Source organism: Rhizobium mesoamericanum STM3625, assembly GCF_000312665.1.
GTDB lineage: Bacteria > Pseudomonadota > Alphaproteobacteria > Rhizobiales > Rhizobiaceae > Rhizobium > Rhizobium mesoamericanum.
The window spans coordinates 2,849,380-2,962,382 of sequence record NZ_HF536772.1 but is presented as its reverse complement, the minus strand read 5'-3'; the positions used below and the strand labels follow the sequence as shown (position 1 = coordinate 2,962,382).

Here is a 113,003-nt window from a genome sequence, read left to right as displayed (position 1 = left end):
ACCCCTTACGATTGCGGCTACGCGATCGTGCGAGATGAACTGGCGCACCGGCGCGCGATGACGATCGCGGCGAGCTATCTGCCGCTTGCCAGCGAGGGCGAGCGTGACCCTTCGCACTATGTCCCGGAACTGTCGCGCCGCGCGCGGGGCTTTGCGACATGGGCGATGATCAAGCACTTTGGGGCTAGCGGTATCGAGGCCCTGGTCGATCAGGCGTGTGACGCCGCAACAGATATCGCTCTGGCGCTTGCTGCCGAACCGGGCATCGCAATCGGCAATGATGTCGTCCTCAACCAGGTGATCGTACGCTTTGGGGCGGACCTGCCTGCTAATCAGGGCGACGACCTGACCAGGCGAACGATAGCCGCTTTGCAGCGAGAGGGTGTTCTGTTTGCAGGTGGAGCGACGTGGCGCGGCGGACAAGTGATGCGATTATCCGTTACCAATTACCAGACGAACGCTGTCGAAGCGGCAAAGGCGGTTGGTGCCATCTTGCGCGCCTATCGGGGTGAACGGCGATTGCCGAGTGAGGTGCGTTGAAGCCGTGCACCGATCTTCGCGGCTGACTTGAACCATGTTCGCTGTATTCAATAGTTGCGGCACTACTTCCTGCGCTCGCTCAGCCAGCGATCGATGGAAAGAGAGCCAGCGCCAACGGCTGCGAGCACGAACATGCCGCCGGCAATGGCGAGGTCCTTCTCGAAATGCAGGAGTTCGTTCTGGTCGCTGAAGTTGGTGTGGAAGAGCGTCGCGGTCGCGACGCAAAACAGACCCAACGCAGTGGCGCCAATACGGGTCAAAAGCCCGCCTGCAATCGACAGCCCGGCGCCAATCTGGAGCGCGATCGTTGCCACAAGAAGGGGAACGTTCAAGCCGTACTGTGCGGCCATTTCGATTGCACCGGAGAAATTCAGCGCCAGAGAGGTGCCTTCGTGCAGAAAGATCCAGGCGAGAAGTAACCGACCGATCAACAGCACAACGTCGCGCGCGCCTGTATCGACCGAAGATTTGCCGTCTGCCATATGGGGGCCTCCGCGCTGCCGAGGACCTCGGGACAGCGTGTCGGCATCATAGTCCACAGATGCGGCTTCGTCGCCTGCCTTTCTGACGGAAGTGACCCGGGCGGATGGCGGACGAGAGATTAGGCGGCGTCCATCTTTCGACTGTCGATGGCCTCAGAAGCCTCATGGACATGGAAGCGGTTCTTGCCGTCAGTCTTGGCTTTGTAGAGTGCAGAGTCGGCGCAAACGAAAACGTCGCAACGCAGCGATGTGTCGAACAAGGCGACACCGACGGAGGCGCCGACGAGTATTCTGGTGCCGTTTTGTTCGACGAAGCGGCCAAGACACTGAACGATCGTTTCAGCGAGCGCTCTGACGCTATCGACAGTGTCGTAGCCACTGACGAGGACCGCGAATTCGTCGCCACCGATGCGGGCCACGAGGTCTGCTCCCTTGCATGCCGCCGACAACCGCTCTGCCGTTTCCTTGAGGCACTCGTCGCCGGCCTTGTGGCCGAAGGTGTCGTTGATGCCCTTGAAGCCGTCGAGGTCAATGAGCAGGAGAGCCGAGGCACCGCCGCCGAGAGTGCGCAGGGGCAGGTGCTGCAGGGCAGACTGAAACTGTGCGCGGTTCGGCAGGCCGGTCAGGATGTCGAATTCCGCGAGATAGCGGATCTGATCGAACATCATCTTTTCGGCGGTGATGTCGAGTTTCATGCCAAAGATGCGGACGGGGACATCGCCTTCACATTCGACGGTGGCCGTGATGCGGATCCAGCGGGTGTTGCCCTTCGGTGTGACGATTTCCGCGTCGAGCGTAAAACCGCTGCGCTCCTCAATCGCGCGGCTGCGACGTCGCCCAAGCTCTGCCAGCGATTCCTGGGAGTAGCATTTCACGATTTCCGAGCGATCGAGATCGGCGTCGTAGGGCATGTCGAAGAGGTCGTAGACCATCTTGGTCCAGACAAGTCTGTTGTCCGGCAGGCTGCATTCCCACACTCCAATTCTTGCGGCTTCCGAGGAGCGATCGAATATCTTGCGGCTGTGGGCGAGGGCGACCGCCTGCTCGTCCAGCCGTCGCTGCTTTTCCACGAGGGCCTGCTGCAGCGCCTCGATGGCAGCCTCGCGGTCTCGACGGAACGGTGGCAGGCGCTCAGCGATTTGAGCGAAAGCAGCGAAAAACCTCATGCCCAACCCAAAGTTAGACGGCCCAATCCTACAATCGTTGGAATGACTTAAGATTTCGTGTGGTGTTGTGCGGCAACTTTCCATGCCTGATGTGGACAGACCCAATTTTAGAAAATCGTGGCTTCCGGATGGACCTTCCGCGTGCGTTGTTCCGCCTCGGTTTCTCGTTCAGGACGGGGGCGGCAATGGTTCGGGTAAGCTTTCGTTCACCGTTCTTCATTAAATTTCGGCTTGAGTTTTAGATCCCTGCCGTTCCTCGGAAGCGATGAGAGCATGGCCCTTGTACCCATTCTTCGGCAGTACGTGCTGCCAGTCTTGCTCTCGACGGCGCTGGTAACGTGTTCGACCGATGGCCTTATCCCCCCCGGTGAGGTGGATAACGGCACGCGGGTGGGATCTATCTCTGCGCCTGAGCGTCGCGTCGCTGCGGCGCGCATGCAAACGGCGTCAACTGAACAGGCCTATCCGGTCGCCAATGCGCCCGTCGGTGATGCTGCCGGATCAGTCGACTACCTCAACACACCCAATCTTGCGGGAACGGGACGTAGCCGCGCCGGAGGGCAGCCACAGACGTTGCGGCCAACTGGGCGCCTGCCGATGATCGACAGCGACGAGGCGATGGCGGGCGCACAAGGTGCGGCCGGATCCCTTCGAAACCAGCCTTCTAGCTGGGGCGGCACGCAGCAGCTCGCCGTGCCTGAGGGTGGTGTCAACATGGATGCTGAACTTGGCGCCGAGCCCGTGGTTGGCCTTGCCGAGGAGCAACAGCAACAGATCGCCGAGGGCCAGTCCGATCAGCCTGTTGTCGATGGTATCGGCACGGAAAATCCGGTGCAGTTGAACCGGGCACGGATCCCGGCGCCGGCAGGAAAGGCGCAGATAGGCAGCGCGCCTGCGTGGCCCGATGGAAGGCCGGTCGTTGCCCCGGCGCGCGTGCCGGCGGAAAACGAGGCGCAGGAGGTTGCCATGCTGCGACCGAACAATCCGAACGCGCCGATGGTAAGCGAACCAGCCGCTCCTGTGGCTCCGAGCATGATGCCGGCCTCGGAACTTGCCTGCCGCCGCGAATTGAAGCGCATGGGTGTCGTCTATACCGAGAAGCCGCCTATCTCGCAGGGCCCTGCCTGCCAGGTTCCATATCCGATCTCCCTGCAAGGCCTTTCCGGCAATATCGGCGTGCAGCCGGAAGTGACGCTGAACTGCCAGGTGACCCTTGCCTTCGCCAAATGGGTCAAGAACGAGCTCGCACCTTCCGCCCGGTTTCGCTACTGGTCGGGTATCAAGACCATTCAGCCCCTCGGCGGATATAGCTGCCGTCGCATGAACAACAGTCGGCAGCGCTACAATCCGATGTCCGAGCATGCTCGTGGTAACGCGATCGACGTTGGCAAGTTCGTCCTGAAAAGCGGCCATGAGATTGACGTGCGTAAGAAGGGACTGTTCTCCTTCCGGGAAGGCCGGCTGCTGCAGGCCGTGCGCAGCGACAGCTGCAAGTATTTCAACACGGTGCTCGGACCGGGCAGCAATCCGGAGCACTGGAACCATTTCCACTTCGATCTGCGCGCACGCCAGGGCGGCAGGGTCTATTGCGATTGAAAAGGAAAGGCCAGCTCGAAAGCCGGCCTAAGGTGAACGCGGCGTGGGCGGCGGCGCCCAACCGGGTCAGGTCATGTAATTACTCATAATGCACTCTACTGCGTGTCGAGGAAGCAAAAGGAGCGTAACGAGATCGCTCAGACGGCTGCTCCGCAAGGGGTGCGGCGGGACGGAGAGCGCTTGCTTGCCTCGCCGTCTTTATGGCTGAGAAATATCACCGGCTGATGACATTCGATCGGTGCCAAGTTTTCCAAGGACTCGCAAAAATGTTTTCTCTCGCCAGCATTTTCACGCGAGTGAATACTCTGTTCATCTGTGCCGGGATGTCAAAATTACTCAAAGCGGATATATAGCGCCGCATAACTCCCGCCGCAGACGGCAGAAGACCCTTTATGGCCCCGATCATTTCCATCCGAAATCTCACCAAGACTTATGCCAACGGATTTCAGGCGCTCAAGGGCATCGACCTTGATGTCAAGCGGGGCGAGATCTTGGCGCTGCTCGGGCCGAACGGCGCGGGCAAGACGACGATGATCTCGATTGTTTGCGGTATCGCCAATCCGAGTGGCGGCACGGTGACTGTTGCCGGCCATGATGTGGTGAAGGATTTTCGGGCGACGCGCTCCATGATCGGCCTCGTCCCCCAGGAGTTGACGACGGACCAGTTCGAGACGGTTTGGAATACCGTCAGCTTCTCGCGCGGACTGTATGGCAAGCGACCCAATCCAGGGCACATCGAAAAGGTGCTGCGCGATCTGTCGCTATGGGACAAGAAGGACAACACGCTGCGGCAACTGTCTGGCGGCATGAAGCGGCGCGTGCTGATTGCCAAGGCACTATCGCACGAGCCGGAAATCCTGTTTCTCGACGAGCCTACCGCGGGCGTTGATGTGACATTACGCAAGGACATGTGGCACGTCGTCGAAAAGCTCCGGCGCTCAGGGGTCACAATCATCCTGACCACGCATTACATCGAGGAGGCGGAAGAGATCGCCGACCGCGTCGGCGTCATCAACGGCGGGGAGCTTCTCCTGGTGGAGGATAAGACCGCGTTGATGGCGAAGCTTGGACGCAAGCAACTCATTCTCGAGTTGAACGAGCCGTTGCAGGTGCTGCCGGAGTGCTTTGCAGGCAACGGTCTTTCACTCGCGGCGGACGGCAGCCGCCTGATTTACGATTTCGATGCACAGACCGAGCAAGAGAGCGTTGCCAGCCTGCTGACCCGGCTCGGAGAGCAGAACATTCACTTCAAGGATCTTTCGACGCAGCAGAGCTCGCTGGAAGATATCTTCGTGGCGCTTGTCGGAGGGGCGAAATGAACGCCGAAGCCATCAAATCCATCTATTTCTTCGAAATGGCACGCACGCGCCGGACGCTGCTGCAAAGTGTCGTTTCGCCGGTTATTTCGACGTCGCTCTATTTCATCGTCTTCGGCGCAGCGATCGGTTCTCGAATCCAGGAGGTGGAGGGTGTGTCCTACGGCGCGTTCATCACGCCTGGGCTGATCATGCTGACGCTGCTTGGCCAATGCATCAGCAATGGTTCTTTCGGGATCTATTTTCCGAAGTTCACCGGCACGATCTACGAGGTCTTGTCGGCGCCGGTCGCAATGAGCGAGATTCTGCTCGGCTATGTCGGGGCGGCGGCGACAAAGGGATTGATGATCGGGGTGATCATCCTGTTGACGGCCAACGTCTTCGTGGAGGTGAGGATCGAGCATCCCGTGATGATGGTGCTGTTCTTTCTGCTGACGGCCATCACATTCAGCCTCTTCGGCTTCATGATCGGAATCTGGGCGACGAACTTCGAGCAGTTGAACCTCATTCCCATGCTTGTCGTGCCGCCGCTGACCTTCCTTGGCGGCAGCTTCTATTCGATCAGCATGCTACCGCCCTTTTGGCAGGCGGTGAGCCATTTCAATCCGGTACTCTATCTCGTCAGCGGTTTCCGCTGGAGCTTCTTTGGCATCGCCGACGTCAATCCGCTGGTGAGCCTGGGAATGATCTCGTTCTTCCTGTTGATTTGCCTGGGGACGCTGGGCTGGATCTTCAAGACGGGATACAGGCTGCGGAGCTAAACGCCGATCGGCAGGGCGCCACCGGCCCTAGTCGCGCATCCGAAGTTCGTCGGTCTGTATCTGCAACGAGCCGAGCGTCGAAAGAAAGCTCATGCCGAGAAGGCTCTGGTCGAGTTTGCCGTCCTGCGCGACGCTGGCCGGAACGTTGTGGCGGACAATGGGGCCGATTGCGACCTCGGAGAGCGTGGTACGGGCTGCGCGGGTGCGGCCATTGGCCGTCATGACGCTCATCGTGTAGTCGAGGTTGTCGGGGATGACGCCCACTCGCTCGGCATCCTCGCGGGACAGCGCGATCATGCTGGCGCCGGTATCCACCAGCATCGATATGCTTTGGCCATTGATCGTGACGTAGGCCTCGTAGTGCCCATTCAGGAGCTTGTGAAGGATCACCTCCTGACCACCCTCGCTGGTGGTCACGACCACCGCGCGACCCGGCACCAGCCCGGCAAGCAGGCGGTTGCCGACGGCAAGTGCCTCCTGCCGATAGAGATAAAGGGTCGCAAGGCCGAGGATCAGGACGAGCCAGATCATCAAGTTCCGCAAAGTCTCGCTTGCGCTGGCGCGCCGCGCCCAAATTCCCGCGGCCAGCATCAATGCGATCGGAAGCAGATAGACGAAACGGCCGAAATCGTCGGTCCGCATGCCGAAGATGCGGCTCGTGTCGTTGCTGAAGATGAGAACTGCAAGACTAAGGCCAAGAACCGCAAGGACGATCGTTAGACGGTTCATACATGCTGCTCCGCGCCGGCCTCAGTGCTCGGCTGCAATGGTATTGTCAGTCCGCTCGCGGCAAGTCGCGCGGGCAACAACGCCATCAGCCGCCGGCGCTCCTCGTCGCAGAAGGATATCCAACCGCCGATCTCCGCAAGCGTGCGACCGCAACCCATGCACAGGCCGGTTTCCGGGTCGATCGAGCAGACGTGGATGCAGGGTGTTTGCATGCACCCTATATCGAGATTTCACAAAGCCATGGCAAGGGCGAAGAGGGCAGCGATTTCCGAAATCTGCTGGGTCGCGCCAAGGGTGTCGCCGGTGTGCCCGGCGAGCTTTTGACGCACCATGCGGGTGAAGGCCATGGCGGAAAAACCACAGGCCAGAAGGGCACAGACGAGGGGCAGGAGACCGAGGCTCGGCCAGAGCATCAGAGCAGACAAGAGGCAGCCGGAGACGAGCGCCATTTGCATCGCGCCTTCAGCCGGCTGTCCGGCCGCCGCAGCGACGCCGTCGGGTTTGGCAGGCGGCAGCCGATGCCAATGCCAGACGATCGCAGCACGGCTGATGCAGGCGATCGCCGGGATAACATCCGCTGCGGCGAGGGGCGGCGCTGCGCGCGCGATCGCGGCAAGTGCCGCGGCTCGAAGAGCGAACGACAGGATCAGCGAGATCGCGCCGTAGGTCCCGATGCGGCTATCCTTCATGATCGAGAGCGCATGATCGCGGTCGCGCCCGCCACCGAGGCCGTCGGCACAATCGGCAAGGCCATCCTCATGCAGCGCGCCGGTCAGTGCCGCCTGTACGGCAAGCGCGCAGAACGCCGACATCAGCCGGTCGGCGTTTAAGCCAATCATCAGCAAGAAGACGAGGGCGGGGAGGAGCGCAATGAAAATGCCTGCAGTGGGGAAGGCGCGGGAGGCTCTGTCCAGCTTGCCGTCGAAGCCGCTGAAGGCGAAAGAGGGCATCGGAATGCGGCTGAGGAAGGCAACGGAACGAGCAAGGTCGGTCGCATAATTTCCGATGTGCATTTTGGCTCTGTCTCCGCGACCATATGCAGCGCTTTAGGAGTTGTTCGCCTCGGCGCCTGCCTTTAAGAGAGTGGCGACGAAAGAAGCTGATTTGCAGCGAAAACACAAGTTACCGACCAAGACAAGGAAACCGCATTCATGAGCGTTTCAGGCCTGCCATTCGACGATTTTCGGGCACTTCTACGCGATCTGCCGGGACCGGATGCCAAGGCGCTGGCCGTCGCGCGCGAGCGCGATGCGCAGTTGACGAAGCCGCCCGGCGCGCTCGGACGGCTCGAGGAAATCGCCTTCTGGCTCGCAGCCTGGACGGGCAGGGCGCCCGCCGTCAACCGGCCACTGGTGGCGATCTTCGCCGGCAATCATGGCGTCACGAGGCAGGGCATCTCGCCGTTCCCGCCTACCGTGACACAGCAGATGGTCGAGAATTTCGCCGCTGGCGGGGCGGCGATCAACCAGATCTGCGTGGCCTATGACCTCGGTTTGAAGGTCTTCGATCTCGCCCTCGATTACCCGACCGGCGACATTACCGAAGAGCCTGCTTTGTCCGAGCGTGACTGCGCGGCGACCATGGCATTTGGAATGGAAGCAATCGCGGGCGGCACCGATCTTCTTTGCATAGGCGAGATGGGGATCGGCAACACGACGATCGCAGCGGCGATCAATTACGCCCTCTACGGTGGCACGGCGCGTGATTGGGTTGGTCCGGGTACGGGCTCCGAAGGAGAAATGCTGGAGCGCAAGATTGCGGCAGTCGAAAGGGCGGTTGCGCTGCACAGCGATCATCTGGACGATCCGCTAGAGATCATGCGCCGTCTTGGTGGTCGTGAAATCGCGGCGATGGCCGGGGCGATCCTTGCAGCGCGTGTCGAGAGGATCCCGGTTCTAATCGACGGCTATGTCGCGACCGCCGCCGGCGCCATCCTGAAAGCTGCCAATCCCTCAGCGCTTGATCACTGCCTGATCGGCCACGTCTCTGGCGAGCCGGGGCATTTGCGGGCCATTGAGATGCTTGGCAAGACGCCGCTTCTGGCTCTCGGCATGCGGCTCGGCGAGGGGACGGGAGCGGCGCTGGCAGCCGGGATTGTCAAGGCAGCGGCCGCTTGCCATTCCGGCATGGCGACCTTCTCGCAGGCAGGCGTCAGCAACAAGCATTGAGCCTTCAGGCTTGTGACAGGTTGATGACAGAGTTCTTGCCGCGGGGAAGTTTAATCGGTATTCGCAATTTCTGACCGAAGGCGACAATGGCCGCCATCGAAGGACGATGAGGGCATTTGATGAAACCTGCCGTGACAAAACTCACCGGCATCAGCCATTTCTTCGCAGCCGCCAGCTATTCACTGGGCGGCTTTCGGCGGCTGATCAAGGAGGCGGCGTTCCGGCAGGAGTTGTTGTTCTTCGCGGTCTCACTTGTCCTTCTGATCGCCGTCGGCGTCACGCTTGGCGAGCTGATGATCGCGGTCGTGCTGTTTCTCGCACTCTTTGCCGTCGAGGCGCTGAACACCGCGATTGAAGAAGTCATTGACAGGATTTCGCCCGAAATCTCGATGGTGGGCAAGCACGCCAAGGACCTCGGCTCTTTCGCCGTCCTCTGCATGATTGCGGCATGTGGCGTGTTCCTGCTGTTTACGATTGGTAGGCATCTGCTCTTTGGGTGACGCCGGGGGAGGTGAGTTCGAAACGTTGAGCGAGCCCCACTCTACCGACAATGACTGCAGGACTAGGAGGTCTCTGTTTTCCGGGCGCATTGTAAGCTTATGCGAAACTCCGGCGCTTGCGAGGGATCGCCGGCGCATCGCCAACGGCCGGGACAGTCTGAAGCACGCGCTTTGCGGGCAGGATGGCAATGACTTCGGTGCCCTCGCGTAGCTTCGACTTGAGAATGAACTGGCCGTCGTGCTTGGCGAGGATTGCCTGAACGATCGGCAGACCGAGGCCGGTGCCTTGTTCGGCGCTCTTGATCGCAATTGAGCCCTGGCCAAAAGCAGAAAGAACAACCGGGATCTCTTCTTCCGGAATCCCCGGACCATTGTCCTTGATCGAGACGTATTGGCCGCCCCCCGCCGTCCAGCCGACCTTGACGTGGATTTCGCCGGCTTGCGGCGTAAACTTCACGGCATTCGAAAGCAGGTTGAGGATGACCTGGCGCAGCGATTTCTCGTCCGCCCAGACGGCGGGCAACTCGGACTCAAACTGTTGCGAGATGGTGATGTTCTTGCCGCGCGCACGCAACTGCACCATGCCGATGCAGTCTTCCGAGATGTTCAGCAGCGAGATTGCCTCTTCACTTAGCTCGTACTTGCCGGCCTCGATGCGCGATAGGTCGAGGATTTCGTTGATGAGGTTCAAGAGATGCTCGCCAGAGCGATGGATATCGCTGGTGTATTCCTTGTAGGTGGGGTTGTTGAGCGGCCCCATCACCTCCGCGGACATGACCTCCGAGAATCCCAGGATGGCGTTGAGGGGTGTCCTCAGTTCGTGCGACATGGAAGCCAGGAAACGCGACTTCGCCAGGTTGGCTTCCTCCGCCCGGCGGCGTGCTTCGTCTGACATCGACTTTGCGACTTCCAGTTCAGCGATCAGATCGTCTTTTTCGGCTTGATAGGCGAGGATCCTCAGGTTGGATTGGAAGAGCCGGTCACTGATGTAGTTGAAGAGGATGACCGTCGTGGTGAACACGGCCGTGAGGCTGATTTCGAGGATTTCGCGGGAAAGCCCGGCCTTGGCGATCAGTCCGAACACGACCGGCGCGAAGGTAATGAGCACTGACGGTGTCAGCATGAAATTCGACATCGCCGTGATCGAGAGCGCAATGAGTAACGTGGCGCCTTTGTAAAGCAGGAAGCTCGACGGTTCACACGCGGTGCAGTCCTGCAGGGCGAACACAGCCCAGCAGCAGCCGACCATGAATTGCCCAAGCAAGAGGACACGGCGCCATTTGCGCGCGATCGTCGCGTTGATTTCCTGGCGGCGGGCGCGGCGGGCGAGAAACACGTTTGTGGCATGGGCCGTCAGCGTCAGAAGCGCCCATAGAAAGATCTGCGTGTTTTCGGTGAAATAGACGCCGAGAGCGGCAATGATCGTGACGAAAAGCGGAACGATCGATGCGCCTTGGAGGACGGCATTGACGTACATCACGAGCACGTCGCGATCGAATGCGCCGCTTGCCGCATGGCTCGACTGCAGGCGCTCCCGCGTCAGCCGAACAGCCTTCGACACTGGCTTGTTTCGGTGACTGCGTGACTTGTCGACGATATTCTTATCGCTCGATGTGCTAACGCCGATACTCATGGTGTACGTTGAAACTTGATCCGCGGGTGTTTAGACCCTAAACGGCAATTCTTAAGATGATGTTAGCCATCTTTGCCAAGGATTTGTTTTTTAAGGAGGCGAAAGCGTGACGCCCGGGTTCAGAGTGATGCGCGGCGGCGTGACGGCGGTGGCTCTGTTGTCGTTCTTTTGGCTAGTTGCGGCGAAGCTGAACGCTCATGCCGAGACAGTCTATTCGGGACAGTTAAGCGCGGCTGACGGCGATGCCCGCGGCATGATGGGGCGGCGTGGGTGGTGAAGGGCAAGGCTGCGCCGGACGAGCTGGCTCTCGATGTTCTTCGCAAAGAGATTGCCGCCTGTCGGATCTGTCGTGACGCGCCGCTTGGCGGAGCGGACGCTCGGTTGCCGCATGAGCCGCGGCCGGTCGCGGTGATTTCGTCGAAGGCGAGGATATTGATCGCGGGGCAGGCACCAGGTCTTAAGGTTCACGAGACCGGCCTGCCGTTCAACGATGCATCCGGCGATCGCCTGCGGAATTGGTTGCAGGTCGATCGGGAAACGTTCTACAACCCCGACTGTTTCGCCATTGTGCCGATGGGCTTTTGTTTCCCTGGCTACGATGCGAAGGGCAGCGATTTACCGCCGCGGCGCGAATGTGCGCCGCAGTGGCGAAGCAGGGTCATGTCGGCGATGCCCCAGATCGAGCTTATCCTCGCAGTCGGCCAGTGTGCGCAGGCTTGGCACATGCGCACCGAACGCCGCAAGAATATGACCGAGACGGTACGGGCTTGGCGCACGACGCTTTCATCGACACATCGGCCGTCAATTCTGCCGTTACCGCATCCGAGCTGGCGCAACACCGGTTGGATCAACCGTAACCCTTGGTTCGGGGAGGAGTTGCTGCCTGTGTTGCGGGAACGGCTCGGCGCGTTGCTCGGCTGAAAAAAAATTCTTTAATCCAGTCGGAATCGCGCTATACAGAGAAAATAAATTCGAAGGGGCTTTTTCCAGATGGACCGTCTTGACCGCAAAATCCTGCGCCTTTTGCAGGAAGACTCGACTTTGGCCGTTGCCGACCTCGCCAAGAAGGTCGGGCTTTCCACGACACCATGCTGGCGGCGCATCCAGAAGATGGAAGAGGACGGCGTGATCAAGCGCCGCGTCGCGATCCTCGATCCGGAAAAGGTCAACACCAAGGTCACGGTCTTCGTGTCGATCCGGACGGCGACACACTCGATCGAGTGGCTGCGTCGCTTTTCGGAAGTCGTTGCCGACTTCCCGGAAGTGGTCGAGTTCTATCGCATGAGTGGCGACGTGGATTATCTGCTGCGCGTGGTGGTGCCTGACATTGCCGCCTACGACGCCTTCTACAAGCGCATGATCGCGAAGATCGAGATCCGCGACGTGTCGTCAGCCTTTGCCATGGAGCAGATCAAGTATTCGACGCAACTGCCGCTCGACTACATGATTCTCGATAACGCGAAGTCGAACGAGGACTGAAAAGCGACAGGGTGCAGCCTTATTCGCTCTGCCGCAGGTTTCTCAGCCGGTCGAACAGAACCGCCAGAACGATTGCGCCGCCGATAAAAGTGCCCTGCCAAAAGGCATTGATGCCCAAAAGGCCAAGGCTGTTGCGAATGACCTCGATCAAGGCGGCGCCGACAAGGGCCCCGAAGGCGGTGCCGACACCGCCGGCGAGATTGGCGCCGCCGATGACGGCTGCGGCGATGACCTGCAGTTCCATCCCGGCGCCGATGTTCGTCGTGACGGCTCCGAGCCAGCCCGTCTGGATGATGCCGGCAACGCCGGCCGACAGAGCCGAAATCATGTAGACCGCGACCTTGATCTTCCTGACCGGCACGCCAGTCAGGGTCGCTGCGTGTTCGTTTCCACCGATGGCGAAGACGTAGCGACCGAAGCGTGTCCAGCGCAGAACGAAGCCGGTCAGCAATGCCAGCACAGCCATGTAAAGCACTGGATTTGCGATGCCGAAGAACCATGCACCGCCGCCGAGCGCCAGCAGCTTGTCGTGATCGGGGCCGAACTGGAAGACGACGGTGTTGTTCGAGGCCACCATCGCCAGGCTTCGGGCAATCGACAGCATACCGAGCGTGACGACGAAGGGCGGGAATCCAAGGTAGGCGATCAGAATGCCGTTGAAGGCGCCGACCGCTAGCGCTGTGCCGATCGCGGCTGCAATGCCCGTGCCGATGCCATAGCCGGCATGCATGGTGATCGCAAGGACCATGCTGCAGAGGCAAAGCACTGACCCGACCGATAGATCGATTCCGCCGGTGATGATGACCAGCGTCATGCCAAGCGCGATAATTGCGACGAAGGTGACGTTACGGGTAATGTTGTAAAGGTTGGTGGGGGTGGCGAAGGAGCTCGTGGCGAAGGACAGGAAGATGCAGGCGAGGATGACGGCAACGAGCACCCAAAAGGTCTGACTTGCGAAAATGGACGAGAACCAGTTGCGCTGCTTCTGCGCTATCGTCTGATCGAGGGTTATTGCCATGGTCGACCTTCGCTTTTATTGCGTGTGGCTAATCACACCTGTTCGATTGCGCCTGTTATCAGACCCGTGACTTCCTCCGGCGAACTCGCCGCTATCGGCTTGTCTGCGACTTTGCGCCCGCGCCGCATAACGATCACGCGGTCGGCAACCGAGAAGACGTCAGGCATGCGGTGGCTGATCAGAATGACCGCGATACCGCGATCGCGCAGTTGACGGATGTGAGCAAGAACCTCGGCAACCTGGCGCACGGAGATGGCGGCAGTCGGCTCGTCCATGAGTACGAGCTTCGCCTCCGCCAGCATGGTACGGGCGATCGCCACTGCCTGGCGTTGGCCACCCGACATCTGCTTTACCAGATCTCGTGGGCGAGTCTCCGATTTCAGCTCCCTGAAGATTTCGCCGGCGCGCTTGTACATCGATTTGTAGTCGAGGATGCGCAGGGGGCCGAAACCACTGCGAATCTCCCGGCCGAGGAATACATTGGCGGCCGCCGTCAGATTGTTGCAGAGCGCGAGGTCCTGGTGGACGATCTCGATGCCCCGTTGTCGGGCTTCGACCGGCCGATGCAGAACGAGGTCCTGGTCGTCCAGGCGCATCGTTCCGTGGCTTGGACGGAAATTGCCGGCGATCATTTTCACGAGCGTCGATTTACCGGCGCCGTTGTCGCCCATCAGCCCGACGACCTCTCCCGCTTCCAGCGAAAACGACACGTCGTTGACTGCCTGTATGGCGCCGAAATGTTTCGAAATGTTGGTGAGCTCGAGAACTGCCACCCGCTGTCTTGCCTCCCAAAGCCGCGACCGTGTTTGAACCCGCAATTTCGCCCGCCAGTTCCTCCCTGCGAGCGCTTTCAGCATTTATCCAGAACCGCGCGAAACCGTCAATCGAATGCTGCTAATTTACCGTGTCCGTTACAATTATTCGTTTTATAGTACAATTCGATTGACGCGCGGTGGTGTCTGTATATTAGCTGTTCGTGGAGGAGAGCATGCTGATCCTTGTTACCGGTGCAACGGGCAAGGTCGGGCAGCACTTCATTGCTGGGCTGCTCGACGATCCCCGATTTTTGAAGGCGCGCATTCGCGCGCTTTGTCATAACCGCTTGTGCCCAGAAACCGACCGCGTCGAGGCGGTGCGCGGTTCGATCAGCGATCGCGGGGCGGTTACGAGCGCGCTCGCGGACGTCACGCATGTGGTGCATCTTGCGACATGCAAGGAGACGCCTGAGGACATAATGGATGTCACCGTCAAGGGACTGTTCTGGCTTCTCGAAGGCTTCAGGACCAGCGCCACTGCGCGCCAGTTCATTCTCGTCGGGGGCGATGCCGCGGTCGGGCATTTTTTCTATCGCCACGCCACACCGATTACCGAAGCGACGCGGCACCAGGCCTATCCTGGCTGCTATGCCCTGTCGAAGGTGCTTGAAGAGGTGATGCTGGAGCAATTCCAGATCCAGTATGGCATCAATGGCTGCTGCCTGCGTGCGCCCTGGATCATGGAGAAGGATGACTTCAAGTTCACGCTGTCGTTCGGAGAGGATGTTTTCGGGGGCCCGGACTGGAAGACGCTCGTTCCGGAAAGCGACGCGGTGCGCTATGCGCGGGAGCAGACGGTGCCGTTGCTGCGTGACGCCGATGGTCGCCCCTTGAAGCGTAATTTCGTGCACGTCGCCGATCTCGTCTCCGCAATACTTGCCGCGCTCGACAATCCGCGGGCGAAAGGCCAGCTGTTCAACATTTGCATGGATCGACCTGTCGACTACGGTGAGGTTGCCCTCCACCTTGCGCGCACGCGCGGCATCGGCTGCGTCGACATACCGAGCGAGTTCCATTCGAATTGGATGGACAACAGCAAGGCGAAGTACCTGCTCGGGTGGCGGCCCGTCTACGATCTGGAAATGCTAATCGACTCGGCCTGGGGGTATGTGCGTTCGGAGGAGGATCCTCGCATCGTCTGGTATCCGGGTTGATCATGTGGCGGGCGATGGCGTCCGCCAATTTTCAATTGGAGGAAGCTATGAAGAAGGCATTATTGCTTACAGTCGCGGTGCTGGCGCTGACGGCCGGGCAGGCCCTTGCAGCCAAGAAGCAGCTTGTTATCGTCGTGAAGGGCCTCGATAACCCATTCTTCGAGGCGATCAACCAAGGTTGCCAAAAGTGGAACAAGGAAAACGCCAAGTCCGAGTACGAGTGCTTCTATACCGGCCCAGCATCGACATCGGATGAGGCCGGCGAGGCGCAGATCGTTCAGGACGTGTTGGGCAAGGCCGAAACGGCGGCAATCGCTATATCTCCGTCGAACGCCAAGCTGATCGCACAGACGCTGAAGACGGCAAACCCCAAGGTTCCTGTGATGACCCTCGACGCCGACCTTGCGGCGGAGGATTCAGCTCTGCGCAAGACCTATCTCGGTACCGATAACTATCTGATGGGTGCGCGCATCGGCGAGTACATCAAGAAGGCGAAGCCGAAAGGCGGCAAGATCTGCACGATTGAAGGCAACCCCGGGGCCGACAACATTCTGCGACGTGCTCAGGGGATGCGCGATACCTTGACTGGAAAGAAAGGCCTAACAGCACTGAAGGGTGAGGGTGGATGGACGGAGGTTGCCGGATGCCCGGTCTTCACGAACGACGACGGCGCCAAGGGCGTGCAAGCCATGACCGACATTCTCCAGGCCAATCCGGACCTTGATGCTTTCGGCATCATGGGGGGCTGGCCACTGTTTGGCGCACCGCAACCCTATCGCGACCTGTTCAAGCCAATGGCTAAGAAGATTTCCAAGAACGAGTTCGTGATCGGTGCCGCCGACACGATCGGCGATGAAGTCGCAATCGCCAAGGAAGGTCTGGTGACCGCTCTTGTCGGTCAGCGGCCGTTCGAAATGGGCTACAAGGCGCCAACCGTCATGATGGACCTGATCGCAGGAAAGAAGGTTCCAGATCCCGTCTTCACCGGTCTGGACGAATGCACCAAGGATACCGTCAAGACCTGCATTCAGAAGTAGTTGACATGCGAGGCAGCGGGCGAAGCATCGTCCGCCCGCTGTCTTTTTCGATGCGCGGATACCCCGATCACCTGACAGCCGACTTCCGCTCCAGCCTGGCGAGCACCCGTTCGCTCGTCAGTTCCCGGACGGCATCCTTGCCGATCCTACGTGCGGTCTGATCATCCGATGCCGAAAGTTTCTTGGCGAGCTCCAGTGCTGCGGTATGGCAGTGGAGACTCCGTTTTCCGATGTTTCTCAGTGCCCAGGTCACAGCCTTGCGCACGAAATTGCGCGGATCCTCGGCATGGGTTGCGATAAGCGCAAGCGTGCCCAGGAATGTCTCGTCCGGCTCGTTCTTCAGGTGGACGGCCGCGCCGGCAATCATTGCGAAGGCCGTCCGCCGGACGAATTCCCGCTCGTCGGATGCAAATTCGGGAATGAGCGTTTCGATGCGTGCTTCGACATAGAGGTCTGCTGCGCAATCGACGATTTCCCATGAGTTGAAATCGCAGGCCCAGGCTCGTGCGATTTCGGCCGTAAGCTCGTTGGGCTCCGCCGTATAGAGAGCGAGTAAGCGGCCTTCGCGGATGCCGCTCTGCCAAAGCTCAAGGGCGCGGCCATGGTTCCGCTTCACGATCCGGGCGATCTTCTGGAGATCCGGATTGGAGATACCGAGCGCGGTTTCGGTGGCGATACCGAAACGGGCCATGCCGGAAATGCTTTCCTCCGAGCGCAGCGTCATGAGATGTGCGATCAGTTCCGCAGCGCTAGAGGAAGGGCTGATCATTTCTCCAGTCGAGCCAAAAGTGAGGACGTATCCCAGCGGTTGCCGCCCATGGTCTGGACATCGCCATAGAATTGATCGACCAAGGCTGTCACCGGCAGTTTCGCACCGTTGCGGCGCGCCTCGCTGAGTACGATTCCGAGATCCTTGCGCATCCAGTCGATGGCGAAGCCGAAATCGTATCTTCCCTCGTTCATGGTCTTATGCCGGTTCTCCATCTGCCACGAGCCGGCAGCTCCTTTGGAGATAACTTCGACAACCTTCTCGATGTCCAGGCCAGCGCGCTTTCCGAAATGAATGCCTTCGGCAAGACCCTGGACGACGCCGGCGATGCAGATCTGGTTGATCATCTTGGTCAGTTGTCCGGCGCCCGCCGGTCCCATGAGGCCGACCATGCGGGCGTAGGCATCGATGACCGGCTTTGTCTTGTCGAAGGTGGTCTCGTCACCGCCGCACATGACCGTCAGCACGCCGTTCTCGGCGCCTGCCTGTCCGCCAGATACCGGGGCATCGATGAAACCACAGCCCTTGCCTTTGGCTGCGGCATCAAGCTCGCGGGCAACTTCGGCGCTAGCGGTCGTGTTGTCGACGAGGATCGCTCCGGGCTTCATCGTTTCAAAAACGCCGTTCTTTCCCGTTGTCACCGAGCGGAGGTCATCGTCGTTGCCAACGCAGGTAAAGACGAAATCTGCACTCTTGGCAGCATCCGCAGGCGTTGGGGCCGATTTGCCGCCGAACTTCTCCGCCCATGCAACCGCCTTTGATGCGGTCCGGTTGTAGACCGTGACGTCATGGCCGCCTTTCACCTTGAGATGGCCCGCCATGGGAAATCCCATCACGCCGAGACCGATGAATGCGACTTTTGCCATATGCTTATTCCTTTCTGAATGCAGGGCATGAGGATTAGCCGAAAGCAACTCGCGCGAAAAGCCGTCAGGGCGCCGGCAACATCGAGACGGAAAAATTTTCCTCGAAAGCGGGGAAAGCTGGTTCGGATAATCCCGCGAGCGGCAAAAGATAATAAATATAAATGTCGATCGAATTCATGGAGTTTATCAAGATTGGCATATCGAAACGCTGGAGCGCCGAGACTGGGCCCACTCTCAACGAGGGAACGACCATGATTTCACGACGTCAAACACTGGGACTTTTCGGCGCCGCGGCGGCCACGGCATTGTTGCCCGGCATCAACGGTGCGCGCGCAGCGGCGAGCGAATTTCGGATCGGCTGGCAGAAGAACGGCGTTCTGGCCCTTGCCAAGCGCCGTGGCGCGCTCGAAAAGCGGCTGGCCGACAGAGGCATTACCGTCAGCTGGGAGGAATTCACCTCCGGCCCGCCTCTGCTGGAAGCGCTCGGCGCTGGTGCCCTCGACTTCGGCGCGACGGGCGACGTGCCTCCGCTATTTGCCCAGGCGGCCGGCGGTCACCTCTACTATGTGGGGCTCTATCGGGGCAGCCCGGCAGGCTCGGCAATCCTCGTCAGAAAGGATTCGCCGATCCAGACGCTCGAAGGTCTGAAGGGCAAGAAGGTTGCGTTCAAGCGCGGGTCGAGCGCCCATAATGTCACGGTCAAGGTCCTGCGCAAGGTGGGCCTGACACCGCAAGACATTGAGGGCGTGGATCTCAGTCCGGCGGACGCGGCGGCAGCCTTCAAGAATGGCAGCATCGATGCCTGGTCGATTTGGGACCCATATCTTGCCATTGCAGAAGCCGATCCGGAAACGCGGGTTCTGACGACGGCTGAAGGCATTGTCGACTCCTACAGCTTCTTCCTCGCCAATGCCGAGTTCACCGACGCAAACGGCCAGGTCATCACTGATGTGCTCGATGAGCTTAAGCAGGTCGGGCGATCTGCTCAGAGCAATCTCGATCAGACAATCAAGGAGCTCTCCGAGATCACCGGCGTGCCGCCGGAGATTACACGCGTGACACTGACGCGCGCTGGCACCGATCTTGGCAGCGTATCCGGCATCACGGATGCGGCTGCGGCCTACCAGCAGGGGCTGGCCGATGAGTTCTACAAGCTCGGCATTGTTCCGAAGCAGCTGCACACCGGCGACATCATCTGGCGCGCCAAGGCAAGCTGATTTCCATTCAGACCAGAAGGCATCACATCCATGACCGGCAAACACGACCCTATCAATTTCCTCTGGTTCATCCCGACTTCCGGAGATGGCGCCTATCTCGGTTCGAACGAGCAGACGCGCGCGCCTGAGATCGGCTATCTCACGCAGATCGCCCAGGCAGCTGATCGCCTCGGCTACTCCGGCGTGTTGTTGCCGACAGGCGTTGCCTGCGAAGAATCCTTCGTGACGGCAGCAGCACTTGCCGCCAAGACCGAGAGGCTGCAGTTCCTGGTGGCTATTCGCCCCGGCACGGCATCGCCGGCATATTACGCGCGTTTGACAACGACGCTGGACCGTATTTCGAACGGGCGCCTGCTGCTCAACATCGTCGTCGGCGGCAGTCCGGCGGAACTTGCCGGCGACGGCATTCATCTCGCGCATGACGAACGCTATGCCCATGCCGACGAGTTCTTCACGGTCTTCGAAGAGCTACTGGAGAAGGGGGTCGCGAGCTATGACGGCAAGTACATCAAGGCGACAAACGCCAGGCTTGGTTTTCCTTCCGTCCAGAACCCGCGGCCGCCGCTTTACTTCGGTGGTTCCTCGGATGCCGGCATCGACTTCTCGGTCGGGCGTGTCGACAAATATCTGACCTGGGGCGAGCCACCGGCTCAAGTTGCCGAAAAGGTTCAAAAGGTACGCGCTGCCGCAGCAAAAAAGGGACGCGAAGTCAGCTTCGGCATTCGCCTGCACTTCATCGTCCGCGAAACTGATGAGGAGGCATGGGCAGCGGCAGATCGCCTGATCTCGAAGCTCGACGATGAGACGATCCGCGAGGCGCAGGAGCGTTTCGTGAACGAATCCGATTCCGTCGGCCAGAAGCGCATGGCTGCATTGCACGGCGGTCGGCGCGACAAGCTGGAAGTGTCGCCAAATCTGTGGGCCGGGGTCGGGCTGGTGCGGGCTGGGGCAGGGACGGCACTGGTCGGCTCGCCGAAGACGGTCGCCGCGCGGCTGCGTGAATATCAGGACGTCGGCATCGATACCGTCATCGGATCCGGCTATCCTCATCTTGAGGAGGCCTATCGCGTCGCTGAGCTTTTGTTCCCGGAACTCGGGATCACGCGCAAGGAGCAGCGACACGGCTTCCAGACTGATTTTGGAAAACATCAGGTTTTCGGCGGCGGCAGCCATGGCGGAAACCTGAAAGTCGTCTCCGGCTCTTGATCTGCCAATTGGCGCCGTCCGCTATCGGGCGGCGCTTCGTCATCGACCGCACCGGCACCAAGCTCCTCGGAGGCTGGGTGAAGCAAGCAGAAGCGAGGACCCTTCATGTCGACTTTCGATACGCCCATTGAGCGGACACTGACCGAGCGCGTCGAACGCAACGGGAGGCAGCGCGTGTCGCTTCCAGGACGGGACAGGCTGTTGCCCTTCCTCGTGCCGGTGGCAATTATTGTGGCCTGGCAGCTGGCCTCTTCAGCCGGCTGGATCTCCTCGCGCATCATGCCGTCGCCCGCCGATGTAGGCGTTGCATTCTGGTCGACGACCGTCACAGGACAGTTGCCGCACGATATCCTCGTCAGCGCCGGTCGCGCCTTCGCCGGTCTCTTGGTTGGCGGCTCGATCGGTTTCCTCTTGGGGATCGCCAACGGTGTCTCGAAAATCTCAGAACAACTAACGGACACGACGCTGCAGATGCTTCGTACAATCCCGCATCTCGCGATGATTCCGCTGGTCATCCTCTGGTTCGGGATCGGCGAAGGTTCGAAGTTGTTCCTGACCGCCCTCGGCGTGCTCTTTCCCATATATCTGAATACCTATCATGGCGTTCGCAACGTCGATCGTGACCTGATCGAAATGGGCCGCGTCTATGGCATGGGAAGCTGGACATTGTTCAGGAAGGTGATCTTCCCCGGCGCGCTGCCGTCCATCTTCGTCGGCCTGCGCTACGCGCTCGGCATCATGTGGCTGACCTTGATCGTGTCGGAATCGATCGCTGCTTCCTCCGGCATCGGCCACATGGCGAACAATGCTCGCGAGTTCATGATGACCGACATCGTCGTGCTGGCGCTGGTTATCTACGCTATCCTCGGAAAGCTTGCCGATGTCGTCGCCCGTGCCCTCGAACGCCGGGCCCTCAAATGGAACCCGGTTTATCAGAAGTAGGAGGGGCGGCATGACCATCATTGCGCAAGAGCGTTTTCATGGAACCTCAGACGAGCTCGAATACGGTGCCGATCGCCCGACCCCAGCCGGCAGCGGCGCTACGGCGATCACGCTGAGGGGACTGGAGAAGAGTTTCGGCGGAAATCGTGTGCTGCGCGGCATCAATCTCCACATTCCGGCCGGGCAGTTCGTTGCCGTCATCGGCAAGAGCGGCTGCGGCAAGAGTACGCTGCTGCGCATTCTGATGGGCCTCGATGAGCCGACGAGCGGAGAACTGCATTTCGAGAACGCCGATGGCGCTGATGGGGAAGCGAATGCCAGGATCGTGTTTCAGGAGCCTCGCCTGCTCCCCTGGTTGAGTGTCGCCGAAAATGTGGCGGTCGGGCTAGGCGATGGTGTCGATAAAGGCGTCGCACTCAGGGAGGCCGCGACCGCACTTGGAGAGGTGCAGCTTGCCGAAAAAGCGGCCGAATGGCCCGCGCGTCTCTCGGGCGGGCAGCGACAGCGTGTTGCACTGGCGCGGGCCCTTGTAAGCAAGCCCGGCGTGCTGGCGCTCGACGAACCATTGGGCGCACTCGACGCATTGACGCGGATCAGCATGCAGGAATTGCTCAACCGTGTCTGGCGGGAGCTCGGCTTTACGGCCGTGCTCGTGACCCACGACGTCGGCGAGGCGGTGCATCTTGCCGATCGTGTGATCGTGCTGGAAGAGGGGCGCGTTGCGCTTGATCTGGCGATCCCCTATCCGCACCCGCGTCGACACGGCAATCCCGCGCTCGCCGAGCTCCAAGGGCGGCTTTTGGCGGCAATCCTGGGGACAGATACCGCTCATTGAATTGCCCGGTTGTGATTGTCGACGACGCGATTTCAGATCGCGCCGTCGACAATCACCATCGGTGTACCAAGCGAGCAGTTTTCTATGCGGGCGTTGATCTTGTAGATGTCACGCAGCATGGCGTCGGTAATGACGTCTGAAGTCGGTCCGCTCGCCGCCATTACGCCATTGGCGATGACAATCGTGTTCTCGCAATAGCGTAGCGCATGATTGAGGTCATGAAGCGCGATGAGCACGATCATTCCGTTGCGCCGGGCGAGGTCGGCGATGAAACTCAGCACCTCGATCTGTCTGTGGAGGTCGAGCGCGGAGGTCGGCTCGTCCATCAGCAACACCTCGGGCCTGCGTACCAACGCCTGCGCGAGAGACACAAGCTGGCGCTGGCCGCCGGAAAGTTGACCAAGGCCGCGGAAAGCCAGGTTTTCGATGCGAAGAGCCTTCAGGATTTCATCGATCCCGTCGAGCTCGTGGTCGCCGACACGCCAGCCGCTGCCTTGCTTGGCTGACAGGAGGATTGACTCGTAGACGGTCAGAACGGCATTGGCACTGGTATCTTGTGGCATGTAGCAGATCGTGCCCGATCCGCGATCGGTATCTGAAAGGTGGACCAGTCCCGGACCGTTCACCAGGGCTGCGATCCGTTTGAACAGCGTGGATTTGCCGGCCGCGTTGGGGCCGATGATGGCCGTGACGCTGCCGCCTTTCAGGGCCTCGATACTCACGTTCGAAAGAACGGGCGTGCGTCCGTAGGAAGCACCGACATCTGCGAGAGCTAGGGCTACCATGAGCGCCTCCGGTTGCTGAAGATCAGGACGAAGAAGAAGGGCACGCCGACAAGCGCCGTGATGACGCCGATCGGCAGGACCGCGCCGGGGATCAGGCTCTTGCTGACCACGGATGTCACCGACAGGAGAAGTGCGCCGCATATGACGGAACCTGGCAGAAAGAAACGCTGGTCCTCGCCAACGACCATGCGGGCGATGTGCGGGCCGACTAGCCCGACGAAGCCGATGGTGCCCACGAATGACACGGGGATCGCAGCCAGGAGGCTGACGATCATCATTGTGTGCAGACGCAGCCGGCGGACGTTGATACCGAGGCTGGCGGCCTTGTCGTCACCGAGGCGCAGAGCCGTCAGCGCCCAGGCCTGCCGCATGAAGAGCGGGACGGTGACAAAGAGCACGGCGGCGGTAAAGTAGACCTTCACCCAAGTCGCCTTGGTCAGACTGCCCATCGTCCAGAAGACAACGGCTGCCAAAGCTTGCTCGGAGGCCAGGTATTCCAAAAGCGACAGCGCTGCGTTGAAGGTGAAGACGAGGGCAATTCCGAGAAGAACGATCGTTTCGACGCTGACGCCACGCATTGTCGAGGCGAAATGAATGAAGAGCGCTGCTGCCATCGCCATCAGGAAGGCATTGAGCGGCACCATATATTCGATTGCACCCGGAAAGATCGCAACGCCGCCGACCAGCGCCAGGGCGGCGCCGAAGCTGGCAGCGGCGGAAATGCCGAGCGTGAAGGGGCTCGCCAGCGGGTTCGAAAGGATCGTCTGCATCTGCGCGCCGGCAACCGAAAGCGAAGCGCCGACGGTCACCGCCATCAAGGCAATCGGCATGCGGAGGTCCCAGATAACGACGCGAAGCTGGTTGGCGGCCGCGGCGGGATCAAAGAGCGCGGAAAGGACGTCCGACAGCGCGTAGTTGGCGGGACCAAGCGCCATATCGGCCGCGATGCTGAACAAGAGCGCTGCGGTCAGGCCGACAAGGATCATGATACGGCGAAAGGCGAGGGCGCGATATTGTTCGCGTCCCGTCGCCTCGACCTGGACCTGGATCTGGCTGAACGAAGCCATCAATTGGAACCCTTTTCGAGAGAAATGAAATATCCCGGCTGGTAGGTCACCGGCAGGAACCGCTTGTGGAATTCGGCGAAGTTTTCTTCGGGATCGAGATCTGCAAAGAGTTCCGGGTGAAACCACTTGGCGAATTGCTGGATGGGGAAGAACTCATAAGGCGCGCCGTAGAACTGATGCCATGCGGCGTGGACGTTTCCCATTTTGACAGCCTTGAGTTCGGGAAACGGCGTGCGGGTCATCAGATTTGCAAGCCTGCGCCTGGCGAGGGTCATATCCGCTCCGCGCCCGACGGGCACGAACTGATTGATGTCCGACTCCGTCGCCCAGTTGGATCCGGTGACGATGATGTGCTCCGGATCGGCAAGGACGAGCTGTTCCGGATTGAGATCGCCGAAGGTCGTCTTGCTCACGTCGGCGCCGACGTTGTGGCCGCCGGCCTGTTCGATCATGGCGCCGAAATTGACAGGGCCGAAGGTACGGCAGCAGGTGGTCTCGCCGGATATGCCGGGCGCGCGTTCGATGAAGACGTTTGGGCGCCTGAGGTCCTTCACGCTTGCAAGCCTATCGCGCACGCGCGCAATTTCGGCGCGGCGGTAGGCGATGAACTCCTTGGCGCGCTCCTCCGCGCCAAAGAGCCTCCCGAGGATCGCAATTGAAGCCTCGCTGTTCTTATCGGGATCGATGCGGAAATCGAGATAGACCACGTTGATGCCTGTGGCTGCGGCCTTCTCCTCAAATCCGCTTTCCCTGGCGGACCTTTCCGCCTCGAGATTGAGAGTGATGACGTCCGGTGCGAGTGAGATTGCCGTTTCGAGGCTGAAATCGCCCTGTGGCACATAGCCGAAACGCGGCAGCTTCTCGATTTGAGGAAAATGCTCGGCGTAAGCCTTGTAGGTGTCGGGGTCCTTTTTGATGAGATCGTCACGCCAGCCGACGATCGTGTCGAATGTCTGTTCACCTTTCAGCGCCGCGATCACATGGATCTGACGCGCTTCGCCAACGATAACTCGCTTGGCCGGCAGGTCTATTTCGACTGTGCGGCCGGTGACATCCGTGATTTGCGCAGAAAGGGCGGGCGTGGCGAGGATGGCCAGGGTAAACGTGGCGACATGTCTGAGTGTAGGAAGCCGCATAAACGCCTCTTAATCTAGATGCGCGGAGCCGAATACACGGCCCCGCCTTGCAATTCTGGCGATCCGTCGATGGGCGCCGCGTTCATTACTCGTCCTTCAGAGAGACGAAGTAGCCGGGCTTGTATGCCAGCGGTAGGAAGCGGGCGTGCAGCTCCTTGAATGTCGCCTCGGGATCGAGATCGGCGAAGAGATCAGGATGCAGCCACTTTGCGATCTCCTGGATTGCCACGAACTGATAGGGGTTGTTGTAGAACTGGTGCCAGATGGCGTGAACGTTCTTTTCTTCGACGGCCTTGATGCCGGTAAAGGCGGGACGCTTCGTCAGGGCTTCGAGCTTGCGGCGCGCTTCCTTGAGGTCGGCGCCGTAACCAACACCGACCCAGGCGCCGCCCGGTACATATTTGTCCCAGTTGCCACCGGTGATGATGATCTGGTCCGGATTGGAGGCGATGACCTGCTCGGGATTGACGGTGCCGAAGGTGCCCGGGATGATTTCCTTGGCCATGTTCTTACCGCCTGAAATCTCCACCATCTTGCCGAAATTCTCGTCGCCGAAGGACATGCAGCAATCGTCGGAATAGCCGCCGGCGCGCTCGACGAAGACGACGGGCCTAGGCGGATTGTTCTTCTCGAGGAGATCGGTGACGCGCTTGATGCTGTCGGCGCGAAACTTGATGAAGTCGTCGGCGATAGCCTCCTTGCCCATCAGCTGGCCCATAATGCGCATGCTCTGCTCAGTGTTTTCCATCGGCTTCTCGCGGAAATCCACGTAGACCAGCGGAATGCCGACCTTGGCCAGTTTTTCGATGTAGCCGGCCTCCTCTGTCGCCGTCTTGGCGTCCACGTTCATGAGAATCACATCGGGCTTGAGGGTTACGGCCTGCTCGATATCGAAGGTGCCGTCCTTCATCCCACCGAATGTCGGAAGCTTGGCGATGTCCGGATATCTTGCCAGATAGGCCGCATACGATTCAGGATCGGCCTTGGGAAGGTCGTCACGCCAGCCGACGACGTGCTCGAAAGGTGCCTCCTTGTCGAGAACGGCCAGGAAGTAAATTTGCCGCCCTTCACCGAGGATCATGTGGTCGACGGGCACGTTCACTACGACACTGCGGCCGGTCACGTCCTTGACCGCGATCTTGTCGGCGAGCGCGGGCAAGGCCGCGTAGACGAGAAAGCCCATTGCGAGCGCTGCGGTTTTGCCTGTAAGTCGCATCGAAAAGTATACCCCCGTGGAAAACTTTTCGTCGTCTATTATTTTCTGAGTTAAATAGTCAAGTTATATCTATTAGAACGATTTCAAACCGGAACAACGGATTGGCATGAGCATGAGTGAAACTGGAATAGCAGGCCGGCACAATTACGGGCTTCGCGAGGAGATCAAAGCGTATTGGTCCGCACGTGCGGCGACGTTCGATCTGTCTCCCGGGCATGAAATTTTCTCGGAGCCGGAGCGTGTTGCCTGGCATCGATTGATTCTGAAGCATCTGGGCCCCGGAGATGGCAGGCTGGCGCTTGACCTCGCCAGCGGCACCGGCGTGATTTCCCACCTGATGGACGATCTGGGCTTCAAAGTCACGGGACTCGATTGGGCGGAGCCGATGCTGGATCAGGCGCGCGCTAAGGCAAAGGCGAGGGGGCGGTTGATCTCTTTTCGAATGGCTGATGTCGAACACACCATGGAGCCCGATGACACTTACGACGTCATCATAACCCGCCATCTCGTGTGGACGCTCGTGGATCCCGAAGCGGCTTTCGCCGAATGGGTGCGCGTTCTGAAACCAGGCGGCACGATCCTGATCGTTGACGGGGATTTCGTGAATGTTAGCCGGACGGAACGCATGCTGAAAGCACTAGCGAGGGGCATGGAGAGAGCCGGCCTGCTTAAAACTGATCCCAAGCATGCGCCGCCCGAGCTTATGAAAAATCACAACGACATCGTTTCGCGCGTTCACTTTTCGAATGGGGCACGGGCAGAGTTGGTCGCAAGCATGCTTGGCGATGCTGGCTTCCAAGGGATGACGATCGATACGAACCTGCGCGAAATCCACAAGACCCAGGCAAAGCACTGGAACTATCTGAAGGCGCTCACGCGCGGCATCCAGCACCGTTTTGCCATCAGCGCGCGCAAGCCGGGCGGCTGACGCGCAAGGCCCTGCAATAGCGACCGCTACCACAGTGCCTGAACGGCAACTAAGACGAGAAAAGCAACCGTCACCACGCAAGCCATCCGTAAAACGGTGCGGTTGGCCTGGGCCAAGATCTGTGGTTTCGGGTCGCGCTTGGGATTGTATTTGTGCCGCCGTTTCTGGGAGGCGCCCGCCTGGGATGATTTGTTTCCTGCTGCCATGGCCGTTTTGCTCGGGGTGGTGGATTGCTGGAACGGCAATCTAGCATGAAAGCCTGGTGGCGCTCAGTGGGCGATGTTGCCTTCGCGCTCGACGAAGGCCTGGATGCGATCGACCAGAATTTCGGTCCCTTGTCGGCGCGAACCGCCGTCCTTGTAGCCGTCAAGGAAAACGACCTGCTCGGTGAAGAGCATGGTTGCTCCTGACGGCGCCGCCTCGAAGGTGACCGTCGCGAGCGATGCTGAAATGCGTATTTCGCCGAGCTTCATGTCGTAGGCATAGATGATGCGGGCTTCCGGCACGATATCGAGATAGCGCGCCTGGTAGGCGTGCAGAACGCCGTTGCTGTCGGCGACGCGGTTCCGCTCCTCGCCGCCGACGCGGAAGTCGAGATTATAGTCGAGGGACACCCACTCGTCGTGGCAGGCAAACCACTGGCGCTTGGCTTGCGGATTGGCCCAGGCCGCAAAAACGCGTGAGGCCGACGCTCGGATCTTTCGCTCGATCGAGAAGGTTTCATGCATGGCGGAATATTTCGTCATTTGCGTCCTCACTCCGATTGTTCGTCTGCCAGGAACCGTTCCAGGTGGTCGAAGGCCTTGTTCCAGCCCGTCTTGTGTGCGGCAAGCCAGTGATCCAGTTGCTCCAGGGCGTCTTTTCGCAGGTGGTAGGTGCGCACACGGCCGCTCTTTTCCGAGTGGACGAGACCGCTTTTTTCAAGAACCGCTAGGTGCTTCATGACCGTAGGAAGCGCCATCGTCAGAGGCTCGGCGAGCTCGGATACCGAGGCAGGCCCATGGCCGAGACGATCGACCATGCCGCGCCTGCTGCGGTCAGACAGCGCCTGGAACATCCGATCGAGGGCGGCAGAGTCGTGCATCATCCGGCCGCTTCATCCGGCCGGAAGCGGGCCGGCAACCGCTCGCGGTAGGGGTAGAGCTTGAAGTATGGCCGCGCCTCCTCGAGAACCCGCGCGAAGGAAGGGCGCGAAAGGAGCCTGTCATAGTAACTCTGCAGCTTCGGTTGGTCCGCGAACGGAACCAGTGTCTCGGCGTAGAAGAGGGCAGGAGCGGCTGCGCAATCGGCCATGGTGAAGCCATCTCCCGTAATCCATGCGTGTCCGCCAAGCTGCCGTTCGATCATGGCGTAGGCTTTGCGTAGCGCTGCCTCGGCCTCGGCCACGCGCGCTGGATTGCCACCGCCGCGCAGACGTTCACCGACGATCTGCTGCATCGGTTCCTGAACGTAAAGGTCGAAGAACCGATCCCAGAGCCTGACGTCGAGCGCTTTGTCGAAGTCGTCAGGGATTAGGGGCGTTGTCGCCGGATAGTACCGATCGAGATACTCGATGATAATTGTCGTCTCGGGGATCGTTCGGCCACGCGCTTCGTCGCGCAGCACCGGCATCTTGCCGAGCGGCGAGATACGGAAGAACGCAGCTCTGGAAGCCTCGTTTCCCAGGTCGACATGAACGGATTGGAACGGCGTCGTGTTCTCGTAAAGGGCGATCAGGACCTTGTGGCAGAAGGATGCAAGCGGATGACTATGGAGGAAGAGCGACATGGGGCCAGCTTTTCACGTTGCTTTAAACTTGCGTGATTGGCTAAGTATCAAATAATGGATCTGCTGGCAATGGAAAGTTGCGCAATTGGCTAAGTATTAGCCAAGGCGCGCGATCACCAGATGGCCTGGGCTCGGATGGCCTTCCTGCATGCGGACGTTGATCTCCTTCATTTCGAGGAGCTCGAAACCCGTCGCTGCAAGCCTTTCGCGAATATAAGCCGCAGAATGGAGAAAGCGCTGGTGAGGGCCGACCATGTAGGGTTGGCTATTCAAAGAATTCTCGGGCAATTCCTCCGACGAGAAGATGAAGAGACCACCGGGCTTGAGGTTTTCCGCCGCACCGAAAAACAGCGGTTCCAGTGCGCCGAGATAGGGCAGGACGTCCGTTGCCGTGATGAGGTCGAAGGGATCCTCGTCATTGTCATCGAGAAAGTCTTCGACTTCGGCGACGAAGAGCGTTTCGTAGAGATCCTTATCGTGGGCGATCTCGACCATGTTTTCGGAGATATCAATGCCGGTCATGTCTTCACAGAGATCGCTGAGCGCGCTGCCGGTGAGGCCGGTACCGCAGCCGAGGTCGAGCATGCGCTTGAAGGGGCCAAGCTTGAGCTCCTGCAGGCGTTGGCGCACCGTCATCGGCACGTGGTAGCCGAGTTGCTCCACCAAAACGTCCTCGAAGACTTCAGCGTGCTGGTCGAACAAGGTCTCGACATAGGCATCCGGCGCCTTGGTCGGCGTCTCGCCGCGTCCCATGGAGGCGATCCTGACGGCCGCGCCGCCGTGATCATCGGGGTCGATGGCTAGAACCTCTTCATAGGCCTTTACGGCAGCGTCGACGTCACCTGCCTTCTCAAGGGCAAGCGCCCGGTCATAGGCTTCCGCGAGTGCGGCTTCGTCGATCTTCTTGGCCATAGCAATTCACCACCATTTTTATTGTAGCCCAGCGTCTACGGCGACTGAATGTCTTTTGCAATGGTGACATTCGAGGCGCAATATAAGTTTCCTCTTACGGATAAAAACAAAATGGAGGAAATGCCATGGTCGCCGAAATCAGCAAACCAAGCTTTGACAGTGAGCCCGAAAGCTCGTTGGCCCTTCCGTCGAGCCCGGGTGAAACCATCAATACGCTAAGCCACTATTACCGCGGCGAACTTAGCCGCATGATCAGCTGGCGTGATCGCCTCGACCGAACGTCGAATTGGGCGATCACAGTCTCGGCCGCATTACTTTCCGTATCTCTCTCAACCCCTACATCGCATCACGGCGTGCTGCTCTTCGGCATGATGGTAGTGACCCTGATGCTGCACATAGAAGCACGCCGCTATCGGTTCTTCGACATCTATCGAGCGCGCGTGCGCAAGCTGGAACGAGGGTACTTCGCACAGATTCTTGCGCCGAATGGTGATTTCAAGGGTGACTGGGCGTGTGCGATTGCCAGGAGCTTGCGCAAGCCGCAATTCCTGGTCAGCTATCTTGGAGCCGTTCAGCGTCGACTGCGCCGTAACTATTGCTGGATGTACCTGATCCTGCTTCTGGCATGGTGCCTAAAGATCACGACGCCCAAGCTGCAAACCGAAGGCAGTCCGCTGATGCAGGCGCATTCGTGGTCCTACGTCGTCGACAATGCGGCGCTTGGCCCAATACCAGGGTGGGCTGTTCTTTGTATCGTCGCCGCAGGCTACATCGGCATTCTGTATGGCGCGCTGCACCACGAGAGGGACGAAGGAGAATTCGTCCGGGGAGAAGCGCACGTCTGACCGGCTTGCCCTTGCGCGCTCAGTGTAAGATCAACTCGCCTTTCAGCGCGCGCCATTCCGTGGCCGAGATGAGTTTGCGATGGATGTAGCGCACCGAATGGAGCGGCCCATCCAGCTTTTCCTGCCAAAATTTCAGGAAGCTGCGCATCTCGGGAAAATCAGGAGCAAGGTCATAGTCCTGCCAGATGTAGGTCTGAAGGATCGCTTGGTGATCCGGCATTCGGTAGATGATCTGGGCTGTCGTGAGACCGTAGCCCTGAAGCTGCCTTTCCATATCCTTGTGCATCGTCGTCTCGCTTCTGGTTCCAAATGATCGCTTAGCGATGTTGGAAATGGAACCATCATATGCTTAACCGAAGCTTGACAGATTGCCAGCGGTTTATGGATTTGTTTTATGATTTCAAATCGTTAGCAGCTCTCATTGGTGAGTGCTGCTAGATCGTCAACGCTTTAGGTGGCGGGTGAGCCTGCGTTCAATCCAGGCCCAGAGGTGGCGCAGTGCTTCGACCATGCTGAGATAGAAGATCGCTGCCCAAAGGTAGGTCTGGTAGTCGAAGGTGCGGGAGAAGGCGTAGCGTGTTTCACCCATCAGGTCGAGAACGGTAATGATCGCGACAACCGCCGAGCCCTTGATCAGCAGGATGATCTCATTGCCGTAGGGTCGCAAGGCCACGATCAGCGCCTGCGATAGGATGATCTTGCGGAAAGCGACGATTTTATGAATCCCGAGCGAGGCGGCCGCTTCGTGCTGGCCGCGTGGAACACTCTGGATGGCGCCACGCAGGATTTCCGCCTGATAGGCGGCCGTATTGATCGTCAGCGCAAACAGGCCGCAAAACCAGGCATCGCGGAAGAACCACCACAGACCGATCGCTTCCAACTGCAGTCGGAAGCTGCCAAGACCATAATAAATGAGAAAGAGCTGGGCCAGCAGCGGCGTGCCGCGGAACACATAGACGTAGCAGTAGGCGATGCCATTGATGAACCTGTTCTTGGACATCCGGGCAAAGGCCAGCGGCAACGACAGGATCCCGCCGAAGAATACCGAAATCACGACCAGTGCAATCGTCGTGTACAAGCCATGCAAATAGCGAGGACCGTAGCGAGTGAACTTCTCCGGATCCCAGCCGCTGATGACCATTGCGATCAGCGCGGCTGCAAGGACGATCCAGAGGCCTATGACGGCGTAGCCGGTGATGCGCGTGGCCGTGATCGGCTTGTGGGCTTGCTTCGGCGCCGGTTGCGCAGGAATGAGGGTTTGGGCGTGGCTCATCGGCTGATCTCCGACCGCTTGGCCCATCGCTCGATGTAACTCAGTCCGAAGGAGGAGATGACAGCAAGGCCGAGATAAAGAGCACAGGCGACAGTATAGAAGAGAAATGCCTGTTTGGTGACCTTAACGGCCACACCTGTCTGTCGCAAAATATCGGCAAGGCCGATAATCGAGACGTATGACGTATCCTTGAGCAGGATCATCCAGAGGTTTACCAGGCCGGGAAGGGCGATGCGCACGAGTTGCGGCAACACGATCAGACGCAGGGTACGGCCGCGATGAAAGCCCAGCGCGTCTCCCGCCTCGTACTGGCCCTTCGGAATGGCACGGAAAGCCGACAGGAGAACCTCGGAGCAATAGGCGGAGAATACGACGGAAAGGGCGATCACGCCCGCGAAGAACGCGTTGATCTCGACGCGGCCGTCGTACCCGAAGGAGGCGAGAACCGACTGAATGAGGATTTGCATGCCGTAATAGATGATGAACAGCGTCAGCAGTTCCGGCAGGCCGCGAAAGATGGTGGTGTAAATACCGGCGGCAAGGCGGACCGACTTCTCTTCCGATTGCTGGCCGAGCGCCACCAGAAAGCCGATGATCAGACCGATTGGCAGGGTAACCAGCGCGACCGCAACAGTGACCTTCAGGCCGGCGGCAATCTCATCACCCCAACCGGTATCGCCACAGGCCAGGATCGTCGAAGAGGCGAACCAGGTGAAGAGTCCTGCAGGTCCGCAAAGCGGATCGAAGATATTACCAATCCAAGCCCAGAATGAGCCTAGCGCGGAAAATAATCCGCTCATGCCAGTTTTCCCCTCGCGGTTTGTACCGCTTTGATCTTTCCATTCTTTTCAAACAAAAATGGCGGAAGAGCAAGCCTTCCGCCATTCCTTTCTGGGCGACCCGCAGCTTTTCTTATTCGCCGTAAACGTCGAAGTCGAAGTACTTGTCCTGGATCTTCTTGTATTCTCCGCTGGTGCGGATCGCGGCAATCGCCTTGTTCAGTTTTTCGCGCAACGCGTCGTCGCCCTTGCGGACGGCAATGCCTGCACCAACACCGTTGATTTCCTTGTCGACCGGGAGCGGCGTCAGGATCTTGCAGCATGCGCCGGCATCCGACTTGACCCACTGCGACAGAACGACGATGTCATCGATGACGGCATCAACGCGGCCATTCGCGATGTCGAGCTTGTACTCGTCTGCCGTCGGGTAGAGCTTCAGCTCGGTATCGGGCAGGTGCTTTTCAGCGTAGTTTGCGTGGGTGGTGGAGGTCTGTGCGCCGATCGTCTTGCCCTTCAGGCCGGCAACGTCGGTGACGGTCGAATCCTTCGGGACGGCGATCGCCGGCGGGGTGTTGTAGTACTTGTTGGTGAAGTCGACGAGCTTCGAGCGCTCAGGCGTGATCGACATGGACGAGATGATCATGTCGAACTTCTTGGCCTGCAGTGCGGGAATGATGCCATCCCAGTCGCTGCTGACGATGGTGCAATCGGCCTTCATCTCAGCACAGAGCGCGCGGGCTATGTCCATGTCGAAGCCGAGGAACTGGCCGCTGGCATCAACGTATTCGAAGGGCGGATAGGTCGAGTCTGTGCCGATGACATACTTCTCGCCATCAGCCATGGCGGCGCCAGCGAAAAGAGACATCGCGGCGACGGAAGCAGCGGCAAGAATACGGGTGGAGATACGCATGTTAGTCCTCTCTGTTGGTGCTGCCGCTCGTGTTCTTCTTTTGGACGGCGGCGGAGCAGGGCGGTGCAGGGCACGGCCTTGGCGCGATACTCAATCCTTTTTTTTCGGAATTGCAACTGGAATCGCAGGGGTGCGGCGAGCGGTCAACTATGGCGAAGATGAACAATGCCGCACTGCCACATTCATACCGGGTTAATAGTCCAGTTCCTAAGACTCGTGGAACAAATGCAGTCCTCCTACGGTTTTCGCCGTGGGTGGGTGCCCCAGAATTGGACGTGACCGCGACCGCGTCTCAAGAACATAAAGTCAACGAGGACCCCTATGGGAATGAAATCCAGATTGTTTGCCAGTGCCGCCTTTCCACTATTGTCGCTGTCGCTCCTAGTCCCACCAGTGCATTCCTTCGCTGCAGTTGCCAACGTTGGCGAGATGCGCACAGCTCCGCAAGCAGTCGCGGGCAGCTTCGAGGTGGCGCAGGATGCCACCGCCGAGGAGGAGCTTCTAAAGAAGCGCCATAAGAAGGATGGCGGCGGCGAGCAACAGCCGCCAGCGGCTCAGGAGAAGCCGCCCAAGCAGGAAGCACCTGCCGCACAACCGCAACAGCAGCAGGAAGCCCCTGCAGAAAAGCCTCGCAAGCAGCGTGAGCCGGCGGCCGAGGCGCAGCCCGAACAACAGCAAGCCCCTGCCGAAAAGCCCCGCAAGCAGCGTGAGCCGGCGGCCGAGGCGCAGCCCGAACAACAGCAAGCCCCTGCCGAAAAGCCTCGTAAGCAGCATGAGCCTGCCATCGAGCAGCAGTCTCAGCAGCTGCAGGAAGAGGTTCCAGCCGAAAAGCCGCGCAAGAAACGGCAGTCCGCTGCCGAGCAGGCAGCGCCTGCAGTGCCGCAGGATCAGGTAGCTCCGGCACAAGATCAGCAGCCTGCCGATAACCAGGAAAAGCCGCGTCGCAAACGCGACAAGCAGCCATCGCAGGAGGAGGCCGCGCCGCAGCCTCAGACCGAGCAGGCGGCCCCGCAGCCTCAGACGGAGCAGGCCGCGCCGCAACAGGAGCAGTCTCAACCGCAGTCTAAAGGCAAGCAGCAGGCGACGGACGGCATCGAACAGCCGGTGAAGCCCCGTAAGAAGTCCGCTCAGCAACAGGAGGAACCGCAGGCCCCTGCTCCTCAGGAGGCGCCCGCGCCTGAAAAGGCTCAGAAACCGCAGGAGGCCCCGGCGGCCGAAAAGACGCCCGTTCCCGCTCAGCAGCCGGCGATGGAGGCCCAGCCCCAAGGCACGCAGCCTATCCAGCAGCAAGGCAAACAGGTGCCGGCATTACAGCCGGGCGAGCAAGCGCCTGTCCAGCAGCAGGGTGGACAAGTTCCGGCACAGCCGACCGGTCAGCCGGTAACGGGCGAGGCCGAACAGGCCATCCCCGCTCCTGAGAAGGTCACGCCCAAGGAGCTCGAGCGGCGCAAGGCAATTGCCGCGGACCCCAGCAAGAGCACTGAAACCGTCGTTCTTCCCGTTGAAAACGGTGCTGCCGTTCTCGACAGCGACAAGGACGCCGATCGCTTCGGTGGCATCCAGTCCCGCCGTGACCGCGACAGGCAACGCGGGCAGGAGCAGAATTTCCGTGTTCCAAAGTCCGATGCCGACGCTCAGATCATTACCAAAGGCGCCAATGTTGCACCGATCCAGATCGAAGCCGCCACCCGCGAACAGGGTCAGCGTCTCGACAGACGTCCGCAATTCGAGCCGCCGGAAGGCGCGCGTATCGCTGAGCATGGCGACGACAATCGCGTGATCATCCAGATCAACAACCAGACGATCGTGCGCAGTGATGACGATCGGCGCTTCCTACGTGACGGCGAACGGCCGACCTACGAGCAACTGTCGAGGGACCGTTACCGCGAGACGATCGACCGTGACGGTTATCAGATCGTGACGATCCGTAACCGTTATGGCGACATCATTCAGCGATCGCGGATAGACAACAGGGGACGCGAGTCCGTGCTCTACTATTCGCCTGACCTTTATGAAGATCCGGACCGCGGCTACTTCGAGGATCCGGGTCGGGACCTGCCACCGATGCGCCTTCGCATTCCGCTCGATGACTACATCATGGACACGAGCAGCGATGACAACCGGGACTATTACGAGTTCCTCAGCGAACCGCCGGTGGAGCCGGTGGAGCGGGTCTATTCGCTCGACGAGGTGAGGTATTCGTCACGTATCCGCGACAAGGTTCGCCGTATCGACCTCGATACGATCACCTTCGCGACAGGGAGTGCCGAAATCCCGATGAGCCAGGCGCGTAGCCTGCGCAAGGTTGCCGACGCAATCAACGAGGTGCTGCGCAAGGATCCGTCGGAAACCTTCCTGATCGAGGGTCACACCGATGCTGTCGGCTCAGACCAGAGCAACCTTGTCCTGTCGGACCAGCGTGCGGAATCCGTGGCGAACGTCATGACCGATGTTTACGGCATCCCGCCCGAAAACCTGGCAACGCAGGGCTACGGTGAGCGGTATCTAAAGGTCAACACACAGGGGCCAAACCAGGAAAACCGTCGCGTCACCATCCGCCGCGTGACGGCGCTGGTTCGCCCGGTCGCCTCCGCCAGCCGATAATCAGATGAGAATGACCGAAGCCGCCGGGAGACCGGCGGCTTTCTGCGTTCGGTGTGCGGCCGACGCACTAAATCGTAAAGCGAGTGTCGACAATCGGTGTTGCAAGGCCGCAAAGGATCGCTGGATCGAGGCGCAGACCGCAGGCCTCGATCATCCGGCGTGAGACTGTATTGTCAGCGTGCACGAACACGACCACTTCGTGCGCGCAAAGCGTTTCGAAGGCCGCTCCGACGGCGAGGGCATTGATAAGGCGACCAAGCCCGTTTCCACGCTGTTGCGCTGCGACAGCAATAAGGCCGACCCAGGTGGTGCCTCGATGCTTGCTGTGGCCATTGAGAGGAATATTGGCATGGGCCGTCGCGACGATATCGCCGTAGGCATCAACGAGGGCAAGTGTGACCGCGGGGACGATCTTGCCGGCAAGCAGAGCGCCGGAAAACGGCGCGATTCCGTGTTCCGCCATGCAGGCTTGAATGCGTTGAATAGCCGCGTCTCCCGCTCCGGGCGGCAGGTCGAGGCGTGTTAGGCCAGCCGGGACGTCATCATTCAGAATTGAGGTGCATGCTGCTGCGTTGCGGTGCTGCCCGAGGCTTTGCAGACGTTTTACATGTCCACCTTGTAGTCCCTCCGAGCCTTTCACGGATGTCTTCGATCCGCATTGCCGGCACCGTTCGAAAGCCGAAGACGCCGTCCTTGGCGAGGCGCTCGTCGACAAACGTCCAGTCGATGAGGTCAAGATTGTCGGTTGAGTAGAATCGTCCCGCCTGCACGAGGCCGGGCGATGCTGCGACCATGGTTTGCGCTTCGTCGGATCGACGCTGCAAGCGCTGCTGTTTTTTGGAGCAGTAGGTCATTGCTCCCTCGCAAGAAGCTTTCTATTTCGCAGGCAGTTGCACTATTCCTGAAATGAAGTCTGCGATCGCCTGGGTATCATCGAGATTGAACACCGGTAGAAAGCCTTCGGCAACGGGGTGATCGGCTGCGATGGCCACGATGAAGGGATCTGTGGGGGCGAGAGGTTCCCGGTTGGTAGATAAGAGTCGCCGTGCCTCTATCTTCGGGATCGGCTCGCGCTTATAGCCCTCGATCAAGACGAGGTCACATGGCGCAATGCGGCCAAGGATTTCGTCGAACGTCGGCTCAGCGGCGCCGCGCAACTCGTGCATGATGGCGTAGCGCGTCCCGGAAACGATGGTGACCTCGTGGGCTCCGGCCTGCCGATGGCGGTAGCTGTCGGCACCGACCTTGTCGATGTCGAAATCATGATGGGCGTGTTTGATCGTGGAAATGCTGTAGCCGCGGCTGGTGAATTCCTCGACAAGCCGGACGGCCAAGCCAGTCTTGCCGGAGTTCTTCCAGCCTGCAATGCCAAAGACCTTCGGTTTGTCGATCATACCAGTACCTTGAGCCAGCGTTCCGCCTCGGCGAGGTCGTCGGGCGTGTTGACGTTGAAAAACGGATCGAGGAGGCTCGCCCGGGTCGGGCGCAGAGGAAAGGCAACTTCCGTTACGTCATGCCGTAAGAGAAAGTCCAGAACACGGCGTCTTTCGTCGGTAACGATCCAGGATGCCAGCTCATCGGCAAGAAGGACGGGCCATAGGCCGAACACCGGATGGCTGCGGCCCTCCGAGGAGGCAATAGCGATCTTATCGGGGGCATCGATAGCGGCAGCAAGCCAATCGACGAGGTCGCCAGGAAAGAATGGACTGTCGACAGAAACCGTGACCACGTGAGTCACCCCCCCGAGCGTCGCGCCGTAGGCCATCGCGGCATGGATGCCGGCCATCGGTCCCGCTTTGCCGGGAACTATATCAGGAATGAACGAATGCCGGCAATTCTCCGGCGTTGCGTCGGCGTTGACGGCGAGGGTATTTACCTGCGGCTCAAGCTGCTCGACGACGCGCTCGAGCAGGGTGCGGCCGTTGAGCAGCACCGAAGCTTTGTCGCGGCCCATGCGCGAGGAGCGTCCTCCTGCCAGGACGACACCCGGTATACTGGTTCGATCGAGCACAAAATCGTTCATTGTTGCCTCAGACGGGTGTTCTCGGCTCGGACTTCTGGGCGACCGGCGGCACGTGACGCTTGCCCTCACGATAGAACGTGTAGAGGCCGGAGACTATGACCACTGCCGCACCTGCAAGTGTCCAATGATCGGGAAACTCCGCAAAGAAGACCAAGCCCAGCAATGTCGAGAAGATCAGGCTGGTGTAGCGGAAGGGCGCCACGAAGGAGATTTCACCAGTTCGCATTGCCATGATGACGGACTGATAGCCGATCAGGACAAGAATGGCGGCGAGCAAAAGGTGGGAAAGCGAGCTCAGGCTGACCGGCTCCCATCCGCCGAGCAGCGGAGTGAGCAAAGCACCGACGACCGTCACGGAGAGGGCTGTGACGACGGTAATCATCAGCGATGGGATCTCGGGGCCAATGCCACGGGTGGCGAGGTCGCGACCGGCCGTGGTGAGGACGCTGCCAACACAGAGGAGGGCGGCGACCGTGAAGCCCTCCGGTCCCGGTCGAATGATAATCAGTACGCCTATCAGGCCAACAAGAATGGCGGACCAGCGACGCCAGCCGACGGGCTCGCGAAAAAACAGCGCCGCACCGAAAGTGACGACGAGCGGAAGTGACTGCAAGATGGCCGATGCGTTTGCGATCGGCATCATGCCAAGGGCGGTAATGTAAGTCACCGCTGCCAATATCTCACAAATGACTCGGACGATAATCATCGGTTTCAATACGATTCGCCACGGACGGAGGGCGCCCATGTGGCGGGCGATCACGTAGACGAAGATGCTCGTGAAAAGACCGCGCAGACACATGATCTGGCCGGCATTCATGGAGGCGATGACTGATTTTGAAAGTGCGTCGCTGCAAGAAAATCCGGCCATAGCCGAACTCATGTAGATAGCGCCCTGGGTATTGCGGGACCGCGGCATGTCGATATTCCGATTCTCGTACACGTCCTTGTAGAGGGTGCCTCGCGGTGTGGGTATCGAACGAAAGACACAGTCGATAAAATTCGATTGCGCAGTGCACAACGATGCAGGCATGCGTGCGCAGGCATGGCAGGAAACGGGTGGCTGCGCGGATTTGGGATGCCGCAAACAACAAGCGGGAGTACCGAAGCGGCGCTTTTCCTGGGCTCGGATCTTGCGAGGTTTCGTAACCGGCACGTCCGTGCTGGTCGATGGCGGAGTATCGATCGACGGGACCTGACCTGGTTGGATTAGTAGGCGTCACCCTCCGGTGACGCTCATGTGGCGGGCAACGGCTGGGCGGTTGTGAGTACGGTCGATAACGAAATCGTGACCCTTCGGCTTGCGCGAGATCGCCTCGTCGATGGCGGCATAGAGCAGCCCGTCGTCCGGCGTGGCGCGGACGGCAGCGCGCAGATCAGCAGCGTCGTTCTGGCCGAGGCACATGTACAGCGTGCCCGTGCAGGTCAACCGTACGCGGTTGCAGCTCTCGCAGAAATTATGCGTCATCGGGGTGATGAAGCCGAGCCGGCCGCCAGTTTCCTTGACCTCGACATAACGGGCCGGACCGCCGGTGCGGTAGCCGATATCCGACAATGTGAACTGCTGCTCGAGATCGGCCCGGAGCTTTGACAGCGGCATGTAGTGGTCGGTCCGGTCTTCCTCGATCTCTCCCATTGGCATGGTCTCGATGGCGGTCAAATCCATGCCGCGGCCATGCGCGAAGCGGATCATCTCCGGCATTTCGATGTCGTTGAAGTCCTTCAGCGCCACGGCATTCAGCTTGACCTTGAGGCCAGCCTTCTGGGCCATCTCGATGCCGTCCATCACCTTGTGAAAATCGCCCCAGCGGGTGATCTGCCGGAACTTGTCTGGATCGAGCGTGTCGAGCGAGACGTTGAGGCGGCGCACACCGCAATCATAGAGCTCGTCGGCAAAGCGGGAGAGCTGCGAGCCGTTGGTGGTCAGCGTCAGTTCGTCAAGACCGGAGCCGATCTGTTTGCCGAGTTCGCGCACCAGATACATTATGTTCTTGCGTACCAGCGGCTCGCCGCCAGTGAGCCGCAGTTTGCGTACGCCCTTGGCGATGAAGGCTGAACAGAGCCGGTGCAGCTCCTCGAGCGTCAAGAGATCCTGCTTCGGCAGGAAGGTCATGTGCTCGGCCATGCAGTAGGTGCAGCGGAAGTCACAACGGTCGGTTACAGACACGCGCAGATAGGTCACGGCCCGCTTGAACGGGTCGATCATCGGTTTCGTCTCTGCAACCAGTGGCGATGCCTTGCCTGTCGTTCCGACGTTGCTGTTCACGAATACCTCCGCAATGCTACTAATGTGCGTATAGGCCATTGCCGCGTCAAGGGAAACGCCCCTTGGGCACGGTAAATTGAGCTTGCCTCGGCAAGCGTCATTGCCTACTCGTGATTTTGAAGGGAATGGGATCATGAGTGATATCTGGCCGACTGAACTCAGAGTTTCAAAAGACCGGCAGCACCTTGTCGTCACGTTCAACGACGAGGAGAGTTACGATCTTTCTGCCGAAATGCTGCGCGTGCTTTCGCCATCGGCGGAAGTGCAGGGACACGGGCCGGGACAGAAGGTGACGGTGCCTGGCAAGCGCAATGTCGCGATCATCTCGCTGACGCCGACCGGCAACTATGCGGTGCGCATCGGCTTCGACGACATGCATGATACTGGCATCTATACGTGGACCTATTTGCGCGAACTCGGCGAACGTGGCGAAGAACTCTTCGCTGCGTACGAAGAAGAGCTGCGCGAAAAGGGCATGAGTCGCGACACCTCCGAGAAGCCGCGGTAATCAAGACAAACCCACGGGGGGAATGCGTGACGGAAACGAAGAAACGAGACTGGCTGCGGGTGAAGGGTAGTCCGGGCGGCAGTAAGGTCACTTTTCTCGAGCTGTTTTTCGATCTCGTCTTCGTCTTCTCGATTTCGCAGCTTTCACATGCCCTGGCGGCGCATTATACCCCACTCGGGGCGCTTGAGGCTGGGCTGATGACCTTTGCCGTCTGGTGGGTGTGGATCTTCACGGCGTGGGTTACCAACTGGCTCGATCCCGACAAGATGCCTGTTCGTGGTATGCTCGTCGTGCTGATGCTGCTGGGCCTCGTTCTTTCCGCATCCATTCCGGAAGCCTTCGGCGACAAAGGCCTTCTTTTTGCCGGCGCTTATGTGCTGATGCAGGTGGGCCGTTCACTCTTCACCACTTATGCCGTCAAGCAGGCGAGTGCCTCCAACTACCGCAATTTTCTTCGCATCAGCACCTGGCTAATCGTTTCCGGCATATTCTGGATCGCCGGTGGTCTCCTCGAGCACGAGGCGCGGCTGATTGCTTGGCTGGTCGCGCTTGCGATGGAGTATGCGGGGCCGGCGAGCGGCTTTGCCGTACCCGGTTTTGGCAAGTCCACTGCTTCTGACTGGGATGTGTCCGGTGCCCATATGGCCGAGCGTTGCGCGCTCTTCGTTATCATCTGCCTCGGCGAAGCGATTCTCGTCTCCGGACGAACGTTCTCCGAGTTGCCTTTTTCGACGCTGACGGCTGTGGTATTCGCCACGGGTTTCGTCGGGACTGTTGCGATGTGGTGGCTCTATTTCCGCTTCGGCCACGAGCGGGCGGCACACCGCATCGAGCACGATGAAACGCCGGGAAGCCTCGCGCGGCAGGCCTTTACCTATGCTCATATCCCGATTTTGGCCGGGATCATCGTTCACGCCGTTGCGGTTGAGTTCATGTTCTCTAACCCACATGAAACCGGCGACCTCGGTGTGATTGCCTCGGTGCTCGGCGGCTCGGGACTATTTCTGGCAGGCAATCTCTGGTTCAAGGGGGCGACCAGCGGGCGTCTGCCGCTATCGCATCTGGCGGGTCTCGTGCTCCTCATTCTTCTTGCTTTCATTGCGCCGTTTATCGAGCTCTACCTTGCAGGCGTTCTCGCGACGGCAGTGCTGATCATAGTGGCCGCCTGGGAGTACAGGTCCCTCTCGGGCCAGGCGGTCGGTCATACCGTTCACTGACATCAGTCTTCCTCGACCAGATCCCGTTGCAGCACGCGGATAATCCGCTCCATCGAGTCCGCCATCGCCATGCATTGCTCGATCGGTTCGGGCGAAAGCACGCGCTCGATGAGGTCGGTCTGAATGATCATGGCTTTTTCGGTGATGTCGCGCCCTTCCTGCGTCAGGAAGAGGCGTAGCACGCGCTTGTCTTTTGCGTCGCCGCGTCGTTTGATCAGGCCGCGCTTTTCCATCTGCGGCAGCAGCATGCTCATGTTCGAGCGCCCGACCAGCAGCTTGCGGGCGAGCTCCTGCTGGGAAATGCCTTCGAAGCGATAAAGGTTGATGAGAATATCGAGATGCGGGGTCTTGATATCGAGCTCAGATAGCGAGCGGCCGAGCGACTGCTGCATGAGCTGGCATGCACGGGCGACGGCGATCCAGCTGCGGAAACGCGGATGATCCCAGGGCAGGGATTGATTTTTGTTCATCGTTGTACTTTATTGTTCATTGTTGAACATTATTGGATTCCCACTATGGCAAACTTTACGCTGAAGGTCACCCGCCTCGGATTTTGCTTGTTGCAGTCTCTTTCGCCGCGCATTGCCGGGAAAGTGGCTTTCCGCCTGTTCTGCGTAACCCCCTCCTCAAAGCCCAAGGGCGAGAAGGCGAAGCGCGCGCATGCAGCCGGCGTAGCAAAGTTGGCTGACGCGGAGAGGTTCAGGCTTCGTCTTTCCGGCGGCGGGCTGGCGCATGCGTATCGGCTGAATGGTGGTGCTTTGGGGCGCCGCGGCCGTTATCTCGTGACGCACGGATGGGGATCGAGCAGCGCCTATATGGCCGACCTTGCGACGACTCTCGCGGCAACGGGCGCGGAGGTGATTGCAGTCGATTTTCCCGGCCATGGGTGCGCAGCGGGACGGGCGCTCCATATGGGTATGGCGGTGAAGGCGATAGCGGCGGCCGAGGCTCGGTTCGGCGCGTTCGACGCCGCAATCGGCCATTCTTTCGGAGGTGCCGCACTGATCGTGGCTGCGGCAGGCCTGCTGCCAGGCGTGCCTGCCGTGCTCCCGCAAAAGCTGGTGCTGATCGGCTCGCCGAGCGAAATGCACTGGCTGTTCAAGGGGTTCGGCAAGCTAATCGGGCTTGGATGGCCTGCGCAGCAAGTCTTTGAGAACGAAGTGCGTCGTGTCACCGGCCGGCGAGTGGAAGAGTTCGACGCGAGCAGGACCGCCGGCGCGATCCAGCGGCCGGTGTTGATTGTGCATGCCGAAGACGACAAGGAAGTGAGCGCCGACCATGCCCGACGCTACGCCGCGGCTGGCGATGAGGTCCGGCTTCACTGGGCTAACGGATTTGGGCACCGGCGAATTGTCGCGGCGCAGCCGGTTCTGGATACGATCACCAGTTTCCTCGGCGAGGTCATTTCCGACAAAGATGCTGAGATTATTCCGCTTTTTGACCTTCCGGCCCGGCGCATGTCATTGTAACGTCACGCGAGGCAGCTAAAGGCGGCCCGCAACAACCGGCAGGACGCTCATGAAAATCATTGAAACGGTGGAAGAACTCGCGGCGATCTATGCCGGCGGGCTGACGCAGGCATCAATAGCCAAGGTGACGCACTATCTGACACCGCTCTACCGCGAGATGATCGAGGCATCGCCGTTCGTGGCACTGGCAACGGTGGGTCCAGAAGGGCTCGACTGCTCGCCGCGTGGCGATATTGGCGGCGTCGTGCGTATCATTGACGACAGGACACTGCACCTGCCGGACTGGCGCGGAAATAACCGCGTCGACTCCCTCTCCAACATCGTACGCGATCCGCGCCTGGCGTTGATGTTTCTCATCCCCGGTTCGAACACGACCATGCGCATCAATGGGCGCGGCGTCGTGACCAATGATGAGGCTGTCCTTTTAAGCTTCGTAATGGACGGAAAGCACCCGCGGACCGTGATTGCTATCACGATCGACGAGGTTTACTTCCAGTGCGCCCGTGCGCTGATCCGTTCCGAGCTCTGGAATCCAAAAACGTTCATCGATCCGAGGAGCTTGCCGACCCCCGGGCTGATGCTGAAGGCGGCGACCGGGGATTTCGATCACGAGACCTATGATCGCGAATGGCCGGAGCGTGCGGCCAAGACGATGTGGTGAAACCGCAGCCCCTAGGGTTTTAAGCCGGCGCCAGGCGGTATTTACGGGCTTATCCCTTGTAGATCAGCCAGCTCTTCGTGAAGTCTTTCTGCATGCCGTCTTCGAAGAGGACGCTGCAGTTGCGGCCGGAGTTTTTGGCTCCATAAAGCGCCACGTCTGCCTTGTGGTAGAGCTCGCCGGCATCATCGGCGTGGGAAGCCATGCAGACACCGACAGATACGGTGACGGGCCCGTAATTGATCCTCGTGCGCGAATTCGTGAAGGGTGTCGTTTCAAGCGTGCGGCGGATCCGTTCTGCCGTTCCCATCACTTCCTCGGCGGTGTTGCCTTCGACGATCAGGGCGAACTCCTCGCCGCCGGTGCGGGCGACGAACACGTCGCGGCGCACGTTGGCGCGGATGACCGAGGCGACGGTCGCAAGTATCTTGTCACCGACCGGATGACCATAGGTATCGTTGATCTTCTTGAAATTATCGATGTCGGCGAGCACCAATGCGGTCACCGGGCGCATGGCAGGATTGTTGAAAACCGCCGCGAGGCGATCGTCGAAGGCGCGACGGTTCGACAGGCGGGTCAACGAGTCAGTGTTGGCGATGCGCTTGTACTCGTCGAGCTCCTTGCGGACCTGGTCCATCTCCTGCGAGCGCTGGACGACATTCTCGACGGTGCGTTCGCCATGCGCCATGGTGTCGCCGGTGGCCTCGGTGAGCAAAGTGAGGGCGTTTTCAATGAGTTCCACGCTCGTATGGTTCTTCGAGCTGATCCGTTTGTAGGTTTCCCCAAGCAGCTTGTTGTAGCTTTCCAGCGAGGTTTGCTCTTGGCGTAGGACACGCAACAGCGTCTCGAGCTCGGCGGCGATGCGACCGTGCGCGTCGTCGAATACGCGGGCAGGGCTGTGCGCAAAATACTGTGCGCCGAGCCTGTCCAGTTCTTCCTGCGTTGCCTGACTGCCGAGTGCGGCAAGATCGCGTGTCAGCGCCGGGTTGGAGCCGATATAGGCTTCATAGAAGAGTTCGTAGTTCCGAGGTATCGGCGCGACACCCATGGAGCGCATGGCGAACGTGATCTGACCTGCCACGTCGGGAACCTGCGCCCTCATTGGCGCCGCGGTCGTCGTCATGCGACTACTCCTCAATTAAATGTCAAAAGCAGACTTTAATTTGCTAGCCTACAAATATTGGGAAATGATTAAGGGGGGATATACCAATGATTATAGGTGAGATTTACGCAAGTCTCTCCAAAACTTGCTTATCGCGTTGATTTTTATCTATGATTTTGTCGCCATGTAATGGCTGTTGCGCCTTATGCGCGAGTGACCCAAAACAAAAATTCCAACCTGGCGTCCTCCCCGGGGGGGCCTTTATTGTTTCCAGATTGTTGACGTTCGGTGTCAATCGGTCGCTCTGCATCACAAACGGAGCGCACATTATTGCTATCGAAGGAGCCGCAGCTCTCATCTAAGGCTAAGCGCATGGATAAGTCTCGTTATACTTCGCCCATCCCACTCATTGCCGCAGGTATCGCGGGATATGTGGTGCTGATTAGGCAGGAGGGCTTCTTCGCCGCGGTTTTCCGCAGCGATATTCGCGTTAGCGTGAGGACAGAAGAGGCGCTTGGTGTCACAGGCCCGCAGAGCCGGATTAAGGGCGCCGCGGTCGGCCATCGGCCAACACGCGGCTATCCACTGAGGTCAATCAGCCGAGGTTGAATTCCTGGAAGAAATCGTTGCCCTTGTCATCGGTGACGATGAAGGCGGGGAAGTCTTCGACCTCGATCTTCCATACGGCCTCCATGCCGAGTTCCGGATATTCCAGCACCTCGACCTTCTTGATGCAGTCTTGCGCCAGTCGGGCCGCAGGTCCGCCGATCGAGCCGAGGTAGAAGCCGCCGTGTGTCTTGCATGCCTCGCGCACGGCGCGGGACCGGTTGCCCTTGGCAAGCATCACCATCGATCCGCCGAAAGACTGGAACTGGTCGACGTAAGAATCCATGCGACCAGCTGTGGTCGGACCGAAGGAGCCGGAGGCGTAGCCCGCCGGCGTCTTCGCGGGACCGGCATAGTAGACAGGGTGGTCTTTCATGTATTCGGGCATGCCTTCACCCTTCTCCAGTCGCTCGCGGATCTTTGCGTGAGCAAGGTCGCGGGCGACGATGATCGTCCCGGTCAGCGAGAGCCGCGTCTTGACCGGATGCTTGCTGAGTTCGGCCAGAATACCGGACATCGGTTGGTTGAGATCGATGCGGACCATCGAATCCGATAGTGTCGACTCTTCGATTTCGGGCATGTACTTCGAGGGATCCGTCTCAAGCTGCTCGACGAAGATGCCGTCGCGGGTGATCTTGCCCTTTGCCTGGCGATCTGCCGAACAGGAAACCCCGAGGCCGATCGGCAACGAGGCACCGTGGCGCGGCAGGCGGATGACACGCACGTCATGACAGAAATATTTGCCGCCGAACTGGGCGCCGACACCCATCTGCTGCGTCAGCTTATGGATTTCCTTTTCCATCTCGATATCGCGGAAGGCATGGCCGCTATCGGAACCTTCGGTCGGCAGACCGTCGAGATAGCGCGTCGAGGCAAGCTTGACGGTCTTCAGGTTCATCTCGGCCGACGTGCCGCCAATGACGATTGCCAAATGGTAGGGAGGGCAGGCCGCCGTACCTAACGTCAGGATCTTCTCCTTGAGGAAGTCGATCATCCGATCATGCGTCAAAAGCGACGGGGTGCCTTGATAGAGGAAGGTCTTGTTGGCTGAGCCACCGCCCTTGGCGACGAACAGGAAATCGTAAGAGTCGGTGCCTTCCTCATAGATGTCGATCTGGGCCGGCAGATTGTTCTTGGTGTTCTTCTCCTCGAACATCTTGACGGGGGCGAGCTGCGAATAGCGCAAGTTCTTCTTCTCATAGGCGTCCATCACGCCCTTGGCGAGGGCCGAGTAGTCCTCGCCTTCGGTCCAGACACGGCGGCCCTTCTTGGCCATGATGATCGCTGTGCCCGTATCCTGGCACATGGGCAGCACGCCACCGGCAGCTATGTTGGCGTTTTTTAGCAGATCATACGCGACAAAGCGGTCGTTGTCGGTCGCTTCGGGATCCTCAAGGATTAAAGCGAGCTTTTTCAGATGGCTGGGGCGCAGGAGATGGTTGATGTCGGCGAAGGCCGTTTCGGCGAGCAGACGGATGCCTTCGGGCTCGACGCTCAGGATGTCCTGTCCCTTGAAGCTGTCGACAGAGACGTAGTCGCTGCTGATCTTGCGGTATGGGGTAGTATCTTTGCTGAGGGGGAAAAGATCGTCAGCCATCGAAGGACCTTTCATGCGGACCGAAATCGCAGATGGTCTATTCGGGCGTCTTCGCAATTGCAATAATTCTAAAACCTGTCTGTTTTAATCATGATACCCTGTGAAAACACCGCCGCGGTGCGGCGGCCTCCTATTTCGGCTGCTCGGCGCGGGTTATTTCGGGCCGATCATCGCCTCGGGGCGAACGATCGCATCGTACTCCTCAATGGTGACGAGACCACTCGCCAACGCCTCTTCCTTGAGGGTCGTGCCGTTCTTGTGTGCCGTCTTGGCGATCTTGGCGGCATTGTCGTAGCCAATTTTAGGCGCGAGCGCAGTGACCAGCATGAGCGAGCGCTCGAGACCGGCCCTGATATTGTCTTCGCGTGCCTCGATACCGACGACGCAATTGTCGGTGAAGGAGATCGCTGCGTCACCGAGCAATTGCACCGACTGGAGGAAGTTGTAGGCCATCATCGGATTGTAGACGTTGAGCTCGAAGTGGCCCTGGCTGTCGGCGAAGGTCAGGGCAGCGTTGTTGCCGAAGATATGAATGCAAACTTGCGTCAAGGCTTCACACTGCGTCGGGTTGACCTTGCCCGGCATGATGGAGGAGCCGGGCTCGTTCTCGGGAAGGGCGAGTTCGCCAAGGCCGGAACGAGGGCCAGATCCCAGCAGGCGAATATCATTGGCAATCTTGAAGAGGGCCGCGGCGGCGGCGTTGATGGCGCCGTGGCTGAATACCATCGAGTCATGCGCGGCGAGCGCCTCGAACTTGTTCGGGGCAGTGACGAACGGCAGTCCGGTAATGCTGGCGATCTCTTCAGCAACCATCTCGGCAAAGCCGACCGGTGCGTTGAGGCCGGTTCCGACGGCGGTTCCGCCTTGTGCAAGTTCGTAAAGGCCGGGCAGCGTCATCTCGATGCGCTTGATGGCGGAGCCGACCTGCGCTGCGTAGCCCGAAAACTCCTGGCCGAGCGTCAGCGGCGTTGCGTCCTGAGTGTGCGTGCGGCCGATCTTGATGATGTGGCTGAACTCGGTGACCTTCATGTCAAGGGCGGCATGCAGATGCCGCAGGCTCGGAAGCAGGTGGCGAACGATCTCTTCGGCGCAGGCGATGTGCATTGCCGTTGGATAGGTGTCATTCGACGACTGGCTCATGTTGACGTGATCGTTCGGGTGAACCGGCTTCTTCGATCCCATCACCCCACCCAGCATTTCTATTGCGCGGTTGGAGATCACCTCATTGGCATTCATGTTTGATTGCGTGCCCGAGCCGGTCTGCCAGACGACGAGAGGAAAGTGATCGTTGAGTTTGCCCTCGATGACTTCCTGTGCCGCATTTACGATAGGGTTTCCGATCGCCGGATCGAGTTGGCCAAGCGCCATATTTGTGCGCGCCGCCGCCTGCTTGACGATGCCGAGCGCGCGAATGATCGACCGCGGCTGTCTTTCCGCGCCGATCTTGAAGTTGCCAAGGGAGCGCTGTGCCTGGGCGCCCCAATACCTGTCACTCTGAACTTCGATTGGGCCGAACGTATCTGTTTCGGTGCGGGTGGAGGTCATGGCCATACCTTTCTTTCGCGGTGCGTCTCAGAGATGCGGTCTTATAGGTCTGAAATCATCCGAAGAAAACCGCTTGAAAACACAAATATGAGTGGCGGCGTCATGTTAGTAAGCGAAAGATCAGTGATCTTTTAGACACGGCTGAATTTTTATCTGGCAGCTGCTTTTTGGCCACTGTGTCTGATCGCGAAAATAGAGTAAAAAATTAACCAATAATTTCATAATTTTGTGTGAACTGACGGCCGGCGCAAGAGTTTACCTAGTTACTAAAGGTTGAGTTGGTCGAGGCTGGCGGGCGAGCCGGCTTTCTGCCATGTGACGCACGCGCCGGATGAAACACGTTCTTAAGGCGGGTCTTGCCCGCGATTTGAAGACAGCATGACACTGGGACTGGATAAAAGCATGACATTCCTTCTGAAAGGTGCGGCCTCCGCACTCGCGCTTTCCTGCGGTATGGCTGCCACGGGCGCCGCGCCCGCGCACGCTTACACCTTGATGGATATGATCCGCGGGGATCGCGCTCGGACCCAGGGCACGATTGTCAGTCCGAGGCAGTCGGTGCCTTCGTTCCTCCAGTCCGCGCCGGATGCGCCCCTGCCGAAGGTTTCGAGCCCGCGCTACTATACGTATCAGCCGGATGCGATGCGCTTTGTTGACACCGGCAAGTTTGCCGACCCTGTTGTCACCGGGGCAGTTGCCGATGCGTCGGCAACGACCGAGGCCGCGCCGTCGGTGCAGCGCCGTTTCCTGATCGAGGCCAAGGTGCGGGCTCCCGTCGAAGTCGCCAAGGCGCTCGAGGCATATTACGGAGACGTGAAGAACCCGTTCTTGTGGCTGGCCGGTACTGACGTCAACGATCGCGCCAAGGCGGCAATGGGCGTGTTGGCGGATGCCGCGTCGGTCGGTCTCGACCCGGCTGATTATGCAGTCCAGGTGCCGAGCGAGGATCCGGCCAATCCGGATCCAGCAATCCGTGAACGCGCCCTGACGCAGTTCGAGCTGGAGCTTTCCGCCAAGGTGCTTGCCTATGTGCAGGACACCGTTCGCGGTCGGATCGATCCGAACAAGCTCTCCGGCTATCACGATTTCAAGCGTAAGGACGTGAACCTGGCGCCGGTGCTGAAGCTCGCCCGAATGAGCCCGGACACGGCCGCCTATCTTAAAAGCCGCACGCCGGACGGGCCGCAGTTTGTCGCGCTTGAAGGCGAACTGGCAAAGCTGCGCGCTGAAGGCGCAAGCGGCGAGCGTATCAACATCGCCCTGAGCGGCGTGCTTCACCCTGGCGAGAGCTCGTCCGAAATCCCGAATATCGTGAAGGCGATCTCCAAGCACGGTTCGGCCGCCCTCAAGGCTGAGCATACGGCAACGCTTGCTGCCTATGCTGGCAGCACCGAGTATTCGCCGGAGATCGTTGCGCTTGTCGAAGGTTTCCAGAAGGAACATGGGTTGAAGCCGGATGGCGTCATCGGCCAGGCGACTGTCCGCATCATGGTCGGCGGCGACAGCAACCCCTCGAAAATCGAAAAGCTGGTCGTTGCCTTGGAGCAGGCACGTTGGCTACCGAATGATCTCGGCTCGCGCTACGTTTTCATCAACCAGCCGGCCTACATGGTCTACTACCACAACGACAACAAGGAGCAGTTGTCGATGCGTGTTGTCGTCGGGCAGCCGTCGCACCAGACCTTCTTCTTCCAGGATCAGATCGAGACGGTCGAGTTCAATCCTTTCTGGGGTGTTCCGCAGTCGATCATCATCAACGAGATGCTGCCGCGTCTGCGCTCCGACCCGAGTTATCTGGACCGGATGGGCTATGAGGTAACGGTTGGCGGGCGTGCCGTGGCGTCGTCCAGTGTCGACTGGTACGGCTCAACGACCAACGTTTCCGTCCGCCAGCCGCCGAGCGACGACAATGCGCTTGGCGAACTCAAGATCCTCTTCCCAAATGCGCATGCGATCTACATGCATGACACGCCCTCGAAGAGCTTCTTCAAGCGTGACATGCGCGCTCTCAGCCACGGTTGCGTGCGTCTCGCCGAGCCGCGTGCGATGGCGGCGGCCGTACTGAATACGTCCGTCGAACAGATTGGCAAGGAGATCGCGACCGGCAAGAACCACTCCATTCAGGTTCCCCAGAAGATACCGGTTTACGTCGCTTATTTCACGGCGTGGCCGAACAAGGATGGCGTCGTGCAGTATTTCGACGACGTGTACGGCCGTGATGCTTACGTTGAGAAGGCATTCGATGCCACGACGAAGGCACGTGGCGCGCAAATCTGATTCCGCCTGCGGACGTAATGAAAAAAGGCGGCCGGTGAGCCGCCTTTCTTGTGTCAGCCTACTGCGGCAGTCGGCCTCGCGGCAAAGTCCGCGATCAACTCGTCCACGAGCGCAGGCGTGAGCTCGTCGAAATGTGTGATCACGCGGGTCGCCCCTAGTGTCTCGACGGGGACGTCGGAATAGCCGAACGGCACGGCGATCGAGGGCACGCCGGCATTTCGGGCAACAAGAATGTCGTTGATGCTATCGCCGATCATGACGGTGTTGCGGGCGTGACCGCCTGCGCGGTCGATGGTTCCGAGGAGATGTTGGGCGTCAGGTTTTCTGACTAGGAAGGTGTCGCCGCCGGTAATGGCATCGAAGTAGCGGCTGAGTTCCAGCTTCTCGATCAGGCTGCGCGCCAGACCTTCGAGCTTATTGGTGCAAATGGCAAGTTTGCAGCCGGCACTCGTCAGTCGATCCATTGCCTCGACAAGGCCGGGGTAAGGTGCCGTATGTCCCGGCATAGTGTCGGTGTAGTGCGCAATGAAACGGTTAAGGAGGGCAGGGAGCTCGTCCTCTGATAACGGATGTCCCCGAAGTCCGCAGGCCCGCTCGATCATGACCTTGGCGCCGTGTCCGACAAGATGCGTGAGGTCGTCGTAGCTGACGGGTGCCACGCCGAATGCTGCAATCGTATGGTTCAGGCTCTCGACGAGGTCGGTGTGCGTATCGAGTAGTGTTCCGTCGAGATCGAATACAACGAGGGCTGGGTTCAAGATTCCGCCTTTCAGAAATGATGTTGTCGGCAGTAGGTGATGAGGGCGGGAAAAGCAACGGTTCGCGGCAGAAGCGATCCGTTGTAGATGCCCACGGCTTTTCGAAAAGCATTACGCTATTTTGGCTTTCGTTTGGCAAGCGAGCCGTGTAAACAGCACATCCAACGCAATAATCGGAGTCAGCGGCGCATGGATGCCCGCGAAATGAAGATCAAGGCCGCCGAGGCCGCACTCGCTCATGTCGAATATGGCATGCGGCTTGGAATCGGGACCGGGAGTACTGCCGAGGAGTTCGTTCGGCTGCTGGCGGAGAAGGTTGCAACCGGCTTCAAGGTCGAAGGGGTGCCAACATCCGAACGCACGGCAAGGCTCTGCGTAGAACTCGGCGTCCCGCTGAAGTCACTTGACGAGCTGCCGGAACTCGATCTGACGATCGACGGCGCCGATGAGGTCGATTCCGACCTGACCCTCATCAAGGGGGGCGGGGGTGCGCTGCTGCGCGAAAAGATCGTTGCTGCGGCATCTCAGCGCATGATCGTGATTGCCGATGAGAGCAAACTGGTCGAGATGCTCGGCGCGTTTGCGCTACCGATCGAGGTCAATCCGTTCGGGCTTGTGTCGACACGCATGACAATTGAAAAGAAGGCCTCGAAACTCGGATTGAGCGGCAGTCTGACGCTGCGCCAATCCGGTGGCGAAGACTTCATGACGGACGGTGGCCACTACATCATCGATGCATCTTTTGGCCGCATTCCTGATGCAGAGGCGCTTTCAAACGAGCTGAACTCAATACCCGGAGTCGTTGAACACGGGCTCTTTCTCAAAATGGCGACGCTTGCGATCATTGCAGGTCCAGCAGGTGCGCGCACGCTGTGGGCGAACAGGTAACAGGAGCATTGAAACTCATGATTAAATTTGCAGGTCTTGGCCGTTTTGCTGCTGCGACCGTTATTCTTTCGGGCGTCGCATTCGGCTTTGCCGCACACGCGCAGGAAGCCTCTCCTGAGCAGTTGAAGGCCGCCCGCGCCGCCATCGACGCGATCGGTGCCACCGCGCAGTTCGATAATATCCTGCCGGGCCTGGCGGAGCGCCTGAAGGCAGATCTAATCCAGGACTCACCGAACTACCAGGACGCAATCACGGCTGAGGTTGACAAGCAGGCGTTGGCCCTCGCACCCCGCCGTGCCGATCTCGAAAAGGAAGCGGCGCTGACCTATGCCAAGGCATTCTCCGTCGAGGAGCTCAACGCGATTGCCGAGTTCTATAACTCGCCGGTTGGCAAGAAGCTGCTGAAGGATGGTCCTATCGCATCGCGCGAAACCGTGAAGGCTGCAGACATTTGGGCGCAGGGCATTTCCCGCGACTTGCAAAAGCAGACGAGCACTGAGCTTGCCAAGATCATCAAGGCGCCGCCGCCGGCCGCCGATCCGGCAAACCCGGCAGCAACGACGCCGCCAAAGGCCACGACGCCGGCTGCGAAGCCGAAGCCATGAGCGTACAACGATAGAAGAGCAAAAGCCCGGCATCGTCCGGGCTTTTGTTTTTGCCGCGGCCCATACTATATCACTGTCACCCCACCAGCCGATTCCATCCGGAGTTTCTCATGACGTCCTACGATTACGATCTCTTTGTCATTGGCGGTGGCTCAGGCGGCGTTAGAAGCGCCCGTGTCGCAGCCTCGCTTGGTAAGAAGGTCGCGATTGCGGAGGAATACCGCTACGGCGGAACTTGCGTGATCCGCGGCTGCGTCCCGAAGAAACTTTTCGTCTACGCGGCTCAATTCCACGAACATTTCGAAGATGCTGCCGGGTTCGGCTGGACGGTCGGCGAGAGCTCCTTCGATTGGAATAAGTTGATTGCCGCCAAGGACAACGAGATCGCGCGCCTCGAGGGGCTCTATAAAAAGGGTCTGAGCGGTGCCAACGCCGAGATCCTGGAAACGCGTGCCGAACTGGTCGACTCGCATACGGTTCGACTGGTCAACACCGGCAAGACGGTAACAGCCAAGACAATCGTGATCGCGACCGGTGGCCGACCAAATCCGCACGCGGCGTTGCCGGGGCATGAACTCTGCATTTCGTCCAATGAAGCCTTCCATCTGGAAGCGCTTCCGAAGGCGATCGTTATTGCCGGCGGCGGCTACATCGCCGTGGAATTTGCCAACATCTTTCATGGTCTCGGCGTCGAGACGACACTGATTTACCGTGGCGCGGAGATCCTTTCTCGCTTCGATCATGACCTTCGGCAGGGGCTGCACGAGGCGATGGTCGCCAAAGGCATCCGCATTCTCTGCCATGACACGCTCGAGAAGGTAAAAAAGCGCGATGACCGTCTCTTAATCGAGACGCTGAACAACGGCACGCTTACGGCGGATGTTGTCATGCTGGCTCTTGGACGCATCCCGAATACCCAGGGCCTTGGTTTGGAGGCTGCCGGGGTCAAGACGGACGAACTCGGAGCCGTGGTGGTCGACGAATATTCGCGCACCAGCATCCCGAACATCTATGCGTTGGGCGATGTCACCGATCGGGTGCAACTCACGCCCGTGGCGATCCATGAGGCGATGTGCTTCATCGAAACCGAGTACAAGGATAACCCGACCAAGCCGGATCACGAGACGATCGCAACGGCCGTTTTCTCGCAGCCTGAAATCGGCACGGTCGGCCTGACTGAGGAAGAAGCGGGCAAGCGCTACAAGGAGCTCGAGGTTTACCGTGCGCAGTTTCGTCCGCTCAAGGCGACGCTGTCGGGGCGCAGCGAGAAGATGATCATGAAGCTGATTGTCGACGCTTCCAGCCGAAAGGTCGTCGGGGCGCACATCCTCGGACACGATGCCGGAGAAATGGCGCAGATCCTCGGCATCACGCTAAAGGCAGGCTGCACAAAGGACGATTTCGACCGGACAATGGCCGTGCATCCGACGGCAGCGGAAGAGCTCGTCACAATGTATGCGCCGAGCTATCGCATTCGGGACGGCCTTCGTGTTTGACGCCGGTCAGCTGGTGATGCGGGGCATGCGGACGACCTTTAGGAAAAGCGCCTTCATGGCGTCCGTGATACCTTCGGTGGGTGTCACCTCGAAATAGAGCCCAGGTGACGCGCAATCCCGCATCTTCGTCGGAATTTCGGCCTGGAAGGGTTTGATCCAGGTATTGTACCAGTTGTTGGTGAGTAACGGCAGATAAGTCGTGTAGAGTACCGCGATCTTGATGCCTTTGTCCTTCAATGGCTGGCAGAACGAGGTATCGATCGGCTCTTGGCAGCGGCTGCCGGTCGTTTTCTTTGTGCAATTCGATGCCTTGTAACTGTCGCCGACACCGTCGGACACGAAGAAAACGATCTTCTGTGTATCGGCGGCGCTTGTTCCTGAGCCTCCGGCCGGGATCTTGCTCTTGAGCAGGGTCAGCGCGCTATCGAAGCTCGTCTGGGTGTCGTCATTGTAGCCCTGCTGCGGGATGGTCATCAGGTCGAGGACGTATTCGCTGTCGCCCGCTTGAGGATTGGCCGTTTTTTCTGAGACCTTGCTGCCCACCTTGTCAAGGTCGCCCGTAAGCGGAACGATTTCACTCAGCCCCGCCGCCTCGGCTTTCGCACCGAAGGTATAGACCGCCATACGAAATTGATTGTCGGGATCGGCCTTGGCGGTCGCAGTCAGTGCCTGCGTAGCCTGGCGCACGACATCGATGCGCATCGTCACTTTGTTCTTCTTGGCAAGTGCATAGTAATCCTTGCCCTTGTTTGTGCCGCTCTCATGGCAGGCAAAGGCGCAGGAGGCGTTCGATTTGTTGTTTTTCGTGAGATCTACCATGGTGGCGACGTCGGTCGGCGTCGCCCCGACACCCATCGATGGCGTGTTGTCGATCAGAATATAGAAATCCATGAAGGACGCTGTCTCAATCGTCGCTGTCGCGGTTCCTGATATTTCGACGTTCTTTCGTCCGAAAATCTGCATGAACGTCGTCGGGACGGCGGCGCTGAAGGATACGGACGCGTTGAGTTTGTTTGCTGCCTTGTTCACCTTGATGTCGACTGCAACTTGGCTTGCCGTCAATTCGCCCTGCATCTGGCTGACGAAGATATTGCGCGCGTCGTCCTGCCCGACGGAGACTGCGCCATCGGCGGTCATTTTCATTGCGGCAGAAGCGGCCGCGGATTTTTCCGCGATTGCACCAACGGCAGCGGCGTCGGCAGCGGCGTAAAGTTGTGTCCGCAGGCTCAAGGCATGAGCGAAGTCGACGGCCACGCCCGCGGAGCCGAGGAGCGGCACCATCAGGATGGCCGTGAGCATGCCGAAGTTGCCAGAACGGTCAGTGCAGAAACGATGCAAGCTGCGCACGAAATCAATCCCACGGTTACACCATACCATCGGTGATCAAGCGGGGTCCTCATGACGCGCCATTAGAATTGACGGTGTTTCTACGGCAAAAGCCTAAATTAGATACAAACTGTCTTGGTATATTGACCATTAATCGCGCGTCTGGCCTTTGAAAACCCAGCGCGGATTTCCTTTATTATTGTCTGTTGTTCTCGACATAAAGCCGGAGCGCCAAAGAGCGGAACGCCGCTATGCAAGATGGCGCTAAAGGTTTATAAGCCGCGCAACATTTTTAGGACGGAACATCCGGACTGAACCGGATGCTGAAACAGGTGAGTGAGATGGCACAGAATTGGACCCCGAGCAGTTGGCGGCAGAAACCGATCCAGCAGGTTCCGGACTATCCGGACCAGGCGGCATTGGCAGCAACGGAAGCCCAGCTCGCATCCTATCCGCCGCTCGTCTTTGCGGGGGAAGCACGCCGTCTCAAGAAGCACCTCGCCAATGTCGCTGAAGGCAACGGCTTCCTCCTGCAGGGCGGCGATTGCGCCGAGAGCTTTGCCGAGCACGGTGCCGACAATATCCGCGACTTCTTTCGCGCCTTCCTGCAGATGGCCGTCGTACTGACATTCGGTGCGCAGCTTCCGGTCGTCAAGGTCGGTCGCATAGCTGGCCAGTTCGCTAAGCCGCGCTCTTCCGGCATTGAGACACAGGATGGCGTGTCGCTGCCGAGCTACCGCGGTGACATCATCAACGGCATCGAGTTCACTGAGGATGCGCGCATTCCAAATCCCGAGCGTCAGGCCATGGCGTACCGCCAGTCGGCCGCAACGCTCAATCTGCTGCGTGCCTTCGCGATGGGTGGGTATGCCAACCTAGAGAACGTGCATCAGTGGATGCTCGGCTTCGTCAAGGATAGCCCGCAGGGCGAGCGTTACCGCAAGCTTGCCAGCCGCATCAGCGAGACCATGGACTTCATGAAGGCGATCGGCATCACCTCGGAAAACAATCCGAGCCTGCGCGAGACGGATTTCTTCACCAGTCATGAAGCGTTGCTGCTTGGCTACGAAGAAGCGCTGACGCGCGTCGACTCGACGTCTGGCGATTGGTACGCGACTTCAGGCCACATGATCTGGATCGGCGACCGCACGCGCCAGGCCGACCATGCCCACGTCGAATACTGCCGCGGCATCAAGAATCCGATCGGTCTCAAGTGCGGCCCGTCTTTGCAGGCGGACGACCTTTTGAACCTAATCGATATTCTCAATCCGGAGAACGAAGCGGGCCGGTTGACGCTGATCTGCCGCTTCGGCCACGACAAGGTCGCCGAGCATCTGCCGCGCCTCATCCGCGCGGTCGAGCGCGAGGGGCGCAAGGTCGTCTGGTCATGCGATCCGATGCACGGCAACACGATCACGCTCAACCACTACAAGACGCGTCCGTTCGAGCGGATCCTGTCGGAAGTCGAGAGCTTCTTCCAGATCCATCGCGCTGAGGGTTCGCATCCGGGCGGCATCCATATCGAGATGACCGGCAAAGACGTGACGGAGTGCACCGGCGGCGCGCGCGCTGTGACAGCAGAGGACCTGCACGATCGCTACCATACGCATTGCGACCCGCGTCTCAATGCCGACCAGGCGCTGGAGCTTGCCTTCCTTCTGGCCGAGCGCATGAAGGGTGGCCGCGACGAAAAGCGGATGGCCGCCAACGGCTGATCTGCGCAAGACTGATAAAAGGAGCCCGGTCAACGCCGGGCTTTTTTATGGAATGAAGAACGCATCGGTAAGAGCGGGCGGCGGCCGCATTTTTTCGGCAACCCATTGATCTTTGTCAGGGATGGTGGCCAGGCGCGTCATCGTGGTGAACGCCTCGACCGATTTGGCTTGCCGCCCAGTGGATCGCGGCGTCCAATTCGGCGAACTTAGCGGACTGCCAATGGAAATAATCTTCGATGAACGCGCGCGAGAGCCACAGTAAACCTCGGTGACGGGGGCTTTCCCAGCCAAGCAGGTTGTCCATTTCGACCTTCTTGAACATCCGTTTCAGGTTAGTAAGCGAGATGCCGAAATCATTGGCGATCTCGGTGGTGCTCACGTTATTGAGCAGAACGCGTTCCTGATCGCGTGCGTCATCGGGAAGGCGGCTGATCAAATCGTGCAGCACGAGGCCGCCAATGTCGGACCACAGAAAGTGCCCGATGCTGGTCCGCGGCTCCTTCCAGACAGGCTCCCTAATAAGGGCGCACACAGCACGTGGCTGCGCGAGATGAAAGAGGCGGGGCTCGTCGGCAGTCAAGCTTGCACGATTACCGCCGTCGAGCTGATCAAGGCAGGCCATGTGTCCCTGGAACCACGAAGCCATCGCCTCCTCGCTGACCTCGGTTGTCTCGAGGCGGCGAAGGCGCCGATCGGGCGTGTCATCGGGAGCATCACGCAGAAATTTGTATGCGATGAGTTCAGCCAGGAACGAAGCTGCCGTATTCTTGCTGGCGAGGTCGAATTCTTTGGCGGCCCGCATCAGGCGGCCGGCCGTTAATCCTGAAACGGGATCGCCTCGATCTCGTCCGATATGCATGGCAAATAGTGTCTGCGTCAGCAGCCATTTGCGGTGCGAGGCGGCAAGGCGGGCAAGGCGTGGGGCTCGCTTATGGATGCCGATAAGATGAAGGGCGATCTGGCGTTCGATCGACAGAAACAGCGGGTGATGGAGGATTTCATCGCGTGTATGCGGTCGGCCAGTGAGCATCGTTTTTGCACGCTCGCATCGAATTGGTTTCAGTTGCTCCTCTTACATTTGCGGCGATGTTTCAATACGGGATTCGGTTGGCGGATCGTCAATTGCTAATCATAGTTAAGCTGCGATGTTGCCTACATCGTTCCATCAACTCGGCAGGCGCTGGTTCAGTCGCTCGATGTCCTCGCGCAATGCTGCAATTTCAGTGAGCACACGCATGTCTATCTTCTGATGAAGAGAAAGAACTTCGAGTTCTGCTTTGAGATTGACTTCGTAGTCTTTGGCCGCCTCGAAACGATCGCGCTCCGCTTGACGGTTCTGGGACATCATGATGATGGGCGCCTGGATTGCGGCCAGCATCGAAAGCACGAGATTGAGGAAGATGAAGGGATAGGGATCGAAGGCACGGGTAAGCAAAACGACGGTGTTTACAACGCACCAGAAGACCAAAAACAGCAAGAAGGCGACAATGAATGACCATGAGCCGCCGACGCGGGCAATCGAATCCGCCAGGCGCTCTCCAGCGGATGCTTCCGCCTGCAAGGCCGCATTGATATCGGTCGAGATTATCTTGCGCTCGTGGGCCTTTGCGAGAACGCGCTTCTCGATGTCGCCGAGTTGGTCAGCAGATTTATCGAAGTGATGGTGGATTAAGTCCGATAGATTGTGCATGGCCGACTCCGAATGCTAGAACGCTCGGGCGCCAGTATTCCGTAATGTTTTCAAATTGCAATGAGGGTTTGTGCCACTCTTTTACGTTCCTTGCGCATACAGCCAAGCATGCTGTGGGAAGAAGCGATCGAGCGTCTGAGCCTTGCCAAACATGATGTCGTGCTGGAGGTATCGGTAGTCGCGCACGAGGGGATCGAGGCTCTTCGGCTTCAGAACCCAATCGGGAGAGGGCGTGTTGTCGCGCGCAATCAGCTGGTAGCGATCGATGACGCTATACTTCCTCTGCACGCGCCCGAGGAAGCCCGTGTAGTAGGGGTGCTCGAAGCCGGCGAACTTCAGAAGGTGGTAGGGAAGCAGTGATGGACTGATCGTGCCTATGTCCTTCTTGCTGCCCTTTTTGTTCGACCAAATGACGAGCGGGGTCTCGTGCTCCTGCTTCATGATGCTGGCCGATGCCTTGCGGGTGGCAACCTGATCCGACATGTAGCCGGTCGCCGTGTAGACGTTGCCGAGCGGCGGCAGGTGGTCGCCCCAGAGCACTATGATCGTCTCACGCTCGCGCTTTTCGGCCCAATCCATCAGCATCTTGAGGCTGTCGTCCGCTTCCTTAACGCCCTGGGTGTAGGTGCCAAGCGTCGCGCGGTCGGCATCGTTCAGGTTACCCTTTATGTCGATCGTGTTTCGTGCGTATCGGTTTGGCTCGTACGGGCCATGTCCCTGCAGGGTGACAGCGAAGAAGAAGAACGGCCGATCGATACCGTCAGCCTCGTTCATGATCTCCTTCATGAAGGACTCGTCTGAGGCGAAGAGGCCCCTCTTTTCCATTGGAGGCATAGTTTCTTCGGAGCGGAATTGCTCGAAACCGAAGTCCCTGTAGACCTCATTGCGATTCCAGAACCAGCCGCTGAATGGATGAAGCGAACGTGCCGCATAGCCTTGGCTACGGAAGAAGGTGGCAAGCGAGGGGACGTCGTGACGGACGTATTGCTGATAGGGGATGCTGCCGTAGGGAAGGAAGGCATTGGAAAAGCCTGTCAACGCCTCAAATTCGACATTGGCGGTCATACCGCCGAACTCCGGCGAGAAGACGTAGCCAGACTGTATGGCCCGGATAGTCGGCATAGGATCGGGCGAAAGGGTGAGCGTCTTCAGCCGGGTCGGATCCCAGAACGATTCACTCATCAGCATGATCACGTCGGGTTTTTCGCGCGGGCCGCTCAGGTAGCCATAATTGCGGTTCGGGATGGCATCAAGCGCCTGCGGACCGAAGCCGGGCGGCGCTGCCACATCGGCCATAGGAATATTGAAAATGAAGGCAAGGATGAAGCCGTTGCTGCGGTAGTTTTCCTTCTGGTCCCACATCATCGGAACCACCTGAAGGCGGTCGCGGATAAAAGAATACTGGGAATAGTCCATCAAAGAGCCGAAAGCCGCGATAATGGGCACTCCGACACAGAGCCGGCGCAGGCGAGAGGTCCTGGAGAGGTGTGGGAAGTGGCGCCAGGCGAACCGCCAGAGGATGATAATCGAGCCAGCGGAAAGAATGATCCCGACAACCATCGCAACGGCGCTCCAAGGGCGGTCGCGTACCATGACAGGAAGCAGTTCGATGATCTGGCGTCCGAAAAGGAGGTCGGATGGATATAGCGGGTCCGTGAGGTAATGTTGCTTCTGATTGGAGACAATGGCGGGAACAAAGACCAGAGGCAGAACGATCAGGGCCGAGACGAATCGCCTTCCCAGGGCGGCATCGAGCGACAGCATCAGGACGGTCAACATCGCGATTGTCGTCATTCCGGGACGTGCCGGTGACGTCAGGAACTCGCGCACGTCGGTCAGCCCGTCGCGGGCGATTATCTCGACGGCAGCTGTAGTAAAGAGAGCAAGCAGGGCGCAAAGAACGACCTCAAGCGCTCTGCGTATAGCAGGGGCCTGGACGCTTCCTCCAAAATCGGTGGAAAGCGACGCAAAACGCGCTGCCGCTGCAGACCTCATTACCAAGGCGATCAACTGGAAAACTCCAACGTCATAAAAGCTTCACCGAACTGTCACATCCCCGTCATGAACGCTAGATGAACCGTGAGGTTTCCCAAATTTGTGATTGGTGGATAAGGACCGCTCGCCCAAGAGACGTGTCCCGAGCCAAAACTGGCCCGGCGCATTTACTTGTGCTGAGTGGTGGACCGTCGTAGGTCTGGCGGAGTCGATGTCAGGAGGGTTCAGATTGCGAAGTTCCGTGGAGATCTACAACATCAGGACAGGCAAGGCACGGGTTGTTTGGCAAACGCCGCAACTCGTGGAGGCGCCCAACTTTGCACCCGACGGCAGCTATCTTCTGTTGAACGGCGGCGGACTTCTATATCGACTGGCGCTTGACGGTTCGGGCAGGGTCGAGAAAGTCGATACCGGCTTTGCCAAAGCCTGCAACAACGATCATGGCATTTCGCCGGATGGCCGCCAGATCGTCATCTCTGACAAGACCGAGTTCGGGAAGTCGACGATTTATGTGCTTCCGGCCGAAGGTGGGATGCCGCGTCTGGTGACGCAAAATCAGCCGTCCTATTGGCACGGCTGGTCGCCTGACGGGAAACAACTGGTCTATTGCGGCATCCGCAACGACTTCTTCGATATCTACTCGATTTCCGTGGATGGCGGCGAAGAAAAACGGCTGACGCACGGCGAGGGACGCAATGACGGGCCGGACTATTCCGCTGACGGTCGTTGGATCTACTTCAATTCCAGTCGCACTGGCCTCATGCAGATCTGGCGGATCCATCCCGACGGGACCGGGCTAGAACAGGTCACCAATGACAACTATGGGAACTGGTTTGCCCATCCCTCGCCCAACAACGACAAGGTCCTCTTCCTTTCCTACGATCCTGATGTTTTCGACCATCCGCGCGACCTTCATGTTCGTCTGCGGCTGATGGATATGGACGGGGGCAATCCCACGATACTCTTTGATCTCTTCGGCGGGCAGGGGACAATCAACGTGCCAAACTGGTCGCCATCCGGCGATGAGTTCGCCTATGTGCGTTATTACCCCGTCTCTGATTGAAGGATTGCATCGAGCGATTTTTGCGGGCATAGAGCCACCGTCAGGTGCCCGCCCCAGGTGGGAGAATCGGGAATTCGGTGAGAGACCGAAACGTGCCCAACGCTGTAAGGCTGACGACTGCCGCAACACGCCACTGGTGAAACACCGGGAAGGCGCGGCAGTCGGATGACGCCAAGTCAGAAGACCGGCCTGACATCATAGACTGGCCCGCGTGGACGGCGGGCGGTTGTGTTGTTGGGGATAGACGATGCGACCAGACCATTCAGGCTCCTTGTTGGGGGCCTCAGCTTTTTCGATCGAGGAACGTGACGCCGTTTACCGGGCGATCTCCACGCGCCGCGACGTCCGTTCGGAGTTCCTCCCGGATGCCATACCGGACGACGTTGTCGAAAGGCTTTTGACGGCCGCGCACCACGCGCCGTCTGTTGGGTTCATGCAGCCCTGGAATTTCATCCTTGTGCGCGATGACAAGGTGAAGGAGGCTGCGTGGCAGGCCTTCGATCGCGCCAACCGCGAGGCGGGTGAGATGTTTAACGGCGAGCGGCGACAGCTCTACCGCTCGCTGAAACTCGAAGGTATCCGAGCTGCACCGCTTAGCATCTGTGTGACCTGCGATCCGGATCGCTGCGGCGATATTGTTCTCGGCCGAACGCATAACCGGCGGATGGATTCATACTCCACCGTGTGCGCCGTGCAGAACCTGTGGCTGGCGGCCCGAGCCGAAGGCGTCGGGGTCGGCTGGGTGAGCATCTTTCATGAAGCCGATATCAAAGAGATCCTCGGCGTGCCGGAGCGGGTGGAGATCGTTGCCTGGCTTTGCGTCGGCTATGTCGACAAGCTTTATGACCAGCCGGAACTGGCGGTCAAAGGTTGGCGTCAGCGCTTGCCCCTGAAGCAACTGGTGTTTTCCGATCGCTGGGAGAATTCGCGGGACTGAGGGCGGCTATTGTTGCTGCGGCTGCGGCCCTGGCTTTGCCGGGTTCTTGAGGTCGATCGTACCTTGGTCGCCAGCCAGGAACTGAGGACCAATCTGGCGTACCTTGCCCGGATCGTATGGCCTGTCTTCCACCTGCGGCCTCGGCGCGGCCGGGGCGACGACCTTGCTCTCCGGCTCGGGCTTCTTGGTTTGGATCGTGGTGATCGATCCTTGTTGCGGCGGCTCGCCAATCGATTGGCTTTTCCGCATCTCTTCGTAATAAGCGTTGAGATTGCAACTGCAGGACGATTTTTCGCCAGGCTTACGGTTCTTATAGGCGAAGGCATTCGGCATCGCGCTGTAGGGAGCGCCCGTCGCGGCCGAAATCATCTGAGATGTCTCGGTGCTGGAGACGTCACGGTAGAAAAGCTCGGTGTCGATGCCGGGACACATCTTCGCGCAGGTATCAGCATCACGCACGAAGTCCTGTGAGGTCGCGTTCGAGCTTAGCGGGAAAAAGCCTCCGTCACAGGTGCGTACGCAGACGGTGTTCAGATGAGAGAGCGTAGACATGCCGAAACCGTATCGACGCTGGTTGGGACCACTGCCCAAAGGTATGAAAGTGTCGTTTCGCATCGCCTGATCCTCGATGCTCGGCGGCGGAGAATATCCATCGGCGCGGTCCTCAGGCCACTGCTCCTCATTGCAGCCATTGTCGTCGAGCGCGGCAAGCAGTTCATTTCTCGTTCGCACATCATCGCTCTGGCCGCGCAGTTCGTCGCGCCGCTGCTGCAGATAATGGATATTGTCGACCATCTTGGTTTCCGCGCGCTCAAGCTCACCGCAGTAGCCGTCATCGTCCCCGATCACGACCATGCTACCGCTTGTGCAGCCGTTTTGGCGCAGATCGCTACGGAGCTTGCGAAGCTCGAGGTTCTGTTCGGCGATGGCACCGGCGAATTTGCGCACCTCGGGCGTGCTGCCGATGATTTGCGGCAGATCGGCGAGGCGGGCGCGAAGGTCACCGCAGATCCCCGGCATCTGGGCTTGGGTCGGGCTGGTGAGTGCAAGGGCGGTTGCGAGTGACAGAATCCAGCGGTTCAAGGCATCGTCCCATCGGTGATGAGGTCATCGGGCGCGGCGTCCCGCCGCACCTTCATTGCTAGTTCGTTTGTCTTAACAAGCTGCGGTCGGAATCTTACCGCATTTTCGAGATCTGGCGCAAATCAGGCTGGCTGTGAAGCCTCGACGACGGCGAGCGCGGCCATGTTGACGACGCCGCGCGAGGTCACCGAGGGCGCCAGGATGTGCGCCGGCAGCGCGGCGCCAAGCAGGATCGGCCCGACATGCAACCCGTCAATCATCGACTTTACGACACCTAGAGTGATATTGGCTGCGTCAAGGTTCGGGAAGACCAGCAGGTTTGCTTCGTCGTGCAGGGTCGTGTCAGGCATGACGCGCTTGCGCAGGGCATCGGAGATCGCGCTTTCACCATGCATTTCGCCGTCCACTTCGAGATCCGGGGCGGCTTCCCGCACGAGCTTTAGAGCGGCACGCATCTTCGTCGCGCTTTCGGACTCACGGGAACCGAAGTTCGAGTGGGACACAAGGGCAGCGCGCGGCGTAATGCCGAAGCGTTTGATTTCCTCGGCAGCGAGAACCGCGGACTCGGCGATCTCTTCCGCGCTCGGATTGAAGGTGACGTAGGTGTCCGTGAAGAAGGTGGCGCCGCGCTGTGAAATCAGCAGACTGAGTGCCGAGAAGTCGCGCACGTCCTGCCTCTTGCCGATGATCTGACGGACGTCGCGTAGATGCTTCTCATAACGGCCTTCAAGGCCGCAGATGAGTGCATCGGCTTCGCCTCGCTTCAGCGCCAGCGCGCCGATGACAGTCGTGTTGGTACGAACGATCGTGCGCGCGGCCTCCGGAATGACGCCTCGACGTCCAACCAGCGAGAAGTAGAGTTCGACGTATTCGCGAAAGCGCGGATCGTCTTCCGGGTTGATGACGTCAAAATCGGCCAGCGGCCGGATGCGCAGGCCGTAGCGTTGCAGACGTGTTTCGATGACCGTAGGGCGGCCAATCAGAATCGGCTCGGCAATGCCTTCCTCGAGTAGCACCTGCGCGGCGCGCAAGACGCGTTCGTCTTCCCCTTCGGAGAAGATTACCCGCTTGCGCTCGGCAGTCTTCGCCGCCGCAAAAATCGGCTTCATAATGAAGCCCGAGCGGAAGACGAAACGGTTGAGCTGGTCGAGATAGGCGTCGAAATCGGTAATCGGACGCAGGGCGACACCGCTTTCGGCCGCGGCTTTCGCTACGGCCGGGGCAATCCTCAGGATCAGGCGCGGGTCGAAGGGTGAGGGGATTAGGTAGTTCGGGCCGAAGACGGGCGTTTCACCCGAATAGGCGCGGGCGGCGACGTCGGAGGGTTCCTCACGCGCAAGTGCCGCGATGGCGCGCACGGCCGCCATCTTCATTTCTTCGTTGATAGTCACCGCCCCACAATCCAAGGCACCCCGGAAAATATATGGGAAGCAGAGAACGTTGTTCACCTGGTTCGGGAAGTCGGAGCGACCGGTGCAGATCATCGCATCGGGACGGGCAGCGCGGGCGAGATCGGGCATGATTTCGGGCGTGGGGTTGGCGAGCGCCATGATCAGCGGGTTTTCGGCCATCTGCGCCAGCAATTCCGGCTTCAGCACGCCTGCTGCGGAAAGGCCAAGGAAGACGTCGGCGCCGCCGATGTTTTCGGCAAGCATGCGCGTGTCACTCTTCTGGGCGTAGACGCTCTTCCATTCGTCCATCAATTCGGTGCGGCCTTCGTAGACCAGGCCTTCGATGTCATGGACCCAGATGTTTTCGCGCTTGGCACCAAGCGTGACGAGGAGATTGAGGCAGGCGAGGGCGGCGGCGCCTGCTCCGGATGCGACGATCTTGACTTCGTCAATCTTCTTGTTTGCAAGTTCCAGGCCATTGAGGATCGCGGCAGCGACGATGATAGCGGTGCCGTGTTGGTCATCATGGAAGACCGGGATCTTCATGGTCTCGCGGAGCCGACGTTCGATCTCGAAACATTCCGGCGCCTTGATGTCTTCGAGATTGATGCCGCCGAAGGTCGGCTCGAGCGAAGCGACGGTCGAGACCATCTGCTCCACGCTCGATGCATCGACCTCGATATCGAAGACGTCGATGTTGGCGAACTTTTTGAAGAGGACGGCTTTGCCCTCCATGACCGGCTTCGATGCCAGCGGGCCGATATTGCCGAGGCCGAGAACGGCCGTACCGTTGGAAATGACCGCTACCAGATTTGCACGGGAGGTATAATCGGCGGCCGTCTCTGGGTTGTCGCGGATTGCCAGACAGGGTGCTGCTACGCCGGGGGAATAGGCAAGCGCCAGGTCGCGCTGGTTGCCGAGAGGCTTGATCGCCTGGATCTCAACCTTGCCAGGACGCGGATAGCGATGGAAGTAGAGCGCCTGCTCATCCAGGCTCCCACCTACCAAATTCTTTTCCGTCTTGGACTTTTCCTGATGATCCATCATCGCCTCCGGGCTGCCGCATGCTCTCTTTGAAATGCCTTCAATACATCAAACGGGATGGGGGAACAGTTGGAATTTCCGTTCGAAATGCGAAAACAGCGCAAATCTGCCGGCGTTGCGTCGAGGCTCGATGGCAACTGGGAAAATCAGCCGGCGCACCGGCATGTCATCATCCTGAAACACGACTCTGGTTTTGGAGAGAAAGGTGAACGATTGGACACGGGCAGCATGCTGTGAGGGACAATATGGATACGCGGCACTTCCGTACGCTTTTCATTTCCGATGTGCATCTCGGCTCCAAGGCCGCGAAGGTGGACTTCCTGTTGGATTTTCTCAAGCATCACGAGGCGGATACCATCGTCCTCGTCGGCGATATCATAGACGGCTGGCGGCTAAAGCGCAGCTGGTACTGGCCACAGGATTGCAACGACGTCGTTCAGAAGCTGCTGCGCAAGGCGCGCAAGGGCACGCGGGTCATCTATATTCCCGGCAATCATGACGAATTCCTTCGAGACTTTCCAGGCACCCATTTCGGGGGCATCGAGGTTGCCGAGCGCATCATGCATGAAGCCGCTGACGGCAAGAGGTACCTCGTGCTGCATGGCGACGAGTTCGACGTCGTTGTGCGCAACGCTCGTCTGCTCGCCTATCTCGGTGACTGGGCATACGACATGGCAATCATGATCAACATTGGCCTTGCAGCGATCCGCCGCCGAATGGGAATGCCTTACTGGTCGTTTTCCGCGTGGGCCAAGCTTCAGGTCAAGCATGCGGTCAACTTCATCGGCGAGTTCCAGCGCGTCGTCGCTGACGAAGCCCGCAAACATGGTGCGGACGGCGTCATCTGTGGCCACATTCACCATGCGGTGATCGAAGAAATGGATGGGATCCGCTACATCAATACCGGAGACTGGGTCGAAAGCTGCACGGCGATCGCCGAGCATGCAGACGGCACCTTTGAATTGATCGAGTGGCGCAGCATGAGTGATATACAGTCGGTCCCGCTGGCGATCGGTCATCGCGAAAAGGACGTCGCGCAGCAGGCCGCCTAGAAGCGTCTTGCGGGCCGCGTAATCCACCGAGCCAACTGCGTGCGTTGTGTCTTTGCGACAGGCCTTATTTATTTTCTAAAACGTTTCAGTTGGGCAATTTCTTGCCATGGTCGCCCTTAGGTTGACGTGTTAGGCAACGTCCAGTTCCTACAGGTCCACTCCATGATTCCCGTGCAAAATCCTCCGGCAAATGAGGGGGCACCACCGCGCTTCCGTCTGCTCAGTGCCTTGTCCTATTGTGCGCCTTTGCTCGTCAATGGCGTTGCCCTGCCGTTCTTCCCGATGTGGCTTGCGCTGCACGCGTTCGACGATCATGAGATCGGCGTCATTCTCGCCGTGCCGATGGTGGTACGTGTGCTCGTCGCTCCGATCGTCGCGATGTATGCCGACCGGATGAAAGAGCGCGCCGATGTGCTTCTCGTTTCAGGCTGTCTATCGCTGCTGACGGCGATCGCGCTTAACTGGACGAATACATTCTGGCCGGTCCTGATCGTCTACACGGTTCAGGGCGCGACCTTTGCCTGCTACGTCCCGGTTGTCGAGTCGATCGTGATTTCCGGTGTCAGGCGCTGGGGGCTGGATTACGGGTCAATGCGGGTATGGGGTTCGGTCGCGTTCATCGTCTCAACCCTGATCGGCGGGCAATTGATTGGGCACTGGGGCGGCGAGATGGTGCTGCCGGTCATGACCTTTGGTTTCGTGACAACGGTTGTCATGGCGCTCTATTGTCCACGAATCGGTCCGACACGCAGGCGCGGAACGCCCGTCGACATTTCAGCGGCGACCGGCAGTTCGCTGCGCCAACCACATCTGCTTGCATTGCTGATCGGCGTCGCAATCCAACAGTCGAGTCACGCTGTCCTACAGGCGTTTGCGTCTCTCTATTGGCGCGATCTCGGTTTCTCGGGGACACAGATCGCAATCCTTTGGAGCGCCGGCGTTGCGGCCGAGGTAACGGTGTTCTTTCTGTCCAGGCGGCTTAGCCGTCGTTTCAGTGCCTGGACGCTGATCCGGTTTGGTGCGGCGGTCAGCGTCTGTCGCTGGATCCTGTTCCCGATGCACTGGGGTTTTTTGGGTTTCTTTCTGCTCCAGTGCATGCATTCCTGTACCTACGCCTTTGTGCATACCGGCGTGCAGAGAAGGATCGTCGCCTCCGTGCAGGAGACCCAGGAATCGTCTGCACAGGGCGCCTATTTCTTTTACAACGGGATGTTCATGGGTCTGATGACGATTGCCTCCGGTTATGTCTATGCGTGGCTGGGGCTTGCAAGCTACTACGTCATGGCCCTGGTCGCGGTGACTGGGCTAAGCCTGGTCATCGTGGCTTACTATCTTCAGCCCCAGAGCGTCGTTTCCGGCGGCCAGACGAGAGAAGCGGCGTAGCGCAGTCCTCCTTCGCGGTCGCGAGCCAGGAGCAGCGGTCCGTCCAGATCGACGAATTCAGCGTCCTGCGCCAGCAACACGGCCGGCGCCATGGCCAGCGACGTGCCGACCATGCAGCCGACCATGATCTTGAAATCGAGCCGCTGCGCCTCCTTCTTCATCGCCAGCGCTTCGGTAAGGCCACCAGTCTTGTCGAGCTTGATGTTGATCGCATCGTAGCGGTCGCGAAGGCTCGCGAGGTCACCGGTGTGGTGAACGCTTTCATCCGCACAAACAAGTACAGGACGGCGGATCTCCGCCAGGAGGTCGTCCTTGCCCGCGGGCAGTGGCTGTTCGACGAGCGCGATGCGCATCTCGGCAGCGATGCGCAGATGATGCTCCAGCGTCTCTTCAGGCCAGCCCTCGTTGGCATCAAGAATGATCGCCGCATTGGGTGCTGCCTCGCGAACCGCGCGGATGCGGCGTTCATCGTCGCCGGTACCGACCTTGATCTTCAAAAGCGCCCGATCGGCGTTCGCACGCGCCTGGCCTGCCATGACATCAGGTTCACCGAGCGAAATCGTGAAGGCCGTCGTCAAAGGTTTCGGCTTCGTCAGGCCCAGGTCTTTGATGACCGAATTGCCTGAGCTCTTGGCTTCGAGATCCCAAAGGGCGCAGTCAACGGCATTGCGCGCGGCGCCAGGTGGCATTGCACGCTGTAGCTCCTGGCGTGTTAGGCTCGCCTCGATCAGTGGCCTTGCAGCTTCGATCTGGGCGGCGACGCTTTCCACAGTCTCGCCATAACGACGATAGGGAACGCACTCGCCCTGGCCGACGATACCGTGCTCGCGGATTGTGCAGAGGATCACGTCTGCTGACGTTTTGGCACCGCGCGAGATCGTGAATGCGCCTAAGATGGGGAAGGATTCCGTCTGAATTTCAAGCGACCGTGGCATATTTGCAATCCTGCGCGCATGGAAATTTGATGTGGCTTGGGTATATTGATCCGAAGCGGCGAACTGCTAGTTCGCGAGTCGGCAATGTCGCCGTAAGCCTTGAAAGACACAAGCGTTTTGAAATCCGAAACCCGTAACGCTGCTTCACTGCATGTGGACGACCAGACCCATGGCTCCGGCCGGCTCGTTCATATCGAGGGGAACTGGCGAAGCGCTAACCTGCATCTCGTCTTGCGCGAGTTCGAGAAGCTCACTGCCGGCCAAATCGGAGAGGTGACCCTCGACTTGTCAGGTGTGACGGATATCGATACGGCCGGTGTCTGGTTGCTGTGCCGCCTGAAGAAGCAGGTGGAAGGGGCCGGCGGAACCGTGCGTTTCGAAGGTAGCAATGCGCATATCGACGAAATGATCGCGGAGTTTTCGCAAGACAGGCCGCAGCCCGAGCAGGAGCTGCAGCAAAGCGCAAGCTGGCTGGAGCGGATCTTTGCGCCGATCGGCAAGATCACCTTCGAGCTCTGGAACAACCTCGAAGCCGCGATGTATATTCTCGGCTCCGCCGTGCGCGGCGCTCAGATGAAGTTCGGACGGGGCAGCGGGGTCTCGCCGGCGTCGATCGTCAATCAGATTGACCATATGGGCGTGCGCGCGGTGCCGATCATATTGCTGATGTCGTTCCTGATCGGGGCGATCATCGCGCAGCAGGGCGCCTTCCAGCTGCGCTATTTCGGCGCCGAAGTCTTCGTCGTCGACCTCGTCGGGATCCTGCAGCTTCGCGAAATCGGCGTGCTCCTGACGGCCATTATGATCGCCGGTCGCTCGGGCAGTGCCATCACCGCCGAAATCGGCTCCATGAAGATGCGAGAGGAGGTCGATGCCCTGAAGGTGATGGGCCTCAATCCCGTGGGCGTGCTGATCTTCCCGCGCCTGGTAGCCCTTACCGTAGCGCTACCGTTGTTGACCGTCATTGCGAACTTTGCCTCGCTTGCCGGTGCAGCCGTGGTCGCGTGGGCCTATTCCGGCATTACCTTCGCGAACTTCATCGCCCGCCTGCATGAAGCAATCACGCTGTCGACCGTCCTATCCGGAATGATCAAGGCGCCGTTCATGGCGCTCGTTATCGGTATCGTGGCGGCGGTCGAGGGCCTAAAGGTAGGCGGCAGCGCCGAATCACTTGGCCAGCATGTGACCGCCTCTGTGGTGAAGGCGATCTTCGTCGTTATCCTCATGGACGGGCTCTTTGCCATGTTCTATGCGGCCATCAATTTCTAAGGATTGTACGTGGACGGACAGCATACAGACACCGGAAACAACGAGGGGCGGAATGTCGTGCTGTCTGCGCGCGGCGTGACGGTCGGTTTCGGGTCGAAGGTCGTTCTCGACAATCTGGACCTCGATATCTATCGCGGCGAAATTCTAGGGTTTGTCGGCGCGTCGGGAACCGGTAAGTCAGTCCTGATGCGGACAGTGCTTCGGCTGCTGCCGCGGCGCTCGGGGACCATCAAGATTCTCGGTCAGGACTTCGATGAGCTGGACGAGCCGCAACGCAATGCGCTCGACATGCGCCTCGGAGTTCTTTTTCAGCAGGGGGCACTTTTCTCCTCACTGACTGTCAAGGAAAACATCCAGGTACCGATGCGCGAGTATCTGGACCTGCCCCAGTCACTGATGGACGAACTCGCTGAACTGAAGATCCGGCTGGTCGGTCTCGCGGCGGACGCTGCCGACAAATACCCGTCGGAGCTTTCGGGCGGCATGATCAAACGTGCTGCTTTGGCTCGCGCCTTGGCGCTCGACCCGGAACTGGTGTTCCTCGACGAGCCGACGTCAGGGCTCGATCCAATCGGGGCAGCGGAATTCGATGAGCTCATCGCAAGGCTCAGGGACACGCTTGGATTAACCGTCTACATGGTCACACACGACCTCGACAGCCTTTTCTCGGTCTGCGACCGCATCGCCGTTCTTGGTAAGAAGCGGGTGTTGGTCGAGGGATCGATCGACGACATGCTGGCCTGCGACGACCCATGGGTTCAGGCTTATTTCAAGGGTAAGCGAGCGCGTTCAATCGTGCCGCAAAACGGCCGCGCCGGCGACGACAGCCTGGCGCAAGATAGCCGCGGGAAGTGAGCGGATAGGATGGAAACTAAAGCGAACTACACGATTGTCGGCTTTTTCACAGTGCTCGTTATCGCGGCAGCATTTGGCTTCGTCTATTGGATGGCCGAATATGGGCGCGGCGGGCCTATGGCTGAACTGATCGTCCGCATTCCGGGCTCCGCGAACGGCTTGAGCGTCGGTTCGCCGGTCCGATTCAACGGCATTCAGGTCGGTTCGGTCAAGTCGCTGTCGATCGATGCAGACGATCCGAGCTTCTCGCTGGCGTTCACCGAAGTGCGCGTCGATGCGCCGATTTATCCCTCGACGAAGGCGATTCTTGAAATCCAGGGTTTGACGGGTGCGGCCTATATTGAATTGTCGGGCGGTAGAATTGGCGAAAAGAACATTCTTCAGCAATCGCTTGAGACAGGAAAGCGAGCGGTGATCGTCGCGGATCAGTCGAGTGTCACGAACCTTCTGGCGACGGCCGATAAGATTCTCGACCGCGCGAACGACGCCATCGGGCAGGTTCAGGGATTTGTGAAGGACGCGCGTGGGCCTCTGACGAAGACATTGCAGAACGCCGAGACGTTCTCCGACGCCCTGGCAAAGAACTCTGGCAACATCGATTCGTTCCTGCAGAGTGTCGGACAGCTTTCCGACACGGTTCGCAAGGTCTCAGGCCGTGTCGATTCGACGCTGGAGGCGGTCGAGTCGCTGGTAAAGGCGGTCGATGCGAAGAAGATCGATACTATCCTCAGCAATGCCGAGAAAGTCAGCCGGGACGTGGCAGATGCTTCCGGTGACCTCAAGGGAGCGATCCATTCGTTCCAGGATACCGCCACGACCTACAACGACCTCGGCAAGAAAGCGCAAGCGACGCTTGATCGCGTGGACACTCTGGTAGCGCAGGTCGATCCGGCAAAGGTCAAGGGATCGGTCGATGACATCGCGCAGGCGACCAAAGACGCCCGCGCGGCCGTCGCCTCGATCAAGGATGTCGCGAGCACTGTTTCAGCTCGGCAAAAAGACATTGATCAAACGATCCAGGACGTTTCGCAGATCGCGAACAAGCTGAACTCGGCGTCGACGCGTGTCGACGGCATTCTGATCAAGCTGGACGCACTGCTCGGAACGGACAATACGCAGTCGCTTTTTGCACAGGCGCGTGACACGCTTACCTCCTTCAAGAACGTTGCCGACAACCTTAACGCGCGTATCGGCCCGATTGCGGACAATCTTCAGAAATTTTCCAGCGGTGGGCTGCGCGATATGCAGTCGCTCATCAACGACACACGCTCAACCGTGCAGAATCTCAGCAATGCGATCAGCAACTTTGATCGCAATCCGCAGCGTCTGATCTTCGGTGGAGATACGGTAAAGCAATATGACGGCCGGACGCGGCGTTAAAAGGGATCTCAGGGGAGCGCATATGGCCGTATCGGATCTGTCGCAGCATCGTTCGTGGCCATCCAGAACCGCGATCGCGCTGCTTCTATTGGCGGGCCTTGCTGGCTGCGGAACGGCCGCGAAGAACGACACCTTTGATCTTAGAGCGTCGGTGACCGGCACTGGACCGGCGGCAAAGGGACGGCAAATCCTGGTGCAGCAACCGATCGCGCTGCAGGCAATCGATAGCGAGCAGATCGTCGTGCGCGTGGCGCCTTCGCAAATACAGTATCTTTCCAAGGCGCAATGGGGAGATAAGTTGCCACGTATGGTTCAGGCGAAGCTGGTCGAGGCTTACGAAAACTCCGGCAAGGTCGGGGGCGTCGGCGTACCGGGGCAGGGCCTTGCGATCGACTATCAACTCGTGACGGAGATCCGCTCCTTCGAGATCGACGCGACGGCAGGCAGTCGGGCGGTCGTTGAGATTTCTGCCAAGATCCTGAATGACCGCAATGGTTCCGTAAGAGCCCAGAAGGTGTTCAGACAAGTTGTGCCTGCCAACGGATCGAATGACGGTCTGGTGAAAGGGTTAGATCGCGCGTTCGCAGGTGTGACAGCAGAGATTGTCAACTGGACCCTGCAGTCGATTTGATCACCCGCGCCGTTGTGGGAAGGTGCGAGCGGTCCTGCTGACGAGGGGCTGCGGTGCAGACCGCATGCTGGCCAGCCCAGCACTTCGAGCGCTTCAATGAATTCGATGACGGACGATAATGGCTAAACGAAAATGGCCGCCTTCGGGCGGCCCTTTCTATGATGCCAGGGCTCCCTAGCCCAATCGCCCTGCAGCATGCGCAAGCATGGTATAGACCTTGCCGGTATCGGAGGTCAGATAAGACTGCGTGATCGTCTTGTCGCGATCGCCACGCGAGACGTCCGCAAGCAGCTTCTCGAAGTCGGCAATATAGCGGTCAACTGCGGTGCGGAACTCCGGCTCGCGATCGTACTTGCGCTTGATTTCGTCGAAGGTCTGCTGACCCTTTAGGGTGTAGAGACGGCGGGTAAAGACATCGCGTTCGCCGCGCTGGTAGCGCCGCCACAGATCGACCGATGCGTCGTGATCGATCGCGCGGGCGATATCCACCGAAAGCGAGTTCAGGGACTCGACGACATGGCGCGGGTTGCGGCTATCGGCGGTGCGAGCCGGTGCTGCTGCGGTAGTCTCGGCCCGCGGCGCCGTTTGCCGCGCCGGAGTGTCCTCGGCGGTTTCCTCGCGCGATGCGCCACGCAGGAGATCGCTGATCCAGCCGCCGGTTGCCGGCGTTGCCGGAGCAGGCGCTGCAACGGGTGCTCGCTGCGGGGTTACGGCTGCAGGCGTCGGCGGCGTCAGTGAACCCCGCAGGCCAAGGTTTTCGATTGGCGAGGGCGTCACTGTCGGTGACGGGCTTGGTGCTGTCGGCGGGGCGGACTGAGGCGCCTGCTGGTTAACGGCTGGCTGGGCTGGACGCGGCGCTGGTTGAGGCTGAGCAATACGCGGCGCCGGCTCGGAGATTTCCAACTGCTGCGTCGAACGGCCAACGATGTGCGAGATATCCTGCAGAGCTTTGATCTGCTCTGCGACGGCACGACGCATGGCGGCGGCGCTCTCCTTGGCTTCCTCGGGGAGGTCGAACGCACCGCGCTTCAGCTCGCTGCGGGTCATATCGAGTTCCTTGCGGATATCGCCAGCGGAGCGACGAATCTCTTCCGTTGCACCCGAGAAGCGGGAGACCGCCTCCTCGACCGCCTCACGCAACGATTCCCGCATCGTCTGGGCAGCGCCATCGGATGCACGACCCGCCTCGCCGAGCATACGCTCGACTTCCGACAGGGACGCCGTCAAGCCGCCTCGCAAGCGGTTGGACAACTCGCCTGAGCGGCGCTCGGCATTGCTGAAAGCGCCGTCGATTGTCGCGGTAGCTTCTTCTCCGGCCTTGACGAGCGCAGCCCGCATGGTCGCCGCTGCTTCCTCGGCGCGCTTTTCGGTCTCTGAGAGCACGCGACCGATATCGGAAAACGAGGACTGTACGCTTTCGCGAAGTGTACCACTGACCTGGTTCGAGCGCTGCTCGGCGCGGTCGAAGGCGGACTCGACCATACCGCCAAGGGAACGCATGGTCTTCTCGATTTCCTCAGAGCGCTGGACCAGACCGACGGACAGGTTCTGCAGGGCCGTCTCGCGATCCTCGAGCGTCGATACAAGATTTGACTGGGCCGCGGCGAGCAGACCGGATGCCTGGCTGAGCACCTTGGAGTGCTCGTCGAAGCGGCCGATGATTCCGCCGACCTGGGCAAGCGTCTGCCCCGAAATGTCGGACAGGCGGTCCACCTTGCCTTCGAGCAGGCGCGTCGAAGCGGAAACCATCTCCGCGGCCTTCGATGCCGATTCGGTGAAGCGCGACGTCGTATCGCCGAGTCTACCATCCACTGCCGCCAGGTTTTCGGCTGCATTGCTCATCATCTGGCCCATCGCCGAGCTATTGTCCGACAGCCGCTCAATCAGCTTGTTAACGTTGGCAAGGAGGCTGTTTTCCATCGCGTCGACGGCCGAAGATGCACTCTCGGTGCGTGCGGCGATCGCGTTGATCAGTGCCTCGTTCTCGCTGCGCAGACGCTCGGTGCTGCGCTCGGTTGCGGCCGTGATACGCGCTGCGGCTTCCTTGCCTGCCTCGGCATAGCGATCGATCAGCGGGCGAGCTGTCTCGTCGAGAATGCGCGACAGCTCCGTATTGCGACCGGCAAGCATCGAGTTCAGTTCGCGCGTGCGATCGTCGAGCGTGGAGCGGATGGCGTTGCCACGCGCTTCAAGCGCTTTTTCGACATCGGTCAGCGTCGAGTCAATTTCGCGCGTGCGGTCCTCGAGGCTTGACCGGATTGCATTGCCGCGCGCTTCCAGAGCACGTTCGACCTCGGCCATGGTCGAGGTGATTTCCTGGCTGGCGTCGGAAATCGTCGTGCGGATGCCGGCGCCATGGCTTTCGAAGGTCGCCTGGGCGTCGCCGAGGGCGCGTGAGATGGCGCCAACCTGGCCGCTGACCAGGGTCTCGGCTTCCGCAACCTTGTTGATGATCGCGTTGCCGGCTTCCGAGAAGGTCTGGGCGACAGCTGCCGCCTGACCGGCCAGACGGTTCTGCGCTTCGGAGACCCGACCGACGATCCGTTCGGAACGCTCTTCGATCGTACGGCTGAATTCATTGCTCTTGGCTTCGAGGCTCTCCGCAAATTGCTGACCAGTGCGCCCGAGATTTTCAGCAGCGCGGGCAGCTTCGTCGTCCATGCCCTGGGTCGTCTCGGCGACTGCGCTGCGCAGCGACGCGGCGAGGCCAGCAGCCTTGCCTTCAATAGTGCGATTGACAGCGTCGAGGCCTACTGTCAGCGCCCGGTCCATCGTCGACAGACGTTCTTCGATGCGGGCACTGCCGCGCTCCATCGCCTCGCCGATGCTCGCCGTTCGGGTGTCGATGCCGGACGTCAGATTGGTGGTGCGGCTGTCGATCTCCGAGGTGAGGTTAGCAGTGCGGTCATCGATCGCCACGGCAAATTTTGCAGCGCTCTCGTCGAGTGCTGCTGCAATGCGGCCCGTCGCTTCCTCACCGAGTGTCCCAAGGCGCGAAATGCCGTCGGACAATGTGTTGGAGAGGCGGCTACCAGCGGCATCGACCTGTTCGGCTACGCCGCCAACGCCATCGCGAATGCGGTTTTCGAGAGCGGCGAGGCCGGCTTCGACCCGCGAGCCGGTTTCGGCGAAGCGACCGGTCATGCCTTCGATTGACTGGTCGAGCTGCGAGGAGAAAGTTTCTGCCGTCCGCGAGATCTCGCCCGCAGCCTCCTGGAAGCGACCGGCTATGTGGCCGGTGCTGTCGCGCAGGCGTTCTTCGAGAGCGCGACCGCTGTTGTCGATCGTCTGGCGAAGGGAGGCCTCGTGGTCTTCCAGCGACATTTCCAACATGCCGACGCTGGTGGCGATCGATGCGCCAATGGTGGTCGCCTGGTCGGAAAGCGTATCACTGATACGGGTGTGGGCGTCGCTGAGTGCGAGATTGATTGCGTGTTCGCGATCTGCGAGCGTCGAACGGATGCGCTCATGAGCCGAATCCAGACCCGTTTCGATACGCGTGGCTGCATTGCCGGTTAGTGCTTCGAAGCGATCGTGCGCTGCGGCCAGGCCGCCTTCGATCCGGGATGCAGCATCGCCGTGCAACGTCTCCAGCCGCTGATGCGCATTGCTCAGGGTGGATTCGATGCGAGTGGCGGCACTGCCGGTCAGCTGCTCGATGCGGTCTCCGCCACTAGAAAGCGTGCCGGCAAGCGTCGATGCGTGATCGTTCAGCGAGCGCTCGAGGCGTTCCTGGCTCTCGATATAGGCGCTGCGAATTGCATCCGACTTGTCCACAAGGGCACCGGCAACGCGGGATTCGGCGCCAGCCACCGTGTCAAGCAAAGCGTTGGTGCGCGCTTCGAGCGCCTCGTAAAAGCGGCTCTGGCTTTCGCTGAAGGAGATGGCGAGCGCCATCGCCTTCTCATCGAGCGTGTCCGAAAGACGATCCTGAACCGTGGCGATCGAATTTGCGATGGTGTCTACGCGGCGGGCGAGCGCGTCTTCAATTCGACTATGGCCTTCGTTCAGGGATGTTGCGAGCGCCATGACACGGTCGTCGAGCGCCTCGGTGATCCTATCATGTCCGCCGGAAAGCGCGTTGCTGATCGTTTCGGCATGGTGGCCAAGCGTATCAGCGAGACGCGTCTGGCTCTCGTTCATGGAAATGGCAAGCGCCATCGCGCGGTCATCGAGAGCCTCTGTGAGCTTCTCGTGGCCACCGGCCATCTGGTTCGCGATCGTCTCGACATGGTGGCCGAGCGTATCAGCGAGGCGCGACTGCCCCTCGTTGAGGGAAATGGCCAGTGCCATCGCCTTGTCATCAAGGCTATCGGCAAGCTTCTCATGGCCGCTGGCGATCGAAGCGACGATCGCTTCGGCGCGCTTGGCGATCGTTTCCTCGAAGCGGTTCTGGCTCTCATCCAGCGAGATGGCGAGCGTCATCGCCCTGTCGTCGAGCGCGTCGGCGAGGCGCTCGTGGCTACCCGAAACTGCGCTGATGATTGCCTCGGAGCGGCTAGCAAGCGTGCTCTCGAACCGGTCCTGACTCTCTGCGAGGGCTGCCGTCAACGCGTCGCCGCGATCGGCCATCACTCCGTCAATCCGTTCGTGGGCGGAATCGAGCGCCTGGGTAATATCTGCCGCGCGCCTGGAAATCATCGTGTTCAATTCGTCGGCACGACCAAAGGCCGAGGTGATCTGATCGGTGCCGGCGGAGACGGCGGAGCTTAGATCGGAGGTCGTGGACAGCAGCGTGTCACGGAATTCCGTCGCGCGCGCGGAGAGATTGTTGTGGAGTTCCGACGTACCTGATGCAAGCGCCAGGGAGATCTCGGAGGTCGCGTGGCTCAGCGCCGATGTCATACCGGCCGTATGGGTATGGATGGCCTCGGTGACTTCTGAAACCTTTCCAGCCAGTGAGCTTTCCATGACTTCCTGGCTGGTTGCAAGTGCGGTGGCCAGCGCGAAGGACTGGTCCGTGAGCGACGCGCCAAGGCGCTCGATGCTCGAACTCAGGATGCCGTTCAGCGCGTCCGAACCGCCGGTCATCGTGTCGTTGATGCGGTTGAGGCTCTCCATGAGCTTTGTGTCGAGCGAGCCAGCGCGCTTGTCGAAGGCATTGGCGAATTCCGCGACGCGCTCATCGAACGAGGTCGAAAGCTGCGCGACGGTTGCCTGCAGCCTTTCGTCAAAGAAGCCGGAGCGAAGATCGAGGTCCATGATGGTGTCGTCGACGCTCGACTGCAGGCTCTGACGGAAGCTCGAGCCCTTCTCGTCGAGTGCACTGTTGAGTTTGGAGAGAACGTCGTCCAGCGTGGTGCTGATCGTGCGTTCGCCGCCGGTCAGGCTCTCATTGATCTCCCGGGTACGAGCAATCAGAATCTCGTTCAGCTGGCGGGCACGGTCGTTCAGCGCGGCGTTGAGCTTCTCGGCGTTGCTGTCCATCGTGGATGCACGCGTCTCAAACTGCCGAAGAATCTGGTCTCCGTGTTCGCTAAGGCTTGATGTGAGGGAGTCCAGCCGGGTGTCAAACTCGTTGGTGAGTGCGAACCCCGAGGAAGTCAGCGTTTGCAGCAGCGAATCCGTCTTCGCCGCAAGCAGCGTGCCGAGCGACTGGATCGCCGACTCCGACTTTTCGGTGATGGCCGCCGCGCGCGTGTCGATCATTGATGCGAAGGCTTCGCCCGAGGTCGCTAGGCGTACCGCGATCTCTTCCGTCGCCAGCGAAAGGTCTTCCTTGAGCTGGTCGTGAACACCGGCAATCGAGGTGCGGATGCGCTCTGCGTGGTTGACGATCGCTTCGCGCTCGGAGCCGAGTTCGTGCACGAGGCCGCGCACCCGCAATTCATTGTCGGCGTAGCTTCGCTCCAGCGCGTTGACCTCCGAATGGACGAGGGTCTCAAGCTCCGAAGCACGCGCGATGGTGCGCTCTATGCCTTCGTTCATCGCCGACACTTCGCGGCGAACCGCTTGGCCGACAGTCATGATGCGTTCGGAAGCAACGGTCTCGGGTTCGGAGAGGCGGAGTGCGACTTCGGCCATGGAGCGGGCTGCGTTGCGCATGTCTTGGGCGCGGGCCATCATCACCGCGAAGGCATAGAAGAGCAGCACGGGCACGATGATGCCGATGAATCCGGCAATGACGCCGGGCAGTGCGAGAAGGTCAGCGATGGAGCGAATCTGCCAAATCTGCGGCGAGTAGAGCAGGGCCATCAGGCCTATTCCCGCGACAATCCAGAGAAGTGACACGATGGTCGCGTTGCGGACGGCAGAGCGGCTGGATCCGTTCTCCAAGGATTTAAGGAGCGAAGCCGGCGATATGCGATTGGCATCGTTGGCGGCGAAGGACGGAGCGCGCGATGGCTGTTCGGGCTGGCGTGGGGGGGTGGCTGCGCGCGCTCGCTGGGCGTCCTTCGAGCTTTGCTGATTGCGGGCACTTGGTGTTTCGGGCAATTTGGCCTCCGAGGCGTCGATCTTGCCATTGCGAGACAGCGTATTGTCTTCTCCGAAGTCGATCTGGAGCGCTTCGTCCAATGCCTTGAACGCCTTGTCCTCGATCGACTCGTTGTACTTGTTGTTCGCCATTTACGTTACGCCTCGTTACATCCCAGCCGGTTCAACAACGCATCCGAGCTTCCCGCCGAGCCCGAACAAAACCTTAGCCTCTGAGCCCGCCCGCCCACATTGCCAGGGACGGATAAGCATATCATTTCAGAGTGGATAGCTGCTTTTTCATACAGACGGTATCAAAACACTACCATTATCCACTTGGCGAGCAAAGGCAGGTGCCGGAAAGCTCGCCCAGTAGTATCGTAGTGACACATCCGGGACTGCTAGACAATTAACGCAACTGGTCAAATTCCCAGGTATTAAGGCTTTGTTAACACCATTTAATAAATGTGCGTCTTTAAAAACCAAGAGGTTAACGCCGTTTGCCTGACGTTAACCATATCCCGAGAAATCCGCCCTTAATGTGCCGGAATTTAACGCGATGCCCACCCGGTGTCCGCACAATGCTCAAACGGCGGGATAGACGACGGAGAATTGGCACATGGCAGCAGTCAGTATTGCGTTTGCAGCACCCGACAATTGCAAGGGGCCCCGGCCTTCGCACGAACGACCAGTGGATCTGGTGCATCTGGCAAACCAGACGATGGGCGATAAGAGCCTGGAAATTGAAGTTCTGCAGTTATTTGCGCGGCAGGCGCGGGCTTGCCTTCAGGAAATATCATCCGGCGATGTGAAGATCGTTGAGGCGGCGGCGCATCGCCTGAAGGGTGCCGCCGGCGCCGTGGGCGCGTTCCGGGTTCATGCCGCCGCAGAAGCACTCGAAGGCAATTGCGGTGACGCCGCCAGCATGGCGGCGCTCGGTATCGCTGTGATCGAAGCCGAGAACTTTATCCTCAGACTCTGCCGCTGAACGACACAAGTCAGCGCGACATGGGGCCCCCTTACGCCATTTCGGGCAGCGGGTCTTTTTGTGACCGTCGGCGTGGCGCATTTTGACAAGCACGTCGCTTCTCAATCTGTGATGAAGTGCATCGGGCGGTCGATGTTGACTGCCTCAACGAATTGTTGGAAGTAAAATTTAGACCCTCCCACTGACGACCACCGGAAATCACCATGCCCAAACTGACCATTGTCGCCTTCGACGGCACGCGCTTCGATCTTGATGTCGATCAGGGATCGACTGTTATGGAAAATGCCGTGCGCAATTCGGTGCCGGGCATCGAAGCGGAATGCGGCGGCGCCTGCGCCTGCGCGACCTGTCATGTCTACGTCGACGACGAGTGGACGGACCGCGTCGGCCCGCCTGAGGCGATGGAAGAAGATATGCTCGATTTCGCGTTCGACGTGCGTCCTACGTCGCGCCTCTCCTGTCAGATCAGGATGAAGGCGGCTCTGGATGGACTGATTGTCCGCGTGCCAGAGCGCCAGGCCTGACGGCCACGCCGCAAAAAAAGCCTCGCTGGCCGCTAGACGAGCGAGGCGAGGTAGGCGCATTACCTACGAACGAGGGAGGATCGTCCGCGGCTTCGCAACGCGCCAGGAGAACCCAGGAACGAAAGTTCAGACTTACCGCCTTGAACTTTCGAATGTTTGAATATTACCGCGTTATGGTTGATTTAGCTAGACCGAGAAATAACCGGTAAATCACTGGGGCGACTACGGTTTCGCACAGGTTTTGTTGCGCGGATAAACTTCTTTGATCGCCTTAAGCTTGCGAATCAGCTAGCCTGCGCCGCCGGATGTTTTCATTCGAATGTCCAGAAGTTTTATCATTCGCTTTTGAAAATTGACGGCTTCGATTCGATCGAATCGGGCTTGCAACTTGTCGTGCTCTTCGATCCCACGGATCGATATTTCGGTGACAAGCTCCTGCATCCGCTCGCAATTGCGTTGCGGGGGCAGGGCGAGGATTTGCCTCTCCATGACACGCGCTTGGTTGCGCGCAATCTCGGCGTGACGCTCCTCGTGGCGCTTGATGTCGCTCGAGAGTGCATCCCATATCATCGACAACTGCTTGCTGGCACCCCTGCGATCAATCCAGCGGGGCAGGATGATTTGCGTGTGGACCGTGACTTTCGCGCTGGCGACCCGGCACCGCCCTCCGGTCTGGACGTAGGTAGCGTCGCCGCCGAAGCGGATCTTGGTCGCACCCGGGTGGCGAGCCGACGAGCCGCTTGCGGTCGGCCCATTGGTGCTCAGTTGCTGATCGAGTTGGTCCGCAGTTTTGCCTTTGATCGCAAAATACGAGTAACTTCTCGTCGCGATCACGGCAGCGGCGGCCGGACTGCACGCCGCTGCGGCCATGGAAAAGCCGAGGAAGAGGGGCATATAACGCGGTACTAAGAGCATTCTGCACACACTCATGTTGAAGTTTGCCGGAGCTTGGGGCATAGCCACGACCAGCGCAATATCATTGGCGCTTTTTTTCGATCGATAGGATGAAATGCCATTGGCACAGCTTAGGAGCAGTTTCTGGCGCGTCGGGCATGACCGCGAGATCAAACTGGGTGCCCGCTCCGTGCTCATGGCGATCGTTAACGTGACACCGGATTCTTTTTCAGACGGCGGGCGGTACGAGACCGTCGAAGCAGCTGTGACGCATGCGCTCGAGGCGATTAGCGAGGGAGCTCAAATTATCGATATCGGGGGCGAATCGACACGACCCGGCGCAGATGTCGTCCCGCCCTTTGAAGAGCAGGCGCGGGTTTTACCGGTGATCGAGGCACTGCGTGCCAAGACTGATGCGCTAATCTCGATCGATACGTATCGGGCCGAGACTGCACGGTTGGCCATCGGCGCGGGGGCACATATCATCAACGACGTATTCGGACTTCAAAAGGAGCCCGAGATCGGGAAAGTGGCAGCCGATGCCCGGGCAGGCCTGTGCCTGATGCATACCGGCCGGGACCGAGAAAAGCTTCCCGATGTGATCACCGACCAAATTTTCTTCCTGGAGCGCTCGCTCGAAATCGCTTCGAGCGCGGGTGTTCCGAAGGATCGCATCGTGCTCGACCCGGGCTTTGGTTTCGCCAAGGATACCGAAGAGAACCTGGAACTGATGGCTCGTTTCGGCGAACTGCACCGCTTCGGATTGCCGCTGCTTGCGGGCACCTCGCGCAAACGCTTTGTCGGCGCCATTACAGGCAGGCAGGCCGCCGACCGGGATGCGGGAACAGCGGCGACAAGCGCATTGTTACGTCTGGCGGGAGCTAGCATTTTTCGCGTACACGATGTCGCAATCAACAGGGACGCTCTGGCCGTTGCCGATGCTATGCTGGCGGCGCGCAATAGCTTCGAGCAGGGAAACTTGGCATGAGCACCACCTACACCATAACGCTTCAAAACTGTGCCTTCTTTGCCCGCCATGGCGTTCATGACGAGGAGGAATTCCTCGGCCAGCGCTTCTTTGTGGACGCCGAACTCGATGTCGTTGCCGGCGACGCGCTGGAAAGCGACTCCATAGATGACACGGTCAATTATGGCATTGCCTTTACCGTTATCGAGGAAATCGTAACGGGCAAGCGTCGGTACCTGATCGAGGCGCTGGCGCTTGATATCGCCAAGGGACTTTGTTCAAAATTTCCACAAATCAAACGTGCAAAGATCACGGTCCGCAAACCCAACGCGCCCGTGCCGGGCGTGCTCGACTTTGTTCAAGTGAGCGTCGAACACTTTGCCTGAGTCTACGTTCAATGCTGCAACGCTCGGCCTCGGTGGTAATCTCGGCCAGCCAGTCCACGCCATGGCCGTTGCGCTAAGGGCGCTCGATAAGCGGGCGGACTGCCAGGTGGCAGCGGTGTCGCGGCTCTATCGCACTCCGCCCTGGGGCAAGACAGATCAGTCCTATTTTTTCAACGCCTGTGCTGCAATAGAAACAACGCTGGGGCCGGAGGCGCTTCTCGATGTCTGTCTCGATATCGAACGGGGAATGAAACGAGAGCGTATCGAACGGTGGGGGCCAAGGACGCTGGACATTGATATCCTGACCTATGCCGATGTGGTCCTGTCCGCGCCTCGCCTGGAACTTCCTCACCCGCGCATGACTGATCGTGGCTTCGTGTTGATGCCACTTTCCGACTTTGCTCCTAATCTACTCGTCCATGGAACAACTGTTCGCGATTGGCTCGCGAAGGCGGATGTCCAGGGGATCGAAGTTGCAGATCAGGACAGCAACTGGTGGCATGCGGCCTGAAAAAGGAAAAGCGGCGGACTTGCCACCGCTCAAAGCCAGTGCAATTTACTCGACAGAGCCGACGGTGATTTCGTCGACCTGGCGCGTGAGCGTTAGGCCAATCACCGGGATCATCTGGCTTTCGACCTTGACGGAGACGGTAACGTTCATCGTTTTGTCATCACGCACGCGAGCGATCATGGCGCCGTTAAGCTTGGAACGGTTGAGGCCGACGACAACGGTATCTTGCGTCACGGCACCCGATACGACATCCAGCCCCTTACCATCGGCGCCATCAAGGAACTTGCCTTTATAGGAATTGCCCGACTGCGTGATGAGCGCCGTCATCGGTTGCTTGAACACGCCGACCCTGCAGCTTCCGTCGAGTTTGATCCCCGCGCCGCCGGTGCTTATGGGTTCTCCGACGAGATTGCAGGTGAATTTCGTGCCCTTGTACTTGCCGGCTACGATCTCTCCTGGGCCTCGCCAAGTGCCAGCGACAGACTCAAAGAAGGCTTTGTCACGTGTTGCTGCCGTTGCGGACGGCGCCATTTCGGCGATCGGCGACAATGCCACCGCAGCCAGTCCGAAAAGAAGAAGAAACTTGCGCGAATACATGGATTTTCCCTAGCGACACCATCGCTTAACTGGCTGCAAGTCTTGCCGCAGAATGGTTAATGGTTGGTTTCTTGTTGGCCCAAAAGCGCTGTGTGGTCGGGCATCTCGCGGTTGGCGGCGGCCACCGCTAGGGCACTAGCGCATTGAATTCCTAACAAGTATTTTCCCACGCTGTTCGGCGCCTGGCAAGCGCAAGAAAACTGTCAACACTCAGGATTTCTTGTCACGCGATGCCATGGACGGCGTGAGATCGCCGATGAAGTCGCCGATTCCCGGACGTTTTAAGGCGTGGAAGGAAAGTGGGCGGCAGAGATCCATAGCAGCGATTCCGATACGGGCGGTCATCAGGCCGTTGATGACGCCTTCGCCGAGGCGGGCCGAAAGTTTCGACGCCAGCCCATGGCCAAGCACCTGCTGCACGAGGCTATCTCCGACGGCGATCGAGCCGGTAACGGCAAGATGTGCCAGAACGTCGCGCATCAGCCTCACCATGCCGAGCGTGCCGGGCCGACCGCCGTAGAGATCGGCCATCGCCCTGATCAGCCGGGCGGCTTCATATAACACGTATAGAAGGTCCACAATGGCGCGCGGGCTGATGGCAGTGACGATAGAGACTCGTTTTGATGCATTGACAATGAGGGCCCGCGCCTGCCGGTCGAGCGGCGCCAGGAGCTCACGTTCTGCAAGGGTGATCAGATGCGGTGCATCGATGATATCGCCCTCGGCCGCTTTCAGCGTGGCCCTGCCTTTGGCCGTCTCGGGCCTGCCGGAGAGCAGCGTTTCCAGGCGCTTGACCAGTGCACGCGCCTTTGCCGGCTTGGTTTCCACGATGGCGGCCTCGGCTTCCGCCTTGATCGTCTGCACCGCTGTCAACCGCATCAATCCGGCGCTTTCACGGATAACGATGGCGACTACCGCCAGAATGCCGATTGCGAGTACTGCGAGCGCCGTATAGCCCAGCCAATCGGCGCGGGTAAAAAGATTGCGTATAAGGCTGTCGGTCCAGAGGCCAAAGGCAAGCGAGAAGAGAATGCCGAACGCGCCAGCCGCGATTTTTCCGAACGAGGTGCCGCGCTTGCGCGGAACTGCGACCGGAATTGGAGGGACATCCTTTTCGGGATTGAGGAAGGGGTCATCCTCATCGGCCGTCAGCACGATATCGTCCGTGAAGCTGGCCGGCCTTCTTTGGGTGTGTTTGGCCTCGATTGTCGGCCGAACGACAGTGTCGTCCTCAAGAGAAAATGCGGCCGGCGTGCGGTGTATCGGGTGCTCGGATGGTGGCTTGATCATGCGAGGCGATCTCCGAACAGAAACTGCATGGCACGGTCGAGCCTGATATGTGGGATCGAAAGCTTTATACCGCCGCCCGTCTCTTCGAGGTGCGGTGGACGAAAGCGAACCACATTTACATCGGGAAGCGAGCTGTCGTGGCCGCCCGATTCGATGCGCTCGAACAGGCTCTTCGGGTCGGCCGGCAGATCGCCAGGAAATATCGCCGTCTTCTTTTGGCCGTCAAAACGTTCTCCTCCAATGGTTTCGCCTTCCATCGGCGTGCCGACTATGACTGGAAGGTCTTGGCCGTCACGCTTTACCGTCGCTTCGCGCGTGGCGCGAACCGAGGCCAGAGCCATGACGTCCATGCGGGCACCGGCCATGCCAATGCGCTGTACTGCACGATCGACCAGGCGGCGGGTGAGGGCGTCGAGCCGGTCATGGCTTTCGTGGTGCAGGTGATCGGCCTTCGTCGCCGCGACAAGGACCCGGTCGATCCTGCGGCCGAGCAAAGACGACAGCCAGGAATTGGTGCCTGGACGGAAGCACGCCAGCACATCGGTGAGAGCGCGTTCGAGGTCCTGTACCGCCTCCGGGCCACGGTTGATGGCTTGCAACGCGTCAACGAGCACGATCTGCCTGTCGAGACGGGCAAAGTGCTCGCGAAAGAAAGGCTTCACGACGACCGATTTGTAAGCCTCGTAACGCCGCTCCATCATAGCCCATAGCGATCCCCTGCGCGGTTTGCCGTCCAAGGGCAGCGCCAGTGGGGCAAAGGTAAGTGCTGGTGAGCCATCGAGGTCGCCAGGCAGTAGAAACCGACCAGGCGGGAGGGTGGAGAGCGAGCGTTCGTCGGTTTTGCAGGCCTTGAGGTAATCGGCAAAAGCGGTGGCAAGGTCGCGGGCGCGCATCTCGTCGGCGGGAGCGTTAATCTCGGTGGCATGGGTTAGGGTCAACCATTCGCGTGAGAGTTCTCCTCGAATGCCTGTTTTGGCCAAGGCGATCGTCTCTTCGCAGAACGTGCGATAGTCCTTTCTAAGCAGTGGCAGGTCAAGCAGCCATTCGCCGGGATAATCGACGATATCGATCGACAGGCGACCGGGCGAGAAGAGACGATTCCAGCCCCTTGCACGTTGATATTCGAGTGTCAGTCGCAGTTCGGAGATCGCTCGCGTGGAATCGGGCCACACGCGATCCATCACGAGCGAGCGGATGTGATCCTCATATTGGAAGCGCGGCACGGCATCGTCCGGCTGCTGTTCAAGGCGCACGGCAAAGACGCGACCGGACTGCACCGGCTCGAAGAGTGGCAGGCGGCCGCCATGCAGAAGATTGTGGACCAGGGAGGAAATGAAGATCGTCTTGCCGGAGCGCGACAGGCCGGTGACCCCGAGGCGCACGGTGGGGATCATGAAGCCCGATGCCCGGTCCGCGAAATTGTCGAGAACGATGCGCGCGTCGTCGGAGAAGGAGGTCAGGCTGGGCGGCAAGGCAGAATTCCGATTGTATCGTGACAAGCCATATAGGAACCGCAGGTCGATGCGAAAAGGCGTTGTCCAAAAAGACCTTAGTCGATCACGAAATCGACCAGGCGCCAGCTTGCTGCCTTGCTGTCGAAGTCTAAAACCACAAGCCCGGCTGTGGGAAAGCCCGTCGGCAATGCCTGCGAGAGCGCCTCGTGGCCAATCAAGGCTTCCAGCGTCTGCTCGATGGTCGGATTGTGGCCGACCAGCATAACCGAATTGATGCCCTGCTGGGCGTCGATGATCTCGAGATAAATGTCGGGCGAGGCATTGTAAAGTTCGTCGACAAACCGGAGATCGAGCGTGGAGCCCATCGCGCGATGCATGGCGTCGGCGGTGTCCCGGCAACGCGCCGCTGTCGAACTCAGAAGGAGATCCGGCCTGTAGTCCTTGTCGGCGGCCTCGTTGGCGACGAGTTCGGCTTCTGCATAGCCGTTCTCACTGAGGGGTCGGTCAAAATCACGTTGCCCGGGTGCGGCCCAAGCGGCTTCGGCGTGCCGCAGCAGATAGATCCGGGAAGGCGGAGGCGTGATTACAGCCATGGGAAAGTCCACGTCGAAGGGACTTTTTCAGTAGCGGTTGAGTGGCCCGCGCGTCAACCGTAGCGGCCGGTGTCGCCGCCAAATTCGAGCCAGGAAAGGGAGAGCTTACGGGAGGGGAATATGCGTTCAAGGGAATAGTGATGCGAAAATAATCTGTTAGCTTAAAAATATGACAGATTTAAAAAACTGTTTACCTAGCGTATTTGGCTTGAATCAACCGTAGTGCTCGCGATATACACCCGCCAGATGAGATGTTCTTCAGGAGAATCGCGTTGAGTGAGAAGATCGATCTTAGCAACTACGTACCCTCGGAAGAGGAAGAGTTCATGAACGGTAATCAGCGGGCTTACTTCAGAGCCAAGCTGGTCGCCTGGAAGAATGACATTCTCAGAGAGGCGCGCGAAACCCTCGACCACTTGGCGGAGGAAAGCGCAAATCATCCGGATCTTGCTGACAGGGCATCGTCCGAAACCGACCGGGCCATCGAACTGCGTGCCCGTGACCGCCAGAGAAAGCTGATTTCCAAGATCGACGCAGCACTGCAACGTATCGAAGACGGCACATATGGCTATTGCGAGGAGACCGGCGAGCCAATCGGCCTCAAGCGGCTTGACGCTCGACCGATCGCGACGCTCTCCATCGAGGCTCAAGAGCGGCACGAACGCCGGGAAAAAGTCTACCGGGACGAATAAGTCCTGGTATGTCGACGATAAAAGGGCGCCACGGAAACCGCGGCGCCCTTTTTCATGCGCCTCGCTACTTGTCGCGGTTAACGCTCATCTCGCCAAAGATGCGCGCGACTTCATTCTGAAGGGCAGCATCGGCACCAGTGAGCGGCGCCATGTCAGGATCCCGGCGCGGCAGGTTTCCGGGCGCCGGGGCGGGCCTCGCAGCGGTGGCCTGTGGTGCCGGCGCGATCCGCTCGGCGGCAAGTGTACTGGTCATTTCCTCCTCGAGAATGCGCTGGAAGTCAGTCGGTTGCGCAACAGGCGCCAGCGTACCAACCTCGACAAATGCCGATGAGGGTTGCACAGACGCCGGCGTGTTCCCGACAGAGGGAGGAGACACATGCGGATCAATTCGCTGTTGCGACAGCACGCGCTGGCGGGCCGAATCGAGAATGTCTGCTGCGGCCGAGGCTTCGATCGGAGTGGGCGCCGGGCGCGGTTCTGGGCGCGCTTCTGGGTGCGGTTCGAACGACGGTGCCGGGCGCGGAGCACGCTCGCGCTCGGCGATAACAGGCGGAGGCGCGGGTGGCGTGGCAGGGATCGCCGGCTCGGGCCTCGCTTCGATTGGCGCGCGTTCGGGCACATAGGGCTCGGGTGACGCATGACCGCGGATTGGCGGCGCATTTTGGGGTTCAGCGGGCGCGATGCGAACAGGTGCCGGCGTAGGCGCGGTCTCAGGTTGCGGCGCTATCGCGGGGACCGCAGCCGGCACCGGCGCTGAAGCCAAGGTCGACGGATGAGTTGCCCCAAGTGATGTGAGCTTGTCGGCAGCCTCGCCAATTCTGCTCTCGATGACGATATCGGTCGGCCCGCCGATCATGATCAGGTGTTCGACGTCGTCTCGACGGACGAGGACGAGGCGTCTGCGCGCATCGACCGCCGCCGCATCGAGAACCTGCAACCGTGGCTGACGATTGCGGCCACCGCGCACGAAGGGCGACGGCGCGCGGCCGCGCAAGAACCAAAGCACGACGATCAGCAGTAATAGAGCTATACCGACGCCGCCGGCGGCGAGAAGGAAGCGGCTCCCATAGGCTCCCATGAGATCATCGAACATCTTGGCTTACTCCCTTCGCGGTTTTGAACCACATGGCGACTTCTTCCACTTCGTAGACAAGTCGTGATGGCCTTGTCCAGTCGTGCTAACCCGAAGTGGAATTCGAACAATGCTTTCTTAACAACGCATTTTAATGGCGAAATTGGCGCTCTTCGTTGTGAATTCAATCAGTCTTCACAGAGACCAGTGTTTTTGCGGAGACCGCAAATTGGTAAGAAGGACAAGGCGCCTGATTCCTGCTTTGTCTCCCTGTTACGAGTGAAGCCCGGCAGGCCATGCGAGGAAATAGATGACGAAACCGCGTCAGGCCGATGACTATAGCGAACCGCTCTTGGACCGCGGGGGCCGCACGGGAACGGCCTTGCGGATCATCCTGCTTGCGCTGGTGCTGATCGGCGCAGCCGCTGGGTTTGTCGTTTTCAAGAGTTCCCTGGACAATGAAATGGTGCTCGGCGTTCTCGGCGTGCTCGCCATGGTCGGGATTTTTTTCCTCGTGTCCTCGGTGATTGGCTTTATCGAAGTTATGCCGCAGCGGCAGTCCGACAGCCTTGCGCGTGCGTTTTTGAATAGTCACCCCGATGGGTCGCTCATCACCGACGAAAAGGGGCGCATCGTCTACGCGAATGCCGCCTATGGCGAACTGACAGGCGCCCGCAAGTCAACGGAAATTCAGACGCTCGAAGCGCTGCTGTCGCGACATCGGGAATCGAACGAGGCGCTTTATCGTCTCTCCACCGGCCTTCGTGAAGGCCGGGAGGGGAGCGAGGAATTCCGCCTGCTGCGCTCGCTTGGCCCTTCAACGAGCGGTGCGGGCGCGCACTGGTACCGTCTGAAAGCGCGAACCCTGCAGAGCGAGGAGATCGGGCGCAAGCCGCTCCACATCTGGCAGATCAGCGATATCACCTCCGAGCGCGACGATCAGGAGCGGTTCTTCAAGGAACTGCAGAATGCGATCGACTATCTGGACCACGCACCAGCCGGGTTCTTTTCGGCCGGCCGAAAGGGCGAGATTTTTTATCTTAACGCAACGCTCGCGGAATGGCTTGGTATCGATCTCACCAAATTCATTCCCGGTTCAGTAACAATCGGCGATTTCGTCGCGGGCGAGGGACTCGCGCTCATTCAATCCGTGCAGGCTGATCCGGGTCTGAAAAAGACCGTGACGCTCGATCTCGACCTGAAGAAGATGAATGGTCAGAGCCTGCCGGCACAGATCGTCCACAGCGTGACGTCGATGCGCGATGGCGCGCCGGGGGAAAGCCGTTCGATTGTGCTTACGCGTCAGAAGAGTGGTGAGAGCGATCAATCCGCCACGGCGGCTGCCATGCGGTTCACCCGTTTCTTCAACAACACGCCGATGGCGATTGCCTCGGTTGATGGCGAAGGCCGGATCCTGCGGACCAACGCACCGTTCCTGAAGCTGTTTTCCGGGATGGTTTCCCGTGATGACGTAGAGAACGGCGCCTTGCTCGAAGTCATTGTTCAAGAGAGCGACAGGTCGAAGCTGCAGCAGGCGCTTGCGGCGGCTAAAGACCGGCAGGGCGACATCCCTCCGATCGACTCTCGCACACCAACGGACGAGGCCCGTCATTTCCGGTTCTACGTCAATGCGGTGATCGACCAGAGCGATGAGGCGCCAGAAGAAGCCGCAATTGTCTATGCCGTCGAGGTGACCGAGCAGAAGGCACTTGAAGCGCAGATGGCGCAGACGCAGAAGATGAACGCGGTTGGCACGCTGGCCGGTGGCATCGCGCACGACTTCAACAACGTACTGACGGCTATTCTGCTCTCCTCCGATCATCTTCTGCTGCAGGCGCGGCCCGCGGATCCTGGCTTTGCCGACCTGATGGAAATCAAGCGCAACGCCAATCGCGCCGCCGTGCTCGTTCGGCAACTGCTGGCCTTCTCGCGCAAGCAGACCATGCGGCCGACCGTGCTCAATCTGACCGATGTGGTCGGCGACCTCAGGATGCTGGTCGATCGACTGCTGTCGGGAACAAATGTCAAACTCGACGTCGAATACGGCCGCGACCTCTGGCCCGTCAAGACGGACCTGTCGCAGTTCGAGCAGGTGTTGATCAACCTCTGCGTCAATGCACGCGATGCCATGCCGCAGGGTGGCAAGCTAACGCTGCGCACGAAGAACGTGACAGCGGCAGAGGTGGCGGCATTCAACTATTCCTACATGCCGCATGAGGACATGGTCCTTGTCGAGGTCTCGGACAATGGAACCGGTATTGCGCCCGAGATCATGGACAAGATTTTCGAGCCCTTCTTCACGACGAAGGAGGTGGGCAAGGGAACGGGCCTTGGCCTCGCGATGGTCTATGGCATCGTCAAGCAATCAGGCGGCTACATTCAGCCCGAGTCGGAAGTTGGCAAAGGCACAACATTCCGCGTCTTCCTCCCGCGCCACATTGTCGAGCCAGCCGTTGCGGCGGAAGGTGATGCCGTCACGGCTGTTACCGGTGCGCCTGCCGAGCAGGCGCCGGCGCAGGTCGAACAACCCGAGGACCTAACGGGCTCAGCGGTCATTTTGCTGGTCGAGGACGAGGAAGCAGTGCGTCGCGGCGGCAAGCGCATGCTTGAGACCCGCGGCTATACGGTTTACGAGGCCGGGTCCGGCGTCGAGGCGCTCGATATCATGGACGAGCTCGAAGGGAAGGTCGACATCGTCGTTTCAGATGTCGTGATGCCCGAGATGGATGGTCCATCGCTGCTGCGCGAACTGCGCAAGAACTATCCGAATCTGAAGTTCATCTTTGTTTCAGGCTATGCCGAAGATGCGTTTGCCCGCAACCTGCCGCCGGACTCCAAGTTTGGCTTCCTGCCGAAGCCGTTCTCGCTGAAGCAGCTTGCTGTCGTCGTCAAGGAGACGCTCGACAGTTAAGGGGCGCCGCAGCGCCCCTTTTTGATTGATCATCCGGCCAGCGCGACGGCAATTTCCGCCGCCAGTCGTGCATTATTTTCTACGAGTGCGATGTTGGTCCTCAGACTCTGGCCGTCCGTCAGGTCGAAGATCGTGCTGAGCAGGTAAGGGGTCACTTCCTTGCCGCTGATTTCATCGCGCTCGGCGCTGTCGAGCGCGCGTTCGATGTAGATCTCCATTTCCTCGCGGGGGATCTCGTCTGCCTCCGGGACGGGATTGGCGACCAGCATGCCGCCGTCAATGCCGAGCTGCTCGCGCACCGTCTGAAAATTGGCAATTGCGGCTGGGCTGTTGAGTGTCAGCGGACTGCGCAATCCCGAGGCGCGCGACCAAAAGGCGGGGAATTCCTCGCTTTCATAGGTGACGACAGGCACGCCTGCGGTTTCCAGCACTTCCAAGGTCTTCGGAATATCGAGGATAGCCTTTGCGCCGGCGCAGACGACGATGACGCCGGTACGACCGAGTTCCTCGAGGTCAGCAGAGATATCGAAGCTTTCTTCAGCACCGCGGTGGACTCCACCGATGCCACCTGTGGCGAAGACCTTGATGCCGGCGCGCTCGGCGGCGATCATCGTCGCGGCTACGGTCGTTGCACCGTGACGGCGCTCGGCGATCGCAAAAGCGAGATCGGCGCGCGAGACCTTAAGGACGTCCTTGGCCTGCGCCAGCTGTTCCAGCTGATCGGATTCGAGGCCGATATGCAGCGTTCCGTGAATGACCGCGATGGTAGCGGGCACGGCACCCTGCTCACGGATAAGCGCCTCGACGCTGCGGGCCATCTCGATGTTTCCGGGGTAGGGCATGCCGTGCGTGATGATGGTCGATTCAAGCGCCACGATCGGCGCGCCGCGCTGCTTGGCGCTTGTGACCTCTTTGGAATAGGCGATTGGCAGGAGGGGGGAGATCGGCTTCGTCATTGTCTCTTCCATTTCATCGGTACGGCCTTCAATGCAGAATTCTCGCCGGCGGAACAAGGAAAAGTGTCTCCCTGATCAAATTCGGTGAGAGGTTTTCATTGACGGCATGCGGCGATTGGACGGTCAGCGCTGCGGCAGCAGCTCCCTCCCGAACGGCATCGGCCAGGGAAATCCCGCGCATCAATCCGGAGATTACGCCGGCTGCAAGCGAATCTCCCGCACCAGTGACATCTGCGACGCCTTCGAGATTTGCAGGCTGCAGCGCTATTGCGTGGCGATCAGCAAAGGCGATGAGCTCGCGTTGGCCGCGCGTGACGACGCCGCCGCGCAAACCGATGTCACCCAGCAGTGACGGCCAATGTGCCGGATCGTTGGGTCGTTCGCCCGTCAGTGCGGCGGCTTCGGCCTCGTTGAGGAAAAGATAGTCGATTCCCTCGATGCACGGCTTCAGCTTGATGGCCTTCGCCGGCGAGATTGCGATCGCGCCCACCGGCTTGCCAAGCACCTTCGCACGCTCGACGATCGATGCCAGCGTCTCTTGTGGCAGGTTGGCGTCGATGAGGATGAAATCGGTCGCGGCAAAGGCGTCGCGGACTGCACGGATCGAGAGGCGCCGTGGCACGAACATGCGGTAGAGATCCATGTCGGCAAGCGCAATCACCAGGTTTCCGTCGTTCTCGATGATTGCGGTGTAGCTCGGCGTCTTCCGATCTAGAAAAACGAAGGGGCGATCGTTGACACCTGCGAAATCGGCCGCCTCGCTGACCATCTCGCCGATCGGATCACCGCCGCGGGGCGAAATCATCGTCACGTCGAAGCCCAACCGGGCAAGATTGCGCGCGGCATTGAAGCCGCCGCCGCCCGGCTCCTCGAACCATGAACCCGGGTTGCTGGCGCCAGCCACGGTGTCTCCTGAGATGCGTCCGCGCCTGTCGATGTGGGCCCCGCCGAGAACAAGAATCTTCCGCTTCATTTCATCGTCCCGCATGGCCGAAAGGTACGAATCGTGCTGCCGCCACTGGTCGACTGGCGAGCAAGCCCCTATCTCTAAGCTGTTGCTTTCCATTACCAAAACAAATGTAGAACACAGGCAAGTTTACCTTGTTGTTTCAAATATTTGAGCGCCGCTTGCGCAGTGAGAACAAATACGGTACAAAATCGGCATCGGCGGCGACATTGCTTGAGCGGCTTCAATAACCTAAAGGTGGATCGAATGTCACAGAATACATTGCGGCTTGTAGAGGACAAATCGGTGGACAAAAGCAAGGCACTTGAAGCGGCACTCTCACAGATCGAGCGGTCGTTCGGCAAGGGCTCAATCATGAAGCTCGGCTCGAACGAGAACGTCGTCGAGATCGAAACGGTATCGACGGGTTCTCTCGGACTGGATATAGCGCTCGGAATCGGCGGTCTTCCGAAAGGGCGTATCATCGAGATTTACGGACCTGAAAGCTCGGGTAAGACGACACTCGCGCTGCAAACCATTGCCGAATCGCAGAAGAAGGGCGGCATCTGTGCCTTCGTAGATGCCGAACATGCGCTCGATCCGGTTTACGCCCGCAAGCTCGGCGTCGATCTGCAGAATCTGCTGATTTCGCAGCCGGATACGGGCGAACAGGCGCTTGAAATCACTGACACGCTGGTCCGTTCCGGTGCGGTCGACGTTCTCGTTGTCGACTCAGTCGCCGCATTGACGCCGCGTGCCGAAATCGAAGGCGAGATGGGCGACAATCTGCCGGGCCTCCAGGCGCGTCTGATGAGCCAGGCGCTGCGCAAACTGACGGCTTCTATCTCGAAGTCGAACACCATGGTCATCTTCATCAACCAGATCCGCATGAAGATCGGCGTCATGTTCGGCTCGCCGGAAACGACGACCGGCGGCAACGCGCTCAAGTTCTATGCGTCTGTCCGCCTTGACATTCGCCGCATCGGAGCGGTCAAGGAGCGCGAAGAGGTCATCGGCAACCAGACCCGCGTCAAGGTCGTCAAGAACAAGATGGCGCCTCCCTTCAAGCAAGTCGAATTCGACATCATGTATGGCGAGGGTGTTTCCAAGACCGGCGAACTGGTCGATCTTGGCGTCAAGGCGGGTATCATCGAGAAGTCGGGCGCGTGGTTCTCCTATAACAGCCAGCGCCTCGGCCAGGGCCGCGAAAATGCGAAGCTCTTCCTGCGCGACAATCCGGATCTGCTGCGCGAAATCGAAACAGCACTTCGTCAGAATGCCGGTCTGATTGCGGACCGCTTCCTGGCGAATGGCGGCCCTGATGCCAATGACGGAGACGAAGCCGCAGACGGCTAAGCCTTCCTTCGGTTTCCTCGAGTTCAAACCCGGTCGCATTCTTTGGTCTGAATGCGGCCGGTTTTGTTTGTCTGCTGGACAGTGGTTAAGGCGAGCGATAAAAGCCACTGAATTTAAGTTTTGACCTGCCTTCCGGCAGCATTGAAGGGCATAGCATGAGCGGTGTGAATGATATCCGGTCGACCTTCCTCGACTATTTCAAGAAGAACGGCCACGAAATCGTCTCGTCGAGCCCGCTGGTTCCGCGCAACGATCCGACCCTGATGTTCACCAACGCCGGCATGGTGCAGTTCAAGAATGTTTTCACCGGCTTGGAGCAGCGGCCATACAAGACGGCCTCGACGGCCCAGAAGTGCGTCCGGGCCGGCGGCAAGCATAACGACCTCGATAACGTCGGCTATACCGCGCGCCATCACACCTTCTTCGAGATGCTCGGCAACTTCTCCTTTGGCGACTACTTCAAGGAGCGGGCAATCGAGCTTGCCTGGAACCTGATCACCAAGGAATTCGCGATCGACGCCAAGCGGTTGCTGGTCACCGTCTATCACACGGACGACGAGGCCTTTAATCTCTGGAAGAAGATTGCAGGTCTGCCGGACGAAAAGATCATCCGCATTCCGACCAGCGACAATTTCTGGGCAATGGGCGATACCGGCCCGTGCGGTCCGTGCTCGGAAATCTTTTATGACCACGGCGATCACATCTGGGGTGGACCTCCCGGCTCGCCGGAAGAAGATGGCGACCGCTTCATCGAGATCTGGAACCTCGTCTTCATGCAGTACGAGCAGATCACCAAGGAAGAGCGCATCGATCTACCCCGTCCGTCGATCGACACCGGTATGGGCCTGGAGCGCGTCGCGGCTGTTCTGCAGGGCAAGCACGACAACTACGACATCGATCTGTTCCGTGCCCTGATCGAGGCTTCGGAAGAAGTGACGGGCGTAAAGGCTGAGGGCGAGCGTCGTGCGAGCCACCGCGTCATTGCCGACCACCTGCGCTCATCGGCGTTCCTGATTGCCGATGGCGTGTTGCCCTCGAATGAAGGCCGCGGCTACGTGCTTCGCCGCATTATGCGCCGCGCTATGCGCCATGCCGAACTGCTGGGCGCCAAGGAACCGCTGATCTGGAAGCTTTTGCCGACACTCGTCCAAGAAATGGGGCGTGCCTATCCGGAGCTGGTCCGCGCGGAATCGCTGATCTCCGAGACGCTGAAGCTCGAGGAAACCCGCTTCCGCAAGACGCTGGAGCGTGGACTTTCGCTGCTGTCGGATGCCACAACGACACTCGGCAAGGGTGACATGCTTGATGGCGAAACCGCCTTCAAACTCTACGATACCTATGGTTTCCCGCTCGATCTGACGCAGGATGCGCTTCGCGCCCGCGAAATCGGGGTCGACATTTCCGGCTTCACCGACGCCATGGAGCGGCAGAAGGCTGAAGCGCGCTCGCATTGGGCCGGCTCGGGCGACAGGGCTACAGAGACGATCTGGTTCGAACTCAGGGAAAAACACGGGGCAACGGAGTTCCTGGGCTACGACACCGAGTCCGCGGAGGGCGTCATTCAGGCCATCGTAAAGGACGGTAGGTCGGTTGATTCGGCGGCGTCGGGCGACAAGGTTCAGATCGTCGTCAACCAGACGCCGTTTTACGGTGAGTCCGGCGGCCAGATGGGAGATACAGGCGTTATTAGCTCCGATACTGCCAAGATCGAGATCACGGACACACAGAAGAAGGGCGAAGGCCTCTTTGTCCATATCGGCACGGTCGTCGAAGGTAAGGTGAACGCGGGCGACCCGGTCGCGTTGACCGTTGACCATGCGCGCCGCTCGCGCTTGCGCGCAAACCATTCCGCCACCCACTTGCTGCACGAGGCGCTGCGTGAAGTGTTGGGCACGCATGTGGCACAGAAGGGTTCGCTCGTCGCCCCAGAGCGCCTACGCTTCGACGTTTCGCATCCAAAGCCGATGACGGCTGACGAGCTCAAGGTCGTCGAGGAGATGGCGAACGAGATCGTGTTGCAGAATTCACCGGTCACCACCCGCCTGATGAGCGTTGATGACGCGATTGCCGAAGGCGCGATGGCATTGTTTGGCGAAAAATACGGCGACGAAGTTCGCGTCGTGGCAATGGGCGAGGGCGTGCGTGGCGCGAAGGCCGGAAAGCCCTATTCGATCGAACTTTGCGGCGGCACGCATGTCGGTGCGACCGGTCAGATCGGGCTGATCCGTATCCTGGGTGAAAGCGCGGTTGGTGCCGGCGTGCGCCGGATCGAGGCGGTCACCGGCGAGTCCGCGCGTGAATACCTGGCCGAGCAGGACGAGCGCGTCAAATCGCTTGCGACGTCGTTGAAGGTACAGCCGGCAGATGTTCTCGCTCGTGTTGAGGCGCTGATGGAGGAACGCCGCAAGCTTGAGCGCGAGTTGGCCGATGCCAAGCGCAAGCTTGCAATGGGCGGCGGGCAGGGCGGCTCTGCGGATGCGGTTCGTGATGTTGCCGGCGTCAAGTTCCTTGGAAAGGCAATCTCCGGTGTGGACCCCAAGGATCTCAAGGGCCTGGCCGATGACGGCAAGGCAAGCCTCGGTTCCGGCGTTGTCGCGCTGATCGGCGTCGCCGAAGATGGCAAGGCAAGCGCTGTCGTTGCTGTCACCGAAGATCTCGTTGGTCGCTTCAGCGCGGTCGATCTGGTGCGCATCGCGTCTGCTGCGCTTGGTGGCAAGGGTGGCGGCGGTCGTCCTGATATGGCGCAGGCCGGCGGTCCGGATGGATCGAAGGCGCATGAGGCAATCGAGGTAGTTGCCGCGGCACTGGCCGTTTGAACCGCCAGTACTGGTAATAATCTGAATTTTGAGCCGGCTGCGGAGTGACGCATTTCGCAGCCGCTTTGCATTTGTGCCCGATAAACGGCGTCGGTCAGTCAACGGCCAGCGAAACGCCGCCTCGCAGCATCGGTTACGGGTGTATAGAGGGCAACGCGTGTCCCCTCCGGGTCGGAAAACTGCACTGTCCGATTGCCCCATGGCAAATCCTTGGGTGCGTGCACGACCGTAATCTGGTCCTTAAGCCGGGCGAATTCCGCATCGACGTCCGACACCATGAACTCGAGAAAGGCCGTCCTGTTGACCCCTGGCTCCGAGCTGCCCTCGCTGAACAAGGCCACGGTTTCCGCGCTGCCGATTGCAAGGCTCGCGCCGGGGGTGACGATCTCGGCGAAGACAGGCGCAAGCCAGTCAGCGCTGCAGCCCGTCACAAGTTCATAAAAGGCCACCATGCCGTTGATATCCGAGGCGATTAGGCGGGTGGATGCGAATTTCACGATCTTCTCCTTGGGTACGCGACTATTTCTTTCCCTGCTTTTGTGACAGAGCCGTGCTGACAGCGTTGTGGCAGCAGGAGTCATCAGGCATGCGAAAAGCAGATCGGCTTTTCCAGATCATCCAGATTCTTCGACGATCGAGCCGCCCGGTGACCTCGTCTGAGCTTGCGGATGAACTTGAGGTCGCGCGGCGAACCGTTTACCGCGATATCGCGCACCTGATTGCCCAGCGTGTTCCCATTGAAGGCGAAGCGGGGTTCGGCTACGTGCTCGACGCGCAATACGATATGCCGCCGCTCACGCTGACGCCCGACGAGATCGAGGCCGTAGTGCTGGGCGTTCAAATGGTGGCAAGGTTGAATGATGCGGCCATCCGGAATGCCGCGAGCGATGTGATGGCCAAAATCACATCGGTCATGCCGCAGGATCTTCTTCCCTATATTGCCCAACCGGCCGTCGGCATCAAACCGGATGATGTCGGCGGCGATGTGACACGCGACACGCGTCCGCTCCGGTCGGCGATCAGAGAAGGCCGAAAGCTTGCGCTCGACTATCGCGCTGCGGATGGCGCGGTCACCAGCCGCATCGTGTGGCCTGTGCTTCTCGGCTATGCCGATACGCACAGCCTCCTGATCGCGTGGTGTCAATCGAAACATGCCTTCCGTCATTTCCGCACCGAACGTCTCCTCAAAGTCGAGATTCTCGATGAATCCATTGGCATGTCCAGAAGCAAGCTGAGGCAGCAATGGCAGCAGTGGCGCGATGCACAAATGTGGAAATCCCGTGTGGTGCAATGACCGCTCGGTGCCCAGCACCGGAAATCTGGACGGTATCGACGAGCGACTGGTCACCTGTTGCCGTCTACAGGGAGTTTGTCGAACGGCTGTTGTTTGGCGAATCCCTCCAATTCCTTTCTTGTGAAAGCTGTCATGTCCTTAGGGGTAACCGCCTGATCGCCTAAGGTCGTATTTCGGCCCCGCGCAAACGCCCCCTAATATCCATGATCATTTCGACGAGAAGCTCCACATGGAGAAAGTTGCCGGTATCGCCTGCATGTCGAGCACCACCAGATCTATCGCGCGGTTTAACCGCATCTTCAAATCGGCCTAGGGCATGCCGCGAGCACAGTACGGGAAAGAGAGAAGCCACCCAGCCTTCGAACCTCACTTGACGGAAAGACCGCAACCATGCCTGACGTTACCTTACGGGAGATTGATCCGGTTCAATTGCTTGGCGCGCCGCATATCGGTTCGTACATGCAGATGGGTAGGGCCTCGGACCGACAGATCCGTGGCAGTGTGATCTTCGAGGAATACGTCAATAGCCCACGAGAAGTTCCGCCGACCGGGCACCTTGACGGACATATACATGCCGCTCGCCTGAGCCAATTGGTCATTACTGTGCAGCCTTCATGGCTTCGTCATCGATCGCGGTAGCACGCTTGTAGGCGGGGCGATCGGTGATGCGGCCGAGATAGTTCACGAACGCCTGGCGCTTTTCAAGCGTCCCTATGCTCAGGCCCCACCCGATGTGAGAGCCGACGTAGACATCGGCTGCCGTGAAGCGATTGCCGGCAACGTAAGGCGTGGTGCTGACCGCGCTCTCAAGAGTCTTCATAACGTCGGAGAAACAGCCGTAGCCCGCCATCCGGGCCTTGTCCGGCGGCGTTTCGAAGCCTAATGCCTTGTTGGTCGCCGCGGCCTCGAGTGGTCCGGCGGTGAAGAACATCCATCGATAATAGCTGCCGCGTTCATCCGGTTTCGGAGCAAGGCCGGCCTCCGGAAAGGTATCGGCCAGGTAGGCGCAGATGGCGGCACATTCCGTCACGACCGTCTTGCCATGCCTGATCGAGGGAACCTTGCCCATCGGGTTGACGGCAAGGTATTCCGGCGACTTGATGGTTCCGCCGAAGGTCATGATCTCTGTTTTGTAGGGTACGCCTGTCTCTTCCAGCATCCAGCGGACGATACGACCGCGCGACATAGGGTTCGTATAAAATACCAGTTCGTCTCTCATGTACTCCTCCTCGCTTCCTTTGCCGTTCCTCCATCTCAACGCAGCGTATCAAGGCTGGTCATGCGGGAAATAGGACGGAAGCGTCGAGCGCAAAGTCGATAACGATCTAGAGCGACTTGCGATATTGGATGAAGCCAGATCGCTCGGCGATCCGATCGTAGAGTCTCCGCGCGGTGGCGTTTGTTTCGTGCGTCATCCAGTAGAGCCGACCAGCTCCATTCTTCCGAGCGAGGTCAGCGACGGCATCAATGAGAGCAGCGCCGGTACCGAGACCGCGCTGGGTGTCTTCGACGAAGAGGTCCTGGAGATAGCAGGTCCATTTCGACAACCAGGTCGAACGGTGGAAAATTGCATGGACGATACCGACGAGGCGGCCAGTGTCGTCGAAGGCGCCGAGTGCGTACATGTCTTCGGCAGGGTCCTGAAAACGGCCCCAGGTCAGATCCGTTGTCTCCGCAGGAATGAAGACCTCGTAGAAGCGCTGATAGCCGGCCCACAGCGGCTCCCAGGCGCCTCGGTCGGATGGTTGGAGTGGACGGATCGTTGCGGTCATTCCTTTGTCCCTCTTACTTGTCGCTGAAACGAAAACGGCGGGGAAATCCCCGCCGTCCATCCTCATATTGGCTCTGCCTTATGCCATTGCCTTCTGCAGGTTCTGATCGATCTTGTCGAGGAAGGCGGTGGTGGAGAGCCACGGCTGATCGGGGCCGATGAGCAACGCCAGATCCTTGGTCATGAAGCCGGCTTCGACGGTGTCGACGCAAACCTTTTCGAGCGTGGCTGCGAACTTTGCGAGCTCGGCATTATCATCGAGCTTGGCACGATGGGCGAGGCCGCGGGTCCAGGCGAAGATAGAGGCGATCGAGTTCGTCGAGGTTTCCTGGCCCTTCTGGTGCTGGCGGTAGTGGCGGGTAACCGTGCCGTGTGCGGCCTCCGCTTCAACCGTCTTGCCGTCCGGCGTCAAGAGAACGGAGGTCATGAGGCCAAGCGAGCCGAAGCCTTGGGCAACGGTATCGGACTGGACGTCGCCGTCGTAATTTTTGCACGCCCAAACGTAACCGCCGGACCACTTCAGGGCCGAAGCGACCATGTCGTCGATCAGGCGGTGCTCGTAGGTGATGCCGATTTCCTTGAACTGGTCCTTGAACTCGGTCTCGTAGACTTCCTCGAAGATGTCTTTGAAACGGCCGTCATAGGCCTTGAGGATGGTATTCTTGGTCGACAGGTACACTGGCCACTTGCGCATCAGGCCGTACATCATCGAGGCGCGGGCGAACTCGCGGATCGACTCGTCGAGATTGTACATCGCCATCGCAACGCCAGCGCCCGGGGCGTCGAACACTTCCTTTTCGATGACCTGGCCGTCTTCGCCGACGAACTTGATCGTCAGCTTGCCCTTGCCTGGGAATTTGAAGTCGGTCGCGCGGTACTGGTCGCCGAAGGCATGACGGCCGACAACGATTGGCTGCGTCCAGCCCGGAACGAGACGCGGGACGTTCTTGCAGATGATCGGCTCGCGGAAGATAACGCCGCCGAGGATGTTGCGGATCGTGCCGTTCGGGCTCTTCCACATCTGCTTGAGGTTGAATTCCTTGACGCGTGCCTCATCCGGCGTAATCGTTGCGCACTTGATGCCGACGCCATGCTTCTTGATCGCGTTGGCGGCATCGATCGTCACCTGATCGTTGGTGGCGTCGCGGTTTTCAACGGAGAGGTCGAAGTAATCGATGTCGAGGTCGAGATACGGATGGATCAGCTTATCCTTGATGAGCTGCCAAATGATGCGAGTCATTTCATCGCCGTCGAGATCGGCGACGGGATTGGCGACCTTGATCTTCTTCATGTATCTGCCTCGTAAAGCTTTGAATGGGACCGGCGTCCCGGGTGGGTGATATCAAATCCCGTGCGCTATAGCATTGTGCGCGGGGAGTGCAAAGCCGGAAGCAGGAGGGGAAGGCGTTTTTGCGGCCATTGCCAAGTGGTGGAAAATAGCTAGTCTCCGCCGCGAAACCATCGCCGGGATATTCGTAATGAAGAAGATTTCTCTTGCCCTAGCACTCGTCCTTGGCTCGACCGCGCCAATCCTTGCCGGCGATGTCACAGGGCCAGTCAGGGAGATCATGGACGCAACGATCAAGAACTGGTCGGGGGCGGACAGCGACTGGGTTGACATCTTCGATGCAACCAAGCTGTCGCGGCTATACAGCAAGGACTTCGTGACCAAATACCAGGCTGCTATCCAGAACCCGGCTGCCGACGAGGACGGTGTCTCGCCCTTCGACTACGACGTGATCGTCAACGGTGAGGATGCGTGTCCGCTCGAAGACCTGACCTATGCGCCGCAGCCGGCCACCGGCGGAACGACGGAAGTCGTTGTCACCTTCAAGAAGGCTACTTGCATGGACGACGGGTCGGACAAGCAGGCCGTGACCACAGTGCGCTTCGAGATGCGCGATGAGGCGGGCAGGCCTGTTATCGATGACATCGTTACTGAGGGCGATCCCGGCCAGCCGGTGAATTCGCTCAAGGAGACCATGGTGAAGATCGCCAAAGGCCAGTGACGGCGGCAGGCGCTCAATACTTCCGGCTAGCCTTCCCGGAAGCCGCCTTAACGCCAGCTTTGGACATCGTATGCAAGCACCGCCGCAGAACGTCCTGACGTCGCGGGACGCTTGACCCTTGCCGTTTTGGCCTGGTTTGGCTATTGCGCGCATAACAAAAGGATCAGCGTTATGGCAGGCACGAACAGCGAGCGGCAGCTTCTTACGGAGGGCCCGGTCATCATTCTTGTCGAACCTCAGATGGGCGAGAATATCGGAATGGTGGCGCGCGCCATGGCGAATTTTGGCCTGTCGGAACTGAGGCTCGTCAACCCGCGCGACGGCTGGCCAAACGAGAAAGCGCAGGCCGCCGCCTCGAAGGCCGATCATGTAATCGAGGGCACCAAGATTTTCGGGACGCTGGCAGAGGCGATTGCCGATCTCAACTTCGTCTACGCAACGACGGCGCGGGAGCGGGACGGATTCAAGCCGGTGCGCGCACCAGTCGTTGCGGCAGAGACACTGCGCGGGAAATTCCGAGCAGGCGAGGGCACCGGCATTCTGTTTGGACGTGAACGTTGGGGGCTCAATAACGAAGAGGTGGCACTGGCCGACGAGATCGTGACTTTTCCGGTCAACCCTGCCTTCGCGTCCCTCAATATCGCTCAAGCCGTGCTGTTGATGTCGTACGAATGGATGAAGTCGGGGATGGAGGATGTAGCGGCCGTTCCCTTTCAAGCGACGTCGCAGACGCAATCGACGAAAGAACAGCTCTTCGGGCTCTACGACCAGTTGGAAGAGGCGCTGGAAGCGCGCAATTATTTCCATCCACCCGCGAAAAAGCCCAAAATGGTGGACAACCTGCGGGCAGTCCTTTCCCGCCGCGCCTTCACGGAGCAGGAAATCAGCGTGTTGCGCGGCGTGATCTCCTCCCTCGACCGCTTCTCGCGGAAATATCCGCGCGGGAGCCGGCCGCCTGTCGACGCCAAGGAACAATCGGAAGATGACAGCAGCGCAAAATGAGCTGAAACCGGTACTGGTCTTCGATTCCGGCATCGGAGGGCTGACCGTCTTGCGCGAAGCGCGTGTGCTGATGCCGGAGCGTGGCTTCATCTACATCGCCGACGATGCCGGCTTTCCCTATGGCAGCTGGGAAGAGGAGGCGCTGAAGAAACGAATCATCGGTCTTTTCGCCGAGTTGCTTGCAGAGCATCATCCCGAGGTCTGCATCATCGCATGCAATACGGCCTTTACGCTCGTTGGCGCCGATCTGCGCGCGGCGTTTCCGCAGATGACCTTCGTCGGCACGGTACCTGCGATCAAGCCGGCCGCTGAGCGGACGCGCTCAGGGCTGGTCTCCGTTCTGGCGACACCTGGCACAGTGAAGCGCGCCTATACGCGCGACCTTATCCAGTCCTTCGCGCAGCAGTGCCATGTGCGCCTGGTCGGCTCGGAAAATCTCGCGCGAATAGCAGAGGCTTATATTCGCGGCGATGCCGTATCGGATGAGGCTGTGCTTTCGGAGATCGACCAGTGCTTCGTGGAGAAGGATGGTTCCAAGACCGATATCGTGGTTCTCGCCTGTACGCACTACCCCTTCATGGCCAACGTTTTCCGTCGGCTCGCGCCCTGGCCGGTCGATTGGCTCGATCCGGCGGAGGCAATCGCGCGGCGTGCACGCAGCCTCGTGCCGCAGGCCGCCGATGGCGTACACCCTGACAACTTCGACCTCGCGGTCTTCACCTCTGGCAATCCCGATTTTGCGACGCGGCGGCTAATGCAGGGATTTGGTCTTAAGGCTTGAATCAGGCGCTCGCGCCAAGCCAGTCATCGTCGCGAGACATTAGGGGCTATCGCAAAGCCAGGCGACTGCGCAGACTGTCGGATGTGATTCGTCCCGCCAGGCTTCGCATGTCGTTCCAAAAACTTGTCATGGCTATCTTTTTTCTGCAGCCGATCGCATTCGGTAGCTGGTTGCCGCGCATTCCCGAAATCCAGGCTCGTCTCGAGCTTGGTCCGGCTGATCTTGCATTGGCGCTGCTCGGCATGCCGATCGGTATTCTGTCGACGCTGCCTGTCGCCGGACGACTGGTATCGCGCATCGGTGGCAAAACCACCGTCATTGCGGGATTCTTCGCATTCTCGGTGATCGTCTGCCTTCCCGCTTTCTCGCGCACGCCGCTGCAACTCTTCATCGCGCTTGCGCTGCTTGGCGTTGCTATGTCGACCCTGGAGCTCGGGCTGAATGTTGAAGCAGATCGTGCTGAAAAGGATACCGGCTCGATCATCATGAACCGCTGCCATGGTTTCTGGAGCCTTGGCATCATGGTCGGCAGCCTGCTTGGATCGGGAATGGTGGCAGCTGCCGTGCCGGCCGAATGGGCGATCATGGCGGCGGCCTTCGTGGTTCTGCCGTTTGCCATTGTAGCAAGTCGCCGACTGCCGCCCGATCGTGAGGCTGGTTCCGCGGAGCCGCATATGCCGTTCAAACTTCCGAGCAGCGCGCTTCTCGGTATCTGCGCCTTCGTCTTCGGGATTACCATGACCGAGGGAGCGGTCGCCGACTGGTCGGCCGTCTATCTCAAGGACGTTTTCTGGACGGACGGCATGATGACCGGTATCGGATATACGATTTTCGCCATGATGGTGGCGGCCGGCCGCTTCAGCGGCGACCAACTGAAACACCGATTCGGGGCGATCGCGGTGGCTCGCGGCTGCGGGGTGGCCGCGCTTATAGGCATTCTCATCGTGGTCTTTGCCTGGCATAGCCTTGTGACGCTGGCGGGTTTTGCGCTGGTCGGGATCGGTGTATCGGTCGGCTTTCCCCTGGCTGTGACCGCCGCAGCAAGCCTCAGGGATCGACCGGCAGCTGCCAATGTCGCCATCCTGTCCTTCATGGCGCTTTCCGGCTTTCTGGTTGGTCCGCCTCTGATCGGCTTCATCGCGCAGATGTCCGGGTTGCGGGTTGGGTTGGCGGTGTTGCTTGTTCCACTCTCGATCAGCCTGGTCTTCACCAGGATGCTGAAAACAAGGTTCTGACGTTTTCTCCTGTGGGTTCGTGCGGCCGTGCTGCCAAAGACACGGCCAAACCTGCTAGGACGCCGTGTCGATTTGAAAGAGGAATGTGACATTGCAAGTTGGTATCGATATGGGAACGGCGTCGGGAGGCAATCCGGCCACGCTCGATATCGAGGAGCTTCTGGCTACCCGTCTTCTGGTGCAGGGCAATTCGGGCTCCGGCAAGTCGCATCTGCTCCGCCGTTTGCTGGAGCAATCCGCGCAGTGGGTCCAGCAGGTCATCATCGATCCGGAGGGCGATTTCGTTACGCTGTCCGACAAGTTTGGCCACGTCGTCGTCGATGGCGATCGGACGGAAGCCGAATTGGCCGGTATTGCCAATCGTATCCGCCAGCATCGCGTCTCCTGCGTCCTGACGCTCGAGGGTCTCGATATCGAGCAGCAGATGCGTGCGGCGGCAGCTTTCCTCAACGGCATGTTCGATGCCGACCGTGAATTCTGGTATCCGGTTCTCGTCGTGGTCGACGAGGCGCAGATGTTTGCGCCTTCCGTCGGTGGCGATGTTTCGGAAGATGCACGCAAGTTGTCGCTTGGCGCCATGACGAACCTCATGTGCCGTGGCCGCAAACGCGGTCTTGCCGGGGTAATCGCGACGCAGCGTCTCGCAAAGCTTGCGAAAAACGTCGCCGCGGAAGCCTCCAACTTCCTGATGGGCCGCACCTTTCTCGATATCGACATGGCGCGCGCCTCCGATCTCCTCGGGATGGATCGCCGCCAGGCGGAAATGTTCCGCGATCTGAAGCGTGGCAATTTCGTTGCGCTGGGGCCGGCTTTGTCGCGCCGCCCACTGCCGATCCAGATCGGCAATGTCGAGACCTCGGCCCGCTCGTCGAGTCCGAAGCTCATGCCGCTGCCGGATGCGCCTGACGACGTCGAGGATCTGATCTTCACCCCGGATCCGGAGGAGTTTCAAAGGCCGATCCTTCGTCGTGCTCTGCCTGCGCCCCGACCGACCACTGACATCCTTGCCGAGTTGTCGCGTTCTGCTCCCGTTGCCTCGGCTCCTGTCTCGGAAGCGCGTGCACCTCAGCCCGAACTGTCGGTCGAAGAGCGCGAAGAGAGACTGACAGCAGTACTGCACGAGATACTGGACGATCCGGGCTCGGGATTTCGAACTGATTCTGTCCTTTATCAGGAGTTCCTCGTGCGGCTTCGCATGCGCCGGATTCCCGGGCCTGCGATGTCTTTGCCTGAGTTTCGACGCCGCGTGGCGATTTCGCGCTCCGGCGTGGACGCGGCGACCGCGCAAACAGAAGCCTGGGCGACGGCGCTGTCGCTGTCTGCAGGCGTCACCGACGACCTACAGGGCGTTTTCCTCATGCTGGCTAAGGCCGCTGTGTGTGGTGAGGCGTGCCCCTCGGATGCACGGATTGCGCGGGCCTACGGCACCCATTCGGCCCGGCGAGCGAGACGTCTGCTCGGGTATTTTGAGGAGCAGGGCACCGTCGTCGTGCACACGGATTTCTCGGGCAAGCGTATCGTCGCCTTTCCCGATATCAACTGCCAAACGGCTCCGGGCGACGCCAATGCGCCAGATGCGGGTGACGCTCGCTCCGCAGCGGAATGACCGCCAGATAGGAGTAAGGATGGCGCAGAGACTTTCGGCCTGATCTATACTCTAATCACACACGAAGAAGTTGCTTTTGTCACACGAGCTTCATCGAGGTGGTCGATAAGGCGCGCGACCCGTGCGGTCGATGCGGATTATCGAAAAGGAGATCTCGGTCATGAGAAACACCGTCCGTTACCAGCTACTGCGCCTCATCGTTGGTGGCCTGCTTGCAACCGTTGCCATTCAGCCTGGTTATGCCGATGATCCGGCGAACAAGTTAATGGAGCGCGCGGCGAGCGCCGATCCGAGCGCTCCTGGTGGCGCACGCCGCCTTTCCGGGGACATCACCGAGGCTTACCGTGCTGCGCTCATCGACACTCGCCCGAAGAATGTCATCCTTCTGATCGGCGACGGCATGGGCGACTCCGAAATCACCATCGCGCGCAACTATGCGGTAGGTGCCGGCCAGTATTTCAAGGGCATCGATGCGCTGCCGGTGACCGGCCAGTACACCCATTATTCGCTCGACAAGAAAACCGGCAAGCCGACCTACGTGACCGACTCCGCCGCCTCGGGCACCGCCTGGGCAACCGGCGTGAAGTCCTATAACGGTGCAATCGGCGTCGACATCCATGAGAAAGCCCACGAAACGCTGCTTGAGAAGGCAAAGGCTGCCGGCGTCGGCACGGGCAACGTCTCGACCGCTGAACTGCAGGACGCAACGCCTGCCGTCCAGATTGCACACGTGACGCAGCGCAAGTGCTATGGCCCGGCATCGACAACCGAGAAATGCCCGACGAACGCGCTTGAAAACGGCGGCAAGGGGTCGATCAGCGAGCAGCTGCTGAATGCACGTGCCGACGTGACACTCGGCGGTGGCGCCAAGAGCTTTGGCGAGACCGCTAAAGCGGGCGAATGGAAGGACAAGACGCTCCGCCAGCAGGCCGAGGAGCGCGGCTACAAGATCGTTTCGAACCTCGATGAGCTTGAGGCCGTCAGGCAGGCAAACGACAGGACGCCAGTGCTCGGCCTTTTTGCCGAAGGCAATATGCCGGTTCGCTGGGAAGGCCCGAAGGCCAGCCACTACGGCAATGTCGAGAAGGAGCCAGTCGTCTGCAAGCCGAACGAGAAGCGCACGGCGGCAACCCCGACGTTGGCGCAAATGACCGCGAAGGCGATCGAACTGCTTCGGACGAATGAGAAGGGCTTCTTCCTGCAGGTCGAGGGCGCGTCGATCGACAAGCAGGACCATGCCGCCAACCCATGCGGTCAGATCGGTGAGACGGTGGATCTCGATGAAGCCGTTCAGGAAGCGCTGAAATTTGCGCAGGAAGCCGGCGACACGCTCGTTATCGTCACCGCCGACCATGCCCATGCAAGCCAGATCATCGAAGCTGATGCCAAGGCGCCAGGCTTGACCGAAGCGCTGATGACGAAGGATGGTGCTGTTATGGCAGTAAGCTACGGTAACTCCGAAGACGAGAACGACCAAGGCCACACGGGTTCGCAGCTGCGCATCGCTGCCTATGGGCCGCGTGCGGCCAATGTCACCGGTCTGACGGACCAGACGGATCTGTTCTATACGATCAGTGACGCGCTTGGCCTGAAGTCCGAGGCGGCAAGCGCCAAATAGGCCGCAACGGCCACGCTCAAGGCGGCATTGATGGGCGAGGATATGGAATTGTGATTGACATTCCAGCGACTTCGCCCTAAAGACCGGCCCAGCACCGGGCAGAGATGTCCGGTGTTTCATTTGACATGTCCCGTGGATTTGTCCTGTTCGCGTAATGGGATGATCCTGTCGGATCCTCGAAAGAAGATCAAAGGAGGGCGTGTTTCCTTCACGCGGTTTGGCAACAAGCCGTTCTAACTTTCTGAAAGGAAATACGATGAGCAAGCGCGAATCGTCCAAGTACAAGATTGACCGCCGTATGGGCGAAAACATCTGGGGTCGTCCTAAGTCCCCGGTGAACCGCCGCGAATACGGCCCGGGCCAGCATGGTCAGCGCCGCAAGGGCAAGCTCTCTGACTTCGGTGTGCAGCTGCGCGCCAAGCAGAAGCTGAAGGGCTACTACGGTGACCTGCGCGAAAAGCAGTTCCGTGCAATCTTCGCTGAAGCCGCACGCCGCAAGGGTGACACCTCCGAAAACCTGATCGGTCTTCTGGAGTCCCGTCTGGACGCGATCGTTTATCGCGCCAAGTTCGTTCCGACCGTTTTCGCTGCCCGCCAGTTCGTGAACCACAGCCACGTGACCGTGAACGGCGTCCGCGTCAACATCGGTTCCTACCGTTGCAAGGCTGGTGACGTCATCGAAGTTCGTCAGAAGTCGAAGCAGCTCGTTTCCGTTCTGGAATCGGTTTCCCTGGCTGAACGCGACGTTCCGGACTACATCGAAGTCGACCATAACAAGATGGTTGCTACCTTCGCCCGCGTTCCTTCGCTCTCCGACGTTCCGTATCCGGTCGTCATGGAGCCGCATCTGGTGGTCGAATTCTATTCTCGCTAATCAGCGCGAGGCGTTTTCGCTTACGGAAAAGCCGCCTCTTGGGGCGGCTTTTTTGTTATCTGGGGAGGTGACATGAAAGAGGCCGCCTCTGGAGAGAACGGATCACTGAGATGCAGGTGGTGATCGAGGGACAGTCACGCTTCCAGCCTTGCGGCTTACCTTATTGGGGTTTCGAAGATCTCAACAAGGGAGTTGGAAGCATGACTGCCTCTTATGAATACCATATCGGCGTCG

The 113,003-nt window shown here is 59.6% G+C and carries 106 protein-coding genes and 1 riboswitch (1 of these 107 running past the window's edge); of the genes, 53 read left to right on the top strand and 53 right to left on the bottom strand.

Features of this window, described 5'->3' with window-relative positions; translation table 11 throughout:
• Window positions 1–540, top strand: partial view of a pyridoxal phosphate-dependent decarboxylase family protein gene (locus BN77_RS14590; RefSeq protein ID WP_007533127.1) — the final stretch only. 879 nt of this gene lie to the left of the window's left edge; only the last 540 of its 1,419 coding nucleotides appear in the window; its start codon lies off the left edge, out of view; the stop codon is at window positions 538–540.
• A 62-nt stretch (window positions 541–602) separates the two neighbouring features.
• Here BN77_RS14590 and BN77_RS14585 read toward each other — a convergent pair whose 3' ends face one another.
• The gene (locus BN77_RS14585; RefSeq protein ID WP_007533125.1) at window positions 603–1,022 is read right to left on the bottom strand and encodes a DoxX family protein; all 420 of its coding nucleotides are present in this window, start codon (window positions 1,020–1,022) and stop codon (window positions 603–605) included.
• A gap of 119 nt (window positions 1,023–1,141) precedes the next feature.
• A complete protein-coding gene (locus BN77_RS14580) occupies window positions 1,142–2,188 on the bottom strand; it encodes a GGDEF domain-containing protein (protein ID WP_007533123.1) in 1,047 nt (348 codons plus the stop codon).
• Between the two features lie 273 nt (window positions 2,189–2,461).
• Between BN77_RS14580 and BN77_RS14575 the strand changes: the two genes are divergently transcribed.
• The 3 genes from BN77_RS14575 to BN77_RS14565 all read left to right on the top strand — a co-directional run bounded on the left by BN77_RS14575 (window position 2,462) and on the right by BN77_RS14565 (window position 5,861).
• The gene (locus tag BN77_RS14575; protein ID WP_007533121.1) at window positions 2,462–3,784 is read left to right on the top strand and encodes an extensin-like domain-containing protein; all 1,323 of its coding nucleotides are present in this window, start codon (window positions 2,462–2,464) and stop codon (window positions 3,782–3,784) included.
• A 392-nt stretch (window positions 3,785–4,176) separates the two neighbouring features.
• Window positions 4,177–5,103, top strand: coding sequence for an ABC transporter ATP-binding protein (locus tag BN77_RS14570; RefSeq protein ID WP_007533117.1), 927 nt, complete (start codon window positions 4,177–4,179; stop codon window positions 5,101–5,103).
• Entirely contained in the window at window positions 5,100–5,861 is a 762-nt protein-coding gene (locus BN77_RS14565; RefSeq protein ID WP_007533115.1) for an ABC transporter permease, read from the top strand. The genes BN77_RS14570 and BN77_RS14565 overlap by 4 nt, the downstream gene beginning before the upstream one ends.
• A gap of 27 nt (window positions 5,862–5,888) precedes the next feature.
• On the opposite strand, the gene BN77_RS14560 is transcribed toward BN77_RS14565, so the two are convergent.
• Genes BN77_RS14560 through BN77_RS14550 form a run of 3 tightly spaced genes read right to left on the bottom strand, consistent with a single transcriptional unit; the run spans window position 5,889 to window position 7,603 of the window.
• Window positions 5,889–6,590, bottom strand: coding sequence for a TIGR02281 family clan AA aspartic protease (locus BN77_RS14560; RefSeq protein ID WP_007533113.1), 702 nt, complete (start codon window positions 6,588–6,590; stop codon window positions 5,889–5,891).
• Window positions 6,587–6,802, bottom strand: a complete 216-nt coding sequence (locus BN77_RS14555) for a DUF1289 domain-containing protein (protein WP_007533111.1) — start codon at window positions 6,800–6,802, stop codon at window positions 6,587–6,589. The genes BN77_RS14560 and BN77_RS14555 overlap by 4 nt, the downstream gene beginning before the upstream one ends.
• 18 nt (window positions 6,803–6,820) lie before the next feature.
• Window positions 6,821–7,603 carry an adenosylcobinamide-GDP ribazoletransferase gene (locus BN77_RS14550; protein ID WP_007533109.1) on the bottom strand — a complete coding sequence of 261 codons (783 nt, stop codon included), beginning with the start codon at window positions 7,601–7,603 and terminating at the stop codon, window positions 6,821–6,823.
• 138 nt (window positions 7,604–7,741) lie between these two features.
• Here BN77_RS14550 and cobT point away from each other — a divergent pair, with 138 nt between their 5' ends.
• Both cobT and BN77_RS14540 read left to right on the top strand, forming a co-directional pair.
• Window positions 7,742–8,758, top strand: coding sequence for a nicotinate-nucleotide--dimethylbenzimidazole phosphoribosyltransferase (cobT, locus tag BN77_RS14545; protein WP_007533107.1), 1,017 nt, complete (start codon window positions 7,742–7,744; stop codon window positions 8,756–8,758).
• 119 nt (window positions 8,759–8,877) lie between these two features.
• On the top strand, window positions 8,878–9,258 hold the full coding sequence (locus BN77_RS14540; protein ID WP_007533105.1) for a diacylglycerol kinase: 381 nt from the start codon (window positions 8,878–8,880) through the stop codon (window positions 9,256–9,258).
• A 97-nt stretch (window positions 9,259–9,355) separates the two neighbouring features.
• On the opposite strand, the gene BN77_RS14535 is transcribed toward BN77_RS14540, so the two are convergent.
• Complete coding sequence (locus tag BN77_RS14535) at window positions 9,356–10,891, bottom strand: sensor histidine kinase (RefSeq protein ID WP_007533102.1); 1,536 nt, start codon at window positions 10,889–10,891, stop codon at window positions 9,356–9,358.
• 106 nt (window positions 10,892–10,997) lie between these two features.
• Between BN77_RS14535 and BN77_RS32150 the strand changes: the two genes are divergently transcribed.
• The 3 genes from BN77_RS32150 (at window position 10,998) to BN77_RS14525 (ending at window position 12,370) form a co-directional block, all read left to right on the top strand.
• On the top strand, window positions 10,998–11,168 hold the full coding sequence (locus tag BN77_RS32150) for a hypothetical protein (RefSeq protein ID WP_007533100.1): 171 nt from the start codon (window positions 10,998–11,000) through the stop codon (window positions 11,166–11,168).
• Window positions 11,165–11,812, top strand: a complete 648-nt coding sequence (locus BN77_RS14530) for a uracil-DNA glycosylase family protein (protein ID WP_007533097.1) — start codon at window positions 11,165–11,167, stop codon at window positions 11,810–11,812. Before BN77_RS32150 ends, BN77_RS14530 begins: the two co-directional genes overlap by 4 nt.
• Before the next feature lie 69 nt (window positions 11,813–11,881).
• The gene (locus BN77_RS14525; RefSeq protein ID WP_007533095.1) at window positions 11,882–12,370 is read left to right on the top strand and encodes an Lrp/AsnC family transcriptional regulator; all 489 of its coding nucleotides are present in this window, start codon (window positions 11,882–11,884) and stop codon (window positions 12,368–12,370) included.
• 19 nt (window positions 12,371–12,389) lie between these two features.
• Here the strand turns inward: BN77_RS14525 and BN77_RS14520 are convergent, their stop codons facing one another.
• Entirely contained in the window at window positions 12,390–13,388 is a 999-nt protein-coding gene (locus tag BN77_RS14520) for an ABC transporter permease (RefSeq protein ID WP_007533092.1), read from the bottom strand.
• A gap of 32 nt (window positions 13,389–13,420) precedes the next feature.
• On the bottom strand, window positions 13,421–14,245 hold the full coding sequence (locus BN77_RS14515; RefSeq protein WP_040677214.1) for an ATP-binding cassette domain-containing protein: 825 nt from the start codon (window positions 14,243–14,245) through the stop codon (window positions 13,421–13,423).
• A gap of 131 nt (window positions 14,246–14,376) precedes the next feature.
• Between BN77_RS14515 and BN77_RS14510 the strand changes: the two genes are divergently transcribed.
• Window positions 14,377–15,357: an NAD-dependent epimerase/dehydratase family protein gene (locus tag BN77_RS14510; RefSeq protein ID WP_007533090.1), complete on the top strand. Its 981-nt coding sequence runs from the start codon at window positions 14,377–14,379 to the stop codon at window positions 15,355–15,357.
• Between the two features lie 47 nt (window positions 15,358–15,404).
• The gene (locus BN77_RS14505; protein WP_007533089.1) at window positions 15,405–16,394 is read left to right on the top strand and encodes a sugar-binding protein; all 990 of its coding nucleotides are present in this window, start codon (window positions 15,405–15,407) and stop codon (window positions 16,392–16,394) included.
• Between the two features lie 67 nt (window positions 16,395–16,461).
• Here the strand turns inward: BN77_RS14505 and BN77_RS14500 are convergent, their stop codons facing one another.
• Both BN77_RS14500 and BN77_RS14495 read right to left on the bottom strand, forming a co-directional pair.
• Window positions 16,462–17,163, bottom strand: a complete 702-nt coding sequence (locus BN77_RS14500; protein WP_007533084.1) for a DNA alkylation repair protein — start codon at window positions 17,161–17,163, stop codon at window positions 16,462–16,464.
• Complete coding sequence (locus BN77_RS14495; protein WP_007533081.1) at window positions 17,160–18,029, bottom strand: NAD(P)-dependent oxidoreductase; 870 nt, start codon at window positions 18,027–18,029, stop codon at window positions 17,160–17,162. Before BN77_RS14495 ends, BN77_RS14500 begins: the two co-directional genes overlap by 4 nt.
• Before the next feature lie 251 nt (window positions 18,030–18,280).
• Here BN77_RS14495 and BN77_RS14490 point away from each other — a divergent pair, with 251 nt between their 5' ends.
• The 4 genes from BN77_RS14490 (at window position 18,281) to BN77_RS14475 (ending at window position 22,229) form a co-directional block, all read left to right on the top strand.
• Complete coding sequence (locus tag BN77_RS14490; RefSeq protein ID WP_040677796.1) at window positions 18,281–19,246, top strand: aliphatic sulfonate ABC transporter substrate-binding protein; 966 nt, start codon at window positions 18,281–18,283, stop codon at window positions 19,244–19,246.
• 30 nt (window positions 19,247–19,276) lie between these two features.
• Complete coding sequence (ssuD, locus tag BN77_RS14485; RefSeq protein WP_007533077.1) at window positions 19,277–20,452, top strand: FMNH2-dependent alkanesulfonate monooxygenase; 1,176 nt, start codon at window positions 19,277–19,279, stop codon at window positions 20,450–20,452.
• Between the two features lie 105 nt (window positions 20,453–20,557).
• Window positions 20,558–21,394: an aliphatic sulfonate ABC transporter permease SsuC gene (ssuC, locus tag BN77_RS14480; protein WP_007533076.1), complete on the top strand. Its 837-nt coding sequence runs from the start codon at window positions 20,558–20,560 to the stop codon at window positions 21,392–21,394.
• A gap of 10 nt (window positions 21,395–21,404) precedes the next feature.
• Window positions 21,405–22,229: an ABC transporter ATP-binding protein gene (locus BN77_RS14475; protein WP_007533075.1), complete on the top strand. Its 825-nt coding sequence runs from the start codon at window positions 21,405–21,407 to the stop codon at window positions 22,227–22,229.
• Between the two features lie 32 nt (window positions 22,230–22,261).
• On the opposite strand, the gene BN77_RS14470 is transcribed toward BN77_RS14475, so the two are convergent.
• The 4 genes from BN77_RS14470 to BN77_RS14455 form a co-directional block, all read right to left on the bottom strand.
• Window positions 22,262–23,014, bottom strand: coding sequence for an ABC transporter ATP-binding protein (locus tag BN77_RS14470; RefSeq protein WP_007533074.1), 753 nt, complete (start codon window positions 23,012–23,014; stop codon window positions 22,262–22,264).
• Window positions 23,008–24,081, bottom strand: a complete 1,074-nt coding sequence (locus tag BN77_RS14465; protein WP_007533073.1) for a FecCD family ABC transporter permease — start codon at window positions 24,079–24,081, stop codon at window positions 23,008–23,010. The genes BN77_RS14470 and BN77_RS14465 overlap by 7 nt, the downstream gene beginning before the upstream one ends.
• A complete protein-coding gene (locus BN77_RS14460; protein ID WP_007533072.1) occupies window positions 24,081–25,217 on the bottom strand; it encodes an ABC transporter substrate-binding protein in 1,137 nt (378 codons plus the stop codon). The genes BN77_RS14465 and BN77_RS14460 overlap by 1 nt, the downstream gene beginning before the upstream one ends.
• Window positions 25,218–25,302: 85 nt before the next feature.
• Window positions 25,303–26,433, bottom strand: coding sequence for an ABC transporter substrate-binding protein (locus BN77_RS14455; protein ID WP_007533071.1), 1,131 nt, complete (start codon window positions 26,431–26,433; stop codon window positions 25,303–25,305).
• A gap of 112 nt (window positions 26,434–26,545) precedes the next feature.
• Here BN77_RS14455 and BN77_RS14450 point away from each other — a divergent pair, with 112 nt between their 5' ends.
• Window positions 26,546–27,361 carry a class I SAM-dependent methyltransferase gene (locus BN77_RS14450; RefSeq protein ID WP_007533070.1) on the top strand — a complete coding sequence of 272 codons (816 nt, stop codon included), beginning with the start codon at window positions 26,546–26,548 and terminating at the stop codon, window positions 27,359–27,361.
• Between the two features lie 269 nt (window positions 27,362–27,630).
• On the opposite strand, the gene BN77_RS14440 is transcribed toward BN77_RS14450, so the two are convergent.
• From BN77_RS14440 to BN77_RS14425, 4 genes are all read right to left on the bottom strand, one after another.
• Window positions 27,631–28,107 carry an SRPBCC family protein gene (locus BN77_RS14440; protein ID WP_007533068.1) on the bottom strand — a complete coding sequence of 159 codons (477 nt, stop codon included), beginning with the start codon at window positions 28,105–28,107 and terminating at the stop codon, window positions 27,631–27,633.
• 8 nt (window positions 28,108–28,115) lie between these two features.
• Window positions 28,116–28,448, bottom strand: coding sequence for an ArsR/SmtB family transcription factor (locus tag BN77_RS14435; protein ID WP_007533067.1), 333 nt, complete (start codon window positions 28,446–28,448; stop codon window positions 28,116–28,118).
• Window positions 28,445–29,128 carry a glutathione S-transferase family protein gene (locus tag BN77_RS14430; RefSeq protein WP_007533066.1) on the bottom strand — a complete coding sequence of 228 codons (684 nt, stop codon included), beginning with the start codon at window positions 29,126–29,128 and terminating at the stop codon, window positions 28,445–28,447. Before BN77_RS14430 ends, BN77_RS14435 begins: the two co-directional genes overlap by 4 nt.
• A 96-nt stretch (window positions 29,129–29,224) precedes the next feature.
• The gene (locus BN77_RS14425) at window positions 29,225–30,040 is read right to left on the bottom strand and encodes a class I SAM-dependent methyltransferase (RefSeq protein WP_007533065.1); all 816 of its coding nucleotides are present in this window, start codon (window positions 30,038–30,040) and stop codon (window positions 29,225–29,227) included.
• Between the two features lie 125 nt (window positions 30,041–30,165).
• On the opposite strand from BN77_RS14425, the gene BN77_RS14420 reads away from it, so the two are divergent.
• Window positions 30,166–30,885: a DUF2270 domain-containing protein gene (locus tag BN77_RS14420; RefSeq protein WP_007533063.1), complete on the top strand. Its 720-nt coding sequence runs from the start codon at window positions 30,166–30,168 to the stop codon at window positions 30,883–30,885.
• A gap of 19 nt (window positions 30,886–30,904) precedes the next feature.
• On the opposite strand, the gene BN77_RS14415 is transcribed toward BN77_RS14420, so the two are convergent.
• The 4 genes from BN77_RS14415 to BN77_RS14400 form a co-directional block, all read right to left on the bottom strand.
• Complete coding sequence (locus tag BN77_RS14415; protein ID WP_007533061.1) at window positions 30,905–31,171, bottom strand: usg protein; 267 nt, start codon at window positions 31,169–31,171, stop codon at window positions 30,905–30,907.
• A gap of 156 nt (window positions 31,172–31,327) precedes the next feature.
• On the bottom strand, window positions 31,328–32,158 hold the full coding sequence (locus BN77_RS14410) for an ABC transporter permease (RefSeq protein ID WP_007533058.1): 831 nt from the start codon (window positions 32,156–32,158) through the stop codon (window positions 31,328–31,330).
• A complete protein-coding gene (locus BN77_RS14405; protein WP_007533056.1) occupies window positions 32,155–32,958 on the bottom strand; it encodes an ABC transporter permease in 804 nt (267 codons plus the stop codon). Before BN77_RS14405 ends, BN77_RS14410 begins: the two co-directional genes overlap by 4 nt.
• Before the next feature lie 112 nt (window positions 32,959–33,070).
• Window positions 33,071–33,847: an ABC transporter substrate-binding protein gene (locus BN77_RS14400; RefSeq protein WP_007533054.1), complete on the bottom strand. Its 777-nt coding sequence runs from the start codon at window positions 33,845–33,847 to the stop codon at window positions 33,071–33,073.
• Between the two features lie 321 nt (window positions 33,848–34,168).
• On the opposite strand from BN77_RS14400, the gene BN77_RS14395 reads away from it, so the two are divergent.
• Complete coding sequence (locus BN77_RS14395; protein WP_007533052.1) at window positions 34,169–36,451, top strand: OmpA family protein; 2,283 nt, start codon at window positions 34,169–34,171, stop codon at window positions 36,449–36,451.
• Between the two features lie 67 nt (window positions 36,452–36,518).
• Here BN77_RS14395 and BN77_RS34805 read toward each other — a convergent pair whose 3' ends face one another.
• The 6 genes from BN77_RS34805 to moaA all read right to left on the bottom strand — a co-directional run bounded on the left by BN77_RS34805 (window position 36,519) and on the right by moaA (window position 40,737).
• A complete protein-coding gene (locus tag BN77_RS34805; RefSeq protein ID WP_051177141.1) occupies window positions 36,519–36,914 on the bottom strand; it encodes a GNAT family N-acetyltransferase in 396 nt (131 codons plus the stop codon).
• 79 nt (window positions 36,915–36,993) lie between these two features.
• Window positions 36,994–37,305 carry a hypothetical protein gene (locus BN77_RS34800; protein ID WP_040677211.1) on the bottom strand — a complete coding sequence of 104 codons (312 nt, stop codon included), beginning with the start codon at window positions 37,303–37,305 and terminating at the stop codon, window positions 36,994–36,996.
• Between the two features lie 21 nt (window positions 37,306–37,326).
• Window positions 37,327–37,842 (bottom strand): molybdopterin-guanine dinucleotide biosynthesis protein B, encoded by a 516-nt coding sequence (mobB, locus tag BN77_RS14380; RefSeq protein WP_040677793.1) that lies wholly within the window; start codon window positions 37,840–37,842, stop codon window positions 37,327–37,329.
• Window positions 37,842–38,474 (bottom strand): molybdenum cofactor guanylyltransferase MobA, encoded by a 633-nt coding sequence (gene mobA, locus BN77_RS14375; protein ID WP_007533040.1) that lies wholly within the window; start codon window positions 38,472–38,474, stop codon window positions 37,842–37,844. Before mobA ends, mobB begins: the two co-directional genes overlap by 1 nt.
• 7 nt (window positions 38,475–38,481) lie before the next feature.
• Window positions 38,482–39,390, bottom strand: coding sequence for a DMT family transporter (locus BN77_RS14370; protein ID WP_007533039.1), 909 nt, complete (start codon window positions 39,388–39,390; stop codon window positions 38,482–38,484).
• Between the two features lie 300 nt (window positions 39,391–39,690).
• Window positions 39,691–40,737 carry a GTP 3',8-cyclase MoaA gene (gene moaA, locus BN77_RS14365; protein WP_040677792.1) on the bottom strand — a complete coding sequence of 349 codons (1,047 nt, stop codon included), beginning with the start codon at window positions 40,735–40,737 and terminating at the stop codon, window positions 39,691–39,693.
• 133 nt (window positions 40,738–40,870) lie between these two features.
• On the opposite strand from moaA, the gene BN77_RS14360 reads away from it, so the two are divergent.
• A complete protein-coding gene (locus BN77_RS14360; RefSeq protein ID WP_007533037.1) occupies window positions 40,871–41,245 on the top strand; it encodes a gamma-butyrobetaine hydroxylase family protein in 375 nt (124 codons plus the stop codon).
• Window positions 41,246–41,271: 26 nt separating this feature from the next.
• Complete coding sequence (locus tag BN77_RS14355) at window positions 41,272–42,462, top strand: low temperature requirement protein A (RefSeq protein WP_007533036.1); 1,191 nt, start codon at window positions 41,272–41,274, stop codon at window positions 42,460–42,462.
• Window positions 42,463–42,464: 2 nt separating this feature from the next.
• Here BN77_RS14355 and BN77_RS14350 read toward each other — a convergent pair whose 3' ends face one another.
• Window positions 42,465–42,932 (bottom strand): MarR family winged helix-turn-helix transcriptional regulator, encoded by a 468-nt coding sequence (locus BN77_RS14350; RefSeq protein ID WP_007533035.1) that lies wholly within the window; start codon window positions 42,930–42,932, stop codon window positions 42,465–42,467.
• A gap of 45 nt (window positions 42,933–42,977) precedes the next feature.
• Here BN77_RS14350 and BN77_RS14345 point away from each other — a divergent pair, with 45 nt between their 5' ends.
• Both BN77_RS14345 and BN77_RS14340 read left to right on the top strand, forming a co-directional pair.
• On the top strand, window positions 42,978–43,931 hold the full coding sequence (locus BN77_RS14345; protein ID WP_007533034.1) for an alpha/beta hydrolase: 954 nt from the start codon (window positions 42,978–42,980) through the stop codon (window positions 43,929–43,931).
• A 49-nt stretch (window positions 43,932–43,980) separates the two neighbouring features.
• A complete protein-coding gene (locus tag BN77_RS14340) occupies window positions 43,981–44,592 on the top strand; it encodes a pyridoxamine 5'-phosphate oxidase family protein (RefSeq protein WP_007533032.1) in 612 nt (203 codons plus the stop codon).
• Window positions 44,593–44,641: 49 nt separating this feature from the next.
• Here BN77_RS14340 and BN77_RS14335 read toward each other — a convergent pair whose 3' ends face one another.
• Window positions 44,642–45,712, bottom strand: coding sequence for a GGDEF domain-containing protein (locus BN77_RS14335; protein WP_007533029.1), 1,071 nt, complete (start codon window positions 45,710–45,712; stop codon window positions 44,642–44,644).
• A gap of 351 nt (window positions 45,713–46,063) precedes the next feature.
• Here BN77_RS14335 and BN77_RS32135 point away from each other — a divergent pair, with 351 nt between their 5' ends.
• Window positions 46,064–46,300, top strand: a complete 237-nt coding sequence (locus BN77_RS32135) for a hypothetical protein (protein WP_081593575.1) — start codon at window positions 46,064–46,066, stop codon at window positions 46,298–46,300.
• On the opposite strand, the gene BN77_RS14330 is transcribed toward BN77_RS32135, so the two are convergent.
• The gene (locus BN77_RS14330) at window positions 46,287–47,894 is read right to left on the bottom strand and encodes a fumarate hydratase (RefSeq protein ID WP_007533025.1); all 1,608 of its coding nucleotides are present in this window, start codon (window positions 47,892–47,894) and stop codon (window positions 46,287–46,289) included. The two genes, BN77_RS32135 and BN77_RS14330, sit on opposite strands and share 14 nt — an antisense overlap.
• A 153-nt stretch (window positions 47,895–48,047) precedes the next feature.
• Window positions 48,048–49,439 carry a class II fumarate hydratase gene (gene fumC / locus BN77_RS14325; RefSeq protein ID WP_007533023.1) on the bottom strand — a complete coding sequence of 464 codons (1,392 nt, stop codon included), beginning with the start codon at window positions 49,437–49,439 and terminating at the stop codon, window positions 48,048–48,050.
• 402 nt (window positions 49,440–49,841) lie between these two features.
• Between fumC and BN77_RS14320 the strand changes: the two genes are divergently transcribed.
• Window positions 49,842–51,716, top strand: coding sequence for a L,D-transpeptidase family protein (locus tag BN77_RS14320; protein WP_007533022.1), 1,875 nt, complete (start codon window positions 49,842–49,844; stop codon window positions 51,714–51,716).
• A gap of 53 nt (window positions 51,717–51,769) precedes the next feature.
• Here the strand turns inward: BN77_RS14320 and BN77_RS14315 are convergent, their stop codons facing one another.
• Entirely contained in the window at window positions 51,770–52,474 is a 705-nt protein-coding gene (locus BN77_RS14315; RefSeq protein ID WP_007533019.1) for an HAD family hydrolase, read from the bottom strand.
• A gap of 189 nt (window positions 52,475–52,663) precedes the next feature.
• Between BN77_RS14315 and rpiA the strand changes: the two genes are divergently transcribed.
• From rpiA to gor, 3 genes are all read left to right on the top strand, one after another.
• Window positions 52,664–53,362, top strand: a complete 699-nt coding sequence (gene rpiA / locus BN77_RS14310) for a ribose-5-phosphate isomerase RpiA (RefSeq protein ID WP_007533018.1) — start codon at window positions 52,664–52,666, stop codon at window positions 53,360–53,362.
• Window positions 53,363–53,379: 17 nt separating this feature from the next.
• Window positions 53,380–53,967: a DUF2059 domain-containing protein gene (locus BN77_RS14305; RefSeq protein ID WP_007533017.1), complete on the top strand. Its 588-nt coding sequence runs from the start codon at window positions 53,380–53,382 to the stop codon at window positions 53,965–53,967.
• 110 nt (window positions 53,968–54,077) lie between these two features.
• A complete protein-coding gene (gene gor, locus BN77_RS14300; RefSeq protein WP_007533016.1) occupies window positions 54,078–55,463 on the top strand; it encodes a glutathione-disulfide reductase in 1,386 nt (461 codons plus the stop codon).
• A gap of 6 nt (window positions 55,464–55,469) precedes the next feature.
• Here the strand turns inward: gor and BN77_RS14295 are convergent, their stop codons facing one another.
• A complete protein-coding gene (locus tag BN77_RS14295) occupies window positions 55,470–56,840 on the bottom strand; it encodes a pilus assembly protein TadG-related protein (RefSeq protein WP_051177140.1) in 1,371 nt (456 codons plus the stop codon).
• Between the two features lie 290 nt (window positions 56,841–57,130).
• Here BN77_RS14295 and BN77_RS14290 point away from each other — a divergent pair, with 290 nt between their 5' ends.
• Entirely contained in the window at window positions 57,131–58,504 is a 1,374-nt protein-coding gene (locus BN77_RS14290; RefSeq protein WP_007533012.1) for a class II 3-deoxy-7-phosphoheptulonate synthase, read from the top strand.
• A gap of 115 nt (window positions 58,505–58,619) precedes the next feature.
• Here BN77_RS14290 and BN77_RS14285 read toward each other — a convergent pair whose 3' ends face one another.
• The 3 genes from BN77_RS14285 to BN77_RS14275 form a co-directional block, all read right to left on the bottom strand.
• Window positions 58,620–59,534 carry a hypothetical protein gene (locus tag BN77_RS14285; protein WP_007533009.1) on the bottom strand — a complete coding sequence of 305 codons (915 nt, stop codon included), beginning with the start codon at window positions 59,532–59,534 and terminating at the stop codon, window positions 58,620–58,622.
• Between the two features lie 135 nt (window positions 59,535–59,669).
• On the bottom strand, window positions 59,670–60,194 hold the full coding sequence (locus BN77_RS14280) for a DUF1003 domain-containing protein (RefSeq protein WP_007533007.1): 525 nt from the start codon (window positions 60,192–60,194) through the stop codon (window positions 59,670–59,672).
• Between the two features lie 81 nt (window positions 60,195–60,275).
• Window positions 60,276–62,204: an LTA synthase family protein gene (locus BN77_RS14275; protein WP_007533005.1), complete on the bottom strand. Its 1,929-nt coding sequence runs from the start codon at window positions 62,202–62,204 to the stop codon at window positions 60,276–60,278.
• 214 nt (window positions 62,205–62,418) lie between these two features.
• On the opposite strand from BN77_RS14275, the gene BN77_RS14270 reads away from it, so the two are divergent.
• Together BN77_RS14270 and bluB are read left to right on the top strand one after the other, a co-directional pair.
• Window positions 62,419–63,252 carry a TolB family protein gene (locus BN77_RS14270; RefSeq protein ID WP_007533000.1) on the top strand — a complete coding sequence of 278 codons (834 nt, stop codon included), beginning with the start codon at window positions 62,419–62,421 and terminating at the stop codon, window positions 63,250–63,252.
• 25 nt (window positions 63,253–63,277) lie between these two features.
• A riboswitch (cobalamin riboswitch) is annotated at window positions 63,278–63,459 on the top strand.
• 40 nt (window positions 63,460–63,499) lie between these two features.
• Window positions 63,500–64,189, top strand: coding sequence for a 5,6-dimethylbenzimidazole synthase (gene bluB / locus BN77_RS14265; protein WP_007532999.1), 690 nt, complete (start codon window positions 63,500–63,502; stop codon window positions 64,187–64,189).
• Between the two features lie 6 nt (window positions 64,190–64,195).
• Here bluB and BN77_RS14260 read toward each other — a convergent pair whose 3' ends face one another.
• Both BN77_RS14260 and BN77_RS14255 read right to left on the bottom strand, forming a co-directional pair.
• On the bottom strand, window positions 64,196–65,272 hold the full coding sequence (locus BN77_RS14260; protein WP_007532998.1) for a DUF2865 domain-containing protein: 1,077 nt from the start codon (window positions 65,270–65,272) through the stop codon (window positions 64,196–64,198).
• 122 nt (window positions 65,273–65,394) lie between these two features.
• Complete coding sequence (locus tag BN77_RS14255) at window positions 65,395–67,707, bottom strand: NADP-dependent malic enzyme (protein WP_007532997.1); 2,313 nt, start codon at window positions 67,705–67,707, stop codon at window positions 65,395–65,397.
• Between the two features lie 212 nt (window positions 67,708–67,919).
• Between BN77_RS14255 and BN77_RS14245 the strand changes: the two genes are divergently transcribed.
• Both BN77_RS14245 and BN77_RS14240 read left to right on the top strand, forming a co-directional pair.
• Window positions 67,920–68,759: a UDP-2,3-diacylglucosamine diphosphatase gene (locus BN77_RS14245; protein ID WP_040677204.1), complete on the top strand. Its 840-nt coding sequence runs from the start codon at window positions 67,920–67,922 to the stop codon at window positions 68,757–68,759.
• Between the two features lie 162 nt (window positions 68,760–68,921).
• Window positions 68,922–70,142 (top strand): MFS transporter, encoded by a 1,221-nt coding sequence (locus tag BN77_RS14240; RefSeq protein WP_007532993.1) that lies wholly within the window; start codon window positions 68,922–68,924, stop codon window positions 70,140–70,142.
• Here the strand turns inward: BN77_RS14240 and dgcA are convergent.
• A complete protein-coding gene (gene dgcA / locus BN77_RS14235; RefSeq protein WP_007532991.1) occupies window positions 70,094–71,077 on the bottom strand; it encodes an N-acetyl-D-Glu racemase DgcA in 984 nt (327 codons plus the stop codon). The two genes, BN77_RS14240 and dgcA, sit on opposite strands and share 49 nt — an antisense overlap.
• A gap of 99 nt (window positions 71,078–71,176) precedes the next feature.
• Here dgcA and BN77_RS14230 point away from each other — a divergent pair, with 99 nt between their 5' ends.
• From BN77_RS14230 to BN77_RS14215, 4 genes are read left to right on the top strand one after another with little or no spacing between them, the layout of a single operon-like run.
• Window positions 71,177–72,346 (top strand): MlaE family lipid ABC transporter permease subunit, encoded by a 1,170-nt coding sequence (locus BN77_RS14230; protein ID WP_208856435.1) that lies wholly within the window; start codon window positions 71,177–71,179, stop codon window positions 72,344–72,346.
• Window positions 72,347–72,355: 9 nt separating this feature from the next.
• A complete protein-coding gene (locus tag BN77_RS14225) occupies window positions 72,356–73,201 on the top strand; it encodes an ABC transporter ATP-binding protein (RefSeq protein ID WP_040677198.1) in 846 nt (281 codons plus the stop codon).
• A 9-nt stretch (window positions 73,202–73,210) separates the two neighbouring features.
• Window positions 73,211–74,581: an MlaD family protein gene (locus BN77_RS14220; protein ID WP_007532981.1), complete on the top strand. Its 1,371-nt coding sequence runs from the start codon at window positions 73,211–73,213 to the stop codon at window positions 74,579–74,581.
• 22 nt (window positions 74,582–74,603) lie between these two features.
• Entirely contained in the window at window positions 74,604–75,212 is a 609-nt protein-coding gene (locus BN77_RS14215; protein WP_007532979.1) for an ABC-type transport auxiliary lipoprotein family protein, read from the top strand.
• 174 nt (window positions 75,213–75,386) lie between these two features.
• Here the strand turns inward: BN77_RS14215 and BN77_RS14210 are convergent, their stop codons facing one another.
• Window positions 75,387–81,779 carry an apolipoprotein A-IV repeat region-like domain-containing protein gene (locus tag BN77_RS14210; RefSeq protein ID WP_007532976.1) on the bottom strand — a complete coding sequence of 2,131 codons (6,393 nt, stop codon included), beginning with the start codon at window positions 81,777–81,779 and terminating at the stop codon, window positions 75,387–75,389.
• A 466-nt stretch (window positions 81,780–82,245) separates the two neighbouring features.
• Between BN77_RS14210 and BN77_RS14205 the strand changes: the two genes are divergently transcribed.
• Both BN77_RS14205 and BN77_RS14200 read left to right on the top strand, forming a co-directional pair.
• Window positions 82,246–82,614, top strand: coding sequence for an Hpt domain-containing protein (locus BN77_RS14205; protein ID WP_007532970.1), 369 nt, complete (start codon window positions 82,246–82,248; stop codon window positions 82,612–82,614).
• 203 nt (window positions 82,615–82,817) lie between these two features.
• Window positions 82,818–83,138, top strand: coding sequence for a 2Fe-2S iron-sulfur cluster-binding protein (locus BN77_RS14200; RefSeq protein ID WP_007532969.1), 321 nt, complete (start codon window positions 82,818–82,820; stop codon window positions 83,136–83,138).
• A 288-nt stretch (window positions 83,139–83,426) separates the two neighbouring features.
• Here BN77_RS14200 and BN77_RS14195 read toward each other — a convergent pair whose 3' ends face one another.
• On the bottom strand, window positions 83,427–84,053 hold the full coding sequence (locus BN77_RS14195) for a DUF922 domain-containing Zn-dependent protease (RefSeq protein ID WP_007532968.1): 627 nt from the start codon (window positions 84,051–84,053) through the stop codon (window positions 83,427–83,429).
• Between the two features lie 94 nt (window positions 84,054–84,147).
• Between BN77_RS14195 and folP the strand changes: the two genes are divergently transcribed.
• From folP to folK, 3 genes are read left to right on the top strand one after another with little or no spacing between them, the layout of a single operon-like run.
• The gene (gene folP, locus BN77_RS14190; RefSeq protein ID WP_040677196.1) at window positions 84,148–85,020 is read left to right on the top strand and encodes a dihydropteroate synthase; all 873 of its coding nucleotides are present in this window, start codon (window positions 84,148–84,150) and stop codon (window positions 85,018–85,020) included.
• Window positions 85,017–85,385 carry a dihydroneopterin aldolase gene (gene folB / locus BN77_RS14185; RefSeq protein WP_007532966.1) on the top strand — a complete coding sequence of 123 codons (369 nt, stop codon included), beginning with the start codon at window positions 85,017–85,019 and terminating at the stop codon, window positions 85,383–85,385. The genes folP and folB overlap by 4 nt, the downstream gene beginning before the upstream one ends.
• Complete coding sequence (gene folK / locus BN77_RS14180; protein WP_040677194.1) at window positions 85,378–85,896, top strand: 2-amino-4-hydroxy-6-hydroxymethyldihydropteridine diphosphokinase; 519 nt, start codon at window positions 85,378–85,380, stop codon at window positions 85,894–85,896. The genes folB and folK overlap by 8 nt, the downstream gene beginning before the upstream one ends.
• A gap of 45 nt (window positions 85,897–85,941) precedes the next feature.
• On the opposite strand, the gene BN77_RS14175 is transcribed toward folK, so the two are convergent.
• The 4 genes from BN77_RS14175 to BN77_RS14160 all read right to left on the bottom strand — a co-directional run bounded on the left by BN77_RS14175 (window position 85,942) and on the right by BN77_RS14160 (window position 89,830).
• Entirely contained in the window at window positions 85,942–86,493 is a 552-nt protein-coding gene (locus BN77_RS14175) for a hypothetical protein (RefSeq protein ID WP_007532962.1), read from the bottom strand.
• 210 nt (window positions 86,494–86,703) lie between these two features.
• Complete coding sequence (locus BN77_RS14170) at window positions 86,704–87,783, bottom strand: YcjF family protein (protein ID WP_007532960.1); 1,080 nt, start codon at window positions 87,781–87,783, stop codon at window positions 86,704–86,706.
• Window positions 87,780–89,255 carry a YcjX family GTP-binding protein gene (locus BN77_RS14165; RefSeq protein ID WP_007532959.1) on the bottom strand — a complete coding sequence of 492 codons (1,476 nt, stop codon included), beginning with the start codon at window positions 89,253–89,255 and terminating at the stop codon, window positions 87,780–87,782. Before BN77_RS14165 ends, BN77_RS14170 begins: the two co-directional genes overlap by 4 nt.
• 77 nt (window positions 89,256–89,332) lie before the next feature.
• On the bottom strand, window positions 89,333–89,830 hold the full coding sequence (locus BN77_RS14160) for a SixA phosphatase family protein (protein WP_007532956.1): 498 nt from the start codon (window positions 89,828–89,830) through the stop codon (window positions 89,333–89,335).
• 272 nt (window positions 89,831–90,102) lie between these two features.
• Here BN77_RS14160 and dksA point away from each other — a divergent pair, with 272 nt between their 5' ends.
• The gene (gene dksA / locus BN77_RS14155) at window positions 90,103–90,522 is read left to right on the top strand and encodes an RNA polymerase-binding protein DksA (protein ID WP_007532954.1); all 420 of its coding nucleotides are present in this window, start codon (window positions 90,103–90,105) and stop codon (window positions 90,520–90,522) included.
• 64 nt (window positions 90,523–90,586) lie between these two features.
• Here the strand turns inward: dksA and BN77_RS14150 are convergent, their stop codons facing one another.
• Window positions 90,587–91,615, bottom strand: coding sequence for a flagellar biosynthetic protein FliO (locus tag BN77_RS14150; RefSeq protein WP_007532952.1), 1,029 nt, complete (start codon window positions 91,613–91,615; stop codon window positions 90,587–90,589).
• Between the two features lie 289 nt (window positions 91,616–91,904).
• On the opposite strand from BN77_RS14150, the gene cckA reads away from it, so the two are divergent.
• On the top strand, window positions 91,905–94,505 hold the full coding sequence (cckA, locus tag BN77_RS14145; RefSeq protein ID WP_007532951.1) for a cell cycle histidine kinase CckA: 2,601 nt from the start codon (window positions 91,905–91,907) through the stop codon (window positions 94,503–94,505).
• Between the two features lie 29 nt (window positions 94,506–94,534).
• Here cckA and BN77_RS14140 read toward each other — a convergent pair whose 3' ends face one another.
• Complete coding sequence (locus BN77_RS14140; protein ID WP_007532950.1) at window positions 94,535–95,461, bottom strand: pseudouridine-5'-phosphate glycosidase; 927 nt, start codon at window positions 95,459–95,461, stop codon at window positions 94,535–94,537.
• 28 nt (window positions 95,462–95,489) lie between these two features.
• Entirely contained in the window at window positions 95,490–96,434 is a 945-nt protein-coding gene (locus BN77_RS14135; RefSeq protein ID WP_007532949.1) for a carbohydrate kinase family protein, read from the bottom strand.
• Between the two features lie 240 nt (window positions 96,435–96,674).
• Between BN77_RS14135 and recA the strand changes: the two genes are divergently transcribed.
• Together recA and alaS are read left to right on the top strand one after the other, a co-directional pair.
• Entirely contained in the window at window positions 96,675–97,763 is a 1,089-nt protein-coding gene (recA, locus tag BN77_RS14130; protein ID WP_007532947.1) for a recombinase RecA, read from the top strand.
• A gap of 155 nt (window positions 97,764–97,918) precedes the next feature.
• A complete protein-coding gene (gene alaS / locus BN77_RS14125; protein ID WP_007532945.1) occupies window positions 97,919–100,579 on the top strand; it encodes an alanine--tRNA ligase in 2,661 nt (886 codons plus the stop codon).
• Between the two features lie 98 nt (window positions 100,580–100,677).
• Here alaS and BN77_RS14120 read toward each other — a convergent pair whose 3' ends face one another.
• On the bottom strand, window positions 100,678–101,076 hold the full coding sequence (locus tag BN77_RS14120; RefSeq protein WP_007532944.1) for a VOC family protein: 399 nt from the start codon (window positions 101,074–101,076) through the stop codon (window positions 100,678–100,680).
• Between the two features lie 89 nt (window positions 101,077–101,165).
• Between BN77_RS14120 and BN77_RS14115 the strand changes: the two genes are divergently transcribed.
• Window positions 101,166–101,873, top strand: a complete 708-nt coding sequence (locus BN77_RS14115) for a helix-turn-helix transcriptional regulator (protein ID WP_007532942.1) — start codon at window positions 101,166–101,168, stop codon at window positions 101,871–101,873.
• A 598-nt stretch (window positions 101,874–102,471) separates the two neighbouring features.
• Here BN77_RS14115 and BN77_RS14110 read toward each other — a convergent pair.
• The 3 genes from BN77_RS14110 to BN77_RS14100 all read right to left on the bottom strand — a co-directional run bounded on the left by BN77_RS14110 (window position 102,472) and on the right by BN77_RS14100 (window position 104,935).
• Entirely contained in the window at window positions 102,472–103,092 is a 621-nt protein-coding gene (locus tag BN77_RS14110; protein WP_007532936.1) for a glutathione S-transferase family protein, read from the bottom strand.
• A gap of 106 nt (window positions 103,093–103,198) precedes the next feature.
• The gene (locus BN77_RS14105; RefSeq protein ID WP_007532934.1) at window positions 103,199–103,645 is read right to left on the bottom strand and encodes a GNAT family N-acetyltransferase; all 447 of its coding nucleotides are present in this window, start codon (window positions 103,643–103,645) and stop codon (window positions 103,199–103,201) included.
• A gap of 78 nt (window positions 103,646–103,723) precedes the next feature.
• Entirely contained in the window at window positions 103,724–104,935 is a 1,212-nt protein-coding gene (locus BN77_RS14100; protein WP_007532932.1) for an NADP-dependent isocitrate dehydrogenase, read from the bottom strand.
• Window positions 104,936–105,122: 187 nt separating this feature from the next.
• Between BN77_RS14100 and BN77_RS14095 the strand changes: the two genes are divergently transcribed.
• The 7 genes from BN77_RS14095 to rpsD all read left to right on the top strand — a co-directional run bounded on the left by BN77_RS14095 (window position 105,123) and on the right by rpsD (window position 112,769).
• Window positions 105,123–105,653: a hypothetical protein gene (locus BN77_RS14095; protein ID WP_007532930.1), complete on the top strand. Its 531-nt coding sequence runs from the start codon at window positions 105,123–105,125 to the stop codon at window positions 105,651–105,653.
• 171 nt (window positions 105,654–105,824) lie between these two features.
• Window positions 105,825–106,655, top strand: coding sequence for an RNA methyltransferase (locus BN77_RS14090; RefSeq protein WP_007532929.1), 831 nt, complete (start codon window positions 105,825–105,827; stop codon window positions 106,653–106,655).
• Window positions 106,636–107,436, top strand: a complete 801-nt coding sequence (murI, locus tag BN77_RS14085) for a glutamate racemase (protein ID WP_007532927.1) — start codon at window positions 106,636–106,638, stop codon at window positions 107,434–107,436. The genes BN77_RS14090 and murI overlap by 20 nt, the downstream gene beginning before the upstream one ends.
• A gap of 107 nt (window positions 107,437–107,543) precedes the next feature.
• Window positions 107,544–108,671, top strand: coding sequence for an MFS transporter (locus BN77_RS14080; protein ID WP_040677190.1), 1,128 nt, complete (start codon window positions 107,544–107,546; stop codon window positions 108,669–108,671).
• A 91-nt stretch (window positions 108,672–108,762) separates the two neighbouring features.
• Window positions 108,763–110,277: a helicase HerA domain-containing protein gene (locus tag BN77_RS14075; protein WP_007532923.1), complete on the top strand. Its 1,515-nt coding sequence runs from the start codon at window positions 108,763–108,765 to the stop codon at window positions 110,275–110,277.
• A 160-nt stretch (window positions 110,278–110,437) separates the two neighbouring features.
• Window positions 110,438–111,895: an alkaline phosphatase gene (gene phoA / locus BN77_RS14070; RefSeq protein ID WP_007532921.1), complete on the top strand. Its 1,458-nt coding sequence runs from the start codon at window positions 110,438–110,440 to the stop codon at window positions 111,893–111,895.
• A 256-nt stretch (window positions 111,896–112,151) separates the two neighbouring features.
• Window positions 112,152–112,769 (top strand): 30S ribosomal protein S4, encoded by a 618-nt coding sequence (gene rpsD / locus BN77_RS14065; protein WP_007532919.1) that lies wholly within the window; start codon window positions 112,152–112,154, stop codon window positions 112,767–112,769.
• The last annotated feature ends 234 nt before the right edge of the window (window positions 112,770–113,003 follow it).

What these genes read in the sequence shown, in the direction of transcription:
- BN77_RS14585 (WP_007533125.1), bottom strand. Translation starts at nt 1,022, where the DNA reads ATGGCAGACGGCAAATCTTCGGTCGATACAGGCGCGCGCGACGTTGTG.
- BN77_RS14580 (WP_007533123.1), bottom strand. Translation starts at nt 2,188, where the DNA reads ATGAGGTTTTTCGCTGCTTTCGCTCAAATCGCTGAGCGCCTGCCACCG.
- BN77_RS14575 (WP_007533121.1), top strand. Translation starts at nt 2,462, where the DNA reads ATGGCCCTTGTACCCATTCTTCGGCAGTACGTGCTGCCAGTCTTGCTC.
- BN77_RS14570 (WP_007533117.1), top strand. Translation starts at nt 4,177, where the DNA reads ATGGCCCCGATCATTTCCATCCGAAATCTCACCAAGACTTATGCCAAC.
- BN77_RS14565 (WP_007533115.1), top strand. Translation starts at nt 5,100, where the DNA reads ATGAACGCCGAAGCCATCAAATCCATCTATTTCTTCGAAATGGCACGC.
- BN77_RS14560 (WP_007533113.1), bottom strand. Translation starts at nt 6,590, where the DNA reads ATGAACCGTCTAACGATCGTCCTTGCGGTTCTTGGCCTTAGTCTTGCA.
- BN77_RS14555 (WP_007533111.1), bottom strand. Translation starts at nt 6,802, where the DNA reads ATGCAAACACCCTGCATCCACGTCTGCTCGATCGACCCGGAAACCGGC.
- BN77_RS14550 (WP_007533109.1), bottom strand. Translation starts at nt 7,603, where the DNA reads ATGCACATCGGAAATTATGCGACCGACCTTGCTCGTTCCGTTGCCTTC.
- cobT (WP_007533107.1), top strand. Translation starts at nt 7,742, where the DNA reads ATGAGCGTTTCAGGCCTGCCATTCGACGATTTTCGGGCACTTCTACGC.
- BN77_RS14540 (WP_007533105.1), top strand. Translation starts at nt 8,878, where the DNA reads ATGAAACCTGCCGTGACAAAACTCACCGGCATCAGCCATTTCTTCGCA.
- BN77_RS14535 (WP_007533102.1), bottom strand. Translation starts at nt 10,891, where the DNA reads ATGAGTATCGGCGTTAGCACATCGAGCGATAAGAATATCGTCGACAAG.
- BN77_RS14525 (WP_007533095.1), top strand. Translation starts at nt 11,882, where the DNA reads ATGGACCGTCTTGACCGCAAAATCCTGCGCCTTTTGCAGGAAGACTCG.
- BN77_RS14520 (WP_007533092.1), bottom strand. Translation starts at nt 13,388, where the DNA reads ATGGCAATAACCCTCGATCAGACGATAGCGCAGAAGCAGCGCAACTGG.
- BN77_RS14515 (WP_040677214.1), bottom strand. Translation starts at nt 14,245, where the DNA reads ATGCTGAAAGCGCTCGCAGGGAGGAACTGGCGGGCGAAATTGCGGGTT.
- BN77_RS14510 (WP_007533090.1), top strand. Translation starts at nt 14,377, where the DNA reads ATGCTGATCCTTGTTACCGGTGCAACGGGCAAGGTCGGGCAGCACTTC.
- BN77_RS14505 (WP_007533089.1), top strand. Translation starts at nt 15,405, where the DNA reads ATGAAGAAGGCATTATTGCTTACAGTCGCGGTGCTGGCGCTGACGGCC.
- BN77_RS14500 (WP_007533084.1), bottom strand. Translation starts at nt 17,163, where the DNA reads ATGATCAGCCCTTCCTCTAGCGCTGCGGAACTGATCGCACATCTCATG.
- BN77_RS14495 (WP_007533081.1), bottom strand. Translation starts at nt 18,029, where the DNA reads ATGGCAAAAGTCGCATTCATCGGTCTCGGCGTGATGGGATTTCCCATG.
- BN77_RS14490 (WP_040677796.1), top strand. Translation starts at nt 18,281, where the DNA reads ATGATTTCACGACGTCAAACACTGGGACTTTTCGGCGCCGCGGCGGCC.
- ssuD (WP_007533077.1), top strand. Translation starts at nt 19,277, where the DNA reads ATGACCGGCAAACACGACCCTATCAATTTCCTCTGGTTCATCCCGACT.
- ssuC (WP_007533076.1), top strand. Translation starts at nt 20,558, where the DNA reads ATGTCGACTTTCGATACGCCCATTGAGCGGACACTGACCGAGCGCGTC.
- BN77_RS14475 (WP_007533075.1), top strand. Translation starts at nt 21,405, where the DNA reads ATGACCATCATTGCGCAAGAGCGTTTTCATGGAACCTCAGACGAGCTC.
- BN77_RS14470 (WP_007533074.1), bottom strand. Translation starts at nt 23,014, where the DNA reads ATGGTAGCCCTAGCTCTCGCAGATGTCGGTGCTTCCTACGGACGCACG.
- BN77_RS14465 (WP_007533073.1), bottom strand. Translation starts at nt 24,081, where the DNA reads ATGGCTTCGTTCAGCCAGATCCAGGTCCAGGTCGAGGCGACGGGACGC.
- BN77_RS14460 (WP_007533072.1), bottom strand. Translation starts at nt 25,217, where the DNA reads ATGCGGCTTCCTACACTCAGACATGTCGCCACGTTTACCCTGGCCATC.
- BN77_RS14455 (WP_007533071.1), bottom strand. Translation starts at nt 26,433, where the DNA reads ATGCGACTTACAGGCAAAACCGCAGCGCTCGCAATGGGCTTTCTCGTC.
- BN77_RS14450 (WP_007533070.1), top strand. Translation starts at nt 26,546, where the DNA reads ATGAGTGAAACTGGAATAGCAGGCCGGCACAATTACGGGCTTCGCGAG.
- BN77_RS14440 (WP_007533068.1), bottom strand. Translation starts at nt 28,107, where the DNA reads ATGACGAAATATTCCGCCATGCATGAAACCTTCTCGATCGAGCGAAAG.
- BN77_RS14435 (WP_007533067.1), bottom strand. Translation starts at nt 28,448, where the DNA reads ATGATGCACGACTCTGCCGCCCTCGATCGGATGTTCCAGGCGCTGTCT.
- BN77_RS14430 (WP_007533066.1), bottom strand. Translation starts at nt 29,128, where the DNA reads ATGTCGCTCTTCCTCCATAGTCATCCGCTTGCATCCTTCTGCCACAAG.
- BN77_RS14425 (WP_007533065.1), bottom strand. Translation starts at nt 30,040, where the DNA reads ATGGCCAAGAAGATCGACGAAGCCGCACTCGCGGAAGCCTATGACCGG.
- BN77_RS14420 (WP_007533063.1), top strand. Translation starts at nt 30,166, where the DNA reads ATGGTCGCCGAAATCAGCAAACCAAGCTTTGACAGTGAGCCCGAAAGC.
- BN77_RS14415 (WP_007533061.1), bottom strand. Translation starts at nt 31,171, where the DNA reads ATGCACAAGGATATGGAAAGGCAGCTTCAGGGCTACGGTCTCACGACA.
- BN77_RS14410 (WP_007533058.1), bottom strand. Translation starts at nt 32,158, where the DNA reads ATGAGCCACGCCCAAACCCTCATTCCTGCGCAACCGGCGCCGAAGCAA.
- BN77_RS14405 (WP_007533056.1), bottom strand. Translation starts at nt 32,958, where the DNA reads ATGAGCGGATTATTTTCCGCGCTAGGCTCATTCTGGGCTTGGATTGGT.
- BN77_RS14400 (WP_007533054.1), bottom strand. Translation starts at nt 33,847, where the DNA reads ATGCGTATCTCCACCCGTATTCTTGCCGCTGCTTCCGTCGCCGCGATG.
- BN77_RS14395 (WP_007533052.1), top strand. Translation starts at nt 34,169, where the DNA reads ATGGGAATGAAATCCAGATTGTTTGCCAGTGCCGCCTTTCCACTATTG.
- BN77_RS34805 (WP_051177141.1), bottom strand. Translation starts at nt 36,914, where the DNA reads ATGGCGGAACACGGAATCGCGCCGTTTTCCGGCGCTCTGCTTGCCGGC.
- BN77_RS34800 (WP_040677211.1), bottom strand. Translation starts at nt 37,305, where the DNA reads ATGACCTACTGCTCCAAAAAACAGCAGCGCTTGCAGCGTCGATCCGAC.
- mobA (WP_007533040.1), bottom strand. Translation starts at nt 38,474, where the DNA reads ATGAACGATTTTGTGCTCGATCGAACCAGTATACCGGGTGTCGTCCTG.
- BN77_RS14370 (WP_007533039.1), bottom strand. Translation starts at nt 39,390, where the DNA reads ATGCCGCGGTCCCGCAATACCCAGGGCGCTATCTACATGAGTTCGGCT.
- BN77_RS14360 (WP_007533037.1), top strand. Translation starts at nt 40,871, where the DNA reads ATGAGTGATATCTGGCCGACTGAACTCAGAGTTTCAAAAGACCGGCAG.
- BN77_RS14350 (WP_007533035.1), bottom strand. Translation starts at nt 42,932, where the DNA reads ATGAACAAAAATCAATCCCTGCCCTGGGATCATCCGCGTTTCCGCAGC.
- BN77_RS14345 (WP_007533034.1), top strand. Translation starts at nt 42,978, where the DNA reads ATGGCAAACTTTACGCTGAAGGTCACCCGCCTCGGATTTTGCTTGTTG.
- BN77_RS14340 (WP_007533032.1), top strand. Translation starts at nt 43,981, where the DNA reads ATGAAAATCATTGAAACGGTGGAAGAACTCGCGGCGATCTATGCCGGC.
- BN77_RS14335 (WP_007533029.1), bottom strand. Translation starts at nt 45,712, where the DNA reads ATGACGACGACCGCGGCGCCAATGAGGGCGCAGGTTCCCGACGTGGCA.
- BN77_RS32135 (WP_081593575.1), top strand. Translation starts at nt 46,064, where the DNA reads ATGGATAAGTCTCGTTATACTTCGCCCATCCCACTCATTGCCGCAGGT.
- BN77_RS14330 (WP_007533025.1), bottom strand. Translation starts at nt 47,894, where the DNA reads ATGGCTGACGATCTTTTCCCCCTCAGCAAAGATACTACCCCATACCGC.
- fumC (WP_007533023.1), bottom strand. Translation starts at nt 49,439, where the DNA reads ATGACCTCCACCCGCACCGAAACAGATACGTTCGGCCCAATCGAAGTT.
- BN77_RS14320 (WP_007533022.1), top strand. Translation starts at nt 49,842, where the DNA reads ATGACATTCCTTCTGAAAGGTGCGGCCTCCGCACTCGCGCTTTCCTGC.
- rpiA (WP_007533018.1), top strand. Translation starts at nt 52,664, where the DNA reads ATGGATGCCCGCGAAATGAAGATCAAGGCCGCCGAGGCCGCACTCGCT.
- BN77_RS14305 (WP_007533017.1), top strand. Translation starts at nt 53,380, where the DNA reads ATGATTAAATTTGCAGGTCTTGGCCGTTTTGCTGCTGCGACCGTTATT.
- gor (WP_007533016.1), top strand. Translation starts at nt 54,078, where the DNA reads ATGACGTCCTACGATTACGATCTCTTTGTCATTGGCGGTGGCTCAGGC.
- BN77_RS14295 (WP_051177140.1), bottom strand. Translation starts at nt 56,840, where the DNA reads ATGGTATGGTGTAACCGTGGGATTGATTTCGTGCGCAGCTTGCATCGT.
- BN77_RS14290 (WP_007533012.1), top strand. Translation starts at nt 57,131, where the DNA reads ATGGCACAGAATTGGACCCCGAGCAGTTGGCGGCAGAAACCGATCCAG.
- BN77_RS14285 (WP_007533009.1), bottom strand. Translation starts at nt 59,534, where the DNA reads ATGCTCACTGGCCGACCGCATACACGCGATGAAATCCTCCATCACCCG.
- BN77_RS14280 (WP_007533007.1), bottom strand. Translation starts at nt 60,194, where the DNA reads ATGCACAATCTATCGGACTTAATCCACCATCACTTCGATAAATCTGCT.
- bluB (WP_007532999.1), top strand. Translation starts at nt 63,500, where the DNA reads ATGCGACCAGACCATTCAGGCTCCTTGTTGGGGGCCTCAGCTTTTTCG.
- BN77_RS14255 (WP_007532997.1), bottom strand. Translation starts at nt 67,707, where the DNA reads ATGGATCATCAGGAAAAGTCCAAGACGGAAAAGAATTTGGTAGGTGGG.
- BN77_RS14240 (WP_007532993.1), top strand. Translation starts at nt 68,922, where the DNA reads ATGATTCCCGTGCAAAATCCTCCGGCAAATGAGGGGGCACCACCGCGC.
- dgcA (WP_007532991.1), bottom strand. Translation starts at nt 71,077, where the DNA reads ATGCCACGGTCGCTTGAAATTCAGACGGAATCCTTCCCCATCTTAGGC.
- BN77_RS14220 (WP_007532981.1), top strand. Translation starts at nt 73,211, where the DNA reads ATGGAAACTAAAGCGAACTACACGATTGTCGGCTTTTTCACAGTGCTC.
- BN77_RS14215 (WP_007532979.1), top strand. Translation starts at nt 74,604, where the DNA reads ATGGCCGTATCGGATCTGTCGCAGCATCGTTCGTGGCCATCCAGAACC.
- BN77_RS14210 (WP_007532976.1), bottom strand. Translation starts at nt 81,779, where the DNA reads ATGGCGAACAACAAGTACAACGAGTCGATCGAGGACAAGGCGTTCAAG.
- BN77_RS14205 (WP_007532970.1), top strand. Translation starts at nt 82,246, where the DNA reads ATGGCAGCAGTCAGTATTGCGTTTGCAGCACCCGACAATTGCAAGGGG.
- BN77_RS14200 (WP_007532969.1), top strand. Translation starts at nt 82,818, where the DNA reads ATGCCCAAACTGACCATTGTCGCCTTCGACGGCACGCGCTTCGATCTT.
- BN77_RS14195 (WP_007532968.1), bottom strand. Translation starts at nt 84,053, where the DNA reads ATGCTCTTAGTACCGCGTTATATGCCCCTCTTCCTCGGCTTTTCCATG.
- folP (WP_040677196.1), top strand. Translation starts at nt 84,148, where the DNA reads ATGCCATTGGCACAGCTTAGGAGCAGTTTCTGGCGCGTCGGGCATGAC.
- folB (WP_007532966.1), top strand. Translation starts at nt 85,017, where the DNA reads ATGAGCACCACCTACACCATAACGCTTCAAAACTGTGCCTTCTTTGCC.
- BN77_RS14175 (WP_007532962.1), bottom strand. Translation starts at nt 86,493, where the DNA reads ATGTATTCGCGCAAGTTTCTTCTTCTTTTCGGACTGGCTGCGGTGGCA.
- BN77_RS14170 (WP_007532960.1), bottom strand. Translation starts at nt 87,783, where the DNA reads ATGATCAAGCCACCATCCGAGCACCCGATACACCGCACGCCGGCCGCA.
- BN77_RS14160 (WP_007532956.1), bottom strand. Translation starts at nt 89,830, where the DNA reads ATGGCTGTAATCACGCCTCCGCCTTCCCGGATCTATCTGCTGCGGCAC.
- BN77_RS14150 (WP_007532952.1), bottom strand. Translation starts at nt 91,615, where the DNA reads ATGTTCGATGATCTCATGGGAGCCTATGGGAGCCGCTTCCTTCTCGCC.
- cckA (WP_007532951.1), top strand. Translation starts at nt 91,905, where the DNA reads ATGACGAAACCGCGTCAGGCCGATGACTATAGCGAACCGCTCTTGGAC.
- BN77_RS14140 (WP_007532950.1), bottom strand. Translation starts at nt 95,461, where the DNA reads ATGACGAAGCCGATCTCCCCCCTCCTGCCAATCGCCTATTCCAAAGAG.
- BN77_RS14135 (WP_007532949.1), bottom strand. Translation starts at nt 96,434, where the DNA reads ATGAAGCGGAAGATTCTTGTTCTCGGCGGGGCCCACATCGACAGGCGC.
- recA (WP_007532947.1), top strand. Translation starts at nt 96,675, where the DNA reads ATGTCACAGAATACATTGCGGCTTGTAGAGGACAAATCGGTGGACAAA.
- alaS (WP_007532945.1), top strand. Translation starts at nt 97,919, where the DNA reads ATGAGCGGTGTGAATGATATCCGGTCGACCTTCCTCGACTATTTCAAG.
- BN77_RS14115 (WP_007532942.1), top strand. Translation starts at nt 101,166, where the DNA reads ATGCGAAAAGCAGATCGGCTTTTCCAGATCATCCAGATTCTTCGACGA.
- BN77_RS14110 (WP_007532936.1), bottom strand. Translation starts at nt 103,092, where the DNA reads ATGAGAGACGAACTGGTATTTTATACGAACCCTATGTCGCGCGGTCGT.
- BN77_RS14105 (WP_007532934.1), bottom strand. Translation starts at nt 103,645, where the DNA reads ATGACCGCAACGATCCGTCCACTCCAACCATCCGACCGAGGCGCCTGG.
- BN77_RS14100 (WP_007532932.1), bottom strand. Translation starts at nt 104,935, where the DNA reads ATGAAGAAGATCAAGGTCGCCAATCCCGTCGCCGATCTCGACGGCGAT.
- BN77_RS14095 (WP_007532930.1), top strand. Translation starts at nt 105,123, where the DNA reads ATGAAGAAGATTTCTCTTGCCCTAGCACTCGTCCTTGGCTCGACCGCG.
- BN77_RS14090 (WP_007532929.1), top strand. Translation starts at nt 105,825, where the DNA reads ATGGCAGGCACGAACAGCGAGCGGCAGCTTCTTACGGAGGGCCCGGTC.
- murI (WP_007532927.1), top strand. Translation starts at nt 106,636, where the DNA reads ATGACAGCAGCGCAAAATGAGCTGAAACCGGTACTGGTCTTCGATTCC.
- BN77_RS14080 (WP_040677190.1), top strand. Translation starts at nt 107,544, where the DNA reads ATGTCGTTCCAAAAACTTGTCATGGCTATCTTTTTTCTGCAGCCGATC.
- phoA (WP_007532921.1), top strand. Translation starts at nt 110,438, where the DNA reads ATGAGAAACACCGTCCGTTACCAGCTACTGCGCCTCATCGTTGGTGGC.
- rpsD (WP_007532919.1), top strand. Translation starts at nt 112,152, where the DNA reads ATGAGCAAGCGCGAATCGTCCAAGTACAAGATTGACCGCCGTATGGGC.